Source organism: Mesobacillus subterraneus (assembly GCF_020524355.2).
Classification (GTDB): Bacteria; Bacillota; Bacilli; order Bacillales; family Cytobacillaceae; genus Mesobacillus; species Mesobacillus subterraneus_C.
In genome coordinates this window covers 115,344-230,686 of sequence record NZ_CP129019.1, presented here as the reverse complement: position 1 = coordinate 230,686, position 115,343 = coordinate 115,344, and the positions used below count along the sequence as shown (strand labels likewise).

At 41.9% G+C, this 115,343-nt stretch carries 103 protein-coding genes, 7 pseudogenes and 1 other annotated feature (2 of these 111 cut by a window edge); of the genes and pseudogenes, 23 read left to right on the top strand and 87 right to left on the bottom strand.

The annotated features are described in order from the left end of the window. From LC048_RS01050 to LC048_RS01010, 9 genes and pseudogenes are all read right to left on the bottom strand, one after another. On the bottom strand, window positions 1-702 hold the start of the coding sequence (locus LC048_RS01050) for a tetratricopeptide repeat protein (protein WP_226601668.1). It extends 810 nt beyond the left edge of the window; 702 of the gene's 1,512 nt are visible here — the first part of the coding sequence; the start codon lies at window positions 700-702; the stop codon falls past the left edge of the window. Window positions 703-1,342: 640 nt separating this feature from the next. Then, the gene (hisIE, locus tag LC048_RS01045) at window positions 1,343-2,038 is read right to left on the bottom strand and encodes a bifunctional phosphoribosyl-AMP cyclohydrolase/phosphoribosyl-ATP diphosphatase HisIE (RefSeq protein ID WP_226601667.1); all 696 of its coding nucleotides are present in this window, start codon (window positions 2,036-2,038) and stop codon (window positions 1,343-1,345) included. Continuing rightward, window positions 2,035-2,793 carry an imidazole glycerol phosphate synthase subunit HisF gene (gene hisF / locus LC048_RS01040; RefSeq protein WP_226601666.1) on the bottom strand — a complete coding sequence of 253 codons (759 nt, stop codon included), beginning with the start codon at window positions 2,791-2,793 and terminating at the stop codon, window positions 2,035-2,037. The genes hisIE and hisF overlap by 4 nt, the downstream gene beginning before the upstream one ends. Beyond that, window positions 2,793-3,524, bottom strand: coding sequence for a 1-(5-phosphoribosyl)-5-[(5-phosphoribosylamino)methylideneamino]imidazole-4-carboxamide isomerase (gene hisA / locus LC048_RS01035; RefSeq protein ID WP_226601665.1), 732 nt, complete (start codon window positions 3,522-3,524; stop codon window positions 2,793-2,795). Before hisA ends, hisF begins: the two co-directional genes overlap by 1 nt. Further along, window positions 3,521-4,162 carry an imidazole glycerol phosphate synthase subunit HisH gene (hisH, locus tag LC048_RS01030; RefSeq protein WP_226601664.1) on the bottom strand — a complete coding sequence of 214 codons (642 nt, stop codon included), beginning with the start codon at window positions 4,160-4,162 and terminating at the stop codon, window positions 3,521-3,523. Before hisH ends, hisA begins: the two co-directional genes overlap by 4 nt. A 119-nt stretch (window positions 4,163-4,281) precedes the next feature. Then, a pseudogene (hisB, locus tag LC048_RS01025) lies at window positions 4,282-4,870 on the bottom strand (imidazoleglycerol-phosphate dehydratase HisB). Window positions 4,871-4,894: 24 nt separating this feature from the next. Continuing rightward, window positions 4,895-6,163 carry a histidinol dehydrogenase gene (gene hisD / locus LC048_RS01020; protein WP_226601662.1) on the bottom strand — a complete coding sequence of 423 codons (1,269 nt, stop codon included), beginning with the start codon at window positions 6,161-6,163 and terminating at the stop codon, window positions 4,895-4,897. Between the two features lie 29 nt (window positions 6,164-6,192). After that, window positions 6,193-6,817 (bottom strand): annotated as a pseudogene (gene hisG, locus LC048_RS01015) (ATP phosphoribosyltransferase). Further along, entirely contained in the window at window positions 6,814-7,989 is a 1,176-nt protein-coding gene (locus tag LC048_RS01010; protein ID WP_226601660.1) for an ATP phosphoribosyltransferase regulatory subunit, read from the bottom strand. The pseudogene hisG and the gene LC048_RS01010 overlap by 4 nt, the downstream one beginning before the upstream one ends. 314 nt (window positions 7,990-8,303) lie before the next feature. On the opposite strand from LC048_RS01010, the gene LC048_RS01005 reads away from it, so the two are divergent. Beyond that, a complete protein-coding gene (locus LC048_RS01005; protein WP_306049198.1) occupies window positions 8,304-8,780 on the top strand; it encodes an HAD hydrolase-like protein in 477 nt (158 codons plus the stop codon). Between the two features lie 307 nt (window positions 8,781-9,087). On the opposite strand, the gene LC048_RS01000 is transcribed toward LC048_RS01005, so the two are convergent. From LC048_RS01000 to hprK, 5 genes and pseudogenes are all read right to left on the bottom strand, one after another. After that, window positions 9,088-9,624, bottom strand: coding sequence for an acyltransferase (locus LC048_RS01000; protein WP_226601658.1), 537 nt, complete (start codon window positions 9,622-9,624; stop codon window positions 9,088-9,090). A gap of 1 nt (window position 9,625) precedes the next feature. Beyond that, window positions 9,626-10,270, bottom strand: a complete 645-nt coding sequence (gene ppaX / locus LC048_RS00995) for a pyrophosphatase PpaX (protein WP_226601657.1) — start codon at window positions 10,268-10,270, stop codon at window positions 9,626-9,628. Continuing rightward, window positions 10,260-11,204 carry a nucleoside recognition domain-containing protein gene (locus LC048_RS00990; RefSeq protein ID WP_306049196.1) on the bottom strand — a complete coding sequence of 315 codons (945 nt, stop codon included), beginning with the start codon at window positions 11,202-11,204 and terminating at the stop codon, window positions 10,260-10,262. The genes ppaX and LC048_RS00990 overlap by 11 nt, the downstream gene beginning before the upstream one ends. Before the next feature lie 72 nt (window positions 11,205-11,276). After that, window positions 11,277-12,091, bottom strand: a pseudogene (gene lgt / locus LC048_RS00985) (prolipoprotein diacylglyceryl transferase). Window positions 12,092-12,404: 313 nt separating this feature from the next. Beyond that, entirely contained in the window at window positions 12,405-13,340 is a 936-nt protein-coding gene (hprK, locus tag LC048_RS00980; RefSeq protein ID WP_306049194.1) for an HPr(Ser) kinase/phosphatase, read from the bottom strand. A 271-nt stretch (window positions 13,341-13,611) separates the two neighbouring features. On the opposite strand from hprK, the gene LC048_RS00975 reads away from it, so the two are divergent. From LC048_RS00975 to LC048_RS00940, 8 genes are all read left to right on the top strand, one after another. After that, window positions 13,612-14,985, top strand: coding sequence for a PTS transporter subunit EIIC (locus tag LC048_RS00975; RefSeq protein ID WP_226601653.1), 1,374 nt, complete (start codon window positions 13,612-13,614; stop codon window positions 14,983-14,985). An 81-nt stretch (window positions 14,986-15,066) separates the two neighbouring features. Beyond that, window positions 15,067-16,152 carry a DUF871 domain-containing protein gene (locus LC048_RS00970; protein ID WP_226601652.1) on the top strand — a complete coding sequence of 362 codons (1,086 nt, stop codon included), beginning with the start codon at window positions 15,067-15,069 and terminating at the stop codon, window positions 16,150-16,152. Continuing rightward, window positions 16,133-17,038 (top strand): N-acetylmuramic acid 6-phosphate etherase, encoded by a 906-nt coding sequence (gene murQ / locus LC048_RS00965; protein ID WP_306049193.1) that lies wholly within the window; start codon window positions 16,133-16,135, stop codon window positions 17,036-17,038. The genes LC048_RS00970 and murQ overlap by 20 nt, the downstream gene beginning before the upstream one ends. A gap of 142 nt (window positions 17,039-17,180) precedes the next feature. Then, on the top strand, window positions 17,181-18,350 hold the full coding sequence (gene nagA / locus LC048_RS00960) for an N-acetylglucosamine-6-phosphate deacetylase (RefSeq protein ID WP_226601650.1): 1,170 nt from the start codon (window positions 17,181-17,183) through the stop codon (window positions 18,348-18,350). A gap of 26 nt (window positions 18,351-18,376) precedes the next feature. Next, on the top strand, window positions 18,377-19,102 hold the full coding sequence (nagB, locus tag LC048_RS00955; RefSeq protein ID WP_371931973.1) for a glucosamine-6-phosphate deaminase: 726 nt from the start codon (window positions 18,377-18,379) through the stop codon (window positions 19,100-19,102). A 40-nt stretch (window positions 19,103-19,142) separates the two neighbouring features. Further along, the gene (locus LC048_RS00950) at window positions 19,143-19,868 is read left to right on the top strand and encodes a GntR family transcriptional regulator (protein ID WP_226601648.1); all 726 of its coding nucleotides are present in this window, start codon (window positions 19,143-19,145) and stop codon (window positions 19,866-19,868) included. A gap of 180 nt (window positions 19,869-20,048) precedes the next feature. Continuing rightward, window positions 20,049-20,276 carry a DUF2164 domain-containing protein gene (locus LC048_RS00945; protein ID WP_226601647.1) on the top strand — a complete coding sequence of 76 codons (228 nt, stop codon included), beginning with the start codon at window positions 20,049-20,051 and terminating at the stop codon, window positions 20,274-20,276. A gap of 178 nt (window positions 20,277-20,454) precedes the next feature. Continuing rightward, the gene (locus LC048_RS00940; protein WP_264188335.1) at window positions 20,455-21,165 is read left to right on the top strand and encodes an N-acetylmuramoyl-L-alanine amidase; all 711 of its coding nucleotides are present in this window, start codon (window positions 20,455-20,457) and stop codon (window positions 21,163-21,165) included. 34 nt (window positions 21,166-21,199) lie between these two features. Here the strand turns inward: LC048_RS00940 and LC048_RS00935 are convergent, their stop codons facing one another. From LC048_RS00935 to LC048_RS00835, 21 genes and pseudogenes are all read right to left on the bottom strand, one after another. Beyond that, window positions 21,200-21,556 carry a phage holin family protein gene (locus tag LC048_RS00935; RefSeq protein WP_226601645.1) on the bottom strand — a complete coding sequence of 119 codons (357 nt, stop codon included), beginning with the start codon at window positions 21,554-21,556 and terminating at the stop codon, window positions 21,200-21,202. Window positions 21,557-21,559: 3 nt separating this feature from the next. Continuing rightward, window positions 21,560-21,751, bottom strand: coding sequence for a PspC domain-containing protein (locus LC048_RS00930; RefSeq protein ID WP_226601644.1), 192 nt, complete (start codon window positions 21,749-21,751; stop codon window positions 21,560-21,562). Between the two features lie 28 nt (window positions 21,752-21,779). After that, window positions 21,780-22,889, bottom strand: coding sequence for a DUF4097 family beta strand repeat-containing protein (locus LC048_RS00925; RefSeq protein ID WP_226601643.1), 1,110 nt, complete (start codon window positions 22,887-22,889; stop codon window positions 21,780-21,782). A 14-nt stretch (window positions 22,890-22,903) separates the two neighbouring features. Then, complete coding sequence (locus tag LC048_RS00920) at window positions 22,904-23,218, bottom strand: magnetosome magnetite crystal formation protein family (protein ID WP_226601642.1); 315 nt, start codon at window positions 23,216-23,218, stop codon at window positions 22,904-22,906. 685 nt (window positions 23,219-23,903) lie between these two features. Continuing rightward, window positions 23,904-26,784, bottom strand: a pseudogene (uvrA, locus tag LC048_RS00915) (excinuclease ABC subunit UvrA). Window positions 26,785-26,791: 7 nt separating this feature from the next. Continuing rightward, complete coding sequence (gene uvrB, locus LC048_RS00910; protein WP_306049190.1) at window positions 26,792-28,771, bottom strand: excinuclease ABC subunit UvrB; 1,980 nt, start codon at window positions 28,769-28,771, stop codon at window positions 26,792-26,794. A gap of 331 nt (window positions 28,772-29,102) precedes the next feature. Further along, entirely contained in the window at window positions 29,103-29,336 is a 234-nt protein-coding gene (locus tag LC048_RS00905) for a CsbA family protein (protein WP_041966402.1), read from the bottom strand. 168 nt (window positions 29,337-29,504) lie between these two features. Next, complete coding sequence (locus LC048_RS00900) at window positions 29,505-30,431, bottom strand: EAL and HDOD domain-containing protein (protein ID WP_264188320.1); 927 nt, start codon at window positions 30,429-30,431, stop codon at window positions 29,505-29,507. A 28-nt stretch (window positions 30,432-30,459) separates the two neighbouring features. After that, window positions 30,460-30,747, bottom strand: coding sequence for a YuxH family protein (locus LC048_RS00895; RefSeq protein WP_226601638.1), 288 nt, complete (start codon window positions 30,745-30,747; stop codon window positions 30,460-30,462). A 141-nt stretch (window positions 30,748-30,888) separates the two neighbouring features. Next, the gene (locus LC048_RS00890) at window positions 30,889-31,443 is read right to left on the bottom strand and encodes a helix-turn-helix domain-containing protein (RefSeq protein ID WP_226601637.1); all 555 of its coding nucleotides are present in this window, start codon (window positions 31,441-31,443) and stop codon (window positions 30,889-30,891) included. 148 nt (window positions 31,444-31,591) lie between these two features. After that, window positions 31,592-31,771, bottom strand: coding sequence for a hypothetical protein (locus tag LC048_RS00885; RefSeq protein ID WP_226601636.1), 180 nt, complete (start codon window positions 31,769-31,771; stop codon window positions 31,592-31,594). A 181-nt stretch (window positions 31,772-31,952) separates the two neighbouring features. Then, window positions 31,953-32,360, bottom strand: a complete 408-nt coding sequence (locus LC048_RS00880; protein WP_226601635.1) for a GNAT family N-acetyltransferase — start codon at window positions 32,358-32,360, stop codon at window positions 31,953-31,955. Then, the gene (locus LC048_RS00875; RefSeq protein WP_226601634.1) at window positions 32,347-33,033 is read right to left on the bottom strand and encodes an HAD family hydrolase; all 687 of its coding nucleotides are present in this window, start codon (window positions 33,031-33,033) and stop codon (window positions 32,347-32,349) included. Before LC048_RS00875 ends, LC048_RS00880 begins: the two co-directional genes overlap by 14 nt. A gap of 58 nt (window positions 33,034-33,091) precedes the next feature. After that, window positions 33,092-35,551, bottom strand: a complete 2,460-nt coding sequence (locus tag LC048_RS00870) for a S8 family serine peptidase (protein ID WP_306049186.1) — start codon at window positions 35,549-35,551, stop codon at window positions 33,092-33,094. A gap of 570 nt (window positions 35,552-36,121) precedes the next feature. Further along, complete coding sequence (locus LC048_RS00865; protein ID WP_306049185.1) at window positions 36,122-37,549, bottom strand: S8 family serine peptidase; 1,428 nt, start codon at window positions 37,547-37,549, stop codon at window positions 36,122-36,124. A gap of 159 nt (window positions 37,550-37,708) precedes the next feature. After that, the gene (locus tag LC048_RS00860; RefSeq protein ID WP_226601631.1) at window positions 37,709-38,365 is read right to left on the bottom strand and encodes a response regulator; all 657 of its coding nucleotides are present in this window, start codon (window positions 38,363-38,365) and stop codon (window positions 37,709-37,711) included. Then, window positions 38,340-40,208, bottom strand: a complete 1,869-nt coding sequence (locus LC048_RS00855) for a sensor histidine kinase (RefSeq protein WP_306049183.1) — start codon at window positions 40,206-40,208, stop codon at window positions 38,340-38,342. Before LC048_RS00855 ends, LC048_RS00860 begins: the two co-directional genes overlap by 26 nt. 256 nt (window positions 40,209-40,464) lie before the next feature. Then, window positions 40,465-41,361, bottom strand: a complete 897-nt coding sequence (locus tag LC048_RS00850; RefSeq protein WP_226601629.1) for a peptide ABC transporter permease — start codon at window positions 41,359-41,361, stop codon at window positions 40,465-40,467. After that, window positions 41,358-42,206, bottom strand: coding sequence for an ABC transporter permease subunit (locus LC048_RS00845; protein WP_226601628.1), 849 nt, complete (start codon window positions 42,204-42,206; stop codon window positions 41,358-41,360). The genes LC048_RS00850 and LC048_RS00845 overlap by 4 nt, the downstream gene beginning before the upstream one ends. A 36-nt stretch (window positions 42,207-42,242) precedes the next feature. After that, complete coding sequence (locus LC048_RS00840) at window positions 42,243-42,758, bottom strand: hypothetical protein (RefSeq protein ID WP_306049181.1); 516 nt, start codon at window positions 42,756-42,758, stop codon at window positions 42,243-42,245. Next, the gene (locus LC048_RS00835) at window positions 42,745-43,272 is read right to left on the bottom strand and encodes a hypothetical protein (protein ID WP_226601626.1); all 528 of its coding nucleotides are present in this window, start codon (window positions 43,270-43,272) and stop codon (window positions 42,745-42,747) included. The genes LC048_RS00840 and LC048_RS00835 overlap by 14 nt, the downstream gene beginning before the upstream one ends. Before the next feature lie 294 nt (window positions 43,273-43,566). Here LC048_RS00835 and LC048_RS00830 point away from each other — a divergent pair, with 294 nt between their 5' ends. The 4 genes from LC048_RS00830 to chrA are packed head-to-tail and all read left to right on the top strand — an operon-like array spanning window position 43,567 to window position 46,508. Next, complete coding sequence (locus LC048_RS00830; RefSeq protein WP_226601625.1) at window positions 43,567-43,875, top strand: PadR family transcriptional regulator; 309 nt, start codon at window positions 43,567-43,569, stop codon at window positions 43,873-43,875. A 13-nt stretch (window positions 43,876-43,888) separates the two neighbouring features. Continuing rightward, window positions 43,889-44,524, top strand: coding sequence for an ABC transporter ATP-binding protein (locus LC048_RS00825; RefSeq protein WP_226601624.1), 636 nt, complete (start codon window positions 43,889-43,891; stop codon window positions 44,522-44,524). Then, window positions 44,524-45,318, top strand: coding sequence for an ABC transporter permease (locus tag LC048_RS00820; RefSeq protein WP_226601623.1), 795 nt, complete (start codon window positions 44,524-44,526; stop codon window positions 45,316-45,318). The genes LC048_RS00825 and LC048_RS00820 overlap by 1 nt, the downstream gene beginning before the upstream one ends. After that, complete coding sequence (gene chrA, locus LC048_RS00815) at window positions 45,315-46,508, top strand: chromate efflux transporter (RefSeq protein ID WP_226601622.1); 1,194 nt, start codon at window positions 45,315-45,317, stop codon at window positions 46,506-46,508. The genes LC048_RS00820 and chrA overlap by 4 nt, the downstream gene beginning before the upstream one ends. Window positions 46,509-46,804: 296 nt before the next feature. Here chrA and iadA read toward each other — a convergent pair. Together iadA and yfcC are read right to left on the bottom strand one after the other, a co-directional pair. After that, window positions 46,805-47,975 (bottom strand): annotated as a pseudogene (gene iadA / locus LC048_RS00810) (beta-aspartyl-peptidase). Between the two features lie 30 nt (window positions 47,976-48,005). Continuing rightward, complete coding sequence (gene yfcC, locus LC048_RS00805; RefSeq protein WP_226601620.1) at window positions 48,006-49,502, bottom strand: putative basic amino acid antiporter YfcC; 1,497 nt, start codon at window positions 49,500-49,502, stop codon at window positions 48,006-48,008. 194 nt (window positions 49,503-49,696) lie between these two features. Here yfcC and LC048_RS00800 point away from each other — a divergent pair, with 194 nt between their 5' ends. From LC048_RS00800 to LC048_RS00775, 6 genes are all read left to right on the top strand, one after another. Then, on the top strand, window positions 49,697-51,727 hold the full coding sequence (locus tag LC048_RS00800) for a sigma-54 interaction domain-containing protein (RefSeq protein ID WP_226601619.1): 2,031 nt from the start codon (window positions 49,697-49,699) through the stop codon (window positions 51,725-51,727). 40 nt (window positions 51,728-51,767) lie between these two features. Then, on the top strand, window positions 51,768-52,151 hold the full coding sequence (locus LC048_RS00795; RefSeq protein ID WP_226601618.1) for a hypothetical protein: 384 nt from the start codon (window positions 51,768-51,770) through the stop codon (window positions 52,149-52,151). Window positions 52,152-52,279: 128 nt separating this feature from the next. Beyond that, window positions 52,280-52,525: a binding site (T-box leader), on the top strand. Window positions 52,526-52,610: 85 nt separating this feature from the next. Further along, the gene (locus LC048_RS00790; protein WP_306049178.1) at window positions 52,611-53,951 is read left to right on the top strand and encodes a sodium-dependent transporter; all 1,341 of its coding nucleotides are present in this window, start codon (window positions 52,611-52,613) and stop codon (window positions 53,949-53,951) included. A gap of 165 nt (window positions 53,952-54,116) precedes the next feature. After that, window positions 54,117-55,622, top strand: coding sequence for a spore germination protein (locus LC048_RS00785; RefSeq protein ID WP_226601616.1), 1,506 nt, complete (start codon window positions 54,117-54,119; stop codon window positions 55,620-55,622). 15 nt (window positions 55,623-55,637) lie between these two features. Further along, window positions 55,638-56,756: a GerAB/ArcD/ProY family transporter gene (locus LC048_RS00780; protein ID WP_226601615.1), complete on the top strand. Its 1,119-nt coding sequence runs from the start codon at window positions 55,638-55,640 to the stop codon at window positions 56,754-56,756. After that, on the top strand, window positions 56,746-57,870 hold the full coding sequence (locus LC048_RS00775) for a Ger(x)C family spore germination protein (RefSeq protein ID WP_226601614.1): 1,125 nt from the start codon (window positions 56,746-56,748) through the stop codon (window positions 57,868-57,870). The genes LC048_RS00780 and LC048_RS00775 overlap by 11 nt, the downstream gene beginning before the upstream one ends. Window positions 57,871-58,200: 330 nt before the next feature. Here the strand turns inward: LC048_RS00775 and LC048_RS00770 are convergent, their stop codons facing one another. The 4 genes from LC048_RS00770 to LC048_RS00755 form a co-directional block, all read right to left on the bottom strand. Continuing rightward, window positions 58,201-61,830, bottom strand: a complete 3,630-nt coding sequence (locus LC048_RS00770) for a YobI family P-loop NTPase (protein WP_226601613.1) — start codon at window positions 61,828-61,830, stop codon at window positions 58,201-58,203. Between the two features lie 154 nt (window positions 61,831-61,984). Continuing rightward, window positions 61,985-62,965 (bottom strand): TniB family NTP-binding protein, encoded by a 981-nt coding sequence (locus tag LC048_RS00765; RefSeq protein WP_226601612.1) that lies wholly within the window; start codon window positions 62,963-62,965, stop codon window positions 61,985-61,987. Further along, a complete protein-coding gene (locus tag LC048_RS00760) occupies window positions 62,958-65,075 on the bottom strand; it encodes a transposase family protein (RefSeq protein ID WP_226601611.1) in 2,118 nt (705 codons plus the stop codon). The genes LC048_RS00765 and LC048_RS00760 overlap by 8 nt, the downstream gene beginning before the upstream one ends. Beyond that, window positions 65,075-65,716: a TnsA endonuclease N-terminal domain-containing protein gene (locus LC048_RS00755; RefSeq protein ID WP_226601610.1), complete on the bottom strand. Its 642-nt coding sequence runs from the start codon at window positions 65,714-65,716 to the stop codon at window positions 65,075-65,077. Before LC048_RS00755 ends, LC048_RS00760 begins: the two co-directional genes overlap by 1 nt. Before the next feature lie 68 nt (window positions 65,717-65,784). On the opposite strand from LC048_RS00755, the gene LC048_RS00750 reads away from it, so the two are divergent. Then, on the top strand, window positions 65,785-67,587 hold the full coding sequence (locus LC048_RS00750) for a TniQ family protein (RefSeq protein WP_226601609.1): 1,803 nt from the start codon (window positions 65,785-65,787) through the stop codon (window positions 67,585-67,587). 230 nt (window positions 67,588-67,817) lie between these two features. Here the strand turns inward: LC048_RS00750 and LC048_RS00745 are convergent, their stop codons facing one another. From LC048_RS00745 to LC048_RS00735, 3 genes are all read right to left on the bottom strand, one after another. Next, on the bottom strand, window positions 67,818-68,651 hold the full coding sequence (locus LC048_RS00745) for a hypothetical protein (protein ID WP_306049174.1): 834 nt from the start codon (window positions 68,649-68,651) through the stop codon (window positions 67,818-67,820). A gap of 21 nt (window positions 68,652-68,672) precedes the next feature. Continuing rightward, window positions 68,673-69,056, bottom strand: coding sequence for a 3-deoxy-8-phosphooctulonate synthase (locus LC048_RS00740; RefSeq protein WP_306049172.1), 384 nt, complete (start codon window positions 69,054-69,056; stop codon window positions 68,673-68,675). 108 nt (window positions 69,057-69,164) lie between these two features. Beyond that, complete coding sequence (locus tag LC048_RS00735) at window positions 69,165-69,554, bottom strand: hypothetical protein (RefSeq protein ID WP_226601607.1); 390 nt, start codon at window positions 69,552-69,554, stop codon at window positions 69,165-69,167. Between the two features lie 383 nt (window positions 69,555-69,937). Between LC048_RS00735 and LC048_RS00730 the strand changes: the two genes are divergently transcribed. Next, window positions 69,938-70,777: a tyrosine-type recombinase/integrase gene (locus tag LC048_RS00730; protein ID WP_226601606.1), complete on the top strand. Its 840-nt coding sequence runs from the start codon at window positions 69,938-69,940 to the stop codon at window positions 70,775-70,777. Between the two features lie 94 nt (window positions 70,778-70,871). Here the strand turns inward: LC048_RS00730 and LC048_RS00725 are convergent, their stop codons facing one another. The 24 genes and pseudogenes from LC048_RS00725 to LC048_RS00615 all read right to left on the bottom strand — a co-directional run bounded on the left by LC048_RS00725 (window position 70,872) and on the right by LC048_RS00615 (window position 91,180). Further along, window positions 70,872-71,291, bottom strand: a complete 420-nt coding sequence (locus tag LC048_RS00725; RefSeq protein ID WP_306050618.1) for a DUF5412 family protein — start codon at window positions 71,289-71,291, stop codon at window positions 70,872-70,874. Between the two features lie 148 nt (window positions 71,292-71,439). Next, window positions 71,440-71,652, bottom strand: coding sequence for a hypothetical protein (locus LC048_RS00720; protein WP_226601604.1), 213 nt, complete (start codon window positions 71,650-71,652; stop codon window positions 71,440-71,442). Window positions 71,653-71,763: 111 nt separating this feature from the next. Then, entirely contained in the window at window positions 71,764-72,123 is a 360-nt protein-coding gene (locus LC048_RS00715) for a hypothetical protein (RefSeq protein ID WP_226601603.1), read from the bottom strand. 130 nt (window positions 72,124-72,253) lie between these two features. After that, complete coding sequence (locus LC048_RS00710) at window positions 72,254-72,745, bottom strand: hypothetical protein (protein ID WP_226601602.1); 492 nt, start codon at window positions 72,743-72,745, stop codon at window positions 72,254-72,256. Between the two features lie 138 nt (window positions 72,746-72,883). Next, window positions 72,884-73,456, bottom strand: coding sequence for a group-specific protein (locus LC048_RS00705; protein ID WP_226601598.1), 573 nt, complete (start codon window positions 73,454-73,456; stop codon window positions 72,884-72,886). A gap of 236 nt (window positions 73,457-73,692) precedes the next feature. Beyond that, window positions 73,693-74,448, bottom strand: coding sequence for a hypothetical protein (locus LC048_RS00700; RefSeq protein WP_226601601.1), 756 nt, complete (start codon window positions 74,446-74,448; stop codon window positions 73,693-73,695). Continuing rightward, entirely contained in the window at window positions 74,432-74,632 is a 201-nt protein-coding gene (locus LC048_RS24880) for an RNA polymerase sigma factor (RefSeq protein WP_371932088.1), read from the bottom strand. The genes LC048_RS00700 and LC048_RS24880 overlap by 17 nt, the downstream gene beginning before the upstream one ends. Continuing rightward, window positions 74,617-74,958 (bottom strand): RNA polymerase sigma factor, encoded by a 342-nt coding sequence (locus tag LC048_RS24875; protein WP_371931972.1) that lies wholly within the window; start codon window positions 74,956-74,958, stop codon window positions 74,617-74,619. The genes LC048_RS24880 and LC048_RS24875 overlap by 16 nt, the downstream gene beginning before the upstream one ends. Window positions 74,959-75,265: 307 nt before the next feature. Continuing rightward, complete coding sequence (locus LC048_RS00690) at window positions 75,266-75,439, bottom strand: hypothetical protein (protein WP_226601600.1); 174 nt, start codon at window positions 75,437-75,439, stop codon at window positions 75,266-75,268. A gap of 52 nt (window positions 75,440-75,491) precedes the next feature. Next, complete coding sequence (locus LC048_RS00685; RefSeq protein WP_226601599.1) at window positions 75,492-75,776, bottom strand: hypothetical protein; 285 nt, start codon at window positions 75,774-75,776, stop codon at window positions 75,492-75,494. Window positions 75,777-75,920: 144 nt separating this feature from the next. Beyond that, on the bottom strand, window positions 75,921-76,493 hold the full coding sequence (locus tag LC048_RS00680; RefSeq protein ID WP_226601598.1) for a group-specific protein: 573 nt from the start codon (window positions 76,491-76,493) through the stop codon (window positions 75,921-75,923). 140 nt (window positions 76,494-76,633) lie between these two features. After that, window positions 76,634-77,473 carry a hypothetical protein gene (locus tag LC048_RS00675; protein WP_226601597.1) on the bottom strand — a complete coding sequence of 280 codons (840 nt, stop codon included), beginning with the start codon at window positions 77,471-77,473 and terminating at the stop codon, window positions 76,634-76,636. A 177-nt stretch (window positions 77,474-77,650) separates the two neighbouring features. Next, complete coding sequence (locus tag LC048_RS00670) at window positions 77,651-78,157, bottom strand: DNA topology modulation protein (RefSeq protein ID WP_226601596.1); 507 nt, start codon at window positions 78,155-78,157, stop codon at window positions 77,651-77,653. A 108-nt stretch (window positions 78,158-78,265) separates the two neighbouring features. Then, entirely contained in the window at window positions 78,266-78,751 is a 486-nt protein-coding gene (locus tag LC048_RS00665; protein ID WP_226601595.1) for a GNAT family N-acetyltransferase, read from the bottom strand. Between the two features lie 116 nt (window positions 78,752-78,867). Then, entirely contained in the window at window positions 78,868-79,593 is a 726-nt protein-coding gene (locus LC048_RS00660) for a hypothetical protein (RefSeq protein ID WP_226601594.1), read from the bottom strand. Window positions 79,594-79,884: 291 nt separating this feature from the next. Then, window positions 79,885-81,798, bottom strand: a complete 1,914-nt coding sequence (locus LC048_RS00655) for a TniQ family protein (protein WP_306049168.1) — start codon at window positions 81,796-81,798, stop codon at window positions 79,885-79,887. A 230-nt stretch (window positions 81,799-82,028) separates the two neighbouring features. Next, entirely contained in the window at window positions 82,029-83,222 is a 1,194-nt protein-coding gene (locus tag LC048_RS00650) for a PDZ domain-containing protein (protein ID WP_226601592.1), read from the bottom strand. A 467-nt stretch (window positions 83,223-83,689) separates the two neighbouring features. After that, window positions 83,690-85,141 carry a S41 family peptidase gene (locus tag LC048_RS00645; protein WP_226601591.1) on the bottom strand — a complete coding sequence of 484 codons (1,452 nt, stop codon included), beginning with the start codon at window positions 85,139-85,141 and terminating at the stop codon, window positions 83,690-83,692. Between the two features lie 140 nt (window positions 85,142-85,281). After that, complete coding sequence (locus tag LC048_RS00640; protein ID WP_226601590.1) at window positions 85,282-86,361, bottom strand: HD-GYP domain-containing protein; 1,080 nt, start codon at window positions 86,359-86,361, stop codon at window positions 85,282-85,284. A gap of 164 nt (window positions 86,362-86,525) precedes the next feature. Beyond that, complete coding sequence (locus LC048_RS00635) at window positions 86,526-87,839, bottom strand: murein hydrolase activator EnvC family protein (RefSeq protein ID WP_226601589.1); 1,314 nt, start codon at window positions 87,837-87,839, stop codon at window positions 86,526-86,528. A gap of 99 nt (window positions 87,840-87,938) precedes the next feature. Beyond that, complete coding sequence (ftsX, locus tag LC048_RS00630) at window positions 87,939-88,832, bottom strand: permease-like cell division protein FtsX (protein WP_226601588.1); 894 nt, start codon at window positions 88,830-88,832, stop codon at window positions 87,939-87,941. Continuing rightward, on the bottom strand, window positions 88,822-89,508 hold the full coding sequence (gene ftsE, locus LC048_RS00625; RefSeq protein ID WP_226601587.1) for a cell division ATP-binding protein FtsE: 687 nt from the start codon (window positions 89,506-89,508) through the stop codon (window positions 88,822-88,824). The genes ftsX and ftsE overlap by 11 nt, the downstream gene beginning before the upstream one ends. 443 nt (window positions 89,509-89,951) lie before the next feature. Further along, a pseudogene (gene cccB / locus LC048_RS00620) lies at window positions 89,952-90,266 on the bottom strand (cytochrome c551). Window positions 90,267-90,316: 50 nt separating this feature from the next. After that, complete coding sequence (locus LC048_RS00615) at window positions 90,317-91,180, bottom strand: YitT family protein (protein ID WP_226601585.1); 864 nt, start codon at window positions 91,178-91,180, stop codon at window positions 90,317-90,319. A gap of 783 nt (window positions 91,181-91,963) precedes the next feature. Between LC048_RS00615 and LC048_RS00610 the strand changes: the two genes are divergently transcribed. Both LC048_RS00610 and LC048_RS00605 read left to right on the top strand, forming a co-directional pair. Continuing rightward, a complete protein-coding gene (locus LC048_RS00610) occupies window positions 91,964-94,561 on the top strand; it encodes a CoA-disulfide reductase (protein ID WP_306049164.1) in 2,598 nt (865 codons plus the stop codon). Window positions 94,562-95,753: 1,192 nt separating this feature from the next. Further along, complete coding sequence (locus LC048_RS00605; RefSeq protein ID WP_306050615.1) at window positions 95,754-96,704, top strand: nuclease-related domain-containing protein; 951 nt, start codon at window positions 95,754-95,756, stop codon at window positions 96,702-96,704. A gap of 258 nt (window positions 96,705-96,962) precedes the next feature. Here LC048_RS00605 and prfB read toward each other — a convergent pair. The 19 genes and pseudogenes from prfB to flgK all read right to left on the bottom strand — a co-directional run. Then, window positions 96,963-98,073 (bottom strand): peptide chain release factor 2 gene (prfB, locus tag LC048_RS00600; protein ID WP_226601583.1). Its coding sequence is split into 2 segments (ribosomal slippage): window positions 96,963-98,000 and window positions 98,002-98,073, totalling 1,110 coding nucleotides; the frame shifts between segments, so codons are not numbered across the junction. 147 nt (window positions 98,074-98,220) lie between these two features. Next, window positions 98,221-100,737: pseudogene (gene secA, locus LC048_RS00595) on the bottom strand (preprotein translocase subunit SecA). A 452-nt stretch (window positions 100,738-101,189) separates the two neighbouring features. After that, the gene (locus LC048_RS00590; protein ID WP_226601581.1) at window positions 101,190-102,032 is read right to left on the bottom strand and encodes a DUF1028 domain-containing protein; all 843 of its coding nucleotides are present in this window, start codon (window positions 102,030-102,032) and stop codon (window positions 101,190-101,192) included. A gap of 155 nt (window positions 102,033-102,187) precedes the next feature. Beyond that, window positions 102,188-102,733, bottom strand: a complete 546-nt coding sequence (gene hpf, locus LC048_RS00585; RefSeq protein WP_226601580.1) for a ribosome hibernation-promoting factor, HPF/YfiA family — start codon at window positions 102,731-102,733, stop codon at window positions 102,188-102,190. Between the two features lie 175 nt (window positions 102,734-102,908). After that, entirely contained in the window at window positions 102,909-103,286 is a 378-nt protein-coding gene (locus LC048_RS00580) for a DUF8042 domain-containing protein (RefSeq protein ID WP_226601579.1), read from the bottom strand. Then, the gene (locus LC048_RS00575) at window positions 103,287-103,631 is read right to left on the bottom strand and encodes a flagellar protein FliT (protein WP_226601578.1); all 345 of its coding nucleotides are present in this window, start codon (window positions 103,629-103,631) and stop codon (window positions 103,287-103,289) included. Then, on the bottom strand, window positions 103,631-104,032 hold the full coding sequence (gene fliS / locus LC048_RS00570; protein ID WP_226601577.1) for a flagellar export chaperone FliS: 402 nt from the start codon (window positions 104,030-104,032) through the stop codon (window positions 103,631-103,633). The genes LC048_RS00575 and fliS overlap by 1 nt, the downstream gene beginning before the upstream one ends. Window positions 104,033-104,065: 33 nt before the next feature. Then, entirely contained in the window at window positions 104,066-106,159 is a 2,094-nt protein-coding gene (gene fliD / locus LC048_RS00565; RefSeq protein WP_226601576.1) for a flagellar filament capping protein FliD, read from the bottom strand. A 12-nt stretch (window positions 106,160-106,171) separates the two neighbouring features. Next, on the bottom strand, window positions 106,172-106,537 hold the full coding sequence (gene flaG, locus LC048_RS00560; RefSeq protein WP_226601575.1) for a flagellar protein FlaG: 366 nt from the start codon (window positions 106,535-106,537) through the stop codon (window positions 106,172-106,174). A gap of 168 nt (window positions 106,538-106,705) precedes the next feature. Next, entirely contained in the window at window positions 106,706-107,515 is an 810-nt protein-coding gene (locus LC048_RS00555) for a hypothetical protein (protein ID WP_306049160.1), read from the bottom strand. Beyond that, window positions 107,503-108,231 carry a hypothetical protein gene (locus LC048_RS00550; RefSeq protein ID WP_306049158.1) on the bottom strand — a complete coding sequence of 243 codons (729 nt, stop codon included), beginning with the start codon at window positions 108,229-108,231 and terminating at the stop codon, window positions 107,503-107,505. Before LC048_RS00550 ends, LC048_RS00555 begins: the two co-directional genes overlap by 13 nt. Before the next feature lie 250 nt (window positions 108,232-108,481). After that, on the bottom strand, window positions 108,482-110,389 hold the full coding sequence (locus tag LC048_RS00545) for a tetratricopeptide repeat-containing glycosyltransferase family 2 protein (protein ID WP_226601573.1): 1,908 nt from the start codon (window positions 110,387-110,389) through the stop codon (window positions 108,482-108,484). Next, window positions 110,382-110,702: a hypothetical protein gene (locus LC048_RS00540; protein WP_226601572.1), complete on the bottom strand. Its 321-nt coding sequence runs from the start codon at window positions 110,700-110,702 to the stop codon at window positions 110,382-110,384. The genes LC048_RS00545 and LC048_RS00540 overlap by 8 nt, the downstream gene beginning before the upstream one ends. 90 nt (window positions 110,703-110,792) lie before the next feature. After that, window positions 110,793-111,725 (bottom strand): flagellin Hag, encoded by a 933-nt coding sequence (gene hag / locus LC048_RS00535; RefSeq protein WP_226601571.1) that lies wholly within the window; start codon window positions 111,723-111,725, stop codon window positions 110,793-110,795. A 147-nt stretch (window positions 111,726-111,872) separates the two neighbouring features. Beyond that, window positions 111,873-112,091, bottom strand: coding sequence for a carbon storage regulator CsrA (gene csrA / locus LC048_RS00530; RefSeq protein ID WP_226601570.1), 219 nt, complete (start codon window positions 112,089-112,091; stop codon window positions 111,873-111,875). A 6-nt stretch (window positions 112,092-112,097) separates the two neighbouring features. Next, window positions 112,098-112,532, bottom strand: coding sequence for a flagellar assembly protein FliW (gene fliW / locus LC048_RS00525; protein WP_226601569.1), 435 nt, complete (start codon window positions 112,530-112,532; stop codon window positions 112,098-112,100). 14 nt (window positions 112,533-112,546) lie between these two features. Further along, a complete protein-coding gene (locus LC048_RS00520) occupies window positions 112,547-113,140 on the bottom strand; it encodes a DUF6470 family protein (protein ID WP_371931971.1) in 594 nt (197 codons plus the stop codon). A 42-nt stretch (window positions 113,141-113,182) separates the two neighbouring features. Next, window positions 113,183-114,073 carry a flagellar hook-associated protein FlgL gene (gene flgL, locus LC048_RS00515; protein WP_306049154.1) on the bottom strand — a complete coding sequence of 297 codons (891 nt, stop codon included), beginning with the start codon at window positions 114,071-114,073 and terminating at the stop codon, window positions 113,183-113,185. A gap of 10 nt (window positions 114,074-114,083) precedes the next feature. Further along, window positions 114,084-115,343, bottom strand: the 3' portion of a protein-coding gene (flgK, locus tag LC048_RS00510) for a flagellar hook-associated protein FlgK (RefSeq protein WP_226601567.1). It continues 288 nt past the right edge of the window; 1,260 of the gene's 1,548 nt are visible here — the last part of the coding sequence; the start codon falls outside the window, past its right edge; the stop codon is at window positions 114,084-114,086.

The window sequence follows — 115,343 nt, the reverse complement described above, 5'->3', positions numbered from 1 at the left end:
CTCGTAATGCGCGAACACAAGGGCATTGCACAATGCATGCAGGTTGCCGGGATTCTGTTCGAGAACATCATTCAGGATATCTCGAGCCTTGGTGGTTTCTCCAAGGTAAAAATACGCCAGCGCCAAGTTGTTGTAGGCTGACCAATATTCCGGATACTCTTCGATGACCTCCTGGAAAATCTCGATCGCCTTTGGAAACTCGCCTGATTCCAGATGGTTGCGTGCTTCCTCCTGTTTGACGATCAGGTCATCTTCTTCATAATAATCCTCATCCATCTCTTCTGCTTCCATCGTGAGAAGCTCAAGCAGGTCGCTTGCGTCCTCGGCAAACTCACCATCTTCATTCAATTCCATATAAAGATTAGCATGCCTGAACGCATCTCGGAACAAGCCTAAATGGGCGTAGTTATTCGCTAAAAAATAGTGACATTCTGCCATGTTTTCATCGAGCTCTTCGAGGACCAAGTGCAAAAGACGGTTAGACTGCTGGTACTCACCCAGCTCCGACTGCACGATCGCCAATTGGCAAACGATCATCGGCTCACCAGGCTCAAGGTGCATCGCACGCTGGAAATACTTTTCAGCCTTTTTTAGGTCCCGCCTGTGGAAAGCCTTGACCCCTTTGGTGAAGTAATATTCACCAGTAGGAACAAATGACAGCAATTGACCTTTTTGCTTCATCGCTTTAGAGTCTTTTCCCATGTGATCCTCCATTTATATTTTAGTAAAACTATATCCTTTGAACCTTAGGTTTGTATAAGAATACACATACAGTGTTAGATCGAAGCAACTTTAACTAATGTAGTATAACATACGGACGGAGGGTTCGAGAAGGTGTGGAGTTGAAATTGTCGACGCAGACCTGGTGAACGGGTTAAATAATTCTGAAGACACATGATTACTACTGATAATCAAGGGGTCCTTTGATATTCGCGGTTTTGAGAGAATTGGCTGCTAAATGGAAAAATCACATAGCCGGATAATTTTACTAGCCACTTTTCCGAAAAAATTTTACCGGAGCCCGATCACACTTTTACCTTAATTTGGTTATTTACGCAATTATTGCTCCTGAGTGTGCAATTCTGGAAAATTTTTGTGCAATTAAACTAGATACTTGTGCAATTAGTACAGAGACTCACGCAATTATTGAGGTTAGTTAAGAGAATAATTTTTCCAGCAACCTTTTTCTAAGGATTCCTTACATAATAGAATGCATTTTTTTCCTTAATCGCTCCCAAACCAGGGAATACGCAAAGAGGTCCGAGCAATATCGTTCGAATGAGGCGAAGATCATGGAATTTCCAGCCGCAAATCTGGGCAAAAATAAAACCCAGCGCACAATTTATTCTTCTGCGCTGGGATTCTTCCTTTTATTCAACACGGACAATACTTCTTTTAGCGGAAGCTTCTGTTCCTGTAGCAAGACCATCAGGTGGTAAAGCAGGTCGGCTGCTTCCCACTTCAGCTCTTCGGGGTCGCGATTTTTTGCGGCGATGATGACCTCCGAGGCCTCTTCTCCGACTTTTTTCAGAATCTTGTCGACGCCTTTTTCAAATAAGTAGGTAGTGTATGCGCCTTCCGGCATTTCCTGCTCACGCTCAGAAATTGTTTTTTCCAGCTCGAGCATGACGGCATAATCGCTCAATGAGGCGAGCTGACCTGAGTTATTCTCCAGTGGGCTTTCTGAAAAATGCTGTGATGCAAGCTGTTCAGTGGATCGCTCCAGCAGGTTTTCTGAAAAACAGCTGACGGCACCTGTATGGCATGCGGGTCCAGCAGGTTTGACGAGCACCACGAGTGCGTCACCGTCACAGTCATATTTGATTTCGACGATTTTTTGGGTGTTGCCGCTCGTTGCGCCTTTACGCCATAGCTCCTGACGTGAACGGCTGTAGAACCAGGTCTCGCGTGTTTCAAGCGACTTGCCCAGGGATTCTTCATTCATATATGCAACAGTCAGGACTTCACGGGTTGCCGCATCCTGGACGACTGCCGCAATCAAGCCATTGGCATCAAACTTCAATTCTTCTATCTTCATCGTACTGTCACTCCTTTTTCACGGAGATGGGATTTCACTTCTTTTACAGAGGTTTCACGATAGTGGAAGATCGATGCAGCCAGTGCCGCATCTGCTTTTCCTTCGTTAAAAGCGTCGGCGAAATGGTCAGCATTTCCGGCACCGCCTGACGCTATGACCGGGACAGTGACCGCTTCACTCACGGCACGGGTCAATGCCAGATCGAAGCCTTTCTTTTCGCCGTCGCTGTCCATGCTTGTCAAAAGGATCTCTCCAGCTCCTAGGCGGACAGCCTCTTTTGCCCATTCAATCACTTCCCACTCTGTCGGCGTTCGGCCGCCATGAGTGTAGACCCGCCATGAGCCAAGTTCTGGGTCATATTTCGCATCGATGGCAACGACAATGCACTGGGCGCCAAAGAAATCGGAGCCTTCACTGATCAATTTCGGATTGTTAACAGCCGCGGTGTTCAAAGATACTTTATCAGCACCTGAGCGAAGCATTCTCTTCATATCCTCGAGTGTGTTGATGCCGCCGCCAACTGTGAACGGGATTGCCAGCTCTGAAGCGACTTCACGGACAACCTCGACCATTGTCTTCCTTCCTTCAACGGAAGCGGATATATCAAGGAAAACAAGCTCATCCGCTCCCTGCTCATCATAAAAGCGAGCTAGCTCCACGGGGTCGCCGGCATCACGAAGCTGCACAAATTGTACTCCTTTTACGACACGTCCTTCTTTTACATCAAGACAGGGAATGATCCGTTTGCTTAGCATCAGGATTCCCCCCATTCCAGTGCGGATTTTACAGAAAAGCGCCCTTCGTAGATGGCTTTGCCGACGATTGCGCCGCTGACACCGTCTTCACGCATCTGTCGAAGAGCGGCCAAATCATCAAGTGAGCTGACACCGCCGGAAGCAATGACGTTTTTCCCTGTTTCCTGAGCGAGCTGGCGTGTTGCCTCCATATTCGGTCCAGCAAGCGTGCCATCTGTAGCGATATCGGTAAAAATAAATGTTTCTGCTCCTGCATCAGCAAATCTTTTGCCAAGATCGACAGCACTTACTACGGAAGTGTTTAGCCAGCCATGTGTCGCTACAAAGCCGTTTTTCGCATCCAGCCCGATTGCAATGCTAGCCTCATATTTCCTGACCATTTCTTCTGCGAATTCCGGGTTGGAAACGGCAATGCTGCCGATGATGACACGAGTGACGCCATTCTCTAGATAGTGATTGATATCATCTTCACTGCGAATGCCGCCGCCAATCTGGATGTTCACGCCAAGTTCCTTTGCTGCCTGGATGACAAATCCATCGTTGACCCGCCTGCCATCCTTTGCACCATCAAGGTCGACCATATGAATCCATTCTGCACCTTCATCAGCGAACTTCTTCGCCATTTCAAAAGGAGAATCCCCATAAATTGTTTCCTTGTCATAATCGCCTTGCAGCAGCCTTACGCATTTTCCGCCGCGCATGTCGATCGCCGGGTAGATTGTGAATTTCATTCTTCTGTCTTCCTTTCTGTTGCAAGGTTGGCAAAATTACGGAGCAGGGCCATTCCCATGTCACTGCTTTTTTCCGGATGGAACTGCATCCCAAAGATATTGTTCCTGCCCACGATAGCCGGCACTTCAACATCATAATAATCGCAGACGGCCATCAGGACTCCCCGCTCGTTCGTTTTTACATAATAAGAGTGGACGAAATATACGTAATCTTCTTTAAGTGATGTGAGTAAAGGGGAATCTCCGGTAAATCGAAGCTTGTTCCAGCCCATATGCGGAACCTTATAGTTTTCCCCTTCTGCACTCTGTCCGGTAAAACGCTCCACTTTTCCAGGCAGCAGGTTCAAGCCTTTCGTCAGGCCATTTTCTGTGCTTTCTTCAAACAACAGCTGCATGCCCAAACAAATTCCGAGCACCGGCTTGCCGGTTGCCGCGTACGCCTGGATCATTTCCGTTAATCCCGTACGGTCCAGTACATCCATTGCATCACGGAATGAACCGACGCCAGGGACGAGCAGTGCATCTGCATCCATCAAATTGTGCTTATATTGTGAAATAAAGTATGGCGCATTCAGCCGTTCGAGCGCTTTGCTGACGCTGAACAGATTGCCCATGCCGTAATCGACGATGCCAATCATGAGTTAACTTCCTTCCTATTACAGAGTTCGGGTTTTCTTTCGGTAGAACGTCGCTTACGACGCGTACTACGCTTTACCGCTCCCTTACAACATCCCTACCTTAGAACGAGAAACTCCACTTACAACATCCCTTTCGTCGAGGGCACGCCTTTTATCCGCGGATCGATAGTCGTCGCTTCATCAAGCGCACGGCCAAGAGCCTTAAATACGGCTTCTATCATGTGGTGTGTATTTTTTCCGTAGTGGACGATGACATGAAGGTTCATTCTTGCTTCAAGCGCCAGCTTCCACAGGAATTCGTGTACGAGCTCGACATCGAAAGTGCCAACCTGCTGGGCAGGAAATTCTGCGCGCATTTCGAGGTGCGGGCGGTTGCTGAGATCGATGACAACCTGAGCCAGAGCCTCATCCATTGGGACAAAAGCGTTTCCGTAACGTTTGATTCCTTTTTTTATCGCCAAGTGCATCGCGAAGCGCCTGTCCTATACAGATGCCGATATCTTCAGTTGTGTGGTGGCCATCCACCTCAACATCGCCCTTCGCATCTACTTTCAAATCAAACTGGCCATGCTTTGCGAATAAATCGAGCATATGAGAAAGAAAAGGCACACCCGTTTCGAGTGCCGTCGTCCCTTCACCATCGATGGTAAAATCAAGGTCTATTTTCGTTTCATTCGTATATCTTTTTACCGTTGAAGTACGTTCCATGAGCCATCCCTCCATCCACTTTCTTTACGTGTTAAGTCTTGTTTCCACTGCCCTAGCGTGGGCTTCCAACCCTTCAAGCCTTGCGAACTCGGCGATCTTTGCACCATTGTCATTCATCGCTTTCTCACTGTAAAGGATGATGCTGGATTTCTTTTGGAAATCCTCGACACTGAGTGGGCTTGAAAAACGCGCTGTTCCGTTCGTTGGCAGGACATGGTTCGGTCCGGCGAAGTAATCACCTACAGGCTCTGAACTGTATCTCCCGAGGAAAATTGCGCCTGCGTGCTTTATTTTACCGAGCAGCTCCATCGGATTCTCCGTAACGATTTCAAGATGCTCCGGAGCAAGCTGGTTGATGGCGCTGACTGCCTCGTCCAGATCAGCTGCCACATAAATCGCCCCGAAATTTCCGATTGCCTGTGTGGCGATATCTTTTCTCGGCAACTCCGCCAGCTGCTTATAGACTTCATTTTGAACGTCTTCAGCAAGCGTACGGGACGTCGTCACTAAAACCGCACACGCCCGCGGGTCATGCTCGGCCTGCGAAAGCAGGTCGGCTGCGATTTCATTGGCACGGGCTGTTTCGTCGGCGAGAATTCCGATTTCACTTGGTCCAGCGATCATGTCAATGGCGACATCGCCAAAAACTTCCCGCTTAGCGAGGGCGACATAAATGTTTCCCGGACCGGTGATTTTGTCGACAGGCTTGATTGTTTCAGTTCCGTATGCAAGAGCGGCAATCGCCTGGGCTCCGCCGATCTTATAGATTTCTTTTACCCCGGCAATATGTGCCGAAACGAGCACGCCTGCCGGAAGCTTCCCGTCCCTTCCTGGCGGTGATACCATGACGATCCGCTGAACACCCGCAGTTATTGCAGGGATGACATTCATTAATACCGAGGAGGGATAAGCAGCCGTTCCACCAGGGACATAGACACCGACAGAATCGAGCGGCGTCACCTTCTGGCCAAGCATCGTACCATTTTCTTCTGTCGTCATCCATGACGGACGCAGCTGTTTTTCATGGTAGGTACGTATATTGGCAGCTGCCTCCGTGATGATGCCGACGAGCTCGCCGCTAACCGATTTATAAGCTTCAGAGATTTCATCTTCTGTTACCTGAAAATCTTCGAGCACCACCGAATCAAATCTTTCGGTAAAAGTCTTGAGTGCCTGGTCGCCGGAAGCACGGACTTCGGCTATAATTGCCTGTACGGCTTTTCGCTGTTCTTCCGTTCCGCCATCAACGGTTCGTTTTAATGACAAGCTTCCATCTATCTGTAAAATATTCATCGCGAATCATCTCCTTTCAGCTTCACAATCTAGATCACTTCGTTCAGCCTTTTAACCAGCTCGCTGATCCGCTCATCCTTGATCCGGTAGCTGACTGGATTTACAATCAGCCTCGATGTCACGTTTGTGATCGTTTCGTACTCCACAAGGCCATTCTCCTTCAAGGTCCTTCCGGTTGAAACGATGTCGACAATCCTGTCAGCGAGCCCGATTAATGGCGCAAGCTCGATCGAGCCGTTCAACTTGATGATTTCTACCTGCTCGCCTTGTTCACGGAAATAGGCTGCCGCGATATTTGGATACTTCGTTGCGATTTTCGGAGCGACATCATTCATTTTTGTATCCGGAAGTCCGGCGACGGCAAGATAGCAGCCGCTGATCTTCAAATCCAGCAGCTCATATACATCACGCTCTTCCTCAAGCAGGACGTCCTTTCCGGCAATCCCGAGATCCGCGACACCATGTTCAACATATGTAGCCACATCCATTGGTTTTGCCAGGATGAAGCGGAAATCTTCTTCTTCCACGTCAATGATCAATTTGCGTGAGTCATCAAATTCAGGAGGCAAATCAAAGCCAGCATTCCGCAGCAGGTCAACCGCTTCTGTGAAAATCCGGCCACTTAGGCATGGCGATGGTCAGCTGTTCATTCATTGCACTCCCTCCTTCCCGACTAGATAAACGACATTGGCAAAAGTTGCGGAGCAAGCATCAAGATTTCGTACGGCACTGATATCCTGGAGAATGACCCGTTCTCCGTTTGCCTTGCGCTGTGCAGCCAGCTGATAAGCTTCCTTTCTCCGTTCAGGACTGAAAAGAATGCAAGTGACAGGCTCAGGTTCACCAAGGTCCCCGAGGCTTTCAAGCAGCCGGTCGAGCCTGATCGCAAATCCCGTTGCTCCTGTCGATTTTCCGAATTTTTCAAGCAATTTGTCATAGCGGCCCCCATTGCCGATTGGAAAGCCAACCATTCCAGCGTAAACCTCAAATAAAATGCCTGTATAATAGCTCATGTGGCTGACAATGGTTAAGTCGAATTTAATACGGCTAGTTTCGCTAAAGTCGTCGATGATATCCCAGAGCAGCTTCAATTCATCAAGTGCCGCTCTGCCTTTTCCGTTTTCGACCAGTTCGGTTGCCTTACTGATTACTTCAGGACCACCGCGCAGTTCAAGAAAAGCGAGAAGTCTTTGCGAATCGATCGAAGACAGCGGAAGTGATTTGACGTGCTCCCGATATCCAACATAATTTTTCTCATATAAAAATTTCGTCAGTTCCCGGGCTCGCTCTTCTGTTCCGAGTATCTGAACGAACAATTCATTGACGAAACCAACATGCCCAACTGAAAGCTGAAACTGTTCCAGTCCAGCTTTTTTCAGCGAGGAAATTGCCAGGGATATCATTTCGCCATCAGCACTGACCGAGGCGTCGCCAATACATTCGACACCAAGCTGCTCAAATTCCGCCGGCCTGCCGCCTTCTCGCTGCTGAGCACGGTAGACATTTGCCGAATAGGCCAATCGTAACGGAACCTTATCCTTGAATAACTTTGAAGCCGCAACCCTGGCAATCGGTGCGGTCATATCTGGACGAAGTACAAGCGTATGCCCCTGCTGGTCCAGCAGCTTGAACAGCTGCTGATCAAGGATCGCTGATGCAGTTCCAACTGTTTCGTAGTATTCAAGCGCAGGTGTTTCAATGAATTGGAAACCCCATTGCTTCATTTCTTTTTCAATGGAGCTTCTGACTTTTTCCTTCGCTTCATATAATTCCGGAAGTGTATCCCGCATGCCAAGCGGCTTTTCGAACATGAATAATCTGCTCATCGTTTTCACCCTCTTCGTTGCTGGTGTTATCTATCTTAATAATCTAAATGCTTTAGTTCGCTAATATGGTAACAAGATGAAGTTATAAGTAGTTTATACTTCATTTTATTATCCGTCAACCATAAACTCTTTAAGTTTTGAATCTTAAAATAGAGGTGTTAGAATGGTGGCAATCAGCAAATAGGTTGGATTGCAGGAGCAGAACAATTCTCGATGCTTTATAAAGGAGGCTGGGTGCAATGAAAATACTCTGGGACCTGGACGGTACAATCCTTGATACATAGCCGACATTGGTGGAGGCATTCACGATTGTTGTGAAAAAAGATTTGCCGTATGAAGAAGTCCTTCCTCATCTGAAGTTTGGGACGGCATACGATTTTTACGGTGTTGAAAAAAATAGGGTAAAAGAATTCCGGGAGATTGAACGCACTATACCAAATGATCGGAAACCGCTTTTCCCGCATGTAAAAGATGTATTGTCTTCCTCAGACGCAAATGTACTTGTGACCCATCGAAATCGGCGCTCAACAGAAGAACTGCTGGAACACTGGAATCTTGGCCAATTTTTCGAGGAAGTCATTTGTCCTGCTGATGATGGCTTTTCGTTAAAGCCAGATATTCATGCGTATAAGTACCTGCATGATCGATATGGTCTGGATGTGGCAGTCGGCGACCAGAGCACAGACTTGATTCCAGCGAGAAAAATTGGAATTAAGACCTGCTCCTTCCGCGAAGCAAACGAGTATGCCGACAAGACGATCTATTGTTATTCTGAGTTTCCTTATAAGTAGAAGCGAAATGGCATTTCTAGCATATTTCGCTTTCGCTTTTTTGTTTTCTCCAAGTTTTGACCACAACTGGTTTTCTACTCGTAAAAATCGGTATCTGCGAGGTGAATTACCTCCAAGTAGATACCGATTTTTGTTTTATTGGCGAAAATCGAATTATTTCGACCACATTTTGAATTTTATTGGCGGATTTTTGATTTTATCGACCACTTTTGGAAATATTTCGACCACATTTCGCAATAATTCGACCACATCCTAATTTTTCCACAAAAAAAGCGAAGCGGAGCAATGTCCGTTTCGCTTTTGTCCTTTAGTTGGTGTGTGTCCCATAAATCTCATCATCAGCCCAGCGTTCAGCAAGTTCTTCCTTTGTGTATATCACGCGCATCGGATTGCCGCCGACGAAGGCTCCTTCCGGGACGTCTTTGTGGACGAGAGTTCCGGCAGAGACGATGGCGCCGTCGCCGATCCGGATGCCTGGCATGATCGTCGAGTTCGCGCCAATCATGACTTCGCTGCCAATCTCGACGTCGCCGAGGCGGTATTCCTTGATCAAGTATTCATGCGCCAAGATTGTAGTGTTATAACCGATGACCGTATTGCGCCCAACGGAGATTTTCTCCGGGAACATCACGTCGAGCATGACCATCAGCGCGAAAGAAGTCTCGTCGCCGACCTTCATCCGCAAAAAATTGCGGTACAGCCAGTTTTTCATTCCGAGAAACGGCGTGTAGCGCGCCACCTGGATGACGACGAAATTCTTGACGACCTTCCAGAACGGGACGGTTTTATAAACATGCCAGAGAGAATTGGCTCCTTCTACTCGATAACGAGTCGTCCTTCTCATTTTACACCCCGAGAATTGGCAGGATATCAGCCATTTTTTCTAAAATGTAATCTGGCTTGTATTCCTCTAGATGCTCTCTTCCCTTGATCGACCAGGCAACTCCGGCCGTCACTGTGCCAGCATTTTTGCCGCCTAGGATGTCATGGTGGTTATCTCCGACCATGATCGCTCGGTCTGGCGAGGAACCAAGCTGGTCTAGAGCTTTTAATAACGGCTCCGGATCTGGCTTCGCTTTTTCAACGTGGTCAAGCGCGACGACAACCTCGAAAAACTCGTCCAATCCTGTCAGCTTCAAGCCCATCTGGACAACGTCCGACATCTTGGTCGTGACGATTCCAAGGTGGAAACCGTTCTCTTTAAGAGTCCTAACCGTTTCGTACACACCTTCAAAGCTTTTAACCATAAGGTCATGGTTTCCACGATTGTAAGTACGGTAAGTAGTGATCATTTCCTCGTAACCTTCGGGATTCATCGCCTCGAAGGTTTCCTTTAGCGACGGCCCCAAGAACGGAAGAACATCCTCCCGTTTGTACTGGCCTGGATAATAAGTCTCCATGGTGTGGAGAAAGGATGAAATGATCAGTTCGTTTGTATCAATCAGAGTCCCGTCAAGATCGAACAGGACCGTATCTATGTTATTGCTCATATGCTGCTTCCTTTCTTTTTGCGATGTCAGCTCGGTTCCAGATAATCGCGACTGTTATTGTCAATAATATTGCCACACCAAGGCGGATTAACAACAGCGGCAGGACTGGAATACCAAGCGGAACGAAAATCAATGTATCTTCAACGACGGCGTGGCAGGCAACGAGGAAAATGAATGCCAGCGTGACATCCTTTTTGCTGACTCCATCCTCCTGGACTGCCTGGATCATCACGCCTGCGCCATACGCAAGCCCGATCAGCAGGTCGGCTGCCATGGTCGTCGAGGTGTTCTCCTTCATACCAAGCGCTCTTGTTGCCGGTGCCATCCATCTTGAAAAAACAGCAAGCCATTGCTTATCCTTCATGATTTGCACGACGACCATCAAGGGGATGACGATGATGGCCAGCTGGAATATGCCGATTCCCGCCTTGGTGATGCCATCAAGCAAAATCGCTCCCCATCCAGTGACCTCTTCACTTTTAGAAGGGACCATGCCATATTGTGCCATTTCAGAACCGCCGTTCCAAACAAGATTGATGACGACTGCAGATATAAACGCAAGTCCGAGCCGGACCAGGACTATGATCCACAGCTTGACGCCAACCTTGACGGCCACACTGGATTCAACAAGCATATTATGTGAAAAGCTCAGCATCACTGCAATGATGAATACTTCTTTTACCGACAAATCAAGCGTCAGGATCGCTCCGATGGCCGCGTATAAGTTAAGGAAGTTCCCGATGACAAGCGGGATCGCTGCATCTCCTGACAAACCGAGCAGCTTCATCAACGGCGTAATCAATTCGATTATCCACGGAAGAACAGGTGTATATTGAAGGATTGAAACAATCAGAGTGACAGGGAAAATGACTTTCCCGAGCGCCCAAGTCGTATTCAAGCCAACCATCAACCCTCTTTTCAATGTAGAACCCATCGAAGCATCTCTCCCATTTTTCAGCCTTAATTCATTTTATTTATAGGGCTTCTTTTTTAGTAATCCGAAATTCTAGCTATCTAAATACCGTACTTTGGAATAACCTTTGACTCTTCTGTAAATCCATAGGCCGATGGCAAAAACAATCAATGCAATCGAGATTGTCTGGGCAATCCGCAATGATTCCGTCAGCATCAAGCTGTCCGTCCGCATTCCTTCAACAAAGAAGCGGCCGATTGAATACCAGATGACATAGCTGAGGAAAATCTCCCCGCGTCCCAGATTCACTCTGCGCAATGACATGAGCAGGATAAAACCAAGCAAATTCCAGACCGATTCATATAAAAACGTTGGATGATAGTATGTTTCATTAATATACATCTGGTTGATGATGAATTCAGGAAGGTGCAGGTTCTCCAAAAACGCCCTTGTTACTTCCCCGCCATGCGCTTCCTGGTTCATGAAGTTGCCCCAGCGGCCGATTGCCTGTCCGAGGATGATGCTTGGCGCTGCGATATCCGCCAGCTTCCAGAAAGAAACATTCCTCGACTTCGTAAAGAAATAAGCAGTGGCAACGGAACCGATCAACGCACCGTGTATCGCGATTCCGCCATTCCAGACTTTGAAAATCTCGCCTGGATACTGGCTGTAGTAATCCCACTGGAAGATTACATAGTAAAGCCTTGCAGATAGAATTGCGATCGGTATCGCCCAAAGCATTAGATCCGCAAAGATATCTTTTGGCAGACCGCGGCGGTCAGCTTCACGCATCGCAATCCATAAGGCAAGCGCGATTCCTACTCCGATGATGACGCCATACCAGTGCACCTCGATCGGCCCAAGCGAAAAGGCAACCGGGTCGAGATTGGCTGAATATTTTTCTCCATATCATTTCCCCTTTTTCACAAGAAAAGCGCAAGCGCCTTATCCAGCCCCGACAAGCGCTGGAGGGCCGACCGGTGAAGTCGCTCTTTGACTTCACCTGAGCGAACTGAAGCGACTCGAGGGGCTAGGCGCTGAAGCTGGACAATTCTCGAAGTGAATTTATATATACATAATAAATAAAAAAATTAGTCATACCAGCACTTTGGCTGTTCTTAATCAAACGTTTGATTAAGGCTTACATCTAGGTTCATGAGGGCGTTTGAAAAAGAGTACCCAATTCATTCAGTCAAAAATTTTGAAACACTGGCTTACTTTTTAATGTTCGTCATGATCGCCGTCTTCAATGACGTCTGACAGCCTGGTGGTGAATTGTTCAGCCGCATTGACGCCCATGCGCTTCAGCCTGAAGTTCATTGCTGCTACCTCGATAATGACAGCGAGATTTCGGCCTGGGCGGACTGGGATCGTCAGCTTTGTTATATCGGTGTCGAGAATTTTCATTTTCTCTTCATCAAGGCCAAGTCTGTCATATGATTTTTTCTGGTCCCAAATCTCAAGGTCAATAATCAGGGAAATCCGTTTATGTGAACGTACAGCACCAGCACCGAACAAGGTCATCACATTGATGATGCCTACGCCGCGGATTTCGAGTAGATGCTCAATTAAATCTGGTGAGTTCCCAACCAGTGTCCCGATATCCTCCTGACGGATTTCAACGCAGTCATCCGCTACGAGACGGTGTCCCCTCTTGACCAATTCCAGCGCGGTTTCACTTTTACCGACTCCGCTCTTGCCGGTGATCAGGACGCCGATTCCATAAAGGTCTACCAGTACCCCATGGACTGCAGTCGTAGGGGACAGCTTGCTTTCAAGATAGTTAGTCAGATGACTCGAAAGCCTCGTTGTTTTTTGCTTCGAGCGCAAGAGAGGAACTGACTCCCTTTCTGCTGCTTCGACCAGTTCATCAGGGACCTCCATGTCTCTTGTGACAATGATTCCTGGCGTAATATCGGTACAAAGCTTTTCCATTCGCTCCACTCTGTCACGAGGATTCAATTTTTCAAAGAAGGTCAACTCGGTTTTTCCGAGAAGCTGCAGGCGCTCCGCAGGATAATATTCAAAATAACCAGCGATTTCTAGCCCTGGTCTTGAAATATCTGTCGTCGTGATCGGACGATTGATTCCTTCCTCTCCACTGACCAATTCCATGTCGAATTTCTTGATGAGGTCTTTAGTACGGACTTTAGGCAAAGAAGTTCCTCCTTTATTAGAACGGTAATTTCCACATGATAACAATACCTTTTATTTTAGCACTTTTTCATGCAGAACCAAATATATGGAGCTAAAAAACAGCTTGATTGAGCAGTGATCATTAAAATTGGTATTATCCACCTTTGACCGCTAGTACCAAAACTATATTTTTTATAAAAGGTATAGACAACTATACAGTAGACTTGTTATCATCAAATTGTAAGCGAATTCATTCATTTTTGATTATTCTATATTAAGAGGGGGAAACACCATGCGTAATGAAGAACGCCTGGCAAGAGAAATACTTGAGCAGCTTGGCGGCCCGAACAATATTGCTGATGTTGCATCGTGCATGACACGCCTGCGAGTCAAGCCGGCAGACTACAGCAAAGTAAATCTTGCAGGCATCAAGAAAATTGATGGCGTGCTCGGTGTCGTTGAGGAAGAAACATTACAGATTATTTTGGGACCTGGGATTGTCACCAAAGTGGCCAATGAAGTTTCCGAGATTACCGGCAAGACTTCAAGATTAGTAGATGAAGATGACCCGAATCCTTTTGAAGGACTTGCGGGCCGCACGAAGGATGATTTGAACAAGAAAAACGCGACTCCGTTCAAGCTATTCCTGCGCAGAATCGCCAGCATTTTCATTCCGCTGATTCCGGCGATTGTCGCTTCCGGTTTAATTGCTGGAATTACGAATGTCATTGTCCGTTCTGGTGCTGATCCTGAATCGTCCATGATCCAGATTCTTAACCTGATCGGCTGGGGTATCTTCGGTTATCTTGGTGTATTCGTTGGTATCAATACCGCACGCGAATTCGGAGGCTCACCAGCCCTTGGCGGTGCCGCCGGTATTTTAATCATCAATCCAGGACTGGCGAACATCACCTTGTTTGGCGAAGCGCTCGTACCGGGACGTGGCGGTTTGATCGGTGTCATGCTTGCAGCGGTTTTCATCGCAATGCTTGAAAAACGAATCAGGAAATTCGTACCGTCTTCATTGGATATTATCTTCACTCCTACACTATCATTATTGATTACTGGTGTTGCTACATTATTCGTGCTTCAGCCTGTCGGAGGTTTCGTTTCTGACCTGATCACTAAGGGCTTGCTTGGCCTCATTGACATGGGCGGTATTTTTGCAGGTCTGATCCTTGCTGGAACATTCCTTCCGCTAGTTGTCACTGGTTTGCACCAGGGCTTGACTCCTGTGCATATGGAATTGATCAATACGATTGGTGATGACCCGCTGCTGCCAATCCTCGCAATGGGCGGTGCAGGCCAGGTTGGTGCGGCATTCGCGATTTATTTTAAGACGAAGAATGAGAGACTTAAAAAGGTCATTAAAGGCGGACTGCCAGTTGGTATGCTTGGCATCGGCGAACCGCTTATTTTCGGTGTTACCCTGCCACTTGGGCGTCCGTTCATCACTGCCTGTCTAGGGGCAGCAGTCGGCGGAGCATTCCAGGCATTCTTTAAAATCGCAACGATTGCCATCGGCGTATCGGGTATCCCGCTTGCATTCCTTGTCCATACAAATCAAATACTGCTTTACTTGCTTGGACTTCTGATTGCCTACGTATTCGGGTTCATCTTCACGTGGACATTCGGCTTCAAGGAAGAAATGGCTAAAGGTATCTAGAATGCAAATAAAGAAAAGGAGGAGAGCTATTTTCCTCCTTTCTTCTATTCTATTAACTTCTCTTGATTGGAGGGATTGCCCATGATTGGCATTTCCGTATATTTGAAAAAGGATAGGATGGAGAAAAATGCTGTCTGGATCGAACAAGCGGCTCAATACGGACTGAATTCCATCTTTACCTCCTTGCATATTCCTGAAGATAATCCAGCTGAGTACAAAGAACTTTTACAAATGCTATGTTCCCTGGCGAAAAAGCACAACATGGAGCTGATGGCTGATGTATCTCCCAGCTCAATGGAGTACCTTGGGCTCGATTGGAATCATTACGATGAGATTCTTCACTGGGGATTATCAGGAATCAGGGCTGATTATGGATTCACATCACAGCAGATCGCGGAGCTTTCGCATAAAATGAAGATAGGCATTAACGCCAGCACGGTAACTAGAGTAGAACTTCTGGAATGGATTGAAGCGGGTTTGAATACCGAGAATGTTGAGGCCTGGCATAATTTTTACCCAAGGCCTGAAACAGGATTGGACAAGGAATTCTTAATTGAAAGAAATAATATGTTCCGTTCATTCGGCATTACGACGATGGCTTTCGTTCCTGGGGACAAGGATTTACGCGGACCTGTATTTGCTGGTCTCCCAACACTTGAAAAGCACCGGAGCCAGCTGCCTCACATAGCTGCTGCAGAACTGATGGGCTCTTGTTTTACACATAAAATTTTGATTGGGGATCATGCTGCAACGGACGAACAGCTGGAGTTACTAGCTTTTCTGGGAAAAAAAATCATTCCGCTGCGGATCGATGCCGCAAGCCCGGAGCATTCCGAATTATTGAGCAGGCCGCTGACAAACCGGATGGATCCCGCCCGCGATGTCATCAGGGCGGTTGAATCACGCTCCTTTGCTTCGATAGGAGAAAAAAAGATTCCACCTTCCAATCAGCACGAAAGGCTGCGCGGGACGATCACCATCGACAATGAGCTATACGGACGGTATGCTGGCGAATTACAAATCGCCTTAAATGACCTTCCACCTGATGAAAAAGTGAATTGCATTGGTAAAGTAATACATGAAGACCTGCCATTGCTAGATGAGATCAAGGCAGGACAAAAATTTCAATTGATTATGAGGGATGGACATGGAAATCGCAAAGCTTAATACAGAACAGCAAAACCCAAAAACAATGAATATCGACTTGATGTCAACAGAGGAAATCATCACCGTCATCAACCAGGAGGACACCCTCGTTCCGAATGTGCTCGCAAGGCAGGTTCCGAACATTTCGGAGGTTGTTGACAGGATTGTCTCTGCCTTTAAAATTGGTGGCCGTCTGATCTATATCGGTGCAGGGACTTCGGGCCGACTCGGAATCATCGATGCTTCCGAATGCCCTCCGACGTTCGGAACCGACCCGGGGCTTGTTGTTGGAATTATTGCAGGCGGCAAGGAAGCGATGACCGATGCGCTTGAGGGTGTCGAGGATGACAAACAGCAAGGTCAGGCTGATCTGGTCAATATCAATCTTACCGCTGATGATATCGTTGTCGGAATCGCTGCCAGCGGGCGCACCCCTTATACAATCGGCGCACTGGAGTATGCAAAGGAAATCGGTGCCCTGACTGTATCCGTCGTTTGCAGCAAGGATTCTGAAATGGAGAAAATCTCCGACCACACCATCTCGGCAGTCGTCGGTCCAGAAGTGATTACCGGTTCCACAAGGATGAAAGCCGGTACTGCCCAGAAGTTGGTTTTGAACATGCTCTCCACCGCTTCAATGATCAAACTCGGCAAAGTGTATGGGAACTTAATGGTGGATGTCCAGATGACAAACGAAAAACTACATAACCGTGCCGTCAATATCGTCAAGATGGCTACCGGAGCCTCTGATGAGGAAGCAAGAGCCGCAATCAAGGAACAAAACTATCATACAAAAGCTGCCATCCTCCAAATTACAACAGGACTTAAGGGTACCGAAGCAAAGGAACTGTTGGAAAAACATGATGGCTACCTGCGGGACGCCATCAGAGAGTTTTACAAAGGATGACCAGAATAATCTTGTCTATACCACTTTTTTATTCGTTACTCACAAGACATTCTGGTATAGACAACCCTAGTAGGTATTTGTATAATATAAGTGACAGAGGGTAAAGAAAAAAGAACAGGACATAACTTTCAGGTGATAGAAAATGAAGGATTTAATGCTGATTAACGCCAGCGTTTTAACGGAAAAGGGCATCATTGAAAAAGGATACATTTATATAAAGAATGGAAAGATTGCCGAAACAGGACAGGCCTCCTCCCTCCCCCAACGTCAGGCGGAGGTCATCGAGCTTCATGAGGACAGCATTGTCGTTCCGGGATTCATCGATGTGCACATCCACGGTGCTGGCGGGGCCGATACGATGGATGCAACCACGGATGCATTGGCGACGATGGCTTCAATCCTGCCAGATGAAGGAACAACAAGCTTCCTGGCAACGACCATCACCCAGGAACAAAAGGCAATCATGAGAGCATTGGAAAATGCTGCTGATTATATCAGTCATCATAACAATCCAGGTAAAGCGGAGGTACTCGGTCTCCATTTGGAAGGACCTTTCATCAACGAAACCCGCAAAGGGGCTCAGCCTGCCGAACACATCACCACACCTGATATTGAGCTTTTTGTGAGAATGCAGGAGGCTTCCGGCAATAACATCAGACTGGTGACGCTTGCTCCGGAAAAAGAAAATGGCTGCGAACTTATTGAATACCTGGCTGAAAATGATGTCATTGCCTCGGTTGGCCATTCGGATGCCACGTACGTGCAGATGGCTGAAGCCGTGAAGGCAGGAGCTACCCATGTGACCCATTTGTTCAATGGCATGCGCGGGATGCACCACCGGGATCCAGGCGTTGCTGGTGCCGCCTTGCTTTTTGATGAATTAAAAATAGAAATGATTGCAGACGGAATCCATGTCGTACCCGAAATGCTTCGTCTTTCGATTCGCACCAAAGGAAGTGATGGTGTCATTTTAATCACCGACTCCATGCGAGCGAAATGCCTTAAAAATGGCAGCTATGATCTCGGCGGGCAGGAAGTCAGTGTTGCCGATGGAAAAGCACTTTTAGCAGATGGCACACTGGCTGGCAGCATTTTAAAAATGAAAGACTCTTTGAAAAACATGATGAAATTCGCAGGCATCAGTCTTGAAGAAGCAGTGAAGCTAGCCTCTGAGAATCCCGCGAGGCAGCTGAAGGTTTTTGACCGGAAAGGAAGCATTGCTTCAGGAAAAGATGCAGACCTCGTTGTCCTTGACCAGAACCATGAGGTTACCATGGCGTTTTGCCGCGGAGTTGCGAGTTACACCCGTTAAATTCAGCTTTGAAAGAGGTGATGACGTTGAAACTGATTACAACTTCAAATTACGAGAAGCTTAGCCAACAAGCTGCAGAGGAAATCATCTCACGAATTAAGAGAAATCCAGCGCTCAACCTCGGACTTGCAACCGGGAGCACACCAACAGGCCTTTATCAGGAACTCATCAACGACCATAAGCAGAACAAGACCTCCTATAAAGAAATCAACACGTTCAATTTGGATGAATATATCGGCATTTCGAAAAAAGACCATCATAGCTATCACTACTTTATGTGTGAACATTTATTCGAGCACATTGACATTCCACTTGAACAGACTCATATTCCAGATGGCACAGCAAAGGATTTGAATGAGGAATGCAGACGCTATGAACAGTTCATTAATGAGCATGGCGGCATCAACCTGCAAATTCTCGGAATTGGTCAGAACGGACATATTGGTTTTAACGAGCCAGGAACATCCTTTGATAGCAGAACGCATATCATACACCTCGCCGATAGCACGCGGAAGGCAAACTCAAGATTTTTCGAATCATTGGAAGACGTTCCTACGCAGGCAGTTACCATGGGGATTGCCTCGATTATGGACAGCAAGGAAATCTTCCTGCTTGTTTCCGGTGCTTCAAAGGCAAAAGCACTCGCACGTTTAATGAATGGCGACGTCAATGAGGAATTCCCTGCCTCGGCTCTCAAAAACCATGGAAATGTCACGATTTTCGCTGATAAAGATGCGACAGCATTGCTCTAAGCATCTTCTGAAAAATTGCAAGCAGTCAGGAGAATGACCTATGATTGATAAAAAATCACCAATACCTATTTACCACCAGCTCGAGGAGTATATAAAAGCCCAAATCGATAATGGCGACCTCCAGCCTGATGAAGCGATCCCCTCCGAACGTGTCTATGCCGATATGTTCCAGATCAGCAGGATGACGATTCGACAGGCATTGACGAATCTTGTGAATGACGGGTATTTGTACCGACAAAAAGGCAAAGGCACGTTCGTGAACAAAAAGAAAGTCGAACAGCGCCTTCAGGGACTGACAAGTTTCACAGAAGATATGAAAGAACGCGGACTTACCCCTGGAAGCAGACTGGTTTCATTTGAAATCATTCCGTCCGGCCGGGAAATAGCCGAGCGCCTCAAGCTCAGTGAAAATACACCAGTATATGAAATCAAACGTGTCAGGCTTGCAGACAATGTACCGATGGCCCTCGAGACCACCTATCTCCCGGCTAATCTCGTCAAAGGATTGACAGAGGAAATCATCAACCAATCACTTTACAAGTATATTGAAGAAAAATTATTGCTTACCATTCACGAAGCCACCCAGCAAATCGAAGCTTCTATCGCAAAGGAACAGGAACTGCGCCTGCTTGAAATCGAAAAAGGCTCCCCTGTCCTGCTGATTCTCAGGACTTCCCATTTAAAGGACGGCACTCCATTCGAATTCGTTAAGTCAGCCTATCGTGCTGACCGTTACAAATTTGTGCACACGATGCAGCGTGGGTGATTATCTAAAGAGATCCTATCCGGGTCTCTTTTTTCAATTATGATTCAATAATTCTTCACGAAATGTCGAAAAGGAAATTAACATTCAGCTTATTTCCGTGGAAATAATCGAACCCTCTTGTCGAAATAATTCACTGATTAGCTTAAAATGGGGGGAATAAATAAAGAAGGGGTAGATACCATGCTAAAGAATTTCCAAATTGATGATCACGTCAAGAATCAAATGACGGATGAAATAAAAAGATATTTCCTTGAGGAACGCGGTGAAGAGCTAGGAGACCTTGCAGCCCTGCTGATCCTTGAATTTATTGCCGACAAGCTAGCTCCTCATTTTTATAACAACGGAATTCAGGATGCCCATGAATTCATGTCACAGAGAGTAGAAGATATTTTCGAATTAAATAAGTGATTTTATGCTCTACGCGGGTGAAGGAAGGCTTCATCCCTTTTTTCCATATTGGTTTCTAATAGGAAATCCAGTGTGAAAACAGCCTATATCTGCTATCGCTATGTCCTTTTTCCGACTTTAGTCATATATATACTGGTGAGGAAATCTTTTATCGGAAGGTGTGAAAATAGTGAAGATCATGCTAGATGCTGGGCATGGCTATAACACCCCGGGTAAGCGAAGTCCTGATGGTATGAGAGAATATGAGTTTAACAGGGCTGTGGCGAACTATGCAAAACAGCTGCTGGCAGACTATACGAATGTCACAGTGTATTTTTCTCATTCCGATCAGCGAGATGTGTCATTGAAGGCCAGGACAGATAAGGCAAACAACCTGAATGTGGATATATTTGTTTCAATCCATGCCAATGCTTTTGGCAGCGGCGGCTGGAACAATGTCGGCGGTATTGAAACATATGTCTATCCTTCCAGGCCACCTGTGGCTTACCAGTTAGCCCAAAAGATCCAGCGCAATCTTATCATCTCTACGGGTCTCGACAACCGTGGTGTAAAAACTGCCGATTTCCATGTGCTAAGGGAAACGAAAATGGATGCCGTGCTAGTGGAATGCGGATTCATGACGAATCTCAATGAAGTTAAGCTATTGCGCTCTGAAACATATCGCAGAACGGTGGCTGAAGGCATCGTTAAAGCATTGGCAGAGCAATTCAAACTGCAGAGAAAGGCCAATGCCCCTGCTGCTCCTCCACCCGCCAAATCCCCTGCGGCAAACAAGAAAGACGGACTATATAAGGTCCAGGCAGGAGCATTTGATGATGAGCAAAACGCTAAAGACCTGGCTGAGCGTTTAAAGAAAGCCGGCTTTGATGTCTATATTGATAAAGAATAGATTAAAAGCCGACACATATGTGACGGCCTTTTTCCTAGTCTTTTGAATCTCGCAAAAACGTGTTCTGGATAATCAAGTTCGCAACTGACATGATGATCGCCGTTAGCAGTGCCATGCCAAAACTGGATATCTCAAATGAACTCCCCATCAAACTATCCGTCAGCATCAGTGTGATCGCATTGATGACAAACAAGAATAGTCCCAAACTGAGCACCGTTACAGGGAGCGTCAGCAGAATCAAGATCGGTTTAACGAGAACATTCAATATCGAGAGAAGGAAACTGGCTCCCAAAGCAGCGCCGAAACCAGATAGATAAATCTCATTTTCGAAATAACCAGCAAGAGCCATAAAGAGAACGGCGTTAATGATAATTCCTAACAACCATCTCATATTTTAATACCCTTCCCTGTTTGGCAGTACAAACACAAGCACAAGGTAAATCATAGCCATCGGAAAGAATGCCGTACTGAACGTCAAGATTACAAACAATATGCGTAACAGTGCCGCGCTCATCCCAAATGACTGGGCCATTCCCCCAAGCACCCCTGCCAGCATTCGATTTTTACGTGAGCGGGTTAATTTCATTCCTTTCACCCTTCCTATTTCCACAATACTATTGGATTAATTTCTTAACTGAGATCGAGCCCGTTTTTGTATCCGTATGCAGTCTGACAGCTTTTTGGCCTGAATCAGCTGGCTTGAAGCGAAGGTTTTTTTGGACCATGTCACTCTTCTCCTCAACAACCTGTATGCCATCTAGTTCAATCGTAAAGCCCCCAAGGTTCGATTTCAATTCACCGCTGGCTGGTGTTTTCTCTGGCAGGAAGACTTCGATGCTTCCAGTAGTCGCCTTCACTTCCACACTTTCGCAATCATGATTATTCACTGTGCAAGTCACGTTTCCATTGAAAGACTGAAGATCGACGTTGTCAAAAGAACCATCAGCCTTGATTGCCCCATTGATCGTTTCAGCCTCAAGGTCCTTGATTGCGCTTCTGGAGATGTTGATTTGCCCATTTGCTGTTTCAGTTTCCAGCTTGCCGCACTCAAAATTCCCAAGCAACACTTTCCCGTTTGCTGTCTTTGCCCGGCAATCCTTTGCTGTTAAGTTTTCACCTTCGATGGATCCATTAAACAAACGGATTCGAACATTTTCATATTCTTCTTTTGGAATATGGATGACCGCATCCACCTTCATCCACTTCTGCTGGACTGAAAAACGGAGCTTCTGATTTTCGATTGTGAAGATGGCGTCCTCTAAAAACTTCCTGCGCGCTTCATCCTGGTTTTCCACACGATATACTTTTGCGCTGCACTCGATACGCACATCCTTTTGTTCCCATGGCAGAACTTTTACCGATCCGTTCGCCATATCAATATCAACCTGGTTCAGATACGCATCGCCTTGCTGGAAAATATGAGAGATATCAACCGACTGGCCAAAATTAAGATCCAAATCGAAATCCTTAATTTTCTTAAATGCTGAATCGACAAAATCCAGCACCTTGTCTTTCATAGAGTTAAATTTGTAAGTATTGAAGTCTTCCTTTTTGAACTCTTCTTTCTTTCCTTCTTCAAACTTTACATCCGTTGACAGATACGCAGAGTTTGCCTGCTGCTGCGTATTTCCCTGCTCCATCTGCTCGATTAAAAATAAAGCTTCATCAACTGTCATTTTTCCTTCTTCAACAAGCTTGAGAATCCGTTTCCGTTCTTCCTTCATATGGTTTATCCCCCTCATTTTATATTAAGTACTTTTATTCCTTTAACCAGGTTCCAAATTAATACGATGAAACTCAATATGACCATTAATATAGCGCTGCTGAACATGAGTACAGGGAAATCTCCCGTTCCTCCATTCATATCGATGATCACAGCAACTAAAATAAGCGGCAGCGGAATCAACGGAATCAGGTGTGACAACAGCGCCTTCTTCGCATGAATCTTTACATCCTCATCATCTGATGCAAAATAAGCAACCAAAGGAAACAAAATCCCAGCAAACATAACACTGAAATAGCACAATGCAGACAGAATCCTTTTCGTATCCATCCTCTTCATCTCCTTAAAAATTAATACGCTCGAGAACCAGAGAAGTTTCATTTCTTTATGAAAATAGTTCGACAAAATCCGAAGTAAACCTTGTCTAAATCGCGTTTCAGCTAGTGAAAGTTGTGTGAATGAGGTGGATAGGGGTTTTCCTTGGAATATAGCGGCGGAGCAAATTGAGTCATGGCTTCATTGGTGATTTCTTTTGTTACTTTTTGCAGTTTCGGGTGTTAATGGACTTATTTGGTGACCTTTTTTTATTTTCTCGCAGTTTCAGGAGCCTACGGGCTTGTTTGGTGACACCTCAAGTATTTTCGGGTACCAATGGGATTCTTTGGTGACCTCTTTTATCATTTTCATGCGCCAATGGACTTATTTGGTGACCTTTTATTCTATTTTCTCGCATTTCCCGGCGCCAATGAGCTTCTTTGGTGATAGCTATCGCAGTTTCGGGCACCTATTTGCTTTATTTGAGCGGTATTTTTACTCTAAAACTTTAACTGGAAAAATTATTCTCTTACTCATCTCCATTAATTGCGTGAACAATCATGATAATTGCTTACAGATTGGTGTTAATTGCACAATTTTTGATCATAATTGCACAGTTATTGATAATAATCGCACCGTTTACCTATTATTGGAAACGAGGTCCGCTTCATAAAAAAGAAAACCCTTCCTAATGGAAGGGCTATGCATTGCTTGTACTCTTTTCTTTTTCCGCTATTTGTTCTTTCATCCGCAGTCTGTCGCGTTCCAAAATCGGCTTCAGGTACCTGCCGGTATAGGATTCCTCAACTTCGGCGATTTTTTCCGGTGTTCCAGTGGCGACGATTGTTCCGCCGCGGTCACCGCCTTCAGGTCCGAGGTCGACGATGTAGTCGGCAGCTTTGATTACATCGAGATTATGCTCGATCACGAGTACGGTGTCGCCATTTTCAACGAGACGCTGCAGGACTGTCAGCAGGCGGGCAATGTCATCGACATGCAAGCCCGTTGTTGGCTCGTCCAAAATATACAGTGAACGGCCGGTCGAACGGCGGTGCAGCTCGGAAGCCAGCTTGACGCGTTGCGCTTCCCCTCCTGAAAGGGTCGTCGCTGGCTGGCCAAGTGTGATATAGCCTAGTCCGACATCGTATATCGTCTGCAGCTTGCGGGCAATCTTTGGGATGTTCGCGAAGAACTCCACCGCTGCCTCAACGGTCATATCTAGGATATCGGAAATGTTTTTGCCTTTGTACTTTACTTCCAAAGTCTCGCGGTTGTAGCGTTTGCCATGACAGACTTCACATGGGACGTACACATCAGGAAGGAAGTGCATCTCTATCTTGATGATTCCGTCGCCGCGGCAGGCTTCACAGCGACCGCCTTTAACGTTAAAGCTGAAGCGTCCCTTTTTATAGCCGCGGACCTTGGCTTCATTGGTCGATGCGAACACATCGCGGATGTCATCAAACACGCCAGTGTAGGTAGCAGGGTTGGATCTTGGTGTACGGCCGATCGGCGACTGATCAATATCGATGACCTTATCAAGGTGATCGACACCTTTGATTTCCCTGAATTCCCCTGGCTTGCTTTTTGCCCGGTGAATTTTCATCGCAAGCGATTTGTGCAGGATTTCATTGATCAATGTGCTTTTACCAGAACCGGAAACACCCGTCACGGCCATGAAGGTTCCAAGCGGGAACTTCACATTGACATTTTTAAGATTGTTTTCCTTTGCCCCTTTGATTTCGATATAACGGCCATCCGGTTTGCGGCGCTCGAGTGGCAGCGGGATGAACTTTTTACCAGACAGGTATTGGCCAGTCAGTGAGTTTGCATCATTCATTACCTCTGCTGGGGTTCCCTGCGAGATGATTTCACCGCCATGGGACACCTGCTCCAGGACCGATATCAATCAGATGGTCCGCCGCGAGCATCGTATCTTCGTCATGCTCGACGACAATCAGCGTATTGCCAATATCCCGCATGTTTTTCAGCGTATCGATCAGCCGGTCATTATCGCGCTGATGCAGCCCGATGGATGGCTCATCAAGGATATACAGGACACCAGTGAGGCGTGAGCCAATCTGGGTTGCCAGCCTGATTCGCTGGGCCTCACCACCGGAAAGCGTTCCAGCCGCACGGCTCATCGTCAGGTAATCCAATCCTACATTGATCAGGAAGCCAAGGCGTTCCGTAATCTCACGGAAAATCATATTAGCAATCTTCATTTCTTTTTCCGTTAGTTCAAGGCTCTGGAAAAATCGTTGCGCATCCTCAACAGACAACTCTGTGATTTCTCCGATATGGCGCCCATCCACAAGGACAGCAAGAGTTTCACGCTTCAGCCTGTATCCTTTACAGGTTGGGCACGCGTGCTCTCCCATATACTTCTCCATCTGTTCGCGGATATAGTCCGAACTGGTTTCCTTATAACGGCGTTCGATATTTTTAAGGACACCTTCGAAAACAATATAGTTTTCACGGACCTGTCCCCAATCATTTTCATAACGGAAATAGATCCGGTCTTTTTCTGAGCCGTAAAGAACCTTGTCCATCTCGTGATCAGGAAGGTCCTTTACTGGGACATCCATGTCAATTCCAAAATGGTTGCAGACTGCTTCTAGCAGCTGCGGGTAATATTGTGAGCTTGTCGGTTCCCAGGGAGCAATGGCATGCTGTTTTAATGAAAGCTCCTTATTCGGAACGACTAAATCAACGTCGACTTCGAGCTTTGCACCGAGGTCATCACATTCTGTGCAGGCGCCGAACGGGCTGTTGAACGAGAACATCCGGGGCTCTAGCTCGCCAATCGAGAAGCCGCAAATCGGGCAGGCATGGTTTTCGCTGAACATTAGTTCTTCTTCACCGATGACGTCAATGAGAACATTTCCGTCGCCGAGCTTGAGTGCTGCTTCCATCGAGTCCGCCAGACGGGCAGCGATGCCTTCCTTGATGACAATCCTGTCAATGACGACCTCAATCGAATGCTTTTTGTTTTTCTCCAGCTCGATCTCGTCTCCAAGGTCATGCATCTCACCGTCAATACGGACACGGACATAGCCTTGCTTTTTCACATCTTCAAGAACTTTGGCGTGCGTTCCCTTCCTTCCGGATACAAGCGGAGCAAGGATCTGCAGCTTTGTTCTTTCAGGATATTCGAGCACACGGTCGACCATTTGCTCGATCGTCTGTGAAGAAATTTCTATATTGTGCACCGGGCAGGTTGGACGTCCCACCCTGGCGAATAACAAACGCAAATAATCATAAATCTCAGTCACCGTTCCAACTGTTGAACGGGGGTTTCTGCTCGTTGTTTTCTGGTCGATGGAAATGGCCGGGGACAATCCCTCGATCGAATCGACATCCGGCTTGTCCATCTGGTCGAGGAATTGGCGCGCATAGGCAGATAATGATTCTACGTAACGGCGCTGCCCTTCAGCGTAGATGGTATCGAATGCCAGCGAGGACTTTCCTGAACCGGAAAGTCCTGTCAGCACAACAAGCTTGTCTCTCGGAATGGTGACATCTATATTTTTTAAATTATGGGCTCTGGCGCCTTTGACAACCAATTTATCCATAGCCATTCTATCGTCATCCTTCCGCTTTTAACTCAAGAATGAGGTCACGCAGCTCGGCTGCCCGTTCGAAGTTGAGAGCCTTCGCCGCGTCCTTCATTTCTTTTTCCATATTTAAAATCACTTGTTCGCGATCTTTCTTGGTCAATTTCTTCAGGCCTTCTGCCGGGCTGTAACCTTCCTGCTCCTCGGCAGCAATCGTCGCCCGGATCACGTCGCGGATATCCTTCTGGATCGTTTGCGGGGTGATGCCATGCTTTTCGTTGTATTCTATCTGGATTTCACGGCGGCGCTTCGTTTCACTGATCGCTTTTTCCATCGAATCGGTCATTCTGTCTGCATACATGATGACATGTCCGCCGGAATTTCTCGCCGCACGTCCAATCGTCTGGATCAGTGATCTTTCCGAACGAAGGAATCCTTCCTTATCCGCATCAAGGATCGTAACGAGTGAAACCTCTGGGATATCCAAGCCTTCCCTCAAGAGATTGATTCCAATCAGGACATCATATTTACCAAGGCGCAGCTCGCGAATAATCTCAATCCGCTCAAGCGTCTTGATCTCTGAGTGCAGGTATTGGACTTTGATGCCGATTTCCTTCAGGTAATCCGTCAGATCCTCAGACATCTTTTTCGTCAGAGTCGTTACAAGCACACGCTCATTCCGCTTCGTCCGCTCCTGGATTTCTGCGATCAGGTCGTCAATCTGACCTTCGATTGGCCTAACATCGATCGTCGGATCCAGCAGACCTGTCGGACGGATGATCTGCTGTACCATATCCGGCGTATGTTCAAGCTCATAAGGTCCTGGAGTCGCCGATACGAAAACAGCCTGCTTGACATGCTTCTCGAATTCAGCAAATGTCAGCGGTCTGTTATCCATTGCTGACGGCAGGCGGAATCCGTGGTCTACCAGCACCTGTTTGCGGGCCTGGTCACCATTAAACATTCCCCTTATTTGCGGCAATGTAACATGCGACTCATCAACAACAATCATAAAGTCGTCCGGGAAGTAATCAAGCAAAGTATATGGAGTCGCACCCGCAGGCCTTAAGGTCAGATGGCGCGAATAGTTCTCGATACCGGAGCAGAAACCCATCTCTCGCATCATTTCAAGGTCATACCTTGTGCGCTGTTCAAGCCTTTGGGACTCAAGAAGCTTTTCCTCGGAGCGCATTACTTCCAGTCGCTCTTCCAGCTCTTTTTCGATGTTATCGATTGCGATCCGCAGTTTTTCCTCCCGTGTTACGAAGTGGGATGCCGGGAAGATCGCAACATGATCACGTTCGCCGATAATCTCGCCAGTCAGCGCATCAACCTCTCGGATCCGGTCAATCTCGTCACCGAAAAACTCCACCCTCATACAGTGTTCATCACGAGATACTGGAAAAATTTCGACAACATCACCGCGAACACGGAACGTCCCGCGCTTGAAGTCGATATCATTTCGTTCATACTGGACGTCAACCAGCTTGTGAAGAAGCTTATTACGCTCAATTTCCATGCCGGTCCGGAGTGACACGACCATGTCACGGTATTCATCCGGATTACCGAGGCCGTAGATACAGGAAACACTGGCAATGATGATGACATCCTTGCGCTCAAATAGCGACGATGTGGCTGAGTGGCGCAGCTTGTCAATCTCATCATTGATGCTTGCGTCCTTCTCAATGAAAGTATCCGTCTGCGGCACATAGGCCTCTGGCTGATAATAGTCATAGTAGCTGACGAAATACTCAACAGCGTTGTTCGGGAAAAATTCCTTGAACTCACTGTACAGCTGGCCGGCCAGGGTTTTATTGTGAGCGATGACAAGCGTCGGCTTGTTCACTTCCTTGATCACATTGGAAATCGTGAACGTCTTACCAGTTCCTGTCGCGCCAAGAAGCGTTTGATGCTTCTTGTTATCACGGATTCCCTGCACAAGCTCTTTGATTGCCGCAGGCTGGTCCCCCTGCGGAGAATACTTCGAGACTAATTCAAATTGGTCCTTCACAGAAAAGCCTCCTGTAATTTTAAATTTCCAGACTCATTTCGATTCACTGTCATTATTAATGATTTCATTGATTCAGTAACTTTTCCGAAAAGAGTTTTCCTCTATATAAGCCTTACATAGTTGTCAAAAAGTCATATCCTCATTCTACCACAAAGAAGGGAAAACAAACCAATAAAAAGCGAACAAACATTCGAATTTAATAGCTGAGTTTTATAAATTGATGCTGTAAGTTGTCGAATCCTCGTTAATCAAACGTTTGATTAAATTGGGATTATTCCTTTAACCATAAGAAAAACCCACCGGACACAATCCGACAGGCTTACTTTTAAAATTATGACTGCTTTTTGTTGCGCTTCATCATCCGGTTCGCCAGATAGAAGCCCACGGTCAATGAAAAGGCATCGACGACAATCAGCAGGAACGAATCTGTGTATCCTTTATAAACAGAAGCCGCAATCAACGCGACCGTCAAAACGAGAGCAAGGATGTGGTTATAGGCAACCCTGGTGAAAAACACAACCATGAAACCAGGCAGGAACAGTGCGGACAAATATTTCAGCACCAATTGATTAAACACCTCATTCAGAGAAATAACGAAAATTTAGAATCATCTTTTTAAAATATAACTTTTTTGGCTGCTGGTTACAAGAAACTTCCTCTAAAAAGGAGTTTGTTTTCGCGTTGATTGTTGCCAGCATAAAAGAAAAAGCATGCGGCTGCATGCTGATTATCTTTATATATTCACTTCACTTAAAACCTTGGTAGCCCAGTCACTTGCCTCGCCATAGAGCCTGAATAGCTCTTCCACCGGCATAGTGGTTGGATTGAAGGTCAGCTCCACATCTTCGTGGAAGGCGTGTTCGATGTCTTTTAAAAATTGGAGCATGACGTATTCGTCGTTCTTTTCACCCATCAAGGCATGTTTCAACTCATTGCTTAACGGCAAGTCTTCAAGCAGCTCCTCCATCGGATGGTGAAGCAAGGAATCCATCAAGGAGAACATTCCGAGCAGGAAGTATTTTGACGCCAGCACTTCTCTGCCGACTTTCCTGCCGATCAATTCGCCTAATTTTCCGCGCTTTAGCGACAGCTCGATGATTTCCCGTTCCTTCGTACCACCCGAACCTTTATCGGCTCCCCTGATTGCCAAAACATAAATCCACTTTTTGATTTCATTGAGCCCTAATAGAATGATGGCTTGCTTTATGGAGGAAACCTCATTCCTTGGCCTGAAAACCGGGTTATTGATCAGCCTCAGAAGCTTATAGGAAAGGGAAATATCTTTTTCGATCACATCTTTAATTTTTTCGAGATCAGGCTCTGGACTCTCGATCTCTTTTAAAATCTGAAAATATGAATGATAATATGATGGGATATCATAGCTGTTCAGGATGACAGGTTTGCTAAAATAAAAGCCCTGGAAGTATACGAAGCCATCTTCTTTGGCCTCTAGATATTCTTCAATCGTTTCGACTTTTTCAGCAAGAAAGTGGATATTTCGATCTTTAAGGAAGCGAATCATTTCCTGTCTGTCTCTTCGGCTCGTTGCCCGGAAATCAATTTTGATTATATCTATATAATCTAAAATTCGAACAGTCAATTCGTTCCACTGCGAAACAAAGAAATCATCAAGCGCAATAGTGTATCCATGCTTCTTCAAATCTTTACAAATCCTCAGGATGTCTTCATTAAAGTTCCACTGTTTCCAATATCTCGACAACGATGGATAATGGATTGAAATATGAAGGTACACCCAGTTTTAAGAGGTTATCGGTAAAATTAATATAGCAGGGCTTGCCATTCGATAATTCTTTGATTCCAATATTCAAGAAACTATTTACGATTACATCTGTTGTAGCCTGGTCCCCATCAGTGTGCTGATAATTATTGACCGGGCTGTTCCTGTATAACAATTCATAAGCAACTGTCTTTTCATTTATATCAAATATAGGCTGCCTGGCAACATAAATATCCATAAACACTCCTCCTGGGGACGTGAGACGACATTTCTGTAAATATTAAACAAGACTTTGGTAGGAAAAATATACTATTATTTTACAAGTATTACAAGAGTGAAAAAGTGTTTTCCATATATTGTAGGTTTTTTCATAATGAATTCATTGAGTGAGGCGTTTGAGCTTTTTACGGATGGACTCTCTCGTCCGCCCAAGCATATATGAGATCTCTGCCAGCGTTTTTCCGCAGCAGTGCCATTCGAGGACCAGCTTTTCTTCGTGCTTGGTCCATGCTTTGTAACTCGTGACTTGCCGTGGAGTTTTACGCTCTTCTGCTACCCAATATGGTTCAGGTGGAAGTGCATCAGGTTCGAGCTTGGAGAAGTCAATTTTATGGCGGTTTTTTTCTGCCCACAACCAGAATTCATCAGTGTTGATGAACGTGAATTTCTTTTTGCTGCGGGTAACCCGCTGGTGGTATTTCAGGTCATGGTTAAAAATCCATTGCATGACGGTATTACGGTCAATCTTGAGGATTTTTGCCAATTCTCCGGCGGTCAGCATTCCTGTGGAGGATTTTGTATGGGATAGTCCTAATCTCGTAATCTTCACTTCGATTGCCGTGATACTGCGATTCAGCCTTCTCGCAATGATAGATAATGATTGGCTGCCAAGCTGGTCTTTGATCATCTGTAAGTCTTCAGGTGCGTATCTCATCTTAGATTTCAACCATCCTTTAAGCTAGTATCATTTCTCTTCAGCTAATTAAAGCATATTTGAACTCACTAAATAATACCCCGATAAGTAAATACACTGATATTCCATAAAAGTTATAAACAATACATTTTCTACCATTTTTTTCTGATTAATGAAGAAAAAGCAGCCATCTAATTAGCTGCTTCCTATCTCCCATCGCAAGAGCTGTATGATTTGTTTCACCATTGATACGCTCAATACTATCCTTAATTTTTTCTGTCGACTTTAAAGAGAGCTCTGCCAGCCTTGAAAAAATCAACAACATCTTCAATTTGATGCACTTGCCCATGCAGTTTTTCTCTCCTTAGGATTATTGACGTTTAATTTATTTGGTTACATTGTAAAATACTTCTCCGGGTGAAAACTTTGTGAATTTTTTTCAGAAGATTTACTTCTTGATATGGGACATAAGTCTTCTTATTCAGGCATGGTATAAACTCACCAATAAAAAAACAGCCTTGATCGGCTGTTCAATATTTCCGGTACATTCCATGGGATTCTGGATAAGTATATGCAAAGCCATATTGTTCATAAAGGTTATTTGCCGGTTCATCGGCAATCAGGCTTACATATGACCCTTCATATGTATGTTCATTTAAATAGTTCATAAGTTCTTTCATGATTAGCTTTCCCAATCCCCTTCCCTGAAATGATGGCTTGACGGCAATATCAACAACCTGAAAAAATGCCCCGCCATCCCCAATAATCCGTCCCATAGCCACAAGGGCAAACTCATCATAAATGGTGACCGCGAATAATGAATTTTTCAATCCAATCTGTGCAGCTTCCAGCGATTTGCCGCTCATTCCTGTTTCGAGGCGCAGATTGATATATTCAACTTCATTGGGCGGGTCGTATGTAATCTTAAAGTCTTTCATGAAAAACAGCTCCTTCCAGGATAATGCTTAGCAAACTCTTTAAATCTTCTATAATAAAATCTGCCGCAGCCTCCTCCCAATAGTCATCCCGCTTCCAGATTCCAATCATCCCAATGTTCCGGGCTGCTACCACATCATTTTCAGGGTGGTCACCCACAAATATACTGTGTGCCGCCAATACTCCAAGTTCGTCACGTGCTCGCTGTAAAATTCGCGGGTCAGGCTTGCTATAACCAACTGCTTCTGAGATCAGGATTGAATCAAAGAATCCTTCAATTCCCAATGCTTTTACATTGTCCATCTGGAATCGAGTTTTGCCATTCGAGACTAATCCGAGTTTAACTCCCATCTGTTGGAGATTTCCAAGGACCTCGTGCAAATGTGGAAAACCGATGCATGAATGCTTGAAATTCGTCATGTAATCCTCCAGCAGGTCTTCCCATTTTAAGTCCGTGATGCTGAATTCTTTTAAAAGCTGGCTGTATACTTTGTCCTTCCAGACATAACCCCTTGCATCCAATTCTATGAATCTGCTTTTATATCGCTGTTTGTCTATCAAACTCAATTCAGACCAAAAGCGATCATACTGGTCTTCGATAAATTTCACGACAGAAGCATTCCGGTCCAGCAAGGTGCCATCAAGGTCAAAAAACACAGCTTCTATTTTAGGCATACAAACTCCCCCCTATAAGGAAAAAGAACAGGCCATTTCTGCCTGTTCTCATTTTACCTTATTTTAGAAAAGCATTATAGTAGCGTGTCATTGCAACCGCAAAGTCACCGCGTGTATTTTTTACAGAAGGGTTGAAACTTGCTGTTACCTTTGGTTTCAGATCATAAGGCCCCTGTGTGACAGCAAATTTGGCATTGAGGATATTCAGGTCGAGAGCCACCTGGACATAGCCTTTCAAATGGTCAGGAACTTCTGACACATCTGAAATTGCGATTCTTTCGTCATTATACTGTACAGTCAGCTGCCCATCGAATTCCTCTGCTTCCTTTTGCAAACCTAGTGATTGAACCAGTGAGTATGCCAGCTCAGCACGGGTCACGCCATCCTTCGGCGAGAATTTGCTGTTTGCTTTTGGCAGGATGACACCCTTCTGGATATGCTGGTGGTCGCGGAAGGAAGCTCCTTTTGCTGCTGCCGCTTCCACGAATGGAAGGTCCGATTTTGAAACATCCGAGAAACTCGGCGCAGCTGGAATTACCTGCTTAATCTCAGCACCCATCACCAAGTATTTTGCCAGCTCTGCTCTTGTTAAAAGCGCATCTGGTTTGAAGGCGCCATTCGAAAAGCCATCGAATAATCGTTCACTTACGCCCATTTTAATGGCATCTGCTGCCGGGTGTCCGGCAATATCGTTCAATCCGGAGAAACCGCTGACCTTTGTGAAGGCCATTTCTCCTTTTACCGTTTCAGGCAAAGCCAGGCCAAGTGGATTGGTATCAGCACCGCGAAGTCCGCGAATCTCAGCCTTCCATGCCCCTGGTGCCGGTGAAGTCACCGATACGGTTCGATCATAATAGAGCGGGAACAGCAGGCTGACACCCGAGCTGTATTCTGTGCCATCCGGAGCGATCAGCACAAGGTTGATCGGATTGCCCGTTTGTTCCATGAGACCTGCTCCATTAACTTTTGCCATAAGGCTGGACATACCTTCTTCAACTGTGAATTCATATTGATTTTTAGAGATAAATGTCAACGGATTGTAATCAACCGAGAATTCCTTTCGTTCTGTCGATGAATTGACATTGCTATAGAATGTCTGGGTTGCGTTCAGTGTCTCGCCATATGATGTATCATTGAATGCTTTATCTATTGCTGCATAAGCGTTCACGTAACCTGCGCCGACTTCCCAGGTTTCATAGCCTGGCATATTCGTAGCAGTCTGTTCAAGAATCGACTTGATTTCGGCAGGCGACAACAGTGGATTCGCTTCAAGCATTAGTGCAACAATACCCGCAACATGCGGAGTCGCCATCGATGTACCGCTCATTGTTGTATAGTAAGGCAGGTACGCCGGTTCGATTGTTTCAGCATCCTGGTCGATTGCCAGGCTTGCGACTGGACCAATAACGCGAGTTGAAACGATGTCCACACCAGGTGCCGTTACGGTCGGTTCATCCTTCCACGTCCATTCCTTTCCATCCATTGTAAAAGTGCCGCCTACACCTTTCGTGCCTCTTGAAGAGAAATCAGCCAGCTTCCCGTCCTTGACTCCAGCAGCGGCCAGCGAAATGACCCATGGAGCTTTAGCGTACGGGTTGTGAGTGTTTTCTCCTGGTCCTTCATTTCCTGCCGCAAAAAGAACCGTAATTCCGCGGTCATGCGCTTTTTTGCTGGCAATATTGATCGGATCGTTGGGATCAAAGTCGCCTGATGAACCCCATGAATTTGTGATGACGCGGATATTGTACTGCGACTGATGAGTGATCGCGTAGTCGAAACCGCCGATACCATCAAGGACGAACAATGCCGCTCCTGAACCGTACCCGATCAAGTCCGCACCCGGTGCAGCTCCTTCATATTTACCGCCGGACATCGCGCCCGTTCCGCCGACCGTTCCGGCTACGTGAGTACCATGGCCTGAGTTTGTATCAGTATTCGGGACGTTTTCCTGATATGTGACCGGCAGCAAGCCTGGTGCAAGTGCATTCAGGTTTGTGGAACCCATGACATTCTGGACAAGATTCTTGCCCAATTCATGGTCTTTATGTGTTCCGTCAACTCCACTGTCGTTCACGACGACACCGATTCCTTTTCCGGAAACAGGCAGGCCGTCGTTCGCTTTGCGGAAGCTGTCGTCCGTCCTGGCTTTATCGACGCCAGTGATTGCGGTGGCATCCGCGTTGAAGTAACTAAGTTTCCTGTTCATATAGATCGATTGTACTTCTGGATTTGCCGCAAGTTTTTCGATTTGTGCTTTTGTTGCGATGACTCCGGCAATCGGCAATGACTTCATGCTGATCCCCGTTTCGATACCGAGCGTTTTTAACAATGATAATTGCGAGTTTGTCGGAGCGCTGTCTCCTTTAAAAGTGACAATGACCTGCAGTGAGCTCGCAGTATCAAGTGCCTTGCTAACCAGCGGATCAATGACCGCCAGACTGCCCGCCTTCCCCTGGGGTACAGCAAATACCGGAAAAATGAGCAATAGTGCCAGCAACAAATACGTAAAACGTTTCATGTTATTCTCCTCTCATTCTATAAAATTTTGAATATTCCTAACTTAATTATCATGAAATCCCCGCTGTAAAACTATTCTTCAAAGGTAATAAAATCAAATTCCGGAATGTCTATTCTTGCATCGTACAAAAGTTATAGATGAGTAGTGCTATCTACGGGCATGTTTTTTCCAAAATTAGGATAAATCTGCAATTCTCAGGTTTTTTTGTGCAATTATAGAAAAAGTTCGTGCAATTAAGGTGCTTAATCGTGCGATTTGACTGAATTTCTGTGCAATTAATAGCACTTAGTAAGAGAATAATTTTTCCAGCTAGGAAATGGACCGAGTTTAAAGTCACTATCCCCTCAAAAAAACCACTTAAAGAGTAAAATCTCACCTAAAGAACCCTTTTATCGCTGGTTTTTTTAAAAAAAAGAATCCATTCCTCTAGTTCGGTTTCCCTATTTCAAAAAACAACGAGTTTTTCAATCGATTTCACGCATAATTCGCTTGTTTTACTTCAGCATTTCACCAAACGGCCCCGGCGGAGTAAAAATCTCCCCTGCGCCAGCAAGGGAGATCAACAAATCGTCATTTTTTCTTTTTAAAAGCTGCATTGACCGCATCATATGCATTCACGTAACCAGCACCGACTTCCCACGCCGCGTAATCCGGCATCGTGGTGGCTGTGTTTTCAAGGATTGATTTTACCTCAGTAGGCGACAGCAACGGATTGGCTTCGAGCATCAAGGCGACGATTCCGGCGACATGCGGAGCGGCCATCGATGTTCCGCTCATCGTCGTGTAAAAAGGCAGGTGTGCTGGTTCAATGTATTCAGCATCTGCAGTCGCACCAAGCAGCACGAGCGGACTGATCACTCTAGTTGAAATAATGTCGACTCCAGGTGAAGTCAATGTAGGCTGATCCACCCATTTCCATGTCTGGCCATCGGCGGTAACACTTCCGCCCCGGTCTTCTTCGCCGCGTGAAGAGAAATCTGCCAGCTTTCCTGACTTATCTCCAGCTGCAACGGTAACGACCCACGGTGCTTTTTTATAATTTCCGGAAATCGTTTTTGCGTCCGGACCTGAATTGCCTGCGGAGAAAACCGTCACGATGCCGCGGTCATACAGTTTTTTCGTTGCGATATTAATAGGGTGATAAGGATCGAAATCAGTCCCTGCATCCCCAGTGTCTCCCCAAGAATTCGTGATGACGCGGATATTGTATTCATGCTGATGGGTCAGTGCATAATCAAAGCCGCCAATTGTATCAAGCATCGCGACCGCCGCCCCTGATCCATAGCCAATCAAGTTCGCGCCAGGAGCGACTCCCTCATATTTTCCGCCTGACATTTCGCCAGTTCCGCCAACAATACCAGCTACATGCGTACCATGTCCGGAGCTTGAATCGGTGTTCGGTACATTTTCAACATAAGAAACAGGCAATAGCGTACTAAGCGCATTCAGGTTAGTCGATCCCAACACATTTTGGACGAGATGGCTGCCAAACTCCAGATCACGATGCGTCCCGTCAACACCGCTGTCATTGATGACGACGCCAATCCCTTTTCCTGTCACCGGCAAGCCGCCATTCAGCTTTCTCATACTGTCATCTGTACGAACCTGGTCAACTCCAGTGATATCTGTCGCTTCCGCATTTTCGTATTCCAGCTTCTTGTTTAGATAGATAGAAACTACCTGGTCACTTTGTGCAAGCTTATCAATCTGTAATTTTGTCGCGAGAATTCCTGCGATCGGCAGGCTATTCAGTGTCAAACCCTTCGTAATCCCAACCTTCTCCAGAAGATTTACCTGCTCAGGCAGGACCCCCTCATCACTTTTAAAAGTAACGATTGCTTCGACAGGGGTGATGGCTGTCAAAAGCTTTTTCGTCAGCTCAGAATCGACCACAGCTTTGACTGGCTCAACTGCCTTTGTCGTCGTTCCGGGAATAATCGAAGCAAACACCGTCGCGTCCATAAGAATAAATGATAAAAATGCAGCTTTAAACTTCATTTACTTTTCAGCTCCTTAGCTATTTTTCTTAATATTCCCACAATATTTACATGAAAACCATTCTGCATTGTATTTAAAAAATAATATCCTCTGTACTAATCTTTGGTACTACTAAAGTAGTACTCAAAAGAAAAAGAGCCCTCGTGATGAGGACTCTCATTATGCTCCGCTCGATGTCGGCGGGATTGGCACGAGCTGATGCTGGACGGCGTGGATGACGACTTGGGAGCGGCTTTTGACATTCAGCTTTTTGAAAATTTTGCTGACGTGGATTTTGACGGTTTTGTCGCTGATGAACAGGCGGTCGGCGATTTCTTTGTTGCTGAGTCCTTCGACGAGGCAGAGCAATACTTCCTTTTCACGTTCGGTCAGGGTTGTGTCCTCCTGCTTTGTTTCTTTTTGCTGGTGGAAGGCGAGCAGTTTCCTTGTCATTGATGGATGGATGACCGACTCGCCGCGGGCGACGGTGCGTATTGCCTCGACGACCTGGTCGGAAGGCGCGTCCTTCAATAAATAGACGTCCGCTCCTTCACGGATGGCCGACATGAAATATTCTTCGTGGCTGTGCATTGTCAGCACAAGGATTTTAATATGCGGGTATTTCTTTTTCAAAATGCCCGTGACTTCAACGCCATTTTTCATCGGCATGTTGATATCCATTAAAATCATGTCTGGCTTGCAGCTCTCCACCTTCAATAGTGCATCGTCACCGGATACCGCTTCGCCGACGACTTCGATATCTTCTTCAACCGAAATAATATTCCGCAGCCCGTCGCGGAGCACGGCATGGTCATCCACTAGCATGAGCCTGATCATTTGTGGTTTCCCCCTCGATTCCCATTCTAGGAACGGTGATGCTGACTTCCGTTCCCGAGCCTTCCTTGCTGTCGATTTGCAGGGAGGCGTTGATTTTTTCAGCGGCATCGTTCATTTGCAGGATGCCGAAATGCGGCTGATTCCTCGCCTTCAGCATTGCCTGGAACAGCGAGAACCCTTTTCCTTCATCCTTGATTTTCAACAGTATATGCTCAGTTTGATAGCTTAAGAGAACTTCTACCTTCGTAGCCTGAGAATGCTTGATGGCGTTGTGAAGGCTTTCCTGGAAAGTGTCGAACAGAACTTTTTCGACCATCGGGCTAAGCTCCTGCTCCTGCCCCCGAATTTCGAATTCAATGTCCTGCCGGTATTCCTTCTGGACGGCTTCGATTTTTCTTAAAATCGCTTCTGCCAGCGTTGCCTTTTGAGTCGGATACGGGCGCAATGCATAGATCGATTCGCGCACTTCCTTCAGGCTTTCCCTGAGACCCATGACACTTTCATCCACAAGTTTCTTTGTTTCTTCAGGGTTCTTAGTGAACTTTTTCCCTGCAGTTTCCAGCTTCATGACTGCCCCGGCAAGCGTCTGGGCCACACCATCATGGATGTCGCGGGCAATCCGGTTCCGTTCCTCAAGGACAATCACCTTTTCTTTTTCGGTAAAAAGCATCCGCGTCTTGATGATGACGGCCAGTTGGTTGGCAAGCGTCGCAATCGATTGGACATCGTGGTCCTCAAAGCTTTTCGTCCGGCTGCGGGCAACAATGAACATCCCGATCGTTTCGTTCTCGATGACAAGCGGCGAGTAGACAAACGCCTTCACGTCTTCTTCAAAACAAGCGGCCGCGACACCGCCATCCTTTTTGCGGTCATTAAAAACCACGGGACTGCGCATTCCATCAAATTCTGCTAACGCCTCTGGGGTCAATTCGCATTTCGCTACTGTCCTGCCATCTTTGAAGCTAAGCTCCCATTCGCCATCTTTTTTGATCCATAATAAACTGGCCTCTGCACCAATCAATTCATTGAAGCTCCCTCGTAAAGCCGAAAGCCAGTCCTGTGAAGGAAGCATCTGATTCAACTCGGAAGTGATCGAAAAAAGAAGCTTCAAACGGTTCTTCTCTCTTTTCAGCCTGGCAATCGTCGCGCTCAAGAGGGAAATCCCTACTAGCGGCGAGAAAAAGAAGAAGTAAGCAAATACATCGATTTCACCGCGATTTTGGCTGCCCACGACATACAGGGTAATTCCGTAAATCAACGAAATACCTGCACTATTCAGTTCCGTGAGACTCTTTTGCTTCCACATTTTAAAAGAATAATGCTGCGGCCTGATAACGAGAACAAGGTCGACAATCACGTTGTTGACTAAAACATAGACAGCTAACAGGAGAATGTAACCGAACATTCCCTCTATAATCTGAGTGAGTGCCAGCTTTTCCAAGAGAGGTTCCATTAGAGGAAGTGTCATTGCAGCAACATAAAAACTGATCACGAGCTGGGCGGGGTTGAATAGTACGGTCCTGAGCGGCCTTCTATGGACGAGGTTCACAATCAGGACTGCGCCAGCAAAAGCGATTGCAGTGTACGGAAATCCATACAGCAAAAATAAAACATAGACCACCGGGAATGTGATCGCTGTATGCCCTCTCCAAACTGGCATCGGGTAGTACTCGCTAATAAGCAGGAATAAAAATAAAAGGGCTAAAACAACCGGTTCGCCGGGAGGTTCCAATTTTACAAGAGAGAGAAGGATGAGCAGCCAGCCAATCAATGATACCGAGTTCATGAACAACTTTGCAGACTTTTCCCTTCTTTGTGAAAGGGCCTTTTCCAAACAACGCACCTCCTTTTAGTTTAGAATTTTCAGTTAATTAATTTTATCGCGGGAGTATCCAAAACACAAATAAAACCCACTCACTGGCCGAATGGGGATACCACTAGCCAATGAATGGGCCAAACTCCCGAAGAGTTTTGTTGAACACTATTATGGCAAATTTTTCAGCCGCAGACTATTCATCCAACGGGGTATTTTTATAGTACGAAAGTGTTATAGCGAATCGCTATTCCTATATCCCCTTATTGTTCCTGACCATTTCCTTTTATTTGAAAAAGTCACTCAAAGCCTTATTGATCATCGCTACGCTCAGCGCAGTCAACGCGAAAAACAGAATCGGCACATAAACGATCCACTCATGAGCAAGCATGAAACGCTTGTTAATGCCAATCAACCCTGACCACTCATGTGTGACCGATGAGGGTGGTCCCTCACCCGTAATCGTTCCTCCAAAGAGGATGAGCAAGACGCCAAGGTGCACGAGCAGTGCGAGCACCTGCAAAAACTGCTGGCCGAACATCAAGATCCATTCTTCATACAATTGCGGAAGGACGTGCTTGAAATAGATATGGCGCTTGCTCCCGCCAAGAGTAATCGCCGATTTAATGAATTCTTCCTTCCAAACCCGGCGCTTTTTCTCAATCAGCTGGACGGTCAACGCCGGCAGCGCAATCAGGACTAGAATGATGAACTCATAGACCACCCTGACCCATAAAGGATGATGGAAGCCGTGGATTGTATACATGACGACCGAAACGAGCAGGAAGTAGGCAATCAATGTCTGCGGGAAAAAGGATAATGGCTCCGAAACCGTTTTTATCAGATTGAAGATCCGGTCCGGCACCCTGAATAGAAAATAACTCAAGACAATTGATAAAATCATCCTTAAAAAAGCGACGACCAGGACGATGCCAATTGAATATTTTGCCCCTTCAATCACGGTGTGGAGCATATCATAGCCATACATATCTGAGCCAAACAGAAAAACATCAAACGGCGGATATGGCGGCGCTTTTTCCAGGGTTCCTTCTTCATTATAGATGAACTGGACTTGTCTGATTTTGCCGTCATTCACAACGGTATTCAAAATACTCAGTATCAGCAGGATTGTCAGAAAGGATACCCCAAATATGAATTTTTTCGTTTTCAGCAATCTGATCATATTGATAACCTTCTAAAATCTATTAGTCTATAAATCAGGAAAAATGGCGTAAAGAACAGAATACAGCTAAACACGAACAGCTCGACGGAAACATACTTGATATTGAACAGCATCAAACCATTCAGATTAAATATGTATTCGACCATAACGAGTGTTGAGAGCATCATCCACACAATCGTCTTGAAGTGCCCTTTCAAATCCTCGCTGATATTGCGGACCACGTGGACATTCAGCATGTAAAAAAAGGACAGCCCTTTTGCTTTGGCTAATAGTATGTACTGCTTATCCAGCTCTTCAAAGATTTTAAGGACGATAATCTGCGTCAAAAAAAGAGAAATTGGCAGGCTCAAACTGATGAGTGGAAGCAGGACAGCCTGGTTATCGCTACCGAGCGAGGTCGTCTGGACGAATTTCACCCCGAAGGTTTTAAATACCCAAATCACAGCCGCCTGCAGCAGGAACATCCATAGCACATCAGGGATGGAACGAATGATTTCTATGAAGCTTAGAATATAGTCTTTTTTCTTTTCAAAAAAGAGCACGACCAAGTAGGATAGCAGGAACGCCATCGCTGTTGCCACAAACATTGCCATGCCCAATGTCTTCATCGAATAGAAAAATCGGCCCATCACCGCCGGCAGCATCTCATGCTTTCCATCGTAAGTTAGATTACTTAAGGTGAAAATCTTAAAAGCCAATTCCCATATATTGTGAAAATAACCCTCCGTATCAAACGTCAAACCCCTCAAAAGGACTGGCAGGCTCCCGATGGTTATAAACAGGAGCACACCTGCTATGTACTGCAAAATAACGGTGATGACCCGAATTGCACTTTTTATCACCATGACAAATCTCCTCAACTCTACCCTTAGTCCTTAAAATTATAATTTAGTTTTTTGATTGTTTCCAGTTTTTTCATAACGGGTACATAAGTGATAGAACACAATAATCATCGTCTGCGAAAGCAGGTAGATTGGGAACGACCAATACATCTTATAGCCTTTGTCAAAATGAAACAGGCCGATCTTGAGACCAACCCATTCCAGCAGTATCGAGAACGCCGACCATAACAGGATATAGGGAATGATTTTAAGCCCGCGAATGTTCCATTTTACATAAAAATAAAGAAAGAAATACCCATATGGTCCATACATGATATAGCTCAGGAAATCGATGAACTGATAGGATGAGTTGTCGTTGACATCATAATAATCCCAGGGCCTGATCGAAAGGGTGTGGTCGTAAAACAGGACTATGTAGATTCCGAAAATGTAATAACCGACACTCTCCAGCTTGCTGAAAATTTTTGGAGCGAACCAAATAGCCAGGTTCATGACGATGATGCTGATGACCACAAACCATTCATTTTCCTTGAACGCAGTATCATAAACTTTCATTTTGACGATTCTCCAATGTCTGTATAAAAGATACCAGCCTCAAAACGCCTAATGCCGAGAGCAGGAAGCCGGCATTCAATAAAATCGTATAGAAAAAGTTCCACTTAACATAAGTGAGGATTTGGAATTGTAAAGCCAGCCCATGCATGGCAAGCATGATTGCCAATGAAATCAAGAAGGCCTCTATTTTATAAAATAGCGATTTTGCTTGCACATAATAATTAGCAAAAAGCACCGTGACCATCGGTGTCAGCACGTCCCGGCATAGAATCAAGCAAACAAACAGCCAATCATCCTCAGGTAAATTAAAAAGATGCCATTCCAACGCAAAAACCGTCACGCATTGGCGCGTGATGATTGCAACCACCATGAAAACCAGAGCGTTTTGCAAAAAGTTCAGCGGTTTTTGCACATGATAAGCGAAATGCAGAAGTAAAATGGTAATCGTTATATAAATTGAAAGAGCCATAAGAACATCCCTTAAATAAAGTTTCACTCTCCTTACTTTGTCCATCTTCTTGTATCCTAACCATTTGAATCAAAATAAGCATACAGCCTTGAACTGTATGCTTGATGATCACTTCAAGAGTTCAACTAACTCCTTTTTTCCATAGCGATTGATGAATTTATGCATTTGTTCGCGTTTTTTCCCTTGCTCACTGTATATTTCTATATGTCTCGGTTTTTGCAGATTCCCCCTCCTATAGGGCAAAGATAAAGTAAAATAATTGAATTATTTTTCAGATACGTTAAAATGATATCGGGTTTCGTTATTGAATTTCGATATCAATGAAAGAAGGAATTTTTTATGGAGGATAAGGTCCTCAGGAAACTTTTTCTCGGATTCATCCAGATTCATATTTTACACCATGCGAAGGAGCAGCCGATTTTTGGGCTGTGGATGCTGGAAGAGCTGAAAGAGCATGGATACAGTTTAAGCGCCGGCACACTATACCCCATTCTGCACAGTATGGAATCAGACGGTCTGCTTATTAAAGAAGAAAGAAATGTCGAGGGCAAAATTCGAAAATACTACCGGACAACGGACAAAGGCAACAGCGTGCTTGAGGAAGCCCAAAAGAAAGCGTACGAACTGTTCAAGGAAATCAAAGATTGATTGGAGGAATAGCATGTTTGAACTGAAGAATGTCAGAGTGGATGGTATTTTACAAATTCAGCAGCTGATGATTCCGAAAAACCAATTCACCTGTATCCTTGGGCCGAGCGGAAGCGGCAAGTCGACGCTGTTGAGGCTTTTGAATGATCTGTCCAGTCCTGACGAAGGGGAGATTTTCTTTAGAAACCTACCCGTCAGTGAAATCGATCCCCTGCAGCTCAGAAGAACGGTTGTGATGGTGTCGCAGGCGCCGGTCATCTTTGATGGCAGCATTGAAGATAATTTGCAGATTGGCCTTTCTTTTTCCGGAAAAGAAGCAGCTGAAGTTCCAGAGATGGAATCAATGTTAAAGCTGTTTATGCTGGATAAAAACCTAAGCGATGAAGCGGAACACCTATCCGGAGGCGAGAAACAGCGACTTTCCTGGGCAAGGGCCATGGTGCTTGATCCCGAAGTGTTTTTGCTGGACGAGCCAACTTCTGCGCTGGATGAGGATACAGCCCGTACTGTGTTAACAAGGTTTCAGGAATATGCGAAAAAGAATTCGAAAACGGTCATCATGATCACTCATTCGAAGGAACTTGCCGAGCTTGTCGCCGAGAATACTATTGACATGCCCAAATATTCCATTGAAAGCGGGGTGCGCTGATGGATGATGTGATGGATTTATCGTTTCTGCAGCTTGCTGCTGCTTATATCTTCATCCTGATATTGATCGTCATCGTCAGGGCCCGCGGGATTCGGCGGGAGAAAGAAATCCTGCTGGCTACTGTGCGGATGTCCCTCCAGCTAGTCCTGGTCGGATACCTGCTCGTCTATCTTTTTGATAATCCGAATCCCTTTTATACGTTAATGATCATTGCCATCATGCAAGTATTTGCGATTTATAATGTCTACAAACGGACAAAGCAGCCGCTAGGGGTTGGGATGAAAAAGCATATCGCCTATGCAATGGGTATTGGCATCCTGACGAGCTTATTCTTTTTCATTCTGGTTGTGCTCGACGTCACGCCATGGTATGAGCCTCGTTATTTTATCCCGATTGCCGGGATGATCATCGGCAATTCGATGACCGGGGTTTCGCTCGGAGTGAATAATCTGATTTCGGGATTTACATCGCGGAGGGCCGAGATTGAGGGCGCACTGATGCTTGGCGCCACCCCAAAGGATGCCGCCAGGAAGGTGGTCAACGAGGCGTTTGATTCTGCCATGCTGCCAACGATCAATTCGATGGTCGGGATGGGAATCATATTCTTGCCTGGAATGATGACGGGACAAATACTTTCTGGGACTTCCCCCATCGTTGCCGTGGAATACCAGATTGCGATCATGCTTGGGATAGTGGGAAGTGTGTCGCTTACGGTGATTTTATATTTGCAGCTCGCCTATAAGTCTTTTTTCAATGAGCGTTTTCAATTAGTTATAAAGGAGTTAAAGAAATGACAGAGAAAAGAAGTGTTACATTCCAGTCACTGCTGGAGATATTGATGGTTTCAACCAGGCTCGGCCTGACGTCGTTCGGCGGGCCTGTCGCCCACCTCGGTTATTTTCATGAGGAATATGTCCGCCGCAGAAAGTGGATGGATGAAGAAAGCTACGCAGATTTAGTGGCATTATGCCAGTTCCTGCCCGGACCCGCAAGCAGCCAGGTCGGCATCGGCGTTGGTTTGATGCGCGGTGGATTACTGGGAGGATTGTTCGCATTCCTTGGATTCACACTGCCTTCGGTATTGGCACTCATTATTTTCGCAATCATTTTACAGGGATTTGATGTTGGCGATGCCGGCTGGATTCACGGACTGAAAATTGTCGCCGTCGCTGTCGTTGCCCACGCTATCCTGGGAATGGCGCAGAAACTGACTCCCGATTTGCCGCGGAAAACCATTGCTTTATTTGCGCTCGCTGCAACGCTGCTTTGGCAGACAGCATATACGCAAATCGGCGTCATTATCATTGCAGGGATTTTAGGATATGTATTATTCAAGTCCCACACTGCAACAGATGATCAAAGAATGACTTTTTCGATTTCCAAATCTGTCGGCTATGTAAGCCTGGGATTGTTTATCAGCTTATTGATTCTCCTGCCGATTTTACGTGAAGCAACTTCATTGAACTGGATCGCAATGTTTGACAGCTTTTACCGTTCAGGTTCGCTCGTGTTTGGCGGAGGTCATGTTGTCCTGCCATTGCTCGAGCGTGAATTCGTGCCAACAGGCTGGCTGAGCGAAGAAGCCTTCCTTGCTGGATACGGTGCTGCCCAGGCTGTTCCTGGTCCTTTGTTCACCTTTGCTGCCTATATCGGAACTGTAATCAATGGCTGGCAAGGCGGCCTGCTCGCGACTGTCGCGATTTTCTTGCCGGCATTCCTGCTGGTTCTTGGGACACTGCCATTCTGGGACGCGTTAAGAAGAAACAGCAAGATCAGCCGGGCACTGATGGGGGTAAATGCAGCTGTAGTTGGAATTTTAATCGCAGCCTTTTACCATCCAATCTGGACGAGTTCCATTCTAGAGCCGATTGATTTCGTGTTTGCAGCCGTGTTGTTCAGCATGCTGGTGTATTGGAAGCTCGCGCCATGGATCGTCGTTGTAACTGGAGCTGTTGGCGGATTGGTTTTGTATATGATTTTTTAAAAAATCCGGGCATTTGCCCGGTTTTTTGCTGCTTGAAAAAAGATTTAATTGATTCAGTACTAATTATTCCCGCCTCCGATATCCTGTAATGTGGGTTTATTGGCGAAAGTAAGATTTTATCGACCTCATTTTTGAATTTATCGGCGGATTTTCAAATATATCAGCCACACTTTCGAATATCGACCACTTTTCCAGATATATCGACCAAGTTCGTAATACAGGCATACTTAACATAGTTTAGAAGGCATTTTGCAGATAAAAAGAACCTTGCCCACATACAGACAAGGTTCTCCAAATCATTCAAATGTCCCTTTTACAGTTGGACTCCCATTCTCTACCATAACCTTCCCCATGGCGATGACGGTTTCTATTTGATGATTCTCATCCAACAGGACAAGGTCTGCATCTAATCCAGCTTCAATCCGGCCCTTTTTGCTTCAGCTTCAGGATTGAAGCAGGGTTGGCCGTAATCACACGGATGGCCGTTTCAAGCGGAATCCCCTCCGTTAAAACAGCTTCTTTAACTGCTTCATACAATGAGGAAACCTGTCCGATCTGTAGGCCGATCAATTCCCCATCCTTATCGAAATCAGGCAGGCTGGCCTGTCCATCGGATGTGAAAGTAATCTGGCTGATATCCACTCCCGCTTCGAGCATGCGTTTCAGGGCGACGCTGCACTTCACTTCGCCTTCTTCCAAAAACTTCGGAATCGAACTGGTTGTAAAATCGATCCAGCCGCCTTTTTTCGCGTATTCTATTCCAGCTTCAAATAGGTGCGGATTGCGGTTCATATGGGTCGGGTAAAATTGGCGGATCGGTATGTCCGTTTCCTCGATTACCTGCAGAATCACTTTCAGATGGTCAGGGCTGTCACCGACATGGACATTGACGATACCGCTTTTACCGGAAAGCATCCCGCCAATCCGGGCTGCCGATGCGATCTTAGCCAGTTCCTCAGCAGTCGGCTGTGAGGAGCGGTGGTCGGCAATCGCGATTTCCCCTGCCCCGATGATTTTATCGATTAAAATGATATCGTCTTCGATTTTACCGGTCAGTGTTTTGACAGGGACCTGGTAGGACCCTGTCTGCACATAGGTGGTAATCCCTTCTTCTTCAAGTCCGCGTGCTTTGGCAATCAGGCTCGTCATTGTTCTTGTTGTCCCGTCGGTACCAAGAACGCCAACCAGGGTGGTAATCCCGGCAGTCGTAGCCTGTGTCAGCTGGATTTCAGGAGTCCTGGTGTGAAACCCGCCTTCCCCGCCGCCTCCAATGAGATGGACATGGGAATCAATGAATCCCGGTACGACCTTTTTTCCTGTCGCATCAATAACCTGAGCCTCGACAAACCCATCAGGAACTTCAATTTCATCCTGGATGAATCCTATTTTACGATCAACAAGCAATATATCTTTTTTTCCAAGGTAATCTGGTGCGTAAATGTCTCCATTCTTGATTAGCGTCAGCACTAGGGTCCCCTCCTGCAATCTTTTTGCCCATTATAAACCAATGGATACAGCAATGATAATAAATGTGATTGATACTGCTACTAACAGCAGCATGAATTTGAAAATGAACTTTGCCCATACTCCCCAGTCAATCCGGGCTGCCCCCAGCGTGCCAATCAATGCAGCGGAAGTCGGAACGATGATGTTTGTCAAACCGTCTCCCAACTGGAAAGCAAGGACCGCAACCTGACGGGAAACACCAGCGATATCAGCAAGCGGCGCCATTAAAGGCATCGTCAATGCTGCCTGGCCTGACCCTGATACGACGAAGAAATTGAAAACGGATTGGAACAAATACATGAACACCGCAGAAACCGATGCCGGCAAATCACCGATCGCCTGGCCTGCTCCAAATAGCATTGTGTTAAGCACGGATGGTGCATCCGGACTGTCGCCGCCAAGGATGATGACAATTCCTTTCGCCATACCGACAACAAGAGCGGCTGGCAGCAAGTCCTTCGCGCCGTCAATGAATCCATCTGCTATATCATTGACCTTCATATTGTTCAATTTAAAAATAACACCAATGATTCCGGCCACAAGTCCGATTGTGAAAAACTGTGAAGCGATTTCCGGAATATAGTAAGCATGTTCTATAACTCCCCAGATGATCCAGGCGATTCCAACCACAATCGTTAAAATAACCAGGCTGTGCCCTAGGCTGAACTTCACTTTCAAATCTTGGTTCTTCATATCCTTACGGAAATAATCGTCGCCTTTATAGGAAAGTGACCTTACCGGGTCCTTCTTGATGCTTGCTGCATAACGCCAGGTATAAGCAATTCCGAGCAGCGTGAATACAGCCCACATTGCCATGCGGAACGGTGATTCGGACAAAACCGGCACGCCAGAGATCCCCTGCGCGATAGCGACACCGAACGGATTCATCCATGATGTTGCGAACCCTATCTGTGTTGCTACATAAGTAATCATCACGCCTGTAATCGCATCATATCCAAGCGCAACCATCAATGGCACAAGAATCATCGCAAAGGCGATCGCTTCTTCTCCCATTCCAAAAACTGCACCACCCAGTGAGAACAAGAAGAACATGATCGGAATAATAAGGATTTCCCTGCCCTTTGTCTTATCGATGACATTCAGGATGCCTTCCTCGATTGCCCTCGTCCTCATGATGATGCCAAAAGCTCCGCCAATAATCAGGATAAATGCCACAACTCCGACAGCAGAACCCCATTTATCACCAGAAACCAACCCTTCAAAGACAAAGTTCAGGAAACCTGCTTCCCCGCCTGCTTCGAACAAATCTGTTCCTTTGTGGACTGGATTCCCTTGTTCATCTTTTACAATCTGAAAACTCTCCGGATCCAATACCGTCTTCGTTTTTTCCTCGCCATTGTCAGTATAGGTGATTTCCTTCGTTTCGAACTGGCCCACCGGCACGAAGTACGTCACGATTGCCGCAAGCATGACAACGAAGAACACAATGACAAATGTGTGCGGAACCTTCCATACTTTATTTTCCATCCTTAAACCCCCTTGATTTTATAAAACAAGTCCTCATTTAAAGTTTTTGCAATTTTCGTGCCAATAATTAAATGTTCACTAAATCTTTGTAAACACTCACTTTCAAGCTAAAACCCATAATTTTAAAATGGTTCTATGTGGTTCTTTTAAATGGTATAATAGTATCAAAAAAGAACCAAAGAGGACCAATTAAAATGAAAAAACAGCTTATTCTTTTAGCAGGAACAATGGAAACAAGGTTGGCCTTGGAAGACCAACTAGAAAGCATACTAGGAAATTATGTATCAATCCAAAGCTATTCGTCTGACGAATCCTTGCCGGAAAGGATTTCTGATACAATCGTTATCTATTCATCCTACCTGATCGAAGCAGAAGTCGAACATGTCATTGGAGAAAACTGCGAGGTCATCATCGCAAACAGGACGATCAACCACCAGTATATCGACAGGTTGTTCAGCCTCCCCGCCGGCACCAATGTCCTCTATGTTAATGACTTTCCCGAGAGTGTCAATGACTCCATCCACACCTTAAAAGCGCTTGGAATAGATCATTTACAATACCATCCCTACTTTCCCGGCACAAAATACCCCCAAGCAATCAATATTGCCGTCACCCCCGGGGAAATGGAACTGATTCCAGATTCAATCACCACAAAAATCAACCTCGGCGTCAGACTGATCGATATTCATACCATCATGAAAATCGTTGACCGACTCGGCCTGCCGGAGGCGCTCGGAATTCAAGTCGCTGACAGGTATACGAGAAGGATCATTGAATTAAGCCAGAAACTATCTTTCCTTAAAGAGGAAGAAGCCAAGTTAAACCAGTACCTGAAACATGTAGTCGATGGCGTGAATGACGGTATCATGGCACTTGATTCCATAGGCAGCATCACGGTTTTTAATGATGTTCTGGAAAAAATCACGGGCATACCGAAAGAAAGGGCCCTAAACAGAAAGGTAAATGACATTTTCCATAATCCCGATCTTCTGCATTTCTTGTTGAAAGACATTGATGCTGAGGTACCTTATCCGTTTCTGGTTAGGCAAACGAATGTCATGGTCCACCGGATGCCGATTACACAGGAAGAAACGGTTGTTGTCACGTTCAAAAACATGGACGAAACGATTGAAATGGAGAAAGCAGTCAGGCTCGAGCTACAAAAGAAAGGATATGTCGCGAAGCATACTTTTGAAAACATTCTCGGCAAAAGCAAAGCAATCAAAGAAACGAAGAAAATCGCTCGAAAACTGGCAAGGACCCACCTGTCAATCCTGATCCAGGGGGAAAGCGGAACCGGGAAAGAGCTTTTCTCAAGTGCCATGCATATGGTATCGAGCCGGAAGGACGCTCCATACCTGGCGATAAACTGCAACGCACTGCCAGAAGATCTGCTGGAGAGTGAATTGTTCGGTTACGAAGAAGGCTCGTTCACAGGTGCAAGAAAAGGAGGCAAAAAAGGGGTATTCGAACAGGCTGACGGTGGCACACTGTTCCTCGACGAAATCGGTGATATCAGTATGAAGCTTCAGGCAAGGCTATTACGTGTGTTACAAGAACAAGAGATTCGCCGGATTGGCGGAACCAGGAATATCCCCGTCGATGTGCGAATCATCGCGGCCACGAACAAGAATCTCAAGGAAATGATTGAAAAAGGTGAATTTCGCGAGGATCTTTACCACCGTTTGAAGGTATTGTCACTCAGCTTACCTCCACTCAGGGAGCGCAACGAAGACATTCCATTATTGGTACAGCATTTTATCTATGAAAGCCATAAGCCCAAAGCAAAAATCGACCATGAGGCCTTAACCAGATTATCAGAGATGCCTTGGACTGGAAATATCCGCGAGCTAAAGAACACTTTGCTGTACATGATCGCTGTTTCAGAAGGCGAAACCATTTCCACTGAAGATCTCCCTGTCGACCAGCAGGAAAAAAGGCACCTACCTGAAACTGACCTGACTGGTTATAAAAAGGCCGAAGAGTACAGAACCCTTCTACAATTGATAAAAGAATTGAACTTGTCAGGAAAAAGTGCAGGCAGGCCTCAGCTCAGCCTTATGATGTCAAATACCAGCAGCCCGCTTACCGAACAGCAAATACGCCTGCGCTTAAAAGAACTCGAACAACAAGGCTTAGTCGTAATCCGACGCGGCAGAAGCGGAACGATGATCACCCAGAAAGGAATAGAGGCACTAGAACATCATCATCATCATGACTTATAGCATATAATGAAAAGCAAAGGGATGTCGAGGTGGTGGATAGATGTGTGTATCAAATAATGCAATCGAACATCAAGCATACCATTATTCCGAAAAAATTCAGGAGAGCTCCTTATACAACATTGTACGAGTTGATTTTAACGGCGGTACTTTTATTAAAAGTGTCGAGGGGATATCCTTTAAAGACGAGTTTCAAGACATGGAGAACCTTCCGTTGATTAAGAGTTTGATTTTACAATCAAAAGCGGGAAAACAATTTAGTGTAGAGCCGGATGAGTTGGGCGTTCAATTTGCTAAAGGCTACCTTAGCTACAACCGGTATCTTCTAGCTAAAAAACAGGAGTCCCGGAAATTGATTTATTATACTTTGGGATCCACAGGTTTATTCACTGCTATGGCCTGGAGTTTTGTAAGTTATTTTCTATAAGTATTTTACTTCACTAGCCTAAATTATTAGGATCACCTACAAGATGTGCTATAAAACATCTGGCTTTATAAATCAATCCTTGACACTCTTTCATTATCACACTATAATTTCAATTAATATTTTAATAAGTTGAAGCGTTGAAGAGAGTCTATTAAGCCGGTCTCCCTGTTAATAGAGAATCAGTGGGTGGTGGAAACTGATACAAAGACATGGTGAATTTCGTTCTTGGAGCTTTTTCTTTTAATAATAGCTGTTTTCGCAAGGACGAAAAGAGTATTATCAAAGGAACGGTTGTGGCCGTTATCCAGTAACTTGAGCGGGAAGCAGCATGCTTCCAAATAGGGTGGTACCGCGTGTTCAGCCACGTCCCTATCCAGATTGATGGATAGAGGCGTGGCTTTTTATTTTGCCCAAACATCAGTCATGCAGCTGAAATAGAGAGAAAAGGGAGATATCAACATGGAGAGAGAACAATGGTCATCGAAAATTGGGTTCATTTTGGCCGCAGCTGGTTCGGCGATTGGCATCGGGGCGATCTGGAAGCTGCCATATGTAACAGGAGTGAGCGGTGGCGGAGCATTTTTCCTGATGTTCATCTTATTTTCGTTATTCATCGGCCTGCCTCTATTGCTGGCGGAGTTTATCATCGGACGCAGTACCGGCAAGGAAGCGATTCGCGCCTATTTAGCAATCGCGCCAAAAAGCAAATGGTATTTGATCGGGATACTCGGAGTCGTCACCAGCTTTGTGCTGCTCAGTTTTTATAGTGTTGTCGGCGGATGGATCAGCCTCTATTTTGTAAAAGGACTGGCTGGCGGAGTGATTGATGAAGGAGTTGATTACGGAGGCTTGTTCGGACAGACGATCAGCAGTGCATGGAGTGTGCTCGCTGCACAGGCTGCCTTCTTATTAGTCACGATTTTGGTCGTTGCCAAAGGCATTCAATCTGGGATAGAAAAAGCAAGCAAAATCCTGATGCCGGCTTTATTCCTGCTGTTCATCACCCTGATCATCCGATCGCTGACGCTTGAAAACGCACTTGCTGGCGTAAAGTTTTTCCTGGCACCTGATTTTTCAAGCATCACTTCAGAAAGCATCCTGTTTGCGATGGGACAATCCTTCTTCTCGCTGAGTGTCGGTGTATCTGTGATGGTAACGTACAGCTCATACTTGCCGAAAAAAGGCAGCATCGTCCAGCCCGCCCTGTCGGTTGTCGGAATGAACCTGTTTATCGCACTGCTTGCCGGTCTAGCAATCTTCCCAGCTGTTTTCTCACTTGGATTTGAACCGGCTGAAGGACCAGGTCTGCTATTCGTCGTCCTTCCAGCTGTCTTTGAAAAAATGGTATTCGGCGAGCTATTTTTGCTTCTATTCCTGGTCTTGTTCCTGTTCGCGACACTGACTTCAGCGTTCTCGATGCTTGAGATCGTCGTTGCTACACTTGCAAAAGGCAATCAGAAAAAGCGGGCAAAATTTGCCTGGATAGCCGGTGGCATGATTTTCCTGCTCGGCATCCCTTCTGCCCTGTCATTCGGGATAATGGCAGAAACGACGATTTTCGAAAAAAACATCTTTGACACAGCTGATTTTCTTGTAAGCAACATTTTGATGCCATTCGGAGTATTGCTGATTTCCATCTTTGTCCCGCTTAAAATCAAGAAGGAAGTACTTCGCCAGGAGCTTCTAAAGGATTCAAAAGGAGGCAACCTGTTCTTTAACCTCTGGTACTATGTGATGAGGTTTGTCGTGCCTGTCGTCATTATTATAGTGTTTTTAGATTCCCTTGGAGTTTTATCATGAGAAGCTGACAAAATGTCAGCTTCTTTTTTTTATCATAAGCACTTAGATTAGTGTCGCTTCTGCACCTGAGCTTCTCTTAATAAAATCACAAAAACTATCAGCAGTATAATTTTTCCGACACAAGCAAAACCTGTAGAGTAGATGATTGAATCGGAGGGATTTTTGATGTTCTTCAAGAAACACAAAGCCGTAGTCGACAAAAGCGTCAAACAAAAAAACCTCGACGACAAGGAATTAATCCCTGCAGATAAGGACGATTTCATCCGAAAAATGAAGGAGCAATTTCATGACAGTGCCGATTTAAATATCAAGGAACTCACAAATGGCTTTACACTGGTTTTCTTTGATACTTTGACTGATAAAAAAATGCTCAATGAAAATGTACTCGCTCGACTTGAAGATTCTCACGTTTCCCCAAACGAAGCGCTAAAGCATATTACCGTTTCCAGTACTTCCAAACTTAAATATGTTGATGTCCTGGTTGAGTCACTTTTAAAAGGGGCCGTCGCTGTCCATTCGCCAGGCCACACTGTGACCATCAGTGCAATGGTCGGTACTCAAGAAAACCGATCATTGACCCGTCCGGAAAATGAGTCTCAAGTATTGGGTCCGCAAATCGCCTTTAATGAAAGCCTTGCGACCAATATATCTCTTATCCGCCGGTACCTTACCAATCCAAATCTTTGCAATGAAAGCTTTTCTTTAGGAAAACAAACGAACTCAGCGATTTCGCTTCTTTATTTAAAGGAAATTGCGGATGATGAGATGGTTGACCGAATGCGCCAGCGGATCAAATCAATCGAAATTGATGGTATCCTAGATAGCTCGATTTTGGTACAGCTCATTGAAGACAATTCATTCGCCATCTTTCCTCAACTGCTGCTGACAGAAAGACCGGATCGCGCCTGCGCCTGGCTGTTGAACGGTAAAATGCTCGTGCTGGTTGATGGCAGTGTACAGGTTATCGGCGCACCGCAAACATTCATTGAATTTTTCCAGAGTATGGAGGACGAAAGTGTCAGGTGGCAAATCGCGACGTTTATCAGGGCTTTGAGGGTATTTTCAATGATTGTATCGATTTTCTTCACTGCGATCTATGTAGCAGCTCTGACTTTTCATTATGAAATTATCCCACAAACACTGCTGATTCCGCTTGGTGAGTCAAGATCTCGAGTGCCCTTCCCGCCCATAATAGAGGCATTATTGCTGGAAACGATGATTGAACTCTTGCGGGAAGCAGGAGCACGGCTGCCAACGAAGGTCGGCCAGACGATGGGTATCGTTGGCGGTATTGTCGTCGGGACAGCTGCAGTAGATGCAGGATTCACAAGCAATATCCTGATCATCATTATCGCTGTTAGCGCACTCGCTTCATTTACGACGCCAAACTACATGATGGGCAATGTCATCAGAATCCTGCGTTTCCCATTAATTATTTTGGCAGGAATGTGGGGATTTTACGGACTGATGGTCGGATTTTGTTTCCTGCTGATCCATTTGCTTCGCCAATCCAGTCTTGGGACGCCGTTCTTGGCTCCCTTTTATCCGCCTAGGTTTGAAGATTGGCGCGACAGCATCATTCGTCTTCCAATCGGGTGGACCAACAGCCGCCCGGTACAGGCAAGGCCATTGGATCGATTGAAATACAGATATCGAAAAAACAAAAACTAAGTTGTGGTGTTATGAATGAAAATTCACATCGAGCCCAGGCCCCAAAATATGGTCAATACATTCCTGCTCATCTTTGTTATCCATTCAATGCAGCTGGGTGTTGGAATCCAGGGATTTCAGCGGATCATCTATATGGAAGCAAGGCATGATGCGTGGATTTCCGTCATTCTCAGCGGGGTTGCCACTGCCATCATAGGGTTCATAATGGTGAAAACTTTAAGTTTATATGAGAATTCAGATCTATTTGGAATCCAGTATGATGTGCTCGGAAAATGGCTCGGAAACCTGGTTAATATCCTGTTTGTTCTCTACTTTCTTGGAAGCTTCCACATCATCATCCGTAACTATATCGAGGTCATCCAGGCATGGATCTTCCCCGAAGTACCGAACTGGCTGCTAGCTCTGACTCTCGTTTACCTTGTATACTACGGCTTGAATGGCGGGCTGCGGACAGTGGTGGGTGTCAGCTTCTTCAGTGTCATCCTATCCCTGTGGCTGATCCTGCTGCTCGTCTATCCCGCTCAATTTGCGAATTGGGATTACTTATTTCCAATGTTTGAAGCGAACATAACCGAAATGTTGAGAGGCGCAAAACAAATGACGTTCACAGTGATTGGCTTTGAAATCATTTACGTCATCTATCCCTTTTTAAAAGAAAAGGACAGGGTCCATAAATATATGCAATATGGTCTTGGCTTCACGACCATCCTGTACCTTGCACTCATGGTTGTTTCTCTTGCCTATTTCAGCGGCGGCCAGCTTGAACGAACGATTTGGGGTACGCTATCCCTTTTTAAAATTGTCCGCTTCCCCTTCATTGAACGGTTTGAATACGTGGCGATCACTTTCTGGGTCCTGCTGATTCTTCCAAACCTGATGCTCTATATGTGGGCAGCAACCCGGGGGATATCAAGGATTTTTAATAAGAAGGAACAGAAGGTCAGCTGGATGCTTCTTGCATTTATTTTACTGACCCTGTTTTTCCCGCTTACAAGGGTTCAAATCAATTTGTTTAACGACTACTTCGCCAAGGGAGCATTCTACATTGTTTTTGCCTATCCAATCCTTCTTTTGGGTGTTGTCCTGATCAAAAAGAAATTTTTCCGTAAAAAGGATGAGGCCAATGCGCAATAAAATGAATAAACTCATGATTCCCATACTGATCATTCTCCTTTCTGGCTGCGCAGAACAGAAAACACTTGAGAAGATGGGTTTGCTTACCACGGTGGGTTATGACATTACCGAGGATAAGCAGATCCTGGCCACAATGGTGCTTCTCCAAATCGACCCTGAGGCGCAGCAAAGTTCGATCATCCTGGCCGCAAAGTCAGCAACAAGTAAAGGAGCGAGAAATGAGGCCGATCTAAAAAGCCCGAAAAAATTACAGTCAGGGCAGCTGCGGGTAGCCCTATTCAGCGAAGATGTCGTCCGTTACGGTCTTATCAATCTGGCAGATACACTTGCCCGGGATCCCTCCATAAGCGATCTTACCTATCTGGCGGTTGTCGAGGGAAATACCAATAAGCTACTGAACCAAAAGAATGAACAATTCTCCGATATCAGCCAGCTCATATACAAGGAACTGGACCAGAACATTAAAGGAGAAAAAATCCCATCTTCCACCCTACAGGAAGTCATGCATGATTATTACGCACCAGGCATTGATCCAACGATGCCCACGATAAAAAGCGATAAAGGGATTATTAAAATTACCGGAATGGCTCTGATCAAGGATGACCAAATGGTCGGTAAAATCAGTGCGAATGAAGCCTTTTACTTAAAGCTGATCAATGACCGCTACAAGGCGGGAGCTATTGAATTGGAGGTCAGCAAAGAAGGTTTTGAGTTGCCAGAGTCTCTTACCGCTCCCGATAAGCTGGCCGTAGTGCTAGACACAATCCAAAGCAAAAGTGAAATTAACCTGATCAGCAAGGACCATCTCCAATTTGAACTGAACATCAAACTAAAAACAAGACTGCTCGAAATCAACCAGGCATTGGACTTAAAAAACCCGAAATACGTAAAGCAACTCGAAGAAAAGCTAGAAGAAAAAATCACTTCAGATATTGAAAAATTAATCAAAAAAGCACGAGAGTTAGAGGCCGACCCATTCGGAATTGGAGAAATCTATCGAAAAAGTGTCAGACACGCCAACTTGACCACTGAAAAATGGCACAGCATGTACCCAGAGAGCAAAGTCGATGTGAAGATTGAGTTTGAGATATTGAGGACTGGGGTTGTTGAATAAAATATGTTCGATGAAAGAATTCTCATGGGGCCTAACAAATTTTTATTACGGAGGCCAGGCCCCGTAAGCCTAGATGATACAAATAAAGCGGGAGCCTGGTGATGACGGCTTCCGCTTTTTTATGGTGTTCCGGAGAAGTCTTAAATGTAATTTTTCATAAACTATCGGAACCACATATTTATAAAATCCCTTTTTCTCTTCACTCATTATTCATTGACTTCCGGAACCAGTATAAGTAATTAGGTAAACTTCCTAGTTTTTTTCATTAATGCTCGGAAAAAATAAAAGACGTTTGTCAATATTGTCCGGAAAAATTTTATTCTTTTGGTTTTACTTGTGTTTAGTATTCACTCGAAGTTTTTCTTTTTGTTGGCTCCAAGATGAAATATAATTAATTTCATTTAATTCACCTAAAAGTTCTCTATTTATTAAAGTGTCCTCTAAAACCGGCCTCTTCCCATTTTCGGTGATGTCCGAATACGGTGATTTTAGAGTTTGGAGATGCTTTGTAATTTGTTCGTTATCTAGGTTTTTTATTTGGCATGCTAACAAATGAATTTTATCGGACTTAGAAACTTTTGTATCCAAAATAATATCTAATAATGAATCTTTAACTTGAGGTTTGTGATTAATTAGAAATCTAGTTAAAATTATCGTTAAATTAAGATCTTGAGATATTAAATTCTCATTAAGGTTATTTATCATATCTCTTTTATTAAAATAAGTGATCCGATCTGATTCTAATAAGCTTATAACATCTTTTGGATCTACATCAAAAGATGTTATATCATTAATAAATGTCTCAATATGTTTTTCAATTAGACTTAAGTGTAAAGGTTCAAAGTACTCTTTTAGTGAAGTATAATTTTCATTTGAAAGCACTAAAACGTTACTATTAATTAGTATTTCAACTCTGCTATATGGCAGTTCTTTAATTGGGAAACTACTCCAACTAATTAAGCTACTAGCTATTTTTTCAAAACAGTTTTCCATAATCTCCGTAGTTTGTGTTATTTCAGAAGAGAACTCCTCCACCATCTCTTGATCAAAGCCGTCAATATCTTCTAAGTTATTGTGCGCCAATTCAATACTGTTACTTTCATTATTTAAAAACTCTAAAACTGAGCTATCAATTTTTTTAAATTCTGCATAATGACTTAGCAGATTAGCCCAATTGCTAATTAATTTATTTTCAATTAAAAACTCCTTCCAAAAAGGGGTACCTACAGAAGTAATTAATTCTAATTTACCTTCAAAATGTTGAATTATTTTTACTTTTAAATGTTCTTTTATATCTTCTCGGTTAAGTAGTTCAACTATAGTCTTCTCATCTTCATGGTTCTTCTCCAATTTTAAAAATACGTTTTCAATATATTCATTTATATTCTCATCAATATACTCAACAAGTGATTGAAGATTAGTCCTAGTTATGTTCGTAAAGTTAAGGATATTCTCTTCACCAGCTTTTATGTCAATAATCAACTTAACCATTTCTGGATTAATCATGTAAAGATTATTTTCATAAATAAAGCTTATTATCGAAGAATGATCAGGAAGAGGCAGTTTTATTTTTCTGAATTTCACTTTAAGCTCTTTAAGAATTTGTTGCATTTTTAAATCATCAACATTTGGAAATATTTCAAAGAACTCCTCTTTACATGAAATATATTGTGTTAATTCATCTTGAATATTCATGGCTATTATATCTTCTATATCCACAAATCTAAGTATATCTTCCAGATATTCATCTGTTTTTTGGATAGAATAATTAGACTCGATTTGAATATAGTGCCACATTTTTATCCATCTCTTGCCGATAAGTTTCAAAAATACCCCTTTGAAGTTGGTAATATCCTTAAAGTTATCAATAAAGGAAATGGACTCCTTACTCTGATTGACTAACTGCTCTATTACAGTTTCCAAAAACAGTCCGTTATGTGAATTATTAGCTAAAAGGTATTCTATTAAATCATAGTTCAAAACCTCTAATCGCTTAAAATCCTTACCATATAATTTTTCAACGATTTTATTTACATTTGATAATGAAAAGTTAAAAGGAAGAGGTTCTTGATCTTTTACACTCATTAAAAATTTCATATCTTCATTAGTTATACTTCCAGGATAAAAGTAATTCATATACTGGGAATACATCTCATCTATATAGCCATGTCTAATTAGATACATGAGCAGCTTTTTTTCTCGTATTTTTTCAGTAAAAATCTCTTCAGAAGTACTTTTATTTATTATGTCTTTTAATGACCAAGCCAGTACTTCCTGCTTTTCTTTACTTAATAACTCTAACTTAAGTTTTAACTTATCAATTCGATTTTCTTCCTTAATTTTAATTAGTTTTAATCTTTCAAAATAATTAACTTTCGTATCAAATATTGTAGCGATTTGTTCCCTTGTAGGATTTGGGTGTCTCCACCCACTAGTAGATGAGTGATATCTAATCTCTCTGGCACTATCTAGTTTTTCGAAGAAGTTTAATCCTCTCCAATTTCCTCCAATAAATTGGGTACCATCAAGATAAATGGAATTATTTGTATGATTTAGACCTAAGGCTTCTGCATATACAATATCCAACTCATTTCTACTTGATAATGCTTCATTTTCAACATTATTTATATCATTTTCAATTTTAAAATACTCACTCTCTAATTCATTTATTCGATTTCCTATGAAGCTTGTCTTATTTTGAAACACCTTATAAACCATTCCATCGTTAAATTGAAGGTCTGCAAAGTCTTTAGGATAAATGTTTTTATATACAATCATTGCCAATAGATTATTTTCGATTAAATCAATAGTTCCCAAGATTTCTTTATAGAGGTTGTATTCATTACAAATATTAATTAAGATCCTCATATCGTCAATATAAAAGGTAATATCATTTATCAAATCTTCCGTAATTGCTTCCGCACCAGGTGTAGTTTTTAGTTTGTTTTTTAGAATTTGATAGGAGTTAGATGAATTGATTACTGGAATAACCGGAATTATAAAATCAAAAAACTTGGTTCTATTTCTGCTACTAAACATATCATCTTCAGAACCGAACATATCATCTTTAATCGCATATAAGAATACTACCCGTCTATTAATTTGATCCGAGTTATTAATTAATGTGTTCAAGCTCCTTAACCTCTCAAAAATTTCAAGGTTATTAAACCGGTCTAAATCTTCAAAAACTACCACTTGATATTCAGTGGTTTCAAAAAAATATATTATTTCATCTAAGTATTTGTCGAATATAGAACTTTCAGACTCTTTGTCAATCTCGATTGTTGCATTTGGTAAAGTTAATTTACTTAATTTTAAATTCCTCCCAAGAAAGTTAAAAAGATTAGTGGTTAGAATTATTAAATATGCTAAGAAAGTAAACAACAATAAAACTGTAAAAATTTTCGAAACTATGTTCCCAGCTGTAAAGCTTTCATTAATAGTTGTATTTTTATATAAGCCAGCTAAATAACTGGGGTTAAATAAATGCAATCCTAATATTAAAAAGGATACTAAAAATAACACCTTTACATACATACTTCGCTTTCTTTCGTTCCTAATTCTTTTAAATCTAGAAAATGGTAATGTTTTACTAGGCACCTTATAAAACATTTGTTGCAATATACCTTTTTCTAAGATATTTTCATTTTCTTCTTCCTCTTCTTTAAAAGATGCTAAAGAAATATTTAAGAATTTATATGAATTAATATTTTCACTTTGGAATGTCTTTAAAATACTACTCTTTCCGGATCCGTATGGGCCCGTTAAGGCAATATTATTAATATTGTTATTTTCTAGAGCCCAAGCTATCGCATTTGAATAATGTCCATTTTTATCAATATTATTTTTAGGAGTTAAATCCTCAAACCGTTCCCTGAATCCATTTTCTTCACGAGATTCACTTGACCTCTTAAACTTTGTAACCAGTCTTGAAATAAAATCAATTATCGATAAATTCACTTATTGAAACCCCCTACCAACTACTCCAAATCAAAAAAATTCACCAGAGGACGACAAATCATTACTAATTATACCACTTTTTGGTTATTATTGACTTAACCAAAGATAACAGAATAATAAACCACCATTGCTGCAGCAATGGTGGTTCAAAATCCTATTTAGCCTCTTTACTTCTAAGCTGCTCTAATTCAAAAGCCTCAACTATATTGAAATTCTTTATAGTAAAGGGATTAGACACACAAGGGCGTGTAGATATATCAAGTTTATTAAACGCATCATAAAAGTGATTTTCATCAATTGAATCGTTACCGCTTTTCGCTGCTAGCCCTGTTGCTTCATATAAAATTTTATTTAAATGTGATGGCAGCCCGTTTGTGGCGTAATACAATTTATCGGCTAATTGCTTGGATGCCAGTGAAGATCGGTTTACAAAAGGCAACCTCTCATCTATACTCTTTAAAAATATCCTGAATGCAACTTGCTCTTCTCGGGTATAGTATTGAAAACCTTCCATGGTAAGCTTCATCAAGAAACGTCGATCAAGCTGAGAGTTGAATTTAAATATTTTTTTCGATTCTGGAAAACCGCATAATATAATAGGTACCCCCGCTTCATCGCAAAAGGATTTCACCCACTCTGACGCTTTATTCAAGACATGCTGTGTATCTCGATCTAACAGATGCTGAAATTCATCTATTATAATCAACTCAACCTTGCATTTCTTTATAAAGTTCATTAATCTGCTTGTTTGACTGATTTCTGTCCCCTTTTCATAAGCAGGATCTCCTAGAGAATAAAGTAGTTTGGATGCTACCGATTTTGGGGTGGCACCTACTGGCACTGTTGAGTACAGAACAGGAATAACAGTATTATTGTTAACTAGCTGCCTTGGGAAACGGCTAGTGTACTCCTCCAATACCGTAGACTTTCCAACTCCAGCCACTCCCGATAAGAAAAGCGAATCAGGTTTTACCGACCCTTTCGAATAGAAATGAATATCTTCTATCTCAGAAAGTAAATTACTATAGTTCGGATGTGCAATTACTATTTTCTTTACATGCTCTCTTCTATTTCTTACATCATCCTGGCTTGCTGGGCTACCATGCAATCGTTTAAAAGGAAAATTTTCAGTCATACTGCGCCAGCTCCTTTTTGTCCTTTTTCATAGTTACGTCCCAACTTGGAAGATCTTCAACATCTGTGTCTTCGTATTCAATATACCAACTATCCTCATTATCAATTTGGGATTCAGACTTCTTTTTATTCTTTTGTTTTACAGGCTGCTCTTCTTCAATAATTCTAATCTCATCATTTATTGAAGGAGTATTTATATTACTCTGAGTGGGGATAATAGCGATGCTACTTGTTTCGCCCTGCAATGGCTTTAGTACTGTTTCAGTGATGAAATCAGCATCATGATAAATGGAATCCACTTGTCCTTTATTTCTTTTCCATTTTTTAACTTTCTTTTCTTCTTGTTCACGTATTAATTCCATTTTACGTTTTGTTTTTGCTCTGTTACTTGAACTGAATGTTTTTCTTGTTTCTGTTCTATTTTTGGAATCCAGTTCCAAAGCTTGGTATGGAACTGGCAAGTCTACGTTTACTTTTTTTCTTTTTAGACCAGTAAATCCAGCGGTGATATACTTATTATTTATTGGGTCATAGACATATACCTTTCTCATATCACTCAAATCGAAACGCACTCTTACCTTTTCTTCCCCACGTTTGAATTTCTCTAAAAGATTCTTCAGTTCCATTAGCTCCGGACTAAAAAAATATTCATTTTGAATTACTACTCCTTGTTGTTGAATAATTCTTAGTTCTGATCCACCCATAAGTATGATTTTTAATGATTCAACACTCCGTGGAATCTGAAGCATAAGGCGTTTATTATCTTCAATTCCTTGCACCCATAGTTTATGAGGTGAATTACCTCTTCTGCTATCGTAACTATTTGCCACTATATCAACCATACCGAGATGTGCCATATAGATAAAACCCTGAATAGTTATGCAAGCTTTCTTCTGAGAATCATATCTGCCTTTTTCTATAAAGTTTGAAAACGTAGTACCTTTTTGATTATGTATAAACATGGTGTTTAACCTTCTAAAAGCTCTTTCAATCGTTCCCTTTTGATGACCCGCATCAATTTTGCAAAATTGAACCTCCTTCACTCCTAATTGAAGGCAAGCCTCTTCAAACTCATACGAATCATTGACACTCGCATTATCAACTACAATGGTATGTGGAATTCCATGTGATACCCACTCGTTTTCAACCAAGGGATATAATTCTTTTAAGTAGGTTTTAGGCATAATTAAATGAATTAAGCATTGTTTTAAAGCCCTGCTGTCAACCGGTTTAAAAGTAACAAAAAAGCCCAATGGCATACCAGTACACTTATCAATGGCATATATTAAATTAGGCCTTTTCGGCTTAAGGTCGGCAGGGTCAATCATCATAAGATCAACTGGAGTCCAGTCTATTTCTACTCTTTGAAGAGGTCTTGTTGCAACAACCTCTTCCTTAACCCCATCTCTTTTTAATTTTGCTAAAACTGTGCCTTTTTTAGGTAAATCAACTTTATAAATATCTACTAACTCCATAAATCTCCTTCTCACTTTCGAAGGAGAAACGTAATTCAACATTTCAGTTTTATCTCTATTTAGATTTTCTTCATCTATTCTTAAAGTAAATTCTGAATGAATATCTTCAATAGTATATTTTAATCCTTCGTAAACATAATGTTCTAAATAGTGTTCAATTGCACCATCTAGTATTGTTTGGATGTCTTCTGAAATTTTTGGACCCTTGGGACCAGACTTGAAAGCCACAAGCGCTCTAATATCTTCTGTGCATTCCCATCTTTTTTTCCATTCATAAAAAGCTGATTTTTTTACTTCTCCATTTAATGAATCCACGTAGCCCTTAATTTCTGAGGGCAATATTTCCCCTTTTATAACGGGTTCTAAAATTTTATAACGTCTGATTGCTTCTTTTTTTGACTTTTCATCCAAATCATCTATGTTTTGTACACGTATATACTCTTGTTCAGCTTCTTTTTTTCTGAAGACTAATAATTCATCCCGCCATAATTGCAGCAGCTCGTCTTTTTTCCATAACTCAGTCTGTTCATAATTAACATTTTCTAATTCGTAATCTCTCTCTAACTCTTTCCTAACTAAATATTCATTCCCTCTAATTAAAAACCTAGATCCCGCTGAAAAATAATATCCCGCCATTAATTACTCGTCCTTTCCACAAAAGATTCATCACTAATTGGAGCAGAAATTATATCCATTTTTAATTGATGTGTATAGATTAAGTGAAATATATTACTTTCCACTTCTTCTTCATTAAATTGACTTATACTCTTTTTCAAAGTTCCTAAGTTCGTTTTCCCCCCTAACTTTTCTAGTGTTCTAAAAACAACACTCATAATTTTTCTGCTGGTCGAGTCTTGTCTTACTTCGGACAATATATCTAGATTTTCTATTAAAAATCCTTTTCGAATTTCCTTCTCAGTCACCACTACATACTTCATTTTTCTTTCGCTACAGAACTTCATTCCAACCTGAAATTTTATTTTATTCTCTTCATCTTCAGTTTTTTCAAATGCCTTAACCTCGTATATATACTCCCTCATATCATTTTTCAAAACGTGGAAGTCAGGAAAATACTTTCTCTTTTTTCCTTTATAGACATAGTTGATTTTTTCAGGCTGGAATTTAAAAGATAGGACTGTTGGATCATAATCAAGAAGTTTAATAAAATCTCTTTCTAGAGTACTTTCCCAGGGAATCATTCGGTGCATTTTGGTGCTATTATGCTTTCCCCTAAAACTAAGCTTGCTGCTGGCTTTAATTTTCCTTGAAGCTTCCATTAAATCCGCCCCTATTTACATAATTAACCTAACTAAGGAAAAGATAGGATAAAAAAGTAGGTGGTTATATGTTGCTTTTTTTTCCGAAACCTTATTCACAAGAAACTCTATTAAGTTTTATTTACAGGGTAGCTAGAGAACACGAGATGAGTAATCTGGATTGGATATTCGAGTTGATTGCAAAGAAGTTATCAATTAATGTGGCACCTGAAAGAGTAAATTGGTTAATGGGAGATGACCTTAAATCTTTAGCTGAGTTTCTAGGAATTACCTTGAGTGAAGCAAAGAAGTTAACGGTTTATCATCATTTCGAAAGGAATCACATGGAAGTACCTAAAGAGTCAAAAAATGTATGGTTTTTATATAATAAAACAAGATTCTGTCCTTTGTGCCTTCAACAAGGGGCATATCAGAGAAAATCTTGGATAAATTGCCATTCAATTATATGTGTAGAACATTCTACATTATTATTGGATAGTTGCAATAATTGTTGTAATATTCCGAACACTAAGTCTATTATACTTGATGAGTGTGCAATTTGTAACAATAAACTCTCAAATTCACCTATTAAAGCGAATTTCCCCAATAAGTTTATCGAATATCAGCAGATAATGAACAAAATCCTCGAAGAAAATACGTTGGTACCGCTTAATGCTTGGATACAAGAGCCTTCAACCTTTCTAAAAGCTTTAGATTTTTTAGCATTATGGGCTGTGAAAATGATTCCTACAGAAGAGTTCTCTAACCCTTCATACAATATGAACTTCAAAGGAAACATTCTTGAGAGAAACCATTTGAAGAACTATCGCACTGTAGAACAAGCAGCATGCTTATACAGTTATATCTTTCAGATCTTTAATAATTGGCCAAGTGAATTTAACAAATTCATAAAGACAGCAGAAAAACATAATGATGAAGCGTTCCGAAGTTTCATTAAGTATGGAATTCCAAGGATTATTAATACATCCTTATGGGAAATTTCTCGAGCCTTTACAAATTATGTAGCATTGGACAAAGGGAATTTGACCGAGAATCATTATTTAAGGTCTGATGAAGTCAGGTTTATCTATCCCAAATTTAATGGAAGTATAGCTAATTCAAGTCTAATTAAATCCAATGGAATAAGAACTTTTGATTGCAACATTACAGTTATTAATAAAGAAGAATTGGAATCCTTTATGGACAAATTTGAAAATAGTTATACCAAAGAGGAATTGAGAGAAATATGGGGGACAAGCGCCAAGGCTACATATGCTATTTTAAAAGATGGACATGTTGAAGGCGCTTTTTGGTTTAAATCCGGCAGCGCATATAACTGGGTAATCCCTAAATCTTCTATAAGTATTTTTGAAAAGTTAGTTAAACAGGGATCCATAAAAGCTATTGACAACCCTACTTCACTCAATGAAGCTATTGAGTGGATTGGTCCAGATAAGGCACATTTGCTAATTAGAAATATCTTAAATGGTTCGATAAAGTATACCTATGAGTCGAATGAATTTTCGGATTTAGTACTAGACAAAAGGGAGATTTACTTCAAAATTCGAGAAGAGATATTCAAAAGCAGCGAAAAGACTGAATCTATCTCATTTAGAGAAGTATCGTTCCTCTTAGGAATAAAAAAATCTGATATTCAGCACTGGATAAAAAGTGGTCGATTTGGTGGGTTTGACCATGAGGATACAGATGTAATTCCATTTCAAAACTTCATGGACTTTCATGAAAGGTTCATAACAACATTAGAGCTGGCAATAAGACTTAACCTCCAAATCAAACAGGTAATTAAAAAATATACATTAGGAAAACTGATTTCTATATCTGGTCCCCAAATTAACGACGGAAAAAGACTTTTATTTTTACGACAACAATAGAGTAGGGATGCTTATGTTCATAAAAGTAATCAACGAAACACATTGAAATAACAGGACTGTACCCAACAATTTAGTTAGTGATACAGGCCTAGCCTTCTTCAACATAAGCACCCGTTAGTTTAAGTGCATTATTTCACAATCTTTTGCTTACAGTTATGCTGCCTCTTTAGTTCTATCTTAAATGCCACACTAATGATCAACCAGAACTAGAAATCTTGTCAGTAGGATTTCTATATATTTGATAAGGTGAAATCAATTTCTTTTGGAGTCGCAACACATTCATTTAGTGCTAGGAAAGATAAAAGGGTTATTGGTTTTTGCTTAGAACTTGCAGAGTAAACTTTGTGGTGACCATCAATCAAGTAATGGCTTAGACAATAATGTTTAGTATGTTCTAAATCACCTTCCCAATCTGCTGGTTGCCTAATGTCCAAGATTGATAAAGCTAATGCAGTTGGCTTTACTCCATTACTAAGTATTGAATCATATTTTATTACTTGGTCCTCGTCTAACCAGCTAGGTGGGCTCATTGGAACAATGAACTCAAAGAATTTTTCATCTCTTGAGAACTCCTTTGTCTCTCCACGGTAATATTGTACTTTCGGGTATTGAGGTAATCCCCAAAATGGGTCAATTCCCCATACCTTAATTTGTTCATTGGCAAAGTAATCATCTGTTGAGCCTAGTTGTACTAACGTTGGAGAAATTTCTTGAAGAGTAACTATATACTTACCTACTGGCATTAGTGAAGAGATATTTTCAATAAATACAGGATCAAGGGAGGTTAAGCCTGACCTCAGTTGATTCGATAAAACATCAGGAGCTATACTGCTCCTATTTGCCCCTCCAAGGCGTTCAAAAAAGAAGCCGCAAGTATCACAGTTCACTCCAATATGAACTGCTTTTTCACCGTCAATGGTTATCAATCTTTCCCACTCAAGACTGGATAATCCAACTATTGAGTCTGAGGTTTTAACTTTGTATGGCATTTTAGCAAGAATTTTATTCACTTTATCCTCTCCTTGGACTACGTTACTCTTATAAAATACTGGCTTTTCCTTCACTAGTCTTCTCCGTTAGTTGAACTACTTCCCACGTTCTGCTTTGTTATATGCTTCCTTAATCATCGGAAGAACTGTTTTGAAATTACATTTTAAATCGTCCATTGTTTTAATCGGCTTCACAAATCCGACATTGTATACTCCCCATCTACCATCTTCTGGTTCAATACAAGTCTTTAAATAGGGCTCGTCGCTTACAGCCCAAATTAACCCTGCTCTTGAACCATTCGGAGCCTGAACAAAACCATCTCCAAAGGTACATCCTTCTTCTTCATCAAAATCAAAGTGGTCAGTTATTTCACCATAGATAAATCCATCGGTTTCTGTCTCCAAAATAAGGGGGTTCCTATGATAAACCTTCCTACCAAATATCTGTTTTAATCGGCTCAAAATACTCGTTTTCATCATATTCCCCCATTCGGAACTTCTTTTGAATTAAAGTGATTCTTAAGCTAACCTGCCCCGTTTGTGCAATAAGGAATTCAACAAAAACTATCATAGTTTATTAAAAACCCCTCAAGATTTTTTAAAATTACCTGGCATTTTAACGAGAACATAATTCCCAGTCCACATTTGAGTGGTGGCAATTAATCTCCTTCCGTCTTTTTCAAAGAACAGACCAGCACCATCTTTTTCTTTAAATTCCCATCCCTTTGAACCAACCATTTGTTTTATATTTTCATCAGCAATCGATATACCTTTGTTCTCACTACTTGTGATATACCAAATAGAATCGCCTTCTACTGCAATTTCTGCTATTTTACTTTCCGATTCTTTTAGTTTATCAATTGCTTCTTTTGCTGATAAATTCTCTATTGGAAGAGAGGGATAGTATAATTTATTTACAAATATGAACACAGTTATAATAACTATTGCTATACCTAGTATAAATCCAACCTTTTTCATCTAATTACCCCCTTATTGGGTTCAAACCAAGGTATTTTATAGATCCGTTCTTTTACTAAACTGTTTCGTTTCTTCAACAACGCTGCTTCTAGTATTTGTTGGCTGAGCTGTATAGGACCTATTCATTTAATATCCAACTCCGAAGCCTGGGTCTGAAATTATAAATGCTATGTACAATAAGACAAGTGTAATAATTGTTAGTAATGTTAATTTGTACTTCTCCATATCCATTTCAACACCTCCCAATAAATTAGTTCATTAGAAGACTTAATTAAATTAACCAAGTTTGTAAGATATTTTATAATTTCTCTTCACTAAGTCTAAATTTCTATAAAACTGGCAAGAATACCTTCTAATATCCTAATAAAATGGGAGGGATTGGCTTGTTGCTATCAACTGCTTGGAAGTCCTATGAAGCAGATAAACGTATTGAAGGATTCTCACCATATACCTTAAAAGCATATGGTATTCAGGCAAAGCTGCTCATAAGCTATTTTAAGGACCCAATTATTGCTACCTTCAATACAGAAGGATTAAAGAAATATCTTGTTACTCAAGGCAAGGATTTAAAACCCTCAAGTTTGGCCCACAGAATCCGGTTTATGAAGTCATTGTTTCGCTGGTGTCACGAGGAAGGCCATTTAACCATAAATCCAGCAGCAAAGATCAAGGAACCTAAAGCCGGCAAGAGAATCCCAAAGTTTCTATCAGAAAGGGAGATTGAACTTTTGCGTGAAGCCTGTATCAGCCCCATGGAAAAGGCACTATTCGAAATGATGTTTTCTACTGGGTGCAGAATTGGAGAAATCGCTGCACTTGATCGCAATTTCATTAATTGGTCTAACCGCTCTGCCATCGTAAAGGGAAAGGGTGACAAGGAACGTGAAGTGTATTTTAATATTCGGGCTGAATTATGGCTTAAACGATACATTGATAGCCGCCAGGATAAAGATCCGGCCATTTTTGTAACAGAGAGACAGCCACACAGGATGAGTATTGCCCAGATGAGGTATTACATTAAGAAAATCTCAGCGCGTGCCGGCATAGATAAGGAAATTCATCCCCACCAACTCAGACACAGCTATGCCACCCATTTATTGAATAATGGAGCACCAGTTGAAGTTATCCAAAGCCTTTTGGGGCACGAGAAAAGTGAAACCACTCGAATATATGCCCAACTAAGCGGTAGGCTGAGACAGGAGTTTTACCAGAAATACTTCTAACAAAGCGAAGAAGCAACGCAAATTATGCGTTGCTTCTGTACTCTTGCACCCGTATGTTTAAGTACATCTCTTCACATTTTAGCTATTAGAGAATTTAATCCCTTTCATAACAAGTTTCATATTCATCTTTCATAACCCAACTATCACAGGCTGCACCAGACTCATCATAAATTTCTTTCCCTATTGTTAATTTGGTGCTTCGGTTTTCTTTTGGAACTCCTGGAGCCTCATTGGTAATGTTTAGTGTTTCATCGTCTACCCAATTCATAGAAAAATTACTTTTCCCCGGAGCATAGTATATAGTACGAACCTTATTGCCCGTACCTTCATTAATTTCAACCCAAACATTTACACCACCTGCTGCTCCACCATACGTTTTATAATATGAATTGGCTGTATACTTACCATTAGGCGATTCCACAGGACCTACAAAAAATTCACCGTTATTAAACTCAAATGTATAGATAAATTTTTTATATACGAACATACAAATCATACTAAATACGACAAGCAAAAGTATTTTATATCTTAGCCTAATGCTCCTCAACTTACCTATCCCCCGATTCCTGTGAGCTTTTTCTTCTTTAGCTAAACTGCCCCTTTACTTGAACAAGGGCGGATGCGTATCCAGCTCGCCCCCGTTAACACAACAAAAGGCTATATTATTTAGAACCCCTTATGACTTTAAAAGAATAGCTGGATAAAATAAATGAAGATACTATTAAAATTGGTGCTACTACAAAAATTCCTAAGAGGTCAGTTTTGTAATTCCACGGAACAAAGGTTTCCCATAATTCACCTGTTACTTTCCATAAAACGATAAAAATAAAAATTGTGAAACCAAAATAAATTATTTTCTCTAATACTTGGTTCATCTTGTCCCCCCTCTAAAAAACAAACAAAAATAGTTCTTCAACATTACTGCCCCGTTAGTAAAATAACCACCTAATTCAACTCAATTTTTTAACTCTTCTTATGAAGAAATATCAATAGTCTCTCTTATTTTTATCTGGTGGTTTAGTAAACACATTCTCCCCAGGTTCAAATCCTTCTGGTTCCCAGTAGTCTTCGTCATAATTTTCTTGTTCGAACGTGTTACGTAAGACGACAATTGCTTCCTCCCAAGAGGGGAAGAGTTGAAATGAATATGGCGGTTGTCCTATGTCATTCCAAACCGCGCAACTTTTATTAGGTAATTCTGTTGCATTCCATTGGGCATCCTCTGGAATACGAAAAATAAAAAAAGTGTTATCATAAGCTGAATTCAAGTCTTGGAAGCCTAATATTGTAGCAAATTCATCATATTTTCTCAGGAATAATCTCCGAAAGAACTTTTTAAGATACATCTTTTAACACCCCTAAACCTTCTTCAAGTAACCTGCCCTGTTTGTTCAATAAGTAGTTCAACAAAAAAGGGGGTAATCCTTCCTGGATCAACGCTCCCGTTCAATATGAATTTATAATGATTGAGGACTATCAAACAGACAAATCGATAAAATCTAGTTCCATTTCTGCTTCTGCTTTCGAACGATAAACCGTAATTTTATCATAAAGTTTCAAATTGTCTTGCCAGGTTCCTATGTTATTCAAAAAATCTTCTCCGTTTTCAGAAATTATCAAGCACTCTAAATGGCTATTGATATAACAAATTGGTGCGTCACTTTTCAAATCACATTGTTGACCAATAGTTCCGATAAATCCACCTTTACTATCTTTTGCCATAATATCTACATATGGAACAGTATAAAATTCTAATTGTGGAATATCATTGTCAAAGATAAATTGAATATCATAATTGCTAGCATATTTTTGGTACTCCTCATTTTTATGATAAACACTCATAGGAAAAATCGTTGTACCAGCTTGTATTACCTCAGTATCTTTTAAATTTACATTTATGGCTCCGGTTAATTCTGTTCTATCTAGGTAAACTTTTCGCATCTCAACCTCCGTTTTATCTACCTTCATAGTAATTGCTCATTACTTTTGATTTCATATTGAAGTAACTGCCTCGTTTGTTTAATAAGAAATTCAATAAAAAAGGTGCATTATCCTTCCTGGATCAACGCACCTTTTAGTTGAAGGAGGATGACTAACAACAACTGCTTATTCAAATCGATTCCACGATACAATTTCAACATTCCTTACATCCACCTCACCTAGGGTCAATATATGGGGAATAAAAGGAAAGAGACCGAATTTGTTACCCTTTTCATTTTCATTTCTATAAAAGGTCAAGGTATCCGTTGGTATGTCCTGAAGTTCCTGATAAGTTTTGATATCCAATAACTCAATTTCTTCATCAACAATCCCTGCCGAAGGACCTTTGTATCTCTCTTTAGAATAATGATAAATAGCATTTTTGTTATGGGCTAATAACTCAATAGGAATTTTATAAAAGGTTACATTTTCTTTTGTCTTAATTCCCAGATTAGAAAGGGCGTTAAAAACAAAGTAAGGGTGTAAAGGTAAGAAATGAATCACATCATTCCACAGACAGTTTAACTTAGGTATGCTTCTTTTCAGTAGTTTACTTCTTTCTGGGTGATTCAAATACTTTTCAGTGTATTTTTCATATAAATCTGGATGAGTCGTTTTTAATGAATTTAGCGGTATAAGTTTGTCTCCAACCATCTGGTTAGGTACCATATGATAAATAAATCCCTGCATTTCATTCATCCCCTCCTTCATAAAAACAAATATTCTATTTAATTCCTTATAATCCTGCTACTTTTCTTGAACTATCCTGCCCCTTTAGCTCAATAAGGAATTCAACAAAAAGGGGCCTTAATCCTTCTTGGATCAAAGCACCCTTGCCTTAAATTATAACGGTTCACTTAACTCACTGAATTAAATTATTCCCCAAGTTATGCATCGCAATTATTTAGGTAGGTTATAATTCTAAAGTCCAATCTTTATCTTTCAACTTCAAAGTTAAACAAGTTGGCAAGTTCGATTAACTCCCCAGAATCACCCTGCTGCTTGTCTATCAACCCCTGATTATTCATATAGTATACATACTTTTTAGTAACGATATATAGCGCAGCTGTTCCATATTCTGTTGTTGGTTCATGTAGAAATGCCCGTTGCCCTGAAACATTTATTTCCGTGACTTTTGTTCCGTAGAGGGGATATTCGGGTAAAAAATATCTACTCATTTCTTCAACTGATCCCGCTTCATTCTTTGAATAATGTACTGAAATAAACCTTCCTTCTGAAGTCGGGTAAATCGCCTGTGTATATATTTGTTCTTTACTACCTATTTTTCTAACAGATACTCCAAGAAATGGTTCTCCTGAGATTGTATTGATCTCCTTGTGGGCATCCATTGGATAAACAACATATTCCATCCCTTTTTCGGTTAAAACCGGTGTCTCTTTCCCGTCGATTACTTCCATTGTATACAGCTTTTCTTCTTTTGATAGCATCCCTGAAACAAATGAATCTTCATTCCCCAATTGAATAACAAGCAAAAAAAGGAGAGAAAAAGTGATACTTATAGTTGATAGGTATCCAAAAATTTTGAAAGCCCGAGATTTAACCTTTTCCTTATAAATTTGCCTCTCCAGTTTTCTCCTGACTAAATCGGCTTGCTCCTGACTCCATTCCAAATCATATTCTACTTTCTGAAGAGCACGATTATAAGTGTTCAATTCACTTTGTATGTTCATTTAACCCCGACTCCTTAATTAATCTTTTTTCCAAAGCTAACATTCCACGATGCAAGGTGGACTTTACTTTACTTTCCGAACAATTCAATATCTCCGCTGTTTCGGTAATTGAAAAACCCTTGATCTTTCTAAGGATGATAACTTCCCGGTGCGAATGTTTAAGTGCACTTAATGCTTCGTGAATTTCCTTTGAACTTTCTTTAAGCTGACCACATTTTCTGGCAATAGTTTAATGTCAATTTGAGGTTGGAATAACTCTTTAAAAAAGCGAATTGGCTTTTGTTTTCTCATGTGGTCAACAGTCACATTATGAGCGATACTAAACAACCATGTTTTTTCGCTAGAATCCCCTTTGAAAGTATGATGGTATTTATAGGCCTTAAAAAATGTTTCCTGAGTTAAATCCTCAGCTTGCTGATAATCTTTTGTAAGCATAAAAATAAATTTAAAGATTGTTTGATGATACAGATTGTACCACTCATGAATATCCTCTTCCCTGTAGTCAGCCATCTAATTTCTCTCCTTGTTAATTCACTTAAATCTTAGACGTGTGGGTTAGAAAAAGGTTTTGGTTTATTTTATTATTTTTTTTATATTTTTTTAATGGCCTCTATAGCAAAAAGAAGGAGCTGGCATAGCAACTCCTTCTTAAATATAATGATACCGAAAATATTCGACTCCTTACGATGTCAATCCTTCTTCAACATTACTGCCCCTTTAGCTCAATAAAGAATTCAATAAAAAAGACGTTAAACCCTACCTGAATCATCGGACCGTTATTTAAGTGCAATTCTTTATATTTTAGCTATTAGAGAATTTAATCCCTTTTATAACAAGTTTCATATTCATCTTTCATAACCCAACTTTCACAGGCTGCACCAGACTCATCGTAAATATCTTTCTCTATTGTTAGTTTGATGCTTCTGTTTTCTTTTGGAACTCCTGGAGCCTCATTGGTAATGTTTAGTGTTTCATCGTCTACCCAATTCATAGAAAAATCACTTTTCCCTGGAGCATAGTATATAGTACGAACCTTATTACCCTTATTTCTTACGTTTTCGTTCTAAAAATATAGGTGCTATATTTAGTAAGATAGAAACAATTGTCAAAAACCAAAATACCCTTGCCATACCAGGTATTACATCCGATAAAGCCGCCCAATCTTCCGCTTTTACCCACCGAGTTAGATAACTGTAATCTGCACAAATTGTTAATGCTGTAAATGATAATGCCATCGCCATAGCGAGCTTATAATCCTTTCCTGCTTTATACATATAAAGATTTATAAAAGTTGTTACTATTGCAATAACCCCAAATATTATCCACATAACTATACCTCCATATATTTTTATTTATGCCGTGTAATGCTAACCTGCTCCGTTTGTTTAATAAGAAATTCAATAAAAAAGGTGCATTATCCTTCCTGGATCAACGCACCTTTTAGTTGAAGGAGGATGACTAACAACAACTGCTTATTCAAATCGATTCCACGATACAATTTCAACATTCCTTACATCCACCTCACCTAGGGTCAATATATGGGGAATAAAAGGAAAGAGACCGAATTTGTTACCCTTTTCATTTTCATTTCTATAAAAGGTCAAGGTATCCGTTGGTATGTCCTGAAGTTCCTGATAAGTTTTGATATCCAATAACTCAATTTCTTCATCAACAATCCCTGCCGAAGGACCTTTGTATCTCTCTTTAGAATAATGATAAATAGCATTTTTGTTATGGGCTAATAACTCAATAGGAATTTTATAAAAGGTTACATTTTCTTTTGTCTTAATTCCCAGATTAGAAAGGGCGTTAAAAACAAAGTAAGGGTGTAAAGGTAAGAAATGAATCACATCATTCCACAGACAGTTTAACTTAGGTATGCTTCTTTTCAGTAGTTTACTTCTTTCTGGGTGATTCAAATACTTTTCAGTGTATTTTTCATATAAATCTGGATGAGTCGTTTTTAATGAATTTAGCGGTATAAGTTTGTCTCCAACCATCTGGTTAGGTACCATATGATAAATAAATCCCTGCATTTCATTCATCCCCTCCTTCATAAAAACAAATATTCTATTTAATTCCTTATAATCCTGCTACTTTTCTTGAACTATCCTGCTTCGATTGTTCAATTAGGGCTTCAACAAAAAAAGGTGGTTAATCTTCCTGGATTAACTCACCCATTAGCTTAATTAGATTTTTTCTTCTTTTCCAGCGTATCACTTAACTGTTCAAAGTTTTCCACTGCATCAGGTAATGACAATTGCTTTGCTAATGTAGTTCCTTTCTGTATAGAATCCCTTGCTTTTTCAAATAAATTTGCCTTTATTTGAGCATCTGCAAGTGTATACCAATAGAACCACTCATCCATTTTTGATATTTTATCGTTATAAAATTTTTCAATTGCAGGATAGTAACTAGAGTATAGTTCTTCGTCTTGAACTAATTTTTTCCCATTCCATTTTAGGACATCTACAAAATAGGTATCAGCAATGTACCTTTGCCAAACGGCTATACCGACTTTCTTATTACTTAATAGCTCCATCATATGATACGGAACTTCCGCTATCATCTTTAAAGAATTAATACTCCATTTAAAAATCTCTAGATTATTTCCTGCTGAAGCACCAATTGTGACACCAAAGAGATACTCTTTAATACCATCACCAGTAATATCAGCAAAACCTGAATAATCTAATCCTACCCCCTGTTTTCGGGTGTCCCAAGCCTTTTCCCACTTTTCATTTTCTTTTGTTAATACTATTACGCCATATTCTGAAGGATTAGGTTGTTCTTTTGCCTTTATTTCAAAAGTAATAATAATCTCTTCTTGTCCATCTTGGTTAAAGTCATAAAACTGATATGGTTTAGTTGATTTAGGTTCTTCAGGACTTACCAATTTGGAGTTTGGTGGCACAAACTCATTGATAATTTTCATCAGGTCTTTATCAGACCGTTCTTCAGCGTGAGTAAATATTGGTGAAATGACTACGGACACCAATACGGCAAATAATATAATTTTTTTCATCAATAATCCCCTTTATTTAGCTGATATTAGAGATTATTGTTCCCTGATGACTACCCAAATATTAGAACCCTTTGTTCAACTAAACTGCCTCTTATGTTCAATAAGACTTCAACAAAAAAGGCGGTTAATCCTTCCTGGACCAACTCCACCTATAGTTGAATAAGAAGAGAGAAAAAATCATTGTACTTTTTCAAAAAACTGTCGAACTTCTTTTGGTGATTTTAAAATGATTACTTGTTTTTCTTTAGACAATTGGTGGAGCCTCTTTAAAATTTCTGGTCTCTTAGTTTTAGGATAATTCCATATCCATTTAAAAAAGTCTAAGTCAAACCTTTCTTCGCAGCCTTCCCCCATATCTGGTCTTGTTTTATTTCGGTACTGTACCATTCTTTTGAAAGCACGGTAGACACAAATTGTTCTATTAATATCAAGAAAGATTATTGTATCTGCTGCATTAAGCCATATATCAATTGTCCCACCGTAGTTTCCATCGATAATCCATTCTTCTTTATTAACTAAGTCATTTTGAACTTTTCTTTGTTCATCCTTTGGAACACCTACCCAATTTGGCTTCCAAAATAAAGCATCCAGATGATATACATTTATTTTTAGTTTTTCGCCTAATTGCCTTGCTAGTGTGGACTTCCCTGACCCTCCTGAACCTATAAGTACAATCTTTTTCATATGCTTCCCCTCATTAAACAATCCTGCACCGTTCGTTTTGTTTAATAAGGAATTCAACAAAAAAGGGCGGCAATCCTTCCTAGATCATCGCACCCGTTAGATTAATAATTAAACTTTTTTTACCATTCGTACTTGTTTCAAGATATGTCCATTAAACTCAGAGTCAGACTCCTTAACTATTTCGAACCCTTTAGCTTCATAAAAGTTCATACCAATCTTATTATCTTTTTCGACGTTTATATAAATTTCTTTTATGCCTATTAATTCTTTAACCGCTTGTTGTATCAAAGCATTACCTATCCCTTTACCTTGAAATTCTGGATAAATATAAATAGCCGCCAATTCGACCTTTCCACCATCCCTTACTTTGGAATAGTTTGCAAAACCGATAACTTTCCCCTCAACTTCTGCAACATATACAATAGAACGTTCTATACGTTGTTTCATACTTTCATCACTATAATTTGATTTTACGAAGTTATTTTGTACTTCTAAGGGAATTATGCCCTTATATGTTGCATTCCAAGTAGTTTTTGCTATGTTTTGAACTTGTTTTGTATCTTCGTACTGCATTTTACGAATGGTAATATTCATATAGAGCCCTCCTTTTAATTTATCTAAAAGTATAAATTCCTTGTTCAACTAAACTGCCTCTTAAGTTGAATAAGAATTGTTAATAACCGCTTTAAGGTTGGCTACATTGAAGTATTTTATTCTTCTGTGGCTTCTGTAAATGCAACCGTTAAAAATGATATAAATGTTAGACACCAATGCCTTAACACTAAAGTGGTCAGAGGCGATAAAACTACTTTGTCACCATCATAAAATTGCTTTACAGATCCCCTTTGTTTATCATTCATCTTCGCTTCAAGAGTTTGCATTTTTGTAAGATGGCGCCTTCTTAGCAGACCTTTCGTATGTACAATAGCATGTCGAATTTGCCTTAAATGCTCGTAAGTATTGAGAAAATCTTCTAGCTTAAAGCCTAAAGAGTTTGAATGAGTTTCCAGCGCAGGCAACCTGGTAATTAAGTCCCCCGGAATTCCAGTATCCCCCCATCTTATCATCCTTTTGATTTGTTCTTCAGTTTTGTCAAGCTCCTGATGAGTTAGCACCAGTTCATACAAATCCTCCATTAAGCCATCAAGAGTAGTTATGGTGGTTACCAAATAGTCTTTTGCAAGCTTTATAGCTAGCCTCTTTTCGTATTGTTCAATTAAATCTTTTTTTGAAAAAGTGCTACTAATGTCCGTATCCAGCCTAAATTCCGCTGGTATATTACCGATTGTATTAATAGTGACTCTAGAAGATCTAGAATGATAATAAATTGCCGCTCTTTCGCAAGAGTTTAGCAACAATGCTGTTTGGTTATAGTTATCAATTATTTCCTCGTAACAATTATAGAGAATATCTTTTGCCTCATGTTGAAACCCCATCTTAATCATTCCTTTTTAAATATAGATTAAAATTCTCCCTATAAATTTCTCTGTGTTAAAGGTTAATTACCGTTATGTTTGGTTAATGTGTATTAAGAAGGAATCTTCATTTAAAAGCAAAAATAATACAAAAGATTTATGGATAATAACGATACTATGTTGTTATCTTCTAAACAAAACAAAAGCAATTGACACCACTTTTTCTGCGGGTTTTCTGTGTGAATAGAAGGTTATTAAACAATTTTACACATTAAGGTAATTTCGTTTGATCATAACTTGACGTTTATACTGTTAATCTCTTAAAAATGAGACATAGCAATCAGATTTATTACGATATTCTGCTGATATTAATTCCAGAACTCTCTCTTTTAAATTGATTTTAGGTATGCCTAAGTTATGTTTATCTAATTCAGTTCTCTTGAACAAATATCCCGCCCCTTCATTAACCGTATAGCCGGAAACAGGATGTATACCTTCTTTTCTTAATGCATTCGCTATATTTGCATATGAAGTTTTATATCGTTTTAAAAGTTCATTTAGGGGCACAAATTGATCCACAAAAACTTTTAGCTCTTGATATTCAAACGTATTTTTTTCTGTATTTTTAAGGAAACCTAACCTCACCCAAGATGTAAGTTGATAAGGTGATAGCCGCAATACTTCACATACTTCCACGTTTCTTAAACTTACTTTGCTCTCAAGAAACTTTTCATACCTATAGATTTTTATATACGATAAAACTTCTTTTAATTCAAAATAATAACTTAAAAATGGTTTACTCCCTTTCACTTTATATATATTTACCGCCCCATTTAATAACCCCTCGATTAACTCAATGAATGAAATACCTCGTACCGCTGCTCGATTGTGAAAATTAGAGAATGAAATAAATGTTGGTTCTTTACTTTTCTCTTCAGGAATCATAATGATATTTTTCTCCAACTTGCTTACTAACTTATCTCCAAACCTTATGTCATAGTAGGATTTTTTATCATTTTTTTCACTAAATATTTCAATTCTTTTAATCCACCCACTTTCTTCAAACAGATTAATATGTTTGGTAGTGAGTCCGAGTGAATTTGCTAATTCTTTTTTAAATACAATATATTTTTTCATTTCCAAGAATTTATTGATTGATTCAATTGTTATACTTCTTGTACTAAATGAGTCATTATGTATTTGTTTATACTCAACAAGTATTCCATTTTTTATTAAGTTGTTAATCGATGGATGTCCCATATTTAACAGTTTTATAACATTACCTAGTGACATCAACTTAGACTCCGTATTAAAGTTCCTAAATATAACTGGTCTCTTTTCTTCTTTTTCTAGATAACTTCTGAATTCCTGTATAAAAACTAAAAATTCAGGATCAGATAATTTAGTATAAAAATCTCTTTTTATATTTGGAATAAATGTTTTACTATCACTTATATTAAGTGTATTTTTAAAGTTACATAGCCAATTTAAAAACATGTTATATACAGCTATAAGCTGTTCAAAAACTTTCTGATTTTCTGTATTTATTTGATTTATCCCTATTCCGTTTCTACCATCATTTATACGATACCAAAACGAATGAATTAGTTTCGTTAATGAATAATAACTAAGCTGATAAATTGGTGAATTACCAGGAACTTCATATAGCGATTTTCCAAAAAACGCATTGGCAATAATTTTGCTATGTAATACTTCGCTATCTGTCAGATGGATTTTTGGCAAATGAATTAATTTAAAACCACAATTACATTTATTGATATCAGATCTAATTGATGAAATTTTTTTATTACATTTAGGGCATTTATTAATTAGTCGTAAAGAATGAATAGGACAACCCATATTTATTTTTAAGTTCCACACTTTTTTCACATATGGATCCCCTTCAAAACAAACTGGACAGATTTTATCATATTCTGTATTTGCGTGATCTTTAAAACTACAAGGGCCTCCCGAACTCTCAAAAAATTTAATATCATTATGAAATGTTAAACTCCACAGTACGGATTCATCTATTCTTAATAGCTGTGCCAAAGGTTCCAAGTTGAATTTATTAGGATTTGGCTTCGCTAATTGCCTAATGTCTATCCCAATTAAATTGGTAATCCAAGATAAACTCTCATATTCATTTTCTTGACATGTCCTTAATAAAAAACTTGTAAATGTCTCGTCCTGACGTGGCATGGTTGTCAATAATAAACTACCCATTTCTTCTCCTCCAGGATTAAGTATCAAAATACTTTTTTGATATTTCAGTCTATTATCAAAAAATAAAAACCGTATTCCTATTACAAAGAACTACGGCTTTTAAAGTTTTTGGGATTTAATACTTTTTTGTAAAAAAGTCCATTCCATTAGATTATGGAAGTATTCCGAAAGATTTTGAATTTCATTCCGCGAAATTAAAACGAGGTTCCGGAAGTTTATGAAAAATTACATTAAATAACGGCATTATCCCACTTTTTCTCATCCAAAACAAAAAGGATGCCTAATTCGTGGTGATCACCTTCATACAGAGCCCTTTGTACAAAGCGGATTTGCCCGTTTGTATCAAGGACTTCCAGCTTGCAATGGGCCCTGTTGCGTGAAAGGGCCTCGTAAAAGGTCTGTTCATCATGGACATTCGTGCCGTTGACCTTTGTGACAAGCTCGCCTACGGCTAATGCCATTTTATCCGCAGGGGATTCCGGCAGGATACCGAGAATCATCACACCATGGTTCTTTTTCGAAAAATAGAACGGCATGTTCTCTTCCTGCATCCGCTGCATGAATGTCAAGGCTTCACGGCCGATCATCGCCATTGCGACAGCAACGATCGCTGCTATTGGGTACCAGTATCCGGCTGCGGCAATCAGCGTGATCAGGATCCCAAGACCAACTACTCTGCCCCCGAGCTGACGGACAGCTTCTTTTGGCAGCATGCCCTGGATTTGCTGATGCAATCCAATCGCAAATGGAACAAGAATCAATGAATATGTATTGTCTCCAAGCGTGAACACAGGCCACCAGTCGAACGGCATCGCCAGGATGTTGCCCGGAATGAGCATAAATGCCGGTACAACCCAGAGGCGTTTTACCTCGTGGACACCGACCGTCTGACCGCGCTTGCTCTTGATTAATTTAGGAGAAGTTCCCTTTTGCCCATTTCTTAAGATAAGGATGCCTTCGCCGATTGTGAACAATGCTAACAAAATCGCAATAGACGGATAGATTTTATCATCAAGGTTTGAAAATAAGTCCCCGGCTAAAGGAAGATCGATTTCTTTTCCCGATAGGAAGATCAATGCGAAAAATGCAGCACCAATTGTATACGTAGGCGTAAGCAACCTGACTTTTGTAAATATGCTCAATAGCAAAGTTGCCGCGGCAACTAAAACAATAGCTCCGAATGGAATCGCGATCCCCGCCGCAATTGTCAGGATTGAGATGATCAGTCCGACCAGCAACCCAAGCGGAAACAGCTGTCTTAGCTCAAAATAAGCATCCTTCGCCCTCACCGTGAAATTCTTACGCTCCCGCTTCACGCGCGAAACACCAAGGACCGCCGCCAAAAATATAGAATAATAGAACACAGGGTGAAGCAGAAGCCTGCCCGTCCCTTTCAAAAGTTCAATGAACCAATCCTGTGCCACCCCTATGTCACCAGCCTTCATAAAATACATGATATTAAGCTTATTCTATCAAATCTAGGGGGTAAAACCTATCAATAGTTGTGGAATACAGGTGGGATTTTTTTCTTGAGTAGAAGTATTGCGAGAAAACTTGCTAGTGTGTCAGAAATTCGTTAAATTTAGACCGATTACAAGCAGTCAATAGCTTATTCATGGTCATTAATTTAGGATTCGTACATATCCCAGTAAGAAATTCACGCAATTTGGAGTGAATCCAGGGGGGTTCCTTTTAAAAAAGGTAACTGGAAAAATTATTCTCTTAATCCAACTCCATCATTGCTTAATTTTATTGATTAATTGCACAGACTTGATGGATATTTGCACAAGATCTAGTCCTAATTGCGCAAACATCATCACTAATTGCACATTTTCCCATATCCAGGAAAAAAGCTGTACCCCTTATACAAATAAGGTACAGCTTCTTTTTACTATTTTGCCAGCAGCCGCAACGCTGTCTGCAGCTGAAGGTCGTTTTCTTCTTGTTTCATTGCTTTTCTGGCACCATCCTCGAGTGCGGAAGCTGTTTTTGCGTCAATCACACCTGTAACGGTCATGCCATTTTTCCGCTGGAATGCTTTGACGGCAATTTCAGTCATGCCGTTAAAATAGCCATCGGTACGGCCCGGCTCAAATCCGAGTCCCGCAAGGATTTCCTGGGCATTTTTCACTTGCTCATTATTCATGTCCAGCTTGAGCGGTTTTTCCGCTTGAATTGGGTGGGTATCGTACAGCGCTGGCTGATTGACTTCGACTGTTGGCTCGATGCCCTTTTGATGAATCCAGTTGCCGTCAGGTGTCAGCCATTTGAACAGCGTCAGCTTGATATTGCTGCCATCCCCCATCGGCACAGCCTGCTGTACTGTCCCTTTGCCGAAGCTCTTCTCGCCAATGACTGGATAACCGCCTGCTTCTTTCAATGCGCCGGCCAGAATTTCCGAGGCAGATGCACTGCCATCGTCCGTCAGCACGGCAATCGGATATTGTTTCGCTTTTTCCAGGTTGGAGAAATAGCGTGTCTTATCGCCGTTGCGCTCTTCAATCTGATACAGCGGCTTCTCCTTTGAAACCAATTCACGCAAGATTTCTTCCACACTGGAGAGCAATCCCCCAGGGTTGCCGCGCACATCAATCAGCAGCGCATCCATCCCTTCTTTTTCAAAAGCCTTAAGTTCCTTACTAAACTCTTTAGAGGTATCCTCTGAAAAAGAGGTAATCTCCATATAGCCAATCTTCTCGCCGTTCACCTTTTTCATATCGGCATGGACGGTAATCTGCGGAATTTCATCACGAATCACTTTTACATTCAGCGGATCCTTCAAGCCCTTGCGCTCAATTTCAAGAACAACAGGCGTCCCCTTTTTGCCGCGGATTTTCAAAGTGGCTTCATATAAATCAAGCCCCACAATACTTTCGCCATCAACCTTCAAAATTTGATCATTCGGCTTCAAGCCTGCTTTTTCAGCTGGAGAATTCTTAAAAGGAGAAACAATCACGATTTTCCCATCAATCGTACTGACTTCAGCACCAATTCCCTCAAAGGAAGATTCCAGCGTCTCATTGAATTGTTTAGCCGTTTCCTTGTCCATATAAACGGAATACGGATCCTCCAGGGTAGAAAGCATGCCCTGTATCGCACCTTCGATCAATTCTTCTTCATCAACCTTTTCTACATAACTGTTAAAAATCAAACTGTATGCCTGCTCAACTTTTTCAAGACTGCTCGCATCGCCTGCCTGTGCACCACCATGATCCTTCTGCGGCACAATCTGGCGTTCCAGAACACCCGCCTTGCTCTCATACCATTGCATGCCGGCGTATGTACTTCCTGCTCCCGTCAGCAGCGAGCCCGCCATCAAAAAGGCAATCCACTTACGCTCCATTGCCAAACTCCTCCCCGTTTACCGCATCAACTGCTCCTCCGCCGTAAAAATTTCTATGATTCCCATTATATGACGAGGAAGGACAGGGTATGAAGGATTAATTTTGAGAGGGAGAAGCAAAAAACCTGCTAAAGCTGCAGCTAGCTCTTAACAGGTTCTCTTTCAATTACAGCATCGCATTTAACAATCATTGTATTTAAAGAAGTCATAAGGTCAATATTATAAAATTCATTTATTTTTTTGCCGTACCGATCTTTAAATACCCTCACTACTGGACGCTGTGGATATTTGTTATTGTAAGCAATCACTACGCCACTTTCACCAGTATTCAGGATCACGGTTACACCAATAGGATAAATAGCAATCGCATTTTTAAACGCTTCTACTACATCGTGATCGTAACGCGTAAAGGTGCGCGCAACAATTACCTCCATCGCCTCGTGGGGCAGTAAACTCTTACTGTTGATTAAATAGTCGAAAGCTTCTGCAACCGCTATGATTTTTGCGAATAAGTGAATATCCTTTCCCTTTAACCCTCTCGGAAACCCAGACCCATCAACATGTTCATGATGCTGGTATGCGCAATGAGCCACCAGCAGGTGCAGGCTTGATTCTTTCCTGAGAGCTTGGAATGCCAGGTCAGGATGACTTTCCCATTCTTTACGATTATCCTTCGTTACACACTCCAGTTGAAGCTTCCCAATATCATGGTATAGAGCACCCAGACCTAAAATTTGCAGTTCCTTCTCTTTTAGACCAAGATGCCTTCCCATTGTCAAAGAATATAGACCCGTATTAATAGAATGATCAAACATGGTATCGACAGAAGATTGCATATGGCTCAGTAAATTCAGAAGATGTTTGGATGAATTCATCTCGTTCATGATTTGACTGAAAACCTCAGACATATTTCGAATCGATCTTACCCGTCCTAAAGCGGCATTCTTTCCTGTTTTCCCCGCTTGGAGAGTATTAAAGACCTCTGATAATTTCTGGACCGCTTCAAATCTTAGCTTAGGGTTTAAATCGTCATTCACTTCAACATCTTCCGTAATTTCGGATTTAACATAAATATGGTGCACATTCTTATCTTTTAGTCTTTGAATAAAGCTGTCAGTCATGACACTGCCCGCACTTAACAAAATACGGCTGCTTTGGTCATATATTGGCTTTGCAAGGATGAACCCTTCCTCACAGTTATGTATGGAAACCAATCTCATAATGCTCACCCCGAATCTCTTTAGGAAGATTTACCTACTAAAATTATCAGGTTACGCATGGGGATTGTCAACACACTCTTGCGTTAACATTATTTACAAGTTTTATAGGTTTTGTGTTTGGGAAAATGAAAAAGGAAGAGACACCAGGTCTCTTCCTTAGGGTATTACCAGTATGCAGCTGGATTAACAGCGTTTGTTTTAGACGCATTCCAAGAGCCTTTATGAAGCTCGAAGTGCAAGTGCTGGCCGTAAGATTGTCCAGTGTTGCCCATTGTGCCGATTCTTTGTCCTCTGGAAACGACTGCGCCGCTGCTAACAGATCGATTGCTCATATGTGCGTAAACAGTAGTCCAAGTTTGACCGTTGATTGAGTGTGCTACAAAAATAGCATTTCCGTAGCTAGAAGAATAGTAAGAACGGATGACGACTCCGTCTGCTGCTGCATAAATAGGTACATTAGATCCTCGGTTGGCAATATCTACACCAGCATGGAAAGTACCCCAGCGCTGGCCAATACCAGATGTTACGCGTCCACTTGCCGGCATTATAATCATTCCGCCGGAAGAAGGTGGTTCTGACACAACTGGCTCTGGAGCTGGCGCTGAACTGCTGCCGCCACTGCTCTTAGCTGCTGCCGCCGCTTCTGCAGCTTTTCTTTGTCTTTCAAGTTCAGCCTGTCTTGCTCTCTCGGCTTGACGCTTTTTCTCCAATTCTATCGCCTGTGCAAATGCAGCTTCCTGTGCCGCCAAGACATCTGCAGCCTCCGCCAAATCTAACTTAGCAGCATGCATCTGCTCCTCTTCATGCTTAAGGGAGCTCATAAGTTCATTCTTTTCTTTGATTTGTGCATTCAACTGAACTGTCAGAGCCTCCAGCTCTTTCTTCATATCTTTTAAACTATTAAGCTTCGCTTCCACTTGCTGTTGCTTCGTTTCAAGATCTTGTTTATCCTGTCTGTGCTGTTCAAGGATATCCTTATCTGCATTTACAATTGTTGTAACTGCACCAACTCGGTCAACGAAGTCGCTGAAGCTTTGCGCTCCCAGCAATACATCAATATAGTTAACTGTTCCTCCGTTTTCCTGGAAAGAACGTGCCTTGTCTTTAAGCAATTCATTGCGTTTTTCAATACGCTTCTTCAATTCTGTAATTTCTACTTCTAATACTGCAATCTCTTCGGTTGTCTGAGAAATTTCCTTGTTCTTTGCTGCAATTTTCTGTTCGGCATCACTTACAGCAAAATCAAGCTTCTTGATTTGGTCATTCAACACCTGCTGTTCGTTTTGCAGTTCACCAATCTTAGAATCCTTCTCATTAATCTCAGAAGTAATGCCTGAACGTTTTTGTTCGAGCTCTTTCTTCTGTTTTTGCATTTCTGAAATGCTGGCTGCTGTGACTTGATCTACGGTTAATGGGCTTAGCAAAGAACCCAGGCTTAAAGTACTGACTACTGCTAGTGAGAGTATCTGCTTTTTCACTAGATCTTTCCCCTCTCTTACTCATGATAGTTTCGTAACTTTGTCTTTCTATCTATCGTCTATTGGCTATGTAGTGTTTAGGAAGAATGTGATTCTTCCTTACACTTTCAAGAACTTGCGGACGGACATGAGACTTCCCCAGATTCCAATTGCCGCTCCCATTATGATCAGGATGGCTGATAACTGGTAAACAAACGGGTTGAATTCAAGCAATTTAATGAAATGGTCCTTCAATCTTTCATTTATAAAATCGTAAGCATAATAGTATGCAGCCGAAACTACCGCAATCGGCACCACAGCTCCCAGAATTCCTAACCAGAGACCTTCCAGGAAGAACGGCCATCTTATAAAACCGTTTGTAGCGCCTACAAGTCTCATAATTTCAATCTCTCGCTTACGTGCCATGATCGTAATTTTGATCGTGTTAGAGATTAAGAACATCGCTGTAAAAAGAAGACCGACAATCAGAATGAGTCCTACATTGCGGCTTACTTTAATAAAACTGAATAATTTTTCAACCTTGCCTTGTCCATACTTTACAGTAGTGACATATTCGAGTTTCTCGATTCGCTTGGCAACTTTCATTGTGTCAGTAGGGTTTTTCGTCTTTACGACGAACACATCGTTCAAAGGATTGTCCTGTTCAAACAGCTGGAAGGCTTCCCCTTCATCTCCAAGACTCTTGATTAGACTCTCAAGTTCTTGTTCCTTGGAAGAATAGGTCACACTTTTTATACCAGAAACCTGGTTGATCCGCTGTTCCAATACCTCTTTATCTTTGTCGTTCGCTGCTACATCCACATGGACTCGGATTTCTACATCTTCCTCAATCGTGGTTGCGACTTTATTTAAATTCATCATAATGACGAAAAAGATACCGACCAAAAGCAAGGTAACTGTAACGGCACTAACGGAGGCAAACGTCATCCAGCCGTTCCGCCCTAGGCTCTTAAAGCTCTCGCGGACATGGCGGCGAAATGTTCTAGCTTTCATATCCGTAGTCACCTTTCACTTCGTCACGGGCAATCCGGCCATTTTCAATCGCAATGACGCGATGCTTGATTGTGTTGACGATTTCTTTGTTGTGAGTTGCCATGACAATCGTGGTTCCCCTCAGATTAATCTCTTCAAATATGTTCATGATTTCCCATGAAGTATCTGGATCAAGGTTTCCCGTAGGTTCATCGGCGATTACCACCTTTGGTGCGTTCACTATTGAACGAGCAATGGCAACACGCTGCTGCTCCCCGCCTGAAAGCTCAGTAGGAAGCGCTCTTGCTTTATGCTTAAGCCCTACAAGTTCCAAAGTTTCCATGACGCGCTTCTTGATATATTGCGGCTGTTCCTCGATTACTTCCATCGCAAAAGCGACATTTTCATAGACAGAAAGAGTGTTAAGCAATTTGAAGTCCTGGAACACAACACCAATATTCCGGCGCAGCAATGGTACTTTGCTGTCCTTTAGCTTTGCCAGATCGACACCATTAATAATGATCGACCCTTGAGTAGGCTTAACTTCACGGTACATCATTTTTATAAAAGTAGATTTTCCAGCACCGCTGGGTCCCACTACGTATAAAAATTCACCTGCATCTATATGAACATTGATCCCGTTAGCGGCAGTGATGCCGTTTCGGTATGTTTTGTAAACATCCTGCATATCTATCATTTTTGTATCACCTTAGATAGTTAGTCTTATCACACGGCTAAACTTCGACAATTTGTAACAAACCTATTATAGCATTTCACTCTATCAAAAAAACCCTTTTAAATATTACAGTTTCTTTTCAAATACAGTTTTATATCCCATTTAATTCCTCTATAGGTTAATCCAACTAGTTACTTGCCGACTAATCATCCTCGTAAGTTAGCTATTTGCCTAGTAAAATCCATTTGTTATCGCGTTTCTTTTTTACTAGAATTTTTAGTTTTATTACTGAATCGTTACAAACATTTGTCATAACTTGTATGTACAAATCGTGAAGCTTGCTGAATTGCTAAATAATTTGGCGATTTTACAGAAATGCATAAAGACAGCATTCCTACCATCTTTAGATTGGTAAAAATGGCACAAAAAAACGCCCTGGATTTCAGGACGTTTCCTTATGACTCTTATTTTTTGTTTGCAAGCCATTCGGCTACTGCTGAAGCATCTTCGCCTTCAAGCAGTTTTGGAGGCATTGATCCCTAGCCTTTCTCAATAACACTTTCAATCTCTGCCTGAGATAAACGTGAACCTACATCACTAAGCTTCGGTCCTACGCTGCCTTCAAGGTTGCCACCATGGCAGCTTGAGCATTTTTGATTATAAAGCTTTTCCGGATCCGCACCAGCTGTGTCTCCGCCTCCTGCTTCGTCGCCACCGCCACCGCAAGCTGCTAGTGCCAAGGAAGTTCCCATTAATAGAGCTAATAATTTCTTCTTCAATTTAACTCCCCCTAAGAAAATTTTGCATACAGTACTATTTTATACCAATATCATGCTCTTTTAAAACCCTCACCCAATACTTCGGAAGCATCCATGACAATCACAAATGCAGATGGATCAATGGATTGGACCAATTGTTTCAATTTTGTGAACTCCGTCTGATCGACGACACACATGATAATTGGCCTTTCCTGGTCCGTATAGCCTCCGTATGCTGATAGTTTTGTCACTCCACGGTCTATTTTATTCAAAATCGCTTCACGAACTTCATCTTGTTGGTTTGTAATGACCATTGCCATCTTAGAGCGCCCGATGCCAACCTGTACAAGGTCGATTGTTTTACTAGTTACATAAAGCCCGATCAATGCGTAAAGACCTCGTTCGATATCAAATACAATCGCTGCAGATAATACAATTAGACCATCAATCAACGCCACGCACGTACCAAGCGAAAGTCCTGTGTACTTGTGAATGATCTGCGCTGCCAAATCCGTACCGCCAGTTGACGCATTTCCTCTAAAAACAATGCCAAGACCGAGACCAACACCAATTCCGCCGAATAATGATCCCAGCAAAGGATCGAGCGTCCACGGCTTTACATCACTCGTCAGAAACACAACAAATGGAAGAAAAATGATTCCTGCAAGAGTTTTATATCCATATTGCCTCCCAAGTAAAACAACCCCTGCAATAAACAACGGTATATTAAACGCCCACTGGACATATGCCGGCTCCCAGCCTAGCGTCGCGTCCAAAATCGTACTGATCCCGCTGACTCCTCCGGAAGCAACCCGGTTCGGCAGCAAGAACACATTGAACGAAACTGCCACAATCGCCGATCCTATGAGCACATATACATATTCAAAAAGCTTCTCTAAAGTTGGATTGAATGTATGATTACGCCTTTTCTTCAAAGTCCTATCCCCTTTTTTCCTTTAATGCCGTCAGTGAGTATAGCACGTGTCGAATTATCTGTAAACGCTAGTAGTGCGCTGTGTTAAAGGGTAAAAGAAACTGAAAGGATTGCCGCAAATAATGTACATCGCATATGCACCACCTTAGTATCCACCCTTGATATTAAATTAAGAATGATATCCTCATTATGCTTAACATCAAGCTAACTTATCAGCATGGCTTATAATTATTTTCATCTCTCCTATCCTCAATCTATATAATAGAAATTTTCTATCCTCTCTATTTGCTTTTCTTCGATCTAGAAAAGCATGATTATTTACAGCAACCATCTATCATCAATAGTTTTTTTTCATCAACAAGAACTTCCTTATTATTTTCAGCACCATTTTTCTCAGTTTCCTCCCTCACCTTTAGTTTTAAAAACAACATTACTAAAGTGGATATATTATAGAAGCAATGCATTCTGCTATTTTGCAAGTAAAATTTCTTATTAAAAGGTTAAGTTTGTGAATTTATGAACAATTTTTGACGATTCGTCAGATACCCTTACCCCTAGCCGTACTTTGTGATATATTTCACGTATGAGGAGGCGGTCATATTGATTAGTCTTTCCTGTAGAAAAGAAAAATACATTTTTAATACCTTGCATGCTTACCACTACACAAAATCCAGGTTCAGCATCTTGCCAGACTGTTGATAAAGGATTGTAATGGCAGAGTGAATTAGTCATTAACAAAACAACATCGAAATGATATAAATTTTTCAGAAAGAGGGTAATTGATTTGGCTAAAAAAGTGATAATCGTAGGTGGAGTTGCTGGAGGAGCTACAACGGCTGCTCGTTTAAGAAGATTGGATGAACAAACAGAAATCGTGATGATTGAACGCGGTGAATATATTTCTTTCGCAAACTGCGGACTTCCTTATTATATCGGCGGTGCAATCCAGGAACGCGACGCATTGTTAGTGCAAACTGTTGAAGGCATGTCCAAAAAATTCAACATGGACATCCGCAACCTGAGTGAAGTAACACGCATCGACCGCGAGCGCAAAGTCGTTGAGATCAAGAACCTCAAAACAGGCGAGACTTATGATGAGAACTATGATGTATTAGTTTTATCCCCGGGAGCAAGCCCTATAAAGCCACCAATTCCGGGCATTAATGAAGCAGAAGCATTGTACACGCTTCGAAACATTCCTGACACTGATAAAATTAAAGCATATGTCGATGAGCAACAGCCGAAGAAAGCGACTGTCATCGGCGGCGGATTCATCGGTGTTGAAATGGCTGAAAACCTTTTGGAGCGCGGGGTTGAAGTGACACTCGTTGAAATGGCGGACCAGATCATGGCGCCAATCGACTTTGAAATGGCTTCTATTTTACACCAGCACCTTCGTGAAAAAGGCGTGAAACTTGTTCTTGAAGATGGCGTGAAATCTTTTGAAAAGAACGGCAAGCTGATCAACCTGAACAGCGGCAAGCAAATTGACACTGATTTGGTGATTCTGGCGATTGGCGTTGCTCCTGAAAATAAATTGGCGAAGAAAGCCGGCCTTGAGCTTGGCCTGCGCGGAGCCATTCGTGTCAACGAGCGCCTGCAGACGGCTGACGAAAGCATCTACGCAATCGGTGACGCGATCGAAGTGAAAGACTATATCAACGGACAGGCTACTCACATCCCGCTTGCATGGCCGGCCAACCGCCAGGGACGTATCGTTGCTGACCATATTAACGGAATCGATTCAAAATACCAGGGAACGCTTGGTACATCCATTGCAAAGGTATTTGACATGACAGTTGCGGCAACAGGAAATAACGAGAAAACATTGAAGCGTCTTGGCATCTCTTATGATGTAGTGCACGTTCACCCAAGCTCTCACGCTGGATACTATCCGGGTGCATTCCCGATCGCGCTAAAATTGATTTTTGACCGTGAGACAGGAAGAATCTTTGGTGCACAGGCTGTCTCTTATGATGGCGCAGACAAGCGCATTGACGTCCTGGCTACAGCTATTAAAGGCGGCATGACGATTTTTGACCTGCCGGATCTTGAACTGGCATACGCACCTCCGTACTCTTCTGCAAAAGACCCGGTCAACATGGCTGGCTACGCAGCGAAAAATATTGCCGAAGGACTTGTGGAAACAGTTCAATGGCATGAACTGAACGACATTTTAGCAGACGGCGGCTATCTGATTGACGTTCGTGAACCAATTGAACGCGATATGGGTATGATTGAGGGATCTGTAAATATTCCACTTGGGGAGCTTCGTGATCGCCTTGGTGAGATTCCTGTCAAAGAAGTATACGTATATTGCCAGGTTGGTCTTCGCGGCTACCTAGCATCTCGGATCCTGAAGCAAGCTGGCTTTAAGGTTCGCAATCTGGATGGTGGATACAAGACTTACTCTTGTGTCTATGAACCGGATGCGAGTGAAAACTGTGGTACACCTATCAGCGATAATGGTGTGGTCCAGCGTCATGCTGCGATGGAAGAAATCGCTGCTGGTTCGGCACAGTCTAGCGTTGGGTTGGCAATGGAAGCAGCGCCTGCAGCCAAGGATGCTGTCACTCCTGTTGCTCCTGACTTGAGGGTTGCTCCGCCGACTGTAAAAACGACACTTGACGCTTGCGGACTGTCTTGCCCAGGTCCGATTATGAAGGTGTACAAAACAATTGGCGACATGCAGGACGGCGAAGTGATGGAAGTCCATGCAACTGACCCAGGCTTCGCTAAGGACATTAAAGCTTGGTGCGAAAAGACAGGCAACAAACTGATCAGCAACAAGTTTGAGGATAAGAAGTTCAAAGCCCAGATCATGAAAGGGAATGTGGTCGTACCTTTGAATACGATGGCGGCTACTGTTGAGGTACCAACTGGCGTGCCGACTGCGGCTCCGGCTAAAAATGGCGCGACGATGGTGGTGTTCAGCGGCGATCTCGACAAGGCATCGACCATCGCAACCTTCATCATCGCATCCGGCGCGGCGGCGATGGGCAAAGAAGTCACCTTGTTCTTCACCTTCTGGGGACTAAACATCCTGAAGCGCAACGACGCACCGTCAACCGAGAAAGACATGATGGCGAAAATGTTCAGCATGATGATGCCAAAAGGCGCTAACGACCTTCCACTATCCAAGATGAACATGGGCGGCATGGGCTCCAAAATGATCAAGACAGTCATGGCTAACAAAAACGTCGACAGCCTTGAAACTCTGATGAAAAACGCGCAAGAAGCCGGCGTCAAGCTAGTAGCCTGCGGCATGAGCATGGACATCATGGGCATTGCAAAAGAAGAACTCATCGACGGAGTCGAAATCGGCGGTGTAGCAGCTTATCTCGGTGATGCTGAAGATTCTGGACTGAATTTGTTTATCTAATATGCAGGAAGCGGCCCTCCATCTTGAGGGCTGTTTTTCCTTTTTTAGGAAGTTTCTGCAATTATGATGAATCTTTGCGCAATTATCCTTACTTTATGTGCAATTAATTAAAAACTCCACGCAAATATTCATGATTCTCGCACGATTATCACTCATTCTTAAGAGAATAATTTTTCCAGTAGCAATTTACAACCGAATTTCCCCTGATTTTATAGTTATCTACCTTACTTTGAGTATTTCTAATTCTGGATATAGCATTCTTTCTCGATAATTGTGCGGGAACGTGAGGTTTTAATTGAAAGTTACCTTTTTTCAATCTACATCTTTATTGAGAGTTCGCTTTCGGTTCAGCTCTACATAAAGGTGGAGGACTCTTTCTTAATACATGGGGTTGATGAAAATAGGTAATTTGGGGTTGAACCGATGGTTTTGTTGGAGGTTACCTTTTTTTAATCTACATCTTTATTGAGAGTTCGCTTTCGGTTCTGCTCTACATTTGGGTGGAGGACTCTTTCTTAATACATGGGGTTGATGAAAATAGGTAATTTGGGGTTGAACCGATGGTTTTGTTGAGGTTACCTTTTTTTAATCTACATCTTTATTGAGAGTTCGCTTTCGGTTCTGCTCTACATTTGGGTGGAGGACTCTTTCTTAATACATGGGGTTGATGAAAATAGGTAATTAGGGCTGAACCGATGGTTTTGTTGGAGGTTACCTTTTTTTAATCTACATCTTTATTGAGAGTTCGCTTTCGGTTCTGCTCTACATTTGGGTGGAGGACTTTTTCTTGATACATGGGGTTGATGAAAATAGGTAATTTGGGGCTGAACCGATGGTTTTGGTTGGAGGTTACCTTTTTTTAATCTACATCTTTATTGAGAGTTCGCTTTCGGTTCTGCTCTACATTTGAGTGGAGGACTCTTTCTTAATACATGGGGTTGATGAAAATAGGTAATTAGGGCTTGAACCGATGGTTTTGTTGGAGGTTACCTTTTTAAATCTATCCCTATATGCAGATTGAATCCTATTTTAGTCTCTTTTCTATACTAGCGTTAATACGTTGATAATGTTTATATGTTTATGCATTACTTTCTGTTAATAAAAGAATAATACCTATTCGGGTACAGGGAGGATTTTAACGAAAGCTGTCGAATATCATAATCATTAACCTTAAGGAGTGAACAAATTGATTGTGAAACAGAGAACAATGCCGATGAGGATTCTTGTCAATGAAGCTCTACTGCGCAGACTTCCTCCAAACCATCCGAAGAGTCCAGATATCCTTAAAGATATGCTTATCAAGAGGGCCGGTTACAAAGGTGAGCAGGACATGGACTATTATATTAGCCTTTTAAATGACAACGATTTTTACATCTTCCAAGACCTCCGAATTCCGCTTGGCTCCAACTACTTTCAAATCGATTTCCTTCTTTTATCAACCAAATTCGCTCTCCTGATTGAAAATAAGAATATGCCGGGTGTCATTGAATTCGACCCTGATTTTAACCAGGTGCTTAGAAAACATAATGACCAAACAGAAGTTTACGATGATCCAGTCCTACAGGTAAAAAGGCAAGTATATCAATTCAGGAACTGGCTGATTAATCATCACCTTGCTCATCTTCCACTAGAATTCCTCGTCACATACAGCAATACCGGGTCCATCTTACAAAATCCCAGCAAAAATCAAGAAATTTATGACCGTGTATGTAAAGGTGGAAAACTAGTCTTTAAGGTTGCTGAATATCAAACTCTACATCAAAAAGAAATTTTTTCAGTGAAGGAATTAAAGAAACTGACGAAATTGCTGATTAAAAGTCACGAACCTGAGAAAGCCACCATTGATCGATATAATATCTCATCCTCAGAAATTCTCACTGGTGTCCTCTGCCCAGCTTGCAGCCGCGGCCCTATGGAACGTATCTCAGGAAAATGGTTCTGTCCACATTGTAAAACCATCTCAACAAATGCTCATGAGCAAGCGATTCTTGATTATTTGTTGCTGTTAGGACCCACGATTACGAATAAGCAATTGAGAAGCTTCCTGCTAATACGATCTCGTACTGTCGCAACCTACTTGCTGGGAAATATGAATCTGCAGCATACAGGTGGTACAAAAAATAGAGTGTATTCTAAAATTTGATTTAACCTCCTCTACCTTTTGGTTGAGGAGGTTTTCTAATATATGGAATTTTATGCGAATATGGTACTTTTTTGTGCAATTAATATGATTGTTTGTGAAATTAACTGTGATTTGTACGCAATTATGTTTGATGTTTGTGCAATTCTTTCTAATTAGTAAGAGAATAATTTTTCCAGCACCCCAAATCGGTGCTATAAGACGCTAAAAATCCCCCGCCAACCCGGCGGGGGACTCACTCAAACTCATATGAAGTTCAGTTTATTCACCCAAACTCAATTTCGACCTCAAATAAGCGTCAATAAACATATCAATATCCCCGTCCATGACGCCCTGCACGTTGCCGGATTCGGCGCTTGTGCGATGGTCTTTTACCATGGAGTATGGATGGAATACATAAGAACGGATCTGGCTGCCCCAGCCAATTTCTTTTTGCTCACCGCGGATTTCGTCCAGCTCGGCTTGCTGCTGCTCGATTTCACGCTGGTAAAGTTTGGCTTTCAGCATCTTCATCGACGTTTCTCGGTTCTTGATCTGTGAACGTTCTGCCTGGGATGAAACAACGACGCCAGTTGGCAAGTGCGTGATCCGGACGGCTGAGTCAGTCGTGTTGATGTGCTGACCGCCGGCGCCGCTTGCTCGGTACGTATCGATTTTCAAATCTTCCGTACGGATTTCGATCTCGATTTCGTTGTTGAACTCCGGCATCACTTCACAGGAAACAAATGAAGTATGGCGGCGTCCTGAAGAGTCAAACGGCGAAATACGTACGAGACGGTGTACACCTTTTTCCGCTTTCAAATAGCCGTATGCATTATGCCCGTTAATTTTTAACGTAACACTCTTGATTCCCGCTTCGTCTCCTGGCAGGTAATCCAGCGTCTCAACCTTGAAACCTCGCTTTTCCGCCCAGCGTGTATACATACGCAAAAGCATCGAGCCCCAGTCCTGGGACTCCGTTCCGCCAGCGCCAGGGTGCAATTCAAGAATCGCATTATTTTTATCATGCTCTTCACTCAACAATAATTGGAGCTCAAACTCGCTCATGCGATCTTTGAACTCAACAAGCTCCTTCTCCAACTCTTCGCGAAGGTCCGCGTCGTCTTCCTCTTTCACAAGCTCATAAGTCAAATCAAGGTTTTCGTATGTTTCGTTCAGCTCGTTAAAAACATTAACTTGTTCCTTAAGCGCATTGGCTTCATTGATGACGACCTGTGCCTTTTGCTGGTCATCCCAGAAGTCCGGCGCAAGCATGCCGTCCTCTAGCTCAGCAATCCGCGCTTCTTTATTTTCGAGGTCAAAGAGACCCCCTGAAGTCCGCTAATTTCTTAGCTGTTCTCTCAAGTTCATTCCTGATATCCGCTAATTCCATATCGTTCACCTCTAAAGTAAGTTAATTACTATTATACCTTATTCTATGCAGCAAGGAAAAAGAGAGCCGGTTACCCGCGCCCTCTTGTTGTTCTTTAACGCATCACCGCGCCGGGGGCATAACCCCCAGTGCGGTAGTGCGGTGAAGTTATTCTGCTTTGCCGCAGCAGTTCTTGTATTTCTTTCCGCTGCCGCAGATGCATGGGTCATTACGGCCGACATCCATCGACTTGACGACTGGCTTCTTCTTTACCTTGCCGCCTTCGCCTTCTTTTGGATTGACCGCGTGGCCTTTCGCTACTTCCTGGCGCTCAAGGTTGCTGCGGATTTCAGCTTTCATGATATATTTCGCAACATCGTCTTCGATGGACAGTACCATGTTTTCGAACATCGCGAAGCCTTCATGCTGGTATTCGCGCAGTGGATCGATCTGGCCATATACGCACGCAGGTGGATACCCTGGCGAAGCTGGTCCATCTGGTCGATGTGGTCCATCCACTTTGAGTCAACCGAGCGAAGCACGATAACTTTTTCAAATTCGCGCATTTGCTCGTCAGTCAGCATTTCTTCTTTTTCATCATAGCGCTCTTTCACCTTCGCCATGATGGCTTCGATGATTTCATCCTGCTCTTTTCCGTGAAGGTCTTCGACAGTGATGTCGCCTTCGTGAAGCAAGTTACCGTTCACGTAATCAAGGATACTGTTCAGATCCCATTTTTCCATATCCTCGCCAGCTGGCGTATGGGCAGAGACATTGCGCTCCAATGCAGATCGGATCATTCTTTCTACGATATCGCGAAGGTTTTCAGATTCAAGAACCTCGTCACGCTGCTTGTAAATGATTTCGCGCTGCTGGCGAAGAACATCATCGTACTGAAGCAATTGCTTACGGGCATCGAAGTTGTTGCCCTCAACACGTTTTTGCGCAGATTCAACGGCTCTTGAAACCATCTTGCTCTGAATTGGCTGGGTGTCATCCATGCCAAGGCGCTCCATCATTGTTTTCATATTGTCAGAACCGAAGCGGCGCATCAGTTCATCTTCCATGGAAAGGTAGAACTGAGTGACACCAGGGTCTCCCTGACGTCCGGAACGTCCGCGGAGCTGGTTATCAATACGACGGCTCTCGTGACGCTCTGTACCAATTACCGCAAGACCGCCAACCTCTTTGACACCTTCACCAAGCTTGATGTCCGTACCACGACCCGCCATATTTGTCGCGATCGTAACCGAACCCTTATGACCGGCTTCAGCGATGATTTCCGCTTCACGCTCATGGTTTTTCGCGTTCAAGACATTGTGTTTAATTCCCTTTTTCGTTAAAAATGCAGAAATAATTTCTGATGTTTCAATCGCAACCGTACCAACAAGGACTGGTTGTCCAGCCTGATGGCGTTCAGCGATATCATCGGCTACTGCCTTGAACTTCCCCTGCATACTTGCATAAATCAAATCCGGGCGGTCGTCACGGGCGATCGGACGGTTCGTCGGAATCACGACAACGTTCATATTGTAGATATTGCGGAATTCTTCTTCCTCAGTCTTCGCCGTACCCCGTCATACCGGACAGCTTTTCATACATACGGAAGTAGTTTTGGAATGTGATCGTCGCAAGCGTCATGCTTTCATTCTGGACTTCAAGGCCTTCTTTTGCCTCGATTGCCTGGTGCAAGCCTTCGCTGTAGCGGCGGCCCTTCATCAAACGGCCAGTGAACTGGTCAACGATGACAATCTCGCCGTCCTGGACGACGTAATCGACATCCTTGTGCATGCTGGCCTGAGCCTTCATCGCCTGGTTGATGTGATGAAGCAATGTCACATGCTTGATGTCAAAAAGGTTCTCGATTCCGAATGCCTTCTCGGACTTGGTGATTCCATCCTCCGTCAGCTGGACACCCTTCGTTTTTTCATCATATGTGTAGTCTTCTTCGCGTTTCAAAGTGCGAACGAAGGCGTTTGCCTGAATGTATAGCGCGGCTGATTTTTGCGCAGAACCGGAAATGATCAACGGCGTACGCGCTTCATCGATTAAAATGGAGTCAACTTCATCGATGACACAGAAGTGCAATGGACGCTGAACTTTCTGATCACTGTACAGCACCATGTTGTCACGCAGATAGTCGAAGCCGAACTCGTTGTTCGTACCATATGTGATATCAGCACGGTACGCTTCCTGCTTCTCTTCCTTCGTCATGCTGTTCAGGTTGAGGCCGACTGTCAGGCCAAGGAACTCATACAGCTTGCCCATCTCAACGGCGTCACGGCTTGCGAGGTATTCGTTGACCGTGATCACGTGCACGCCGCGACCAGTAATCGCGTTCAGATAAACTGGCATGGTCGCTGTAAGGGTTTTACCTTCACCAGTCTTCATTTCGGAGATATTCCCCTCATGAAGAGCGATACCACCCATCAGCTGGACTTTATAAGGATACAGGCCAAGGACACGTTTGGCACCTTCACGTACGACGGCAAAAGCTTCCATCAGCAAGTCATCTGTAGATGTGCCATTCTGGTAACGGGATTTGAACTCCTCCGTTTTTTCCCTGAGCTGGTCGTCAGACAGCTTTTCCATATCACCTGCAAGCGCATCGATTTGATCCGCCATTTTTGTCAATTTCTTTATATCGCGCTTATTCTGGTCGAAAATTTTCGTTAAAATCCCCATACAGACGCTCCTTTTATCTATTGAATTCGAAAAGCGCAAGCACCTTGTCCAGCCCCGACAAGCGTTGGAGGGCCGACCGGTGAAGTCGTTCTTTGACTTCATTGGGCGGACCGAACTTGAAAAGCGTGGGCGACTGCCCAACTCCGACAAGCGCTGGAGGGCCTGACAGTGAAGTCGTTCTTTGACTTCAATGGCAGGAACGAAGCGTCTCGAGGAGTTAGGAGCCGCAGCTAGACAAGCGACTCGAGGGGCTAGGTGCTGGAGCTGGCCAATTCTCGAAGTGAATTCTATATTATTGTCCCAAAGAAAAAAAGATTCGCTGTAAACGCACCGAATCCCTTTTAGAAAAATTCGATTTATTTCTTCTTACTATTCTACCACTTACAAATGGGGGTGACAACCAATCGGAAAAGGCGGAAAGTCCCACTGCCAGCTGACAGTGGGACCATATATTATTGATTTTTCATAAACTCCAAAACTTCAAGGTCAATTTTGCCCTTCTCCTGCTCTCGTTCTTCGAAATTTTCGGTGTGGAGATAGGCTGTGAGCGCTTTGTGGAGCTCTTCGTCGGTTGATGGGTCTGCCTTTAGATAATCGAGACGCTTTAGGTGCTGAATCACTGTTTCCTTGACCTCACCTTCGATGGCGACCACGTTCTCCGGTTTTGCTTTTGCAAAATAAAGCTGCTGCAGGCCGTAGATGCGAATCAATTCCGTGATTGGCTCAGGATGGTCATCGACACGCAGATCGACATACCGATCATTGTAGCCGCCATATCCGCCCTTCTCTTTGACGACAAGAAGTGCCGCTGACTGCTGCCCTCTGCTATCGCCACCCGCTTGCTGGCCGGCGTTGAGCGCCTGAAGCAGACGATGAGCGAGCGATCCTTCCGTCGATTCAAACGTTTCAGCCATTGATTTGACGGTATTTTCATCCACCAAAATATTTCCTTGCGCCGCGAAATGCTTACCTGTCACTCCACCTGCCCAGTCATAGCAATATGTACCAGTAAAAGTTGCACCCTTTCCTTCGGCGTCAATCAAGCCGACCTGGCGCATCTCCTTGTCAGGGTCGTCCTTTGTGATCAGCTCCATGACTTCGTCAGCAGATTTCCCCTGAGCCATCAACTCAAGCGCCTGTGGTCCGTATGCTGTGTTCGCATAAGACTGTGTGGCAACAGCACCTACTCCAGCTTTTGCAAACGGAACAACCGCCCCTACTCCAAGAAACTTAGATTGAACGGCAATTCCCCACTCTTTTTCCTGCGGATCATAACCTACGATTGAAAATGTCATTTGTATCGCCTCCTGTAAAAAATAGTTCGGCACTCGGTATAAATTCCCCTTTAAAAGAACAAATGAAAACCCACAGCCAATTTCTGACTGTGGGTAGAGTGTTAGATTATTGTGACCGGCAGCCCGAGTAATTCAAGCCGTTGCGACCATATTTCTTATTGAGCTTCAATCAAACCATAGCGGCCGTCGTTACGCTTGTAAACTACATTTGTCTGGTTTGTTTCAGCGTTTGTGAACACGTAGAAGCTGTGGCCCAGCATGTTCATCTGCAGAATCGCTTCTTCGCTGTCCATTGGCTTCAGGTCGAAGCTCTTTGTACGGACAACTTCAAGGTCTTCATCTTCTTCAGCCTGTTCAACCTCTGTGAAAATTGGAGCGTAATCCTTCAAGCTGTCCTTTTCACGGAACTTGCGGTTTACCTTTGTCTTATGCTTGCGAATTTGGCGCTCAAGCTTATCAGTAATCAAATCGATCGCAGCATACATATCTTCATGAAGCTCCTCTGCGCGAAGCACAAGATCCTTCATCGGAATTGTAATTTCAACTTTTGATTTCTTATCCTGGTAAACTTTCAGGTTAACGTTCACATTAGCATTGGGTGACTCGGTAAAATACCGGTCAAGCTTCGCAACCTTCTTCTCTACATACTCTCTGATTGCTGGCGTTACCTCAATGTTTTCTCCACGAATGTTGTAGTTCATAGTGGACTCCTCCTTTGGGATATGACTATGTATTACTAATTCTATTTTACCCCAAAGAACTCCTGCAAAAACAGTCTGAAGATTTGACATTTTTATGTCTGTTTTTACCGTCGGAATAGTGGATAATTTGCGAAAGCCTGTCGAACCATGGAAAAAACCGCCTGGATTGGGCGGTTTAGTTGATGAAATAGGGTCTGAATTGTTTATTGATTTCCCTGGACCACTCGGTAAAAGCAGGATAAATTCTTTCACCAATTACCTCTTCCCATATACTGTAATCGGAATGATGAAGTAATTGAGCCTTTTCCCATACATTCGTAAAAGAAGTGAGTTGAATCAGGACTTCCGGTCGCTCAGCAAGAACCTGGTTGGAGAGATGGATTTGCCCAAACGCCAAACTGACATCATCCCACAGATGATCTGCGTCCTCTATCCTAAGTTCTTCAAGAAAAAGAAAGATATTGGCAAATGCTTCTTCAATGGTATCCAGCAAACCGATATACTGCCTGACCAAGAGCATCTTCTCTTCATTTAATGCGTTCAATCCATTCACCTATTTCCTCTTGTCGTAAAACATGCCATCTGTCGAAAGGTTTTGATATGGATTTACATATTTTGTGTTTGATTCTTTTTTCGATTGCAAACCTTTAATATCTCTTTGAACAGAAGCCTTTTCAGCTTTTAAAAGCTGAGCAAGCCTCTTATTCAGCTGATTGATTTCCTTCCCTGCTTTCATTTCTTCAGATGTATAGGGAGGAACAATTGCATTCATGAGTGCTTCTCGCTGACTTAATAACTCATCAGTCCGAGAGATTTTATCATCGCGATCCAAATCAGCAGTCTTCAAAAGTTGTATGAGTTCATTAGTCAGCTGATGAAAGTGAAGGACAGCACTCATTAAACTACGCCACCCTGGCCGTGCTGCTTCTGACGGTTCAATTGGATGACTTGTTTCCAGGTGTCGCGGAAGTCAGTAACAAGAGTCTCTACCTCTTCCAAAATCGCAGTGTCATTCTTAATGTTCGCGTCGATCAACCGGCGATTCATATAATCGTATAATGACATCATATTTTGAGAAACTTCAAGGTCCATATTAAGTGTGACCATCAACTCTTGCACAATCTTTTGTGCCTTCTGGATATTCGTATTTTTCGCCTGGATATCCTTCGTCTCAATCGCATGCTTCGCGAGATTGATAAACTTCAGGCATCCATTGTATAACATCAATGTCAATTCACCAGGTGACGCTGTATTAACCGAGTTCTGCTGGTAAGATTGGTATGGGTTAGTTAGTGCCATATTACAAGCTCCTTTGTAAAAAGAGAGATTTTATTACATACTAAACTGTTGCATTAAGTACATTGATTGGCTGTTAGCCCTCTGGATCGCTTTTTCCATAGCAGTAAACTGGCGCCAGTAGCGGTCTTCGATTTGGGTCAGACGTGACTCGAAACGGTTGATTTGGCTGTCGACATTATCTAATTGGCGACCAAGTGTGAATTGCTTAGTAGTGGAAAAGGAATTCCCTGCTCGATTCTTTAGTTTGTCCATTGCTCCATTTACTGTATCAAATAGTCTGTGGACAATTCCCTGCTCATCACTTGATGTTCCTGTCCCGCGGAACAAGTTCTCCACAGACTCCGGGTTGTCTTCTATAGCTTTCTTCAATGCCGCCTCGTTAATTTCCAATTTTCCACCCTCAAGATAATTGGCCGTTGTTTTAATCCCGATACTAGCTAGCTGGTTCATGAGCGGATCAACAGCTGCATTTCTAACAGGTGCGTAAAAATTGCTGCGCATGTTACCAAGAACTCCCGTAAGGATTGGATCTCTTTTCAGCAGCCCGCTTTTTGCCTTTTCTTCCCACTGCTCTTGCTGTTTTTCAGAAAGAGTTTCCCGTTGTTCATCCGTCAGCGGCTTGTAGCTGCGGTAATACTCCTCAGATGATTTTTTCTGTATTTTATCAATAAGCTCATTATACTTCTCGACGAATGCTTTGATGTTATCAAAAACCTTATTAGTATCATTACTAATAGATAGAGATGCTGATACAGCAGGATCCGTAAAAGTTTGTTTAAGGGTAAATGTGACCCCGTTCATTTCAAAAGCATTTGAACTTCTGCTTGTATTCATTCCGTTAATGTTAAACATTGCATTCGATCCATAAGTAGCTGCACTCGAAAGCTTTAATAAATCAGTAGCAAAGAAACCAGTCGCTTTGATTTGGTCGGCAGTATCTAAGTTATCCAGGTTCCCTTTACTAAAATTCCCTGTTTCAGACCTAGTCAGAGAAACATTCCCGGAATAGCTATCAAAAAACAATGTAACGCCTACATTTGAACTATTAACCTTATTCATGACTTGATTTAGAGTATCACTGCCAGAAATCAGGAACTTTTCCGTCTTTTGTCCTGTCGAAGTTTCAGTAGACAAATCCATGGAAGTATATTTTTGCTGATATGAAGCTTTAACCGTGACCCCAGATGTTTGAGCAGTATCGAAAATTACTTTTCCTGTTTCAAGATTCACTCTTCCAATCCGGGTGGCTCCGCTATCAACGAGAGCAATGAACCCATCACCATCCGCCGTACCTGATAGCGTATAATTCGTAGTAGTACCATCCGTTTTGGTAATATCTAACGAAAAATTTGTGTTATTAATGAAAGTAGCTCCAAGCTGCCATTCCGAAGTATCTGCACTTAAAGTCTTCTCTTCTACCTTTTTATCAAGAACATAATTGAATTCTATTTTTGCATCCTTGGCAACAGGACCGCTGAATTTAAGATTTCCATTTTCATCAATAATAACTTGGTCAGCAGAGGCAGGCGTAGTCGTTGTATCCCCAGCCACTATGCTATAAGCCTTGCCATTAACCTTAACTGTCATGTCTGAAATTTTTGTTAAGTCTACAAGTTCATCAGCGTGTTTTGTAATCGTAAATTTATCGAGGACACCATCAGCAATGAATGTCTTATTACCTAGATTACCATTCTCCCATGGGTAGCCGGCTCCTCCTGCTAAATTTCCTTGTTGGCTTAATAAAGCTTTGGACGGATCAACTTTCTGCCCTGTTACAGCTATAGAACCGGCGCTGACTTTTGTAGCTGCCGAAGCCAATTCGCTTACATTTTTTATTGTATAAGAAGATTGTGATGCTGCACTGCTAGCAGTCGCTGTTACTAGTTCAGAATTCGTTGAAGTAACTGAACGTGCCCGGTACTGTGTCGTCAGTTTCATGTTCGTCAATTCTGTCCGAAAGTTCAACAAGAGGCTGTTCATTGAACGGTAATCATCCCGCTGCCACTCAAGAACCTGTTTCTGTTGTTTCAATTTATCAAGCGGCATGCGCTCAGCTTTCATTAAATCTCCAACAATCTGGTCGATATCCATACCACTTGCCAAACCGCCTATCCGCATATTAGACATATCTAATCACCTTCAAATCTTTTTATCCACCATCAGTCCAATAAATTCAGTCATTGCCGCATAAAAATCGAGCATTTTCTTCGGTGGGATTTCTCTCACAACTTCCTTCGTTTTTTCATCAATGATTTTTACATAGTATTCATTCAGCTTTTCATGGAATTCGAATTTTAACGCTGTGGGAGAGGCTTCCATGAACTTGTTCATACCATCAACAATCTCTTTTACTTTTTCTTTTGGAAAATTGATATTTTCTCGATTCTCTTCTTTTTCACCTTTAGATCTATCTACTACTTTTTCCTGAGTCTGGATAGCTGTATCACCGATATCGGTGGTTCTGAGTTGTGAGGATAATTGATTGGATGATAAGCGTTCAATCATCTCCGGGTCCCCCTGAAATAAACAGTATTTTAGTAGTTATATCGGTAATATTGTTCGTTTGTTTAGTCTATTATTGTTTGTCAGTGTTAGGTTTTAGAATTCTCCTGTAGATTCCTAGTTTCATTATTGAAGAGAGCTACCTTTAAGCACAAATTAAATTTCAAGTGTTTACCAATTAACTAATTCATTTAATTTTTTTGTCATTTTAGCTGCACCTATTTTATTCAAATGATCCCAATCTACAAAGTCACTGATTTCGAATTCTTCACTATCAAATACGTCAATTACTTGAATACTAAATTCTTTGGAAAACTCATTAATAATATCATAGAACCTCTTTTTGGTGTCTTTGTTAAAATTCTCACTGTAATATTTAGTTGTAGGAAACACGGTTAGTATTATTTTAATGTTATGTTCTTCTAAGATTTTGAGAATTCTCCTTAAAATATTTTTGTTTTCAATTCTAGATAAAGGGTAATTAAGTTTATTATGAAAGTCCGCTCTTTGTTTACCTAGTAGATCCCTATTCCTTTCATCAATATCTCCCATATGTTCTTTTAAGTAAGTACCAGTATTCCAAAATTCGTCATTGAAGTCTGGCGTTAGATTTACACCTATATATTCCTCTAAATATATTTCAAATACATCTCTACCAAAAATCTCAAAAATTAAAGGATCCATTCTATCCTTTATTGAATGTATTCCCTGAAAATAGTAAAATTCGTTTTTTTCTAATTCACTATTATGCGAGTCTTTAAAAATAGGGTAATAAACATTTTTTATTCGAGACACTTCTTGTCTAGTTAAAGATAAATCCCAGTCAAATGAATAATAAGCTAAACCTAGTATGTAGTATTTTATCTTCACTCCCGATTCAATAATGTCTTTTAGAATTAAATATTCATAGTATAGATCTTGAGATGGGAGAGCGAATTTCAACGCCGATTGTTCTACCTCTTCTTCTACTACCCCGCGCAAGGCATAGGATAGGCCCTTCGGCCCGAAATTAATGTTTTGTAATTATTCTTCCTTTTAATCTTTGATAAGCGTGTAAATAACTTAGAGTGAAAATAATTTATACTATATTGACTTTTGTACTCTTTTAAAAATAATTTCACATGATAGGAGAAATCTATTATTTTCTCTCTGTTTACTCCCGAATTTAATAGTTTGTTTTTTATATCCGGGGTCAAATCATCAGTAAGAATCAAGAGATCATAAGACTTGCATTGCAACTCAGTTTCTTTAAAAGTGGTGTATTCCGATTTGGACATATTATTATTCCAAACCATACCTAAAACTTCAATATATTCTTGTTCTATATTTTTTGATAGAAATTTTATATTTTCTTCGGTTCCTATCATCATAACCTTTATAGCAAGCTTTTGATTTATCTCGAAACATAAATCTTCTATATAAAAAATAAGCTCGTTATAACTGTTGTTTAGACTGTTGGTCAATGAATCATCCTCATTTAATATTTGTATAACCTCTAACATTTTAGAGGTTGTTTTTTCTATCGTATCTATCTCAGTTCTCGAGATAGAGTTTAATCTTTCAGATATTAGAATAATAGCATCAACCAAAGCATTAAAAACATTAATATCAAAACATTTACCTTTTATGATTTTTCTCATTTTACTTGCCAAATTCAGTATATTTACTCGGTCGAGAATCTCTTTTCTTAAATTCATTATTTTCTCCTTTTTATAAAACTCATGAGTTATAAAACCAATTTACACAAATTAAATAAAATAGGCAGGACAAATTTTTTTGCCTGCCAGGTAATTTATTTAGTAGATTCTGAACTCCTTGAAACCGTCCTCGTCTTTATATCCAGTCGTAAAGTTTACGAACATATGATTGACTGATGTCTGAAAAACATTTAAAAAAGGAACATTAGATTGTGGGTAAAGAATAAAAAGTAGTTCTAAATTCATCACATTATTTATTCTCTAAAATATATGTATTTAACTCCCTAACCTCTGCTTCGATAAAATCAGAGTAGAAAGGACAATATGTGGCTGATTCTTTATATAACTGTAAAATCATTTTATATTTTTGATCATTCTTGTATTTCCTAATTACAGATGAAATGATAAAAAGTTTAATCTCCGAGTCATCTATAGTTTTGTAAATAAGCCTAAACATTTCTGTTTGGTACACTGATTCAACATAGTTCATACCAGCAATCAAATAGGACTTGTATAAAGATAAGTAACTTCGTGATTTCTCAGTATTATTGGATTCGAGCAGCAATGGCGCAGCCATGGAGGCGTACACACGATTCCCATGAATATCATTACTTCTAATCGTTTTATTTTCCAGAAATTCACAAATATTAGAATAGTTAGAGTAGCTTTCTTTCCCTAAATATCTGACAACTTCTTTTATTATTTTACTTTCTGCCTTTTTTAGGAGGTTAAAGAACATCTCTAGATCCGAATTAAATATAAAAGTGAAAACCTCCCAATAAATTGAGTTCTTGAAAACACTACTGATACTTGATTTGATTTGGGGAAGATATTTTGATTTATCTTCATTGTTTAATGATCGAAATGTATTAAATACTCCATAGAAAGTTTGGTTCCCAGATAGATAGTGATAGATAGTTTCTCGTTCACCTGAATCAACAAACTTAATTTGCTGTTCAATCGCACTAATAATATCTAAATTGCTTTGTTCATTTTTTTCAACAAGAGGAATTAGTTTTATATATTGTTTAAATCTGATAAAATATTTAATTAATAGTTTATCTTTTAATAGTTCATTAGAGATCTTTTCAATATAAACTAAACCCCTTTCATCATAATTGTCCATTAATAATGTTGCATACTGTGAAAGAATAGCATTTCTATGTACTTCATTCACCCGAAAAAGTTCAATACTTGAATCTCTTATTATAGTTGTGCTACTTATGGTATCGTATAAGTCTAGATACCTTTCCACTTCTTCTTGTAAGCCATCATTCACTCCAATTTTAATTTTTGCTACGGCTGATAAATAATATAAATCTATAAAATCTTTAAAGATATTGTACCCTTCTGTTGCCAATTCAATCACTTCAGTATATTTCTCTAACATTAAACATATGTTTCCATACACCTGAAAAACATATGGGTATAATTTTTTCTGGTCAACAGAACCTAATAGTTCATAAGCATTTTTAATCTCGGTATATGCACTATTTATATCGCCAAACATATTGTATGATTGCGCTAGTTGAAACTTGTAATAAATATTATTTGGTTGTTTTTTCAATTCTCTTAAGAGCATATTTTTAGTACGATTATACTTCCGCTCCATCAACTTTTTATCATCTGAATTATACCCATAATGATTCAGTATTAATTCAGAGTTTGTATGAACAGGTTCCTCATATTGAGGTTGATTATGAATTGCTCCAACATATTTAAACCCTGAATGATTACGAAAGAATCGCATTGAGGGAATAAGAGAGTAATTTTTTTTATTATTGGTAGTGAAATTTCTTAGTATTAATTGAATAGTATTAGCCTTTTCTAAAAAAGAAGACTCTAGCATTGCAATTAGTACACATTCATCCTCGAGCTCTTCATCAGCATCAAGAATAAATATCCATTCTCCTTTAGCATAAGATAATGAAATATTCCGCATATAAGAAAAAGACTGATTCCACTGATGAAAATATACATTTTTTGTATATTCCTTTGCGATTTGAACAGAATTGTCTGTTGATCCAGTGTCAACTATAATTAACTCGACATCTTTTCTACTTATTGTATTCAATATACTATTTAGGCATCTTCTAAGATTTTCTGATTCGTCCTTTATCATCATCGTGATACTTAATTTTAATTTAACTTTATTCATTATTAAAAACACCCTTCCAATGTTCTAATAATGGAATTAATTCGTACTTTAACATATCTTTTAGGGAGTAATAATCTTCATTTTCCATACTTTCCAACATAGATTGAAAAATGTAGTTTATTTCTCTCAACTCAAAATCCTTATCTAATATATTGACACTTTTTATTAAAATATCCAGATCTTCAATTAAAAAAATCAATCTTTCTTTTAATTCCTTTTCACTATTTTTAGGATTAGACGACAATTGTATAACTCGATTTAATATATTATCTAATAGTTGTAAAGAAAGTTCTCTCAACTCAGTATTATTCATCTTGATCTCCTATGATTAATTATTTCACTAATTATTATAGAAAAAAAGCCGACAGATGTCGGCTTTTTTCTATATAGCGCCTTAAAATGATTAACGTAAAAGCTGCAAAACACCCTGAGGTTGTTGGTTTGCTTGAGCAAGCATCGCTTGGGCAGCTTGAGATAATATTGAATTTTTAGTTTGAGACATCATTTCCTTAGCCATATCGACGTCCCTAATGCGTGATTCAGCTGCAGTTAGGTTTTCTGAAGATGTACCTAAGTTATTAATTGTGTGCTCCAAACGATTTTGGTATGCACCAAGTTTTGAACGCTCACCGGATACAGTTTCGATAGCTTTATTAATAACTTCAATTGCTACAGTTGCCTTATCATGACTAGAAACATCTAGAGCTTTTTCAACAGTAGTATTGTTTGTTCCATTTGAAACAACGGTAGTAGTTGTAAACGCAATTGTTGCAGCCGTTCCATTAATTGAAATAGTAGCAGCAGTTGCAGCAGTTGTTGAAATTCCTAGATTATCTGCACGCATATCTTCAATATCAACTGTCATGCTTTGAAGTCCATTTGCACCAATTTGGAAGTTCAATGCGGTTGTACCAGTTTTAGAGCCGTCAAGTAGAGTTTGAGTGTTAAATTCTGTGGTATTACCGATTCGGTTAATTTCAGATGTTAAAGAATTGATTTCTTTTTGGATTTCCCCACGGTCTACACCTGTGTTAGTATCGTTAGATGCTTGTACAGCTAACTCTCTCATACGCTGTAGAATGCTATGCGTTTCATTCAATGCCCCTTCAGCTGTTTGAATTAATGAAATACCATCTTGAGCGTTACGTGAAGCTTGATCTAAACCGCGGATTTGTCCACGCATTTTTTCAGAGATTGCTAAACCAGCAGCATCGTCACCTGCACGGTTGATACGAAGACCTGAAGATAATTTCTCCATTGACTTTGACTGAGCTCCATTTGCACTGTTTAACTGACGGTATGTGTTAAGTGCCGCAATATTATGATTGATTCTCATTTTTTGTTTCCTCCTTGAATTTGTTGTTCACATCCTTGTGAACAAATAGGTTATTGTTTGAGTCAATAAGGTCGGCCGCCCTTATTTTTCTCTTACAATAGTTTTATCGACTTTAGAGAGGATTGTTTAATAGTTTTTTAATTAATTTTATTCTTTTTTCATAAATTGAATAAGTGACGATATATCTTTGGATGCTTGTTTGTTTTCACTTTGAATTTGGTCAAAAATTTCTTTTCGAAATACGTCAATGTTTTTTGGTGCATTGATGCCTATTTTTACTTGATCATTTTTAGAAGATATAATTGTGATTTCAATATCATCACCGATTTTTATGCTTTCACCGTTTTTTCTTGTAAGTACTAGCATAACTCGTCACCCCTTCGCTTTTGCTTTTTTAAAGATTGGGTGTTTGGTCTTGTATTGTTCATCGTGCAGGATGACTTGCTTTGCCTTGCGGTTTCTCTGATTAATGATAATTGGCGCCTGAAGGTTTGCGGTTGTTTTTTCGAATGGATCCTGAACGGTGAGGACGGAATAGACTGCGACATCCTTCTCGCTCTCCAGATTCAATTCCTCGACCGTCGCATCTTCCAGCTTGAAGTCATACTCTTTCATAAAATGGAACGGATTAGTTAACACAAATGCCAGTCCTGGGGTCGATACGGATTGGAGGACAAAATAGGATTCGTCATCAGACAAGGGCAGCAAAGAAAATTGCTTTTCTTCAACAAAACCCGGTATTCCTTTTTGAAAAGTTAGAATATCTTCAACTTCTACTTCACCATGATACTTTGTGTTAATTTTCATTTTAGAACCCTTCCTTAAATAGATTGTTCATAATTAATTCCGACATGCTTTAGATTAACAAAATCGATTTCTAACGATGGATGCTGCTTCAAGCTGACCTCGGCTTTGCCTGGCGTATAACTGATCACTGGCTTATTGATTTGACTTTCAATCACTGGCCGTTTTGTTTTCCAGTTAATCTCGACTTTGCCAGGGTCATATCCTAACTTCACACTACCAGCGGAGGGAATCCAGCCAATATTAAAATCAAGCATCGATGACTCACTGTTTAACTTTGCCTGGTTTGCTATCGGATGACCGCCATTCTCAATCATCATCAATTCATCGCCATCCTGGGACACACGCGCGAGACCAGCGAGCCAATCTTGGTAACCCTGCTGTGCCGCCTCTTCAATCCTGCGGGAAATATGCTTTAAATCCATATCAGAACGCGCCACGGTTTGGTCAATCGTCAGTCTCGCCGGCTTACGGTCAATATTTAACTCGGCAGCCGGCTGCTGGATGCTCAATACCGGTCTTGGCTGCTCTATTTCAAGCTTTGATTGCTGAGTTCCGATTTCTGTCTGGGCAAAAGTTGATTGCAAACGTATTTGAGGAAATTGCATCATTCATCCCTCCTAGAAAAAAAAGCTATTCCCAGTGAGAATAGCTTATCTTAAAAAGTCTAATAGCGTCGGCTGCAGAATACGGGCACCGACTCCAAGCGCAGCCCGATGGACACTTTCTTGTGTCTTTAAATCGGTAATGACACGCTCAATATCAGCGTCTTCATTATCTGAGAGAACTCTATTAGCCATTACTTCCTGCTGGCTAATACGGTCATCAATCATTTCAAGACGGTTGTAGCGAGCCCCAAGCTCTGAACGTTCAGCAGAAAGACTGTCCATTGCATTATCTAGTCTTCCAAGCAAGCCATCTAAGTCAGCAGGCTTAGCTTGCTCCAGTGCAGTCTGGATTCCCTGTACTACATCAAACATTTCCTGGTTAAATACATTTGCCGGATTCACATTGGCTCTTAATGAGACACCACGTGAAATCTCAACCTTATAAGTATTAATGGCTGGGTCGGCAAGGTTTGCAGCAACGGTTGGAGGATTTCCATTTGGTACTGGCGGATTGTCAGTATCAGTCCCATGATAAATGTATCGGCAGGAAACTTGCGTGTTAGCTACCTGTACCAGATCGTTTTTAATTTGTTCAACCTCACGGGCAATCGCCTCTCGGTCCGTAGGACTCAATGATCCAGTCTTCCCCTGAATAACCAGCTCACGAACTCGCTGCAAACCATTATTAGCCTGTTCAATCCCAGCTTCAGAATTCTCCATCCACAAATAAAGTTCAGAAAGGTTCCGCTTATACTGCTCAACTTCAGTCAATCCTGAGCGATAAAACATCCCTTTCATCGCTACAACCGGATCATCGGAAGGCTTAGTAATTTTTTTACCTGTAGAAAGCTGATCTTGGTACTGCCCCATACGGCGGTAGCTTTCGCTCAAGTTTCTCAATGAATTGGAAGAAAGCATTGATTGTGTTATGCGCATTTCATTTCACCTATCTTCCTGCGGTTCCCATGCCGTTGATGATTTTATCGAGCATTTCGTCCTGGAGGGTAATCATCCGGGCTGATGCGTTGTAGGCATGCTGGAACTGGATCATATTTGTCATTTCTTCGTCTAACGATACTGAGCTGACTGACTTCCGGCGATTTTCCACCGACTCTCTCAGTGAGCCGCTATTTTGAGTAAGCCGGACAGCTTCTTGCGACTTAACTGCCATGCCGCCGATTACACCTTCATAGTAATTACGGAAGTTGGCTTGTTCGTTATCTCCGGCATAATCAAAATTATCATTAATGATATTTGCAAGCTTTAAGATATTCGTAGAATCACCGATTGTCGCATTCGCAATGTCTGACCCATCAGCAGTTGCGATGTTATCCAAGCTCTGATTGATTGCATCTGCCAACTGAATCCTGCTTGCGAACCCTTTACGTTGAAGATCAGCATTCTCGGAATCAGCAAAAAATGCGTTACCAGCCTTCGTCTTGTTAGCAATGTCATTCGGGCTCATTCCATCCTTGTGCACATTGTTAAACTCCGTCGCAAAGGTAAATGCAAGGTTATCCAACTCAGTCATCATTTCAGGATAAACTCCAGCCACCTTGCCATTTGCTTCATACCCATATGAATCTACTAAAGCTTTAAGCTTTCCTGTTGAATTTAATTCTGTAAAGTTAAACTTAGAATCGCCAATAGATAACGTCTTAACCGATTCATCAGCGCCATCAAAGTTTACAGTCAGGTTGTTATTACGGTCACCGCTGACAAGGATCCCTAGCTCTTTCCCGCTGTCACTGACCATCTTGATGACTGCCTGTCCATCAGCCATTTTAAGTGAGCCGCCACCTGAGTTTGTGTAATCAACTTTAATATTCACCAGTGACGCTAATTGATCGATCAAACGGTCGCGCTCATCATATAAATCATTTGGCAAATATCCATGTGGTTCGACATCTGCTATCTGACCGTTAATCTTACTAATCTGATAAGTTAACGAATTGATTTCTTTTTCAGTAACAGAAACCTCATTCTTCAAATCTCTTTTAATGGAAGAAAGAGAATTATGAAGATAATTGAACGTTTCAGCTACTGCAATTCCACGCTGACGAACGACAGATCGCGCTCCAGGATTCGTCGGGTTCACCGCTAAATCCTGCAGCGACTGCCAGAACTGGTCCATTGTTTTGGAAAGGCCTGACTCGGAAGGCTCATTCAGCACTTCCTCAAGTTTGTTATAAGCCTCTGCCCTAGT

Coding starts and splice junctions, on each gene's coding strand:
- hisIE (WP_226601667.1), bottom strand. CDS start 2,038: ATGAAGATAGAAGAATTGAAGTTTGATGCCAATGGCTTGATTGCGGCA.
- hisF (WP_226601666.1), bottom strand. CDS start 2,793: ATGCTAAGCAAACGGATCATTCCCTGTCTTGATGTAAAAGAAGGACGT.
- hisA (WP_226601665.1), bottom strand. CDS start 3,524: ATGAAATTCACAATCTACCCGGCGATCGACATGCGCGGCGGAAAATGC.
- hisH (WP_226601664.1), bottom strand. CDS start 4,162: ATGATTGGCATCGTCGATTACGGCATGGGCAATCTGTTCAGCGTCAGC.
- hisD (WP_226601662.1), bottom strand. CDS start 6,163: ATGAATATTTTACAGATAGATGGAAGCTTGTCATTAAAACGAACCGTT.
- LC048_RS01010 (WP_226601660.1), bottom strand. CDS start 7,989: ATGAGCAGATTATTCATGTTCGAAAAGCCGCTTGGCATGCGGGATACA.
- LC048_RS01000 (WP_226601658.1), bottom strand. CDS start 9,624: ATGAGAAGGACGACTCGTTATCGAGTAGAAGGAGCCAATTCTCTCTGG.
- ppaX (WP_226601657.1), bottom strand. CDS start 10,270: ATGAGCAATAACATAGATACGGTCCTGTTCGATCTTGACGGGACTCTG.
- LC048_RS00990 (WP_306049196.1), bottom strand. CDS start 11,204: ATGGGTTCTACATTGAAAAGAGGGTTGATGGTTGGCTTGAATACGACT.
- LC048_RS00975 (WP_226601653.1), top strand. CDS start 13,612: ATGCGTAATGAAGAACGCCTGGCAAGAGAAATACTTGAGCAGCTTGGC.
- LC048_RS00970 (WP_226601652.1), top strand. CDS start 15,067: ATGATTGGCATTTCCGTATATTTGAAAAAGGATAGGATGGAGAAAAAT.
- murQ (WP_306049193.1), top strand. CDS start 16,133: ATGGAAATCGCAAAGCTTAATACAGAACAGCAAAACCCAAAAACAATG.
- nagA (WP_226601650.1), top strand. CDS start 17,181: ATGAAGGATTTAATGCTGATTAACGCCAGCGTTTTAACGGAAAAGGGC.
- LC048_RS00950 (WP_226601648.1), top strand. CDS start 19,143: ATGATTGATAAAAAATCACCAATACCTATTTACCACCAGCTCGAGGAG.
- LC048_RS00945 (WP_226601647.1), top strand. CDS start 20,049: ATGCTAAAGAATTTCCAAATTGATGATCACGTCAAGAATCAAATGACG.
- LC048_RS00940 (WP_264188335.1), top strand. CDS start 20,455: ATGCTAGATGCTGGGCATGGCTATAACACCCCGGGTAAGCGAAGTCCT.
- LC048_RS00935 (WP_226601645.1), bottom strand. CDS start 21,556: ATGAGATGGTTGTTAGGAATTATCATTAACGCCGTTCTCTTTATGGCT.
- LC048_RS00930 (WP_226601644.1), bottom strand. CDS start 21,751: ATGAAATTAACCCGCTCACGTAAAAATCGAATGCTGGCAGGGGTGCTT.
- LC048_RS00925 (WP_226601643.1), bottom strand. CDS start 22,889: ATGAAGGAAGAACGGAAACGGATTCTCAAGCTTGTTGAAGAAGGAAAA.
- LC048_RS00920 (WP_226601642.1), bottom strand. CDS start 23,218: ATGGATACGAAAAGGATTCTGTCTGCATTGTGCTATTTCAGTGTTATG.
- LC048_RS00895 (WP_226601638.1), bottom strand. CDS start 30,747: ATGGATATTTATGTTGCCAGGCAGCCTATATTTGATATAAATGAAAAG.
- LC048_RS00890 (WP_226601637.1), bottom strand. CDS start 31,443: ATGAGATACGCACCTGAAGACTTACAGATGATCAAAGACCAGCTTGGC.
- LC048_RS00885 (WP_226601636.1), bottom strand. CDS start 31,771: ATGGGCAAGTGCATCAAATTGAAGATGTTGTTGATTTTTTCAAGGCTG.
- LC048_RS00880 (WP_226601635.1), bottom strand. CDS start 32,360: ATGAAAGACTTTAAGATTACATACGACCCGCCCAATGAAGTTGAATAT.
- LC048_RS00875 (WP_226601634.1), bottom strand. CDS start 33,033: ATGCCTAAAATAGAAGCTGTGTTTTTTGACCTTGATGGCACCTTGCTG.
- LC048_RS00870 (WP_306049186.1), bottom strand. CDS start 35,551: ATGAAACGTTTTACGTATTTGTTGCTGGCACTATTGCTCATTTTTCCG.
- LC048_RS00865 (WP_306049185.1), bottom strand. CDS start 37,549: ATGAAGTTTAAAGCTGCATTTTTATCATTTATTCTTATGGACGCGACG.
- LC048_RS00860 (WP_226601631.1), bottom strand. CDS start 38,365: ATGATCAGGCTCATGCTAGTGGATGACCATGCCGTGCTCCGCGACGGG.
- LC048_RS00850 (WP_226601629.1), bottom strand. CDS start 41,361: ATGATCAGATTGCTGAAAACGAAAAAATTCATATTTGGGGTATCCTTT.
- LC048_RS00845 (WP_226601628.1), bottom strand. CDS start 42,206: ATGGTGATAAAAAGTGCAATTCGGGTCATCACCGTTATTTTGCAGTAC.
- LC048_RS00840 (WP_306049181.1), bottom strand. CDS start 42,758: ATGAAAGTTTATGATACTGCGTTCAAGGAAAATGAATGGTTTGTGGTC.
- LC048_RS00835 (WP_226601626.1), bottom strand. CDS start 43,272: ATGGACAAAGTAAGGAGAGTGAAACTTTATTTAAGGGATGTTCTTATG.
- LC048_RS00830 (WP_226601625.1), top strand. CDS start 43,567: ATGGAGGATAAGGTCCTCAGGAAACTTTTTCTCGGATTCATCCAGATT.
- LC048_RS00825 (WP_226601624.1), top strand. CDS start 43,889: ATGTTTGAACTGAAGAATGTCAGAGTGGATGGTATTTTACAAATTCAG.
- LC048_RS00820 (WP_226601623.1), top strand. CDS start 44,524: ATGGATGATGTGATGGATTTATCGTTTCTGCAGCTTGCTGCTGCTTAT.
- chrA (WP_226601622.1), top strand. CDS start 45,315: ATGACAGAGAAAAGAAGTGTTACATTCCAGTCACTGCTGGAGATATTG.
- yfcC (WP_226601620.1), bottom strand. CDS start 49,502: ATGGAAAATAAAGTATGGAAGGTTCCGCACACATTTGTCATTGTGTTC.
- LC048_RS00800 (WP_226601619.1), top strand. CDS start 49,697: ATGAAAAAACAGCTTATTCTTTTAGCAGGAACAATGGAAACAAGGTTG.
- LC048_RS00795 (WP_226601618.1), top strand. CDS start 51,768: ATGTGTGTATCAAATAATGCAATCGAACATCAAGCATACCATTATTCC.
- LC048_RS00790 (WP_306049178.1), top strand. CDS start 52,611: ATGGAGAGAGAACAATGGTCATCGAAAATTGGGTTCATTTTGGCCGCA.
- LC048_RS00785 (WP_226601616.1), top strand. CDS start 54,117: ATGTTCTTCAAGAAACACAAAGCCGTAGTCGACAAAAGCGTCAAACAA.
- LC048_RS00780 (WP_226601615.1), top strand. CDS start 55,638: ATGAAAATTCACATCGAGCCCAGGCCCCAAAATATGGTCAATACATTC.
- LC048_RS00775 (WP_226601614.1), top strand. CDS start 56,746: ATGCGCAATAAAATGAATAAACTCATGATTCCCATACTGATCATTCTC.
- LC048_RS00765 (WP_226601612.1), bottom strand. CDS start 62,965: ATGACTGAAAATTTTCCTTTTAAACGATTGCATGGTAGCCCAGCAAGC.
- LC048_RS00760 (WP_226601611.1), bottom strand. CDS start 65,075: ATGGCGGGATATTATTTTTCAGCGGGATCTAGGTTTTTAATTAGAGGG.
- LC048_RS00755 (WP_226601610.1), bottom strand. CDS start 65,716: ATGGAAGCTTCAAGGAAAATTAAAGCCAGCAGCAAGCTTAGTTTTAGG.
- LC048_RS00750 (WP_226601609.1), top strand. CDS start 65,785: ATGTTGCTTTTTTTTCCGAAACCTTATTCACAAGAAACTCTATTAAGT.
- LC048_RS00740 (WP_306049172.1), bottom strand. CDS start 69,056: ATGATGAAAACGAGTATTTTGAGCCGATTAAAACAGATATTTGGTAGG.
- LC048_RS00735 (WP_226601607.1), bottom strand. CDS start 69,554: ATGAAAAAGGTTGGATTTATACTAGGTATAGCAATAGTTATTATAACT.
- LC048_RS00720 (WP_226601604.1), bottom strand. CDS start 71,652: ATGAACCAAGTATTAGAGAAAATAATTTATTTTGGTTTCACAATTTTT.
- LC048_RS00715 (WP_226601603.1), bottom strand. CDS start 72,123: ATGTATCTTAAAAAGTTCTTTCGGAGATTATTCCTGAGAAAATATGAT.
- LC048_RS00710 (WP_226601602.1), bottom strand. CDS start 72,745: ATGAAGGTAGATAAAACGGAGGTTGAGATGCGAAAAGTTTACCTAGAT.
- LC048_RS00705 (WP_226601598.1), bottom strand. CDS start 73,456: ATGAATGAAATGCAGGGATTTATTTATCATATGGTACCTAACCAGATG.
- LC048_RS00700 (WP_226601601.1), bottom strand. CDS start 74,448: ATGAACATACAAAGTGAATTGAACACTTATAATCGTGCTCTTCAGAAA.
- LC048_RS24875 (WP_371931972.1), bottom strand. CDS start 74,958: ATGGCTGACTACAGGGAAGAGGATATTCATGAGTGGTACAATCTGTAT.
- LC048_RS00690 (WP_226601600.1), bottom strand. CDS start 75,439: ATGAATTGGGTAGACGATGAAACACTAAACATTACCAATGAGGCTCCA.
- LC048_RS00685 (WP_226601599.1), bottom strand. CDS start 75,776: ATGTGGATAATATTTGGGGTTATTGCAATAGTAACAACTTTTATAAAT.
- LC048_RS00680 (WP_226601598.1), bottom strand. CDS start 76,493: ATGAATGAAATGCAGGGATTTATTTATCATATGGTACCTAACCAGATG.
- LC048_RS00675 (WP_226601597.1), bottom strand. CDS start 77,473: ATGAAAAAAATTATATTATTTGCCGTATTGGTGTCCGTAGTCATTTCA.
- LC048_RS00670 (WP_226601596.1), bottom strand. CDS start 78,157: ATGAAAAAGATTGTACTTATAGGTTCAGGAGGGTCAGGGAAGTCCACA.
- LC048_RS00665 (WP_226601595.1), bottom strand. CDS start 78,751: ATGAATATTACCATTCGTAAAATGCAGTACGAAGATACAAAACAAGTT.
- LC048_RS00660 (WP_226601594.1), bottom strand. CDS start 79,593: ATGGGGTTTCAACATGAGGCAAAAGATATTCTCTATAATTGTTACGAG.
- LC048_RS00655 (WP_306049168.1), bottom strand. CDS start 81,798: ATGGGTAGTTTATTATTGACAACCATGCCACGTCAGGACGAGACATTT.
- LC048_RS00645 (WP_226601591.1), bottom strand. CDS start 85,141: ATGGAGCGTAAGTGGATTGCCTTTTTGATGGCGGGCTCGCTGCTGACG.
- LC048_RS00640 (WP_226601590.1), bottom strand. CDS start 86,361: ATGAGATTGGTTTCCATACATAACTGTGAGGAAGGGTTCATCCTTGCA.
- ftsX (WP_226601588.1), bottom strand. CDS start 88,832: ATGAAAGCTAGAACATTTCGCCGCCATGTCCGCGAGAGCTTTAAGAGC.
- ftsE (WP_226601587.1), bottom strand. CDS start 89,508: ATGATAGATATGCAGGATGTTTACAAAACATACCGAAACGGCATCACT.
- LC048_RS00590 (WP_226601581.1), bottom strand. CDS start 102,032: ATGACATTTTCAATCGTAGGTTATGATCCGCAGGAAAAAGAGTGGGGA.
- hpf (WP_226601580.1), bottom strand. CDS start 102,733: ATGAACTACAACATTCGTGGAGAAAACATTGAGGTAACGCCAGCAATC.
- LC048_RS00575 (WP_226601578.1), bottom strand. CDS start 103,631: ATGAGTGCTGTCCTTCACTTTCATCAGCTGACTAATGAACTCATACAA.
- fliS (WP_226601577.1), bottom strand. CDS start 104,032: ATGGCACTAACTAACCCATACCAATCTTACCAGCAGAACTCGGTTAAT.
- fliD (WP_226601576.1), bottom strand. CDS start 106,159: ATGTCTAATATGCGGATAGGCGGTTTGGCAAGTGGTATGGATATCGAC.
- flaG (WP_226601575.1), bottom strand. CDS start 106,537: ATGATTGAACGCTTATCATCCAATCAATTATCCTCACAACTCAGAACC.
- LC048_RS00550 (WP_306049158.1), bottom strand. CDS start 108,231: ATGAATTTAAGAAAAGAGATTCTCGACCGAGTAAATATACTGAATTTG.
- LC048_RS00545 (WP_226601573.1), bottom strand. CDS start 110,389: ATGAATAAAGTTAAATTAAAATTAAGTATCACGATGATGATAAAGGAC.
- LC048_RS00540 (WP_226601572.1), bottom strand. CDS start 110,702: ATGAATAATACTGAGTTGAGAGAACTTTCTTTACAACTATTAGATAAT.
- hag (WP_226601571.1), bottom strand. CDS start 111,725: ATGAGAATCAATCATAATATTGCGGCACTTAACACATACCGTCAGTTA.
- csrA (WP_226601570.1), bottom strand. CDS start 112,091: ATGCTAGTACTTACAAGAAAAAACGGTGAAAGCATAAAAATCGGTGAT.
- fliW (WP_226601569.1), bottom strand. CDS start 112,532: ATGAAAATTAACACAAAGTATCATGGTGAAGTAGAAGTTGAAGATATT.
- LC048_RS00520 (WP_371931971.1), bottom strand. CDS start 113,140: ATGATGCAATTTCCTCAAATACGTTTGCAATCAACTTTTGCCCAGACA.
- flgL (WP_306049154.1), bottom strand. CDS start 114,073: ATGCGCATAACACAATCAATGCTTTCTTCCAATTCATTGAGAAACTTG.